This is a genomic window from Aliivibrio sp. SR45-2, assembly GCF_963890165.1.
Lineage (GTDB): Bacteria > Pseudomonadota > Gammaproteobacteria > Enterobacterales > Vibrionaceae > Aliivibrio > Aliivibrio salmonicida.
The window spans coordinates 1-98,193 of sequence record NZ_CAWPRC010000011.1; the positions used below are offsets into that span (position 1 = coordinate 1).

Genomic DNA, 98,193 nt, shown 5'->3' on the forward strand with positions numbered 1-98,193 from the left:
AGGCATTGAGCTAACCTGTACTAATTGCCCGTGAGGCTTAACCATACAACACCCAAGGGGTTTTGAACGGATTTAAGATAGCAAGAAACAGATTGAATGTGATTAAGAACACAATACAGCTTTCCGAATTAAAGAATTTGCTTGGCGACCATAGCGTTATGGACCCACCTGATCCCATGCCGAACTCAGAAGTGAAACGTAATAGCGCCGATGGTAGTGTGGGGTCTCCCCATGTGAGAGTAGGACATCGCCAGGCTTGAATTTGAAAGCCATCCTTATTTAGGATGGTTTTTTCGATTAAATAAGTAAGTCGTTTGCTGATATAGCTCAGCCCGGTAGAGCGCACCCTTGGTAAGGGTGAGGTCCCCAGTTCGAGTCTGGGTATCAGCACCATTTACTGACAGATTTTGTTTAGCGACCATAGCGTTGTGGACCCACCTGATCCCATGCCGAACTCAGAAGTGAAACACAATAGCGCCGATGGTAGTGTGGGGTCTCCCCATGTGAGAGTAGGACATCGCTAGGCTTAAATTTAAAAAGGCTTCCCAATGGGAGGCCTTTTCTCATTTATGGATTTAAATAAATGTATTTTCAGCTACCCGCCAAAGAGCTTGTATAACCGAATCATTTAATTTTGATTGTTTACAGCACAAGCCTAATTTAAACGGTGCAATAGGTGTTGTGTTTAACCTTTGAATTTTATCTTTTACTGGGCTGTTATTGATTACAACGTCAGGTGCTATTCCTATACCACACCCTAAAGCAACCATACTTACTATCGCCTCATGTCCAGAGACTTGAGCATAAATTGTTGGTTTGATTTTTTGTTCCTTGAACCATAAATTTGCTCTTTCTCTCGCTGTGCCTTCCTTTGGTAAAATAAAAGGAAGCGTATCCCAATTTGTATTTTCTTTATTTATATCACCGCTAAATGTGTTGTTCCCAATGGGAGCAATAATCGATAATGGTATTTCACTTATTATTTCAAAAGCTAATTTATTCGATCTTTTTTCTGGTATGGCTGATATTGCAATATCAACCTCTGAACTTTCTACTTTTTTAATTGCTTGAGCTGGATCTCCTGTTGAAAGCTTTATTTCAATGTGAGGATAATTCACTTTGAAATTATTTAGGAGTTGAGGTAAGTGACTATAACTTGCGGTTACTGAACAAAATAATTTCAATTCACCCTTTAAACTATTATTCACAGTATTGGAGTTAGATTTGTAACTACTCCATTCACTACAAATATTTAAAGCGATAGGCATTAATTTCTTTGCTGAGCTTGTTAGTTCAACGCTTCTATTATCACGGACAAATAATGGGTGACCAATTTCATCTTCTAATTTTTGTATTTGCCGGCTTAATGCAGATAAACTTAAGTGCATAGCTTTTGACGTGTTGGTAAAGCTATGGCTTTCACATAAATGAAGGAAAGTTTGAAGTAGTTTTATATTCATATCGTAGTTGTTAATTTTGCAATCATGTATTGTTAATATATCACTTCTTACAATGTTAATCTTTGGTTATTATCTTTGTATGCACAAAATTATCCTAATGGATTAAATGATATTTATGGAGTTTCACAATGTCTAACTACTTTGATACGCTAAATTTACGTGAACAATTAGATCAACTAGGTCGTTGTCGTTTTATGAACCGCGAAGAATTTTCTACAGAAGCGGATTACCTTAAAGGTAAAAGGGTGGTTATTGTTGGCTGTGGAGCTCAAGGCCTAAATCAAGGTTTAAATATGCGAGATTCAGGTTTGAATGTTGCTTATGCTTTACGTCAGGCTGCTATTGATGAGCAACGTCAATCATTTAAGAATGCAAGCGAAAATGGTTTTGAAGTTGCTAGCTACGAAAAATTGATCCCTCAAGCCGATTTGGTTATTAACCTTACTCCTGATAAACAGCATACGAATGTTGTTGAAACTGTTATGCCTTTAATGAAGGAAGGTGCAACGCTTGGTTACTCGCATGGCTTTAATATCGTTGAAGAAGGTATGAAAGTCCGTAAAGATTTAACGGTTGTTATGGTTGCTCCTAAATGTCCAGGTACAGAAGTTCGAGAAGAATATAAGCGTGGTTTTGGTGTTCCTACTCTTATTGCTGTTCATCCTGAAAATGATCCTAAAGGCGAAGGTTGGGATATAGCGAAAGCATGGGCGGCTGGGACTGGTGGTCATCGTGCCGGTTGTTTAGAGTCTTCATTCGTTGCTGAAGTTAAATCTGACTTAATGGGTGAACAAACAATTCTTTGTGGAATGCTGCAAGCCGGCTCTATTGTTTGTTATGAAAAAATGATCGCTGATGGTATCGATGCTAGCTATGCAGGCAAACTTCTACAATTTGGTTGGGAAACAGTTACAGAAGCACTGAAGTTTGGTGGTGTGACGCATATGATGGATCGTCTATCAAATCCAGCTAAAATTAAAGCCTTTGATTTATCTGAAGAATTAAAAGATCTAATGCGTCCACTTTATAATAAGCATATGGATGATATTATCTCGGGACATTTTTCAAGTACGATGATGGCTGACTGGGCAAATGATGATGTTAACTTGCTAGGGTGGCGTGAAGAGACTGGTGAAACTGCTTTTGAAAACTACCCTGATTCTAGTCTGGAAATTCCAGAACAAGAATATTTTGATAATGGTATTTTAATGGTTGCTATGGTTCGTGCTGGTGTTGAATTAGCATTTGAAGCGATGACTGCTTCAGGTATTGTAGATGAATCTGCTTATTACGAATCATTGCATGAGCTACCATTAATCGCTAACACTGTTGCACGTAAACGCTTATATGAAATGAATGTCGTTATTTCAGATACGGCTGAATATGGTAATTATCTATTCGCAAATGTTGCAACACCATTGCTGCGTGAAAAATTCATGCCTTTAGTTGATACTGATGTTATTGGTCGTGGTTTAGGGGCAATATCTAATCAAGTGGATAATGCTAAATTGATCGAAGTGAATGAGACTATTCGTAATCACCCAGTTGAGCATGTTGGTGAAGAATTACGCGGTTATATGACTGATATGAAAACAATTGCTGTTGGTGGTTAACTTACATAATTAATAAAAAAGCCCGATATCATATCGGGCTTTTTTGTATCTAAAGGAATTATTCTAATCTTAAGAGCAAAATTATGTTTATTTTTCAGATAGTTTTTCTTCTAATAAAGCTAATTTTTGTTCCATTTCTGTTAGCTTTTTCCTAGTGCGCAATAGAACTTGAGTTTGAACATCAAATTCTTCGCGTGCTACGATATCTAGCTTATTTAATTGACCTTGAATGACCTGGCGAACTTTCTGTTCAACATCAGTTCCTAATTCTTTTACTGGTTGCGGCATTGAATCATGAATTTGCTTGGCAACTTGCTCTAATTTTTTTGGATTAAACATTATCTACCCTTGTTAAATATTTTTTATATTTTAAGCAAAGAGCAACGACTTGTCGCTAGACAAATAAAAAAAAGGCTACCGAAGTAGCCTATTCTTTATTTTAAAGAAGTTACTCTTGAATTTCTTTCCCTTCTTCAAACTCTGGTAAAGGTTTATGCTCACTTGCTAGGTAACTATAAATTACGGGTAATACGAATAACGTAAATAGAGTACCAATAGCTAAACCTGCAACAATAACAATACCAATACTAAAGCGCTGTGCAGCACCTGCACCAGTGGCATACATTAACGGGATTAAACCCGCAATCATTGCCGCTGTTGTCATTAGGATTGGACGAAGACGAACTTTTGCAGCTTCTGTTACCGCTTCAACGCGATTTTTTAGATTATGCAATTGTTCTTCTTTTGCTACTTCACAAATCAAAATACCATGTTTGGTAATCAAGCCAACGAGAGTGATTAACCCTACTTGTGAGTAGATGTTCATTGTAGCAGCGCCCCATGCGAGGGCAATCAAAGCACCACAAATAGCAAGAGGTACAGAAACCATGATAACTAATGGATCTCGAATTGATTCAAATTGAATCGCAAGTACTAGGAAGATGATAGCCAATGCTAAACCAAATGTAGCGTATAATGCGCTACCTTCTGTCACATATTGACGAGCTTCGCCCATATAATCATGGTTGTACCCACTTGGCAATTTGCTATTTGCAATATTTTCGAACCAAGAAATAGCATCACCCATTGCCACACCTGGTGATGGTACAGCACCTACGGTAGCTGAATTCAGCTGATTGAAGTGAGGTAGAGATCTCGGCTCTGCAATAACATCAATCGCAATTAAGCTTCCTAATGGAACTGCTTCCCCGCTTGCTGAACGAACGTAATAATTATTCATTGATTCAGGGTTTAAGCGGAATTTACGTTCTACTTGTGGAATTACCTCGTAAGAACGACCATTGAGATCGATACGGTTTACATAGCCATCAGCCATCATCGTACTTAGCGTAATACCAATGTCTTGCATTGTCACACCGTAAGCACCCGCTTTATCTTTATCGATATTGATTTTCATTGTTGCAGAATCAAAATTCAAATCGATATCAGAATAAACAAATAGAGGGCTTCCTTTCACTTCAGTTAATACTTCCGTTGCTATTTGGAATAGGCTCTCAAAGCTGTTTGGTGTCGTTATTACGAATTGAATTGGTAAACCTGAACCTGCGCCAGGCAATTCTGGCATTTGGAATGCTGTAACAGCCATTCCTGGGACATTTTGTACTAATTTACCAACACGATCTGTTACTTCTGCTTGGCTTGCTTCTCGTTGGCTCCAAGGAACCATTGATGCAATACCAAAGGCTTGGTTCGAGTTTGGAACACCAGTGAATACTTGAGCAAAGGCTATTTCAGGTTGATCTGAAAGAATCTTATTTACATCATTCATTGTGTTTTGTAAGTAATCTAAGTTAGCGTTAGATGTACCTGTACCCATAAGCATTACCACTCCTTTATCTTCTGAAGGAGCAAGTTCACTTGGTATGAACTTAAATAGTAATGGCAAGCTTGAAAAAACGATGACAGCAAACGCAATGATTACTGGTCGATGCTGCATTACCGAGCCAAGAATACGTTCATATTTATTCGTCATACCATCAAGGAAATGATGAACTGTGCTTTCAAATTTGCTTGGTACTTCATTTGCTTTCAGCATTTTAGAACACATCATTGGAGATAATGTTAACGCGACTATCCCTGAAACAAATACTGAACCTGCGAGCGTTAAAGCAAACTCTTTAAACAATGAACCCGTAATACCACCCATCATCGCGATAGGAGCATATACCGCGCCCAGCGTTAGAGTCATTGCAATTACCGGAATTGCGATTTCACGCGTACCAATAATAGCGGCCCTAAACGGGGTTTCTCCAAGCTTAACGTGCCTATCTACGTTTTCTAATACAACGATGGCATCATCAACAACAAGCCCGATGGCCAACACCATAGCGAGAAGAGTCATTAGGTTCCATGAGAAGCCCATGACTTGCATTACCATTGCAACACCAACAAGTGATAGAGGAATGGTGACAATAGGAATGATAACCGCTCGGAATGAGCCTAAGAATAAGGTAATAACGATAAGTACGATGACCGCAGCTTCAACAATAGTCTTAATAACTTCATGGATAGATTCATTAATCGCAATCGTTGAATCGTACATGATGTTCATTTTGATGTTTGTTGGAAGGTTTTTCTCTAATTGAGGTAAAAGCTTCAATACATCAGCCGCAATGTTAATTGGGTTGGCACTTGGTGCGGCATTGATTGCAGTAACTACGGCTTCTTTGCCGTTTGCACTTGCACGGTATATATCATGACTCTTTTCTAAAGATACCTTAGCAATATCACTTAGGCGAACCACTTCACCATCGTCAGTTTTAATAACTAAACGCTCAAGCTCTTCTACATTCGAGACTTGAGTATTTGCGCTACCATTATAAAGAACGAATTCACCGGTTGCTTGGCCTGCTGCTGACTGGAAGTTATTGGCATTTAATACGCTCATAACATCTGTTGCTGTCATATTTACTGCAGCCATACGAGCTGGATCTAACCAGATACGTAATGCATATCTAATACCGCCGTATAGGTCGATTTTAGATACGCCATTAACGGTGAATAGTTGCGGGTTCACAACGCGTTCTAAATAATCGGTGATTTGACTTGAGGCAAGTTCATCACTGGTAAAGCCGATATATAACACCGCGGTAGTTGAACCTGTCGACATAGTAACCGTTGGATCTTCCGCTTCTTTTGGAAGTTGAGAACGCACCGAGTTAGTCTTGGCTAATATATCGGAGAGGGCGGCATTCGGGTCCGTATTTAATTTCATAGTAACAGTAATGGTTGATTGCCCCATTACTGATTGAGAGGTCATGAAATCAATATTATCGGCTTGTGCTACCGCTTGCTCTAAGGGTTGAGTTATGAAACCTTGAATAAGGTCAGCACTCGCGCCGTAATAGCTTGTTGTTACCGTTACAACGGTATTGGTCATTTCAGGGTATTCACGAACCTGCATTTTGAAAATAGCTTGGATACCAAGCAAAGCAATCAAAAAACTGATCGATACCGCTAAAACTGGACGTTTAATGAAAACATCAGTAAAGCGCATAATTCCTCCGGTTACAACATTGGTGTTTCAGCAGGCGGCGTTGTTGCGTCACTTTCGACAACACGCACTTTTGCATCATTACTTAGACGAACTTGTCCTGATGTCACGACCATATCTCCAGGTTTAACACCATCAAGAATATGAGCAACAGCTTTAGTTCGTTCACCTACTTTTACAACCGCTTGTTTAACACGTTTAACACCGTCAACATCAGAAACGATGTAGACATTGTCACCATATAGCGTGAATGTAATTGAGGTTTGAGGAATAACCACTTGGTTTTCAAATGTTGGGAGAATGATTTCAGCGCGAGCAAACATACCACTACGTAACTTACCACCATTATTTGGAATATCAGCTTGAACCTGAATTAACCCACTTTGAATATTTACCGCTGGTTCAATTGCACTGATCGACCCTTTGAAAGTCTCAGTTGGATAAGAGTCGATGTATATATCGATGTCTTGTCCGATATTAATGCGAGAAATATCAGTTTGAGGCACCGTAAAGCGTAAACGCATAATGCTAGTGTCTTCTAGACGGACAATATCAGTACCTGGTTGTAAGTATTGACCAAGATAAACATTACGGATACCAATGACACCAGCAAATGGTGCTTTGATTTCACGACGCTCAATAGTCGCTTTTAGGCCTTCAATATCAGCAGCAAGAGAGAAAAAATTTGCTTCCGCTTCATCGTAAGCCTCTTTAGAGATAGACCCTTTTTTAAATAAACCTTTATAGCGTTTATATTTTGCTTCAGCAGCAGGTAGGCGTGCTTGAGAGCTTCTTAAGTTTGCTTTTTCTACTTTAGAATCAAGAGAAATAAGTAATTGGTCATCTTTTACTTGGCTACCGGAATCAAATGAAATTTTATCGATCACACCGTTTGATTCAGTGGTTAGCGTTACACCTTGGTTTGGTTCAATAAAACCAATCGCCTCGATAGTTGGAGTCCAGGTTGACGCTTTGACTGTTTCTATCGTGACAGGGAATTCAGGTTCAGGGCGGTTTGCCATAAATTCAGCAATTTTTTGCTGTTTAAACATGTTAAAGCCAATAACACTACCAAAAAGAAGTAGTGCAAGAAGCAACATAAAGAAAGTCCACTTTTTCATTCTAATTAGAACTCCAAATTAGTGTTTAATAATTGCATCCCAACTGGCTTCAATTGCCGAGTCGAGATCATCGTCTGTTAGTGTAAAAGCACCTTGAGCATATCTGCGAGCTAAGCAAACACTTGTCTCTAAGCTAAGGCCTGTAAGTATTTCCACATTGAAAGGTTTAAAAATGCCTTGCTCAAGTCCATCGACAAAGAGTTGATTTACTTGGGCAAACATTTCTTTTTCTAGTTCCCTAAATTTTACTAAATCTGTTGTAGGTAATGATTCATATTGATTGCGATTTAAAAAAGTGTTTTTTTCTGAAATAGCAAAATACCAAATGTTTAACCACATTGTACGAAAGCGAACTTTTAAAGGGTCGGTATTGCATACATTTTCTTGAATAGCACAAGCGACACGTTGAAGAATGTTCAACTTAATCTCTTGGATCAGGGCTTCTTTATCATCGAAATAGCGATAAATGGTACCAGCAGCAACGCCAGCTTGATTTGCCACTTTTTGCATTGATAGACCACGAAACCCGTCAGTTGCAAGTAATTGTTCTGCTGACTCAAGAATGAGTCTACGTTTCTCCTTCATAAATGAATCCTTATGAAATGAATGAACGTTCATTTATTATTTTAAGTGAGAATGTCCATAAAGTAATCCGTTTTTGTGTCAAGAAACGTAAAGGTCGAGAGTTTTCTTCTATGGTTTACATGGTATTCATACATAGACAGCTTTATTATAGACGCAAATATTCCATTATCGATTTTATAGGTGATTCATGAGACTTAACCCACAGCAAGATGAAGCCGTTAAGTTTGTTTCTGGGCCATGTTTAGTACTGGCAGGCGCAGGCTCAGGTAAAACTCGTGTAATTACGAATAAAATAGCCTATCTAGTACAACAATGCGGTTATAAAGCTCGCAATATTGCTGCGGTTACCTTTACTAATAAGGCGGCGAGAGAGATGAAAGAGCGTGTTGGGCAAACGCTAAACAAACAAGAATCACGAGGGTTATTAGTATCAACATTCCATTCTCTTGGATTAGACATTATTCGTCGTGAATATAAAATATTAGGCCTAAAGGCAGGTTTTTCTCTTTTTGATGATCAAGACCAATTAGCCTTATTAAAAGAACTGACTGAAAAACAAATTGATGGAGATAAGGATCTACTACGTCAACTGCTTAGTTGTATTTCTAAGTGGAAGACTGACATGCTTACCCCTGATCAAGTTAAAGGTATTGTTCGCTCAGAGCAGGAGCAATTATTTGCTTTCTGTTATGAGATGTATTTAACGCAAATGAAAGCGTATAACGCATTAGATTTTGATGATTTAATCTCATTGCCAGTGTTATTGTTGAGAAATAATCAGGATGTACGTGAGCGTTGGCAGATGAAACTTCGCTATTTATTAGTGGATGAATATCAAGATACCAATACTAGCCAATATGAATTAGTAAAATTGCTTGTTGGTGAAAGAGGTCGATTGACCGTAGTAGGAGATGATGATCAATCTATTTATTCGTGGCGTGGAGCAAAACCTCAAAACCTTATTTTATTGAGTGAAGACTACCCTAATTTGAAAGTCATTAAATTAGAGCAGAATTATCGTTCAACGAGTCGAATTTTACGTGCAGCCAATATACTGATTGCTAATAATCCTCATGCATTTGAAAAACGGTTATTTTCTGAAATCCCTGATGGTGAGCAGATAAAGATTCTGACAGCGAAAGATGATGCGCACGAAGCCGAACGAGTTGTCGGTGAGATCATTGCTCATCGTTTCCTTAATCGAACCGATTATAAAGATTACGCAGTACTTTATCGTGGGAATCATCAGTCTCGACTTATTGAAAAATCACTAATGCAAAACCGCGTGCCTTATAAGATTTCTGGGGGGACTTCTTTTTTCTCTCGTTCAGAAATCAAAGACATCATGGCTTATCTTCGTCTTCTGACTAACCCTGATGACGATAATGCGTTTTTGCGTGTCGTAAACACACCTCGACGTGAAATTGGCCCTGTTACTTTAGAGAAGCTAGGTACGTATGCCAACATGCGTGGAAAAAGTTTGTTTGAAGCTTGTTTTGAAATGGGGTTAGAACAAACCTTATCTGGTCGAGGGCTTGAGTCACTGCGTCGATTTGGTCATTGGGTTGTTTCTATATCAGAAAATGCTGAGCGAGGTAATACCGTAGAGGCGGTGCGATCACTAGTAAAAGACATTCACTACGAAGATTGGTTGTACGAAACATCACCTAGCGCGAAAGCTGCAGAAATGCGCATGAAAAATGTATCTGATTTATATTCTTGGATTGTGGCTGATTTAGAAGGTGATAATTATGATAAAGAAGAGAAAACATTAAAAGAAGTCGTATTGCGCTTAACACTGCGAGATATGATGGAGCGTGGAGAAGATGAAGATGGTGCTGACCAAGTGCAGTTAATGACATTGCATGCATCAAAAGGCTTAGAATTCCCTTATGTGTATTTGATTGGGGCAGAAGAAGGTATTTTACCGCATCAAACCAGTGTTGATGAAGACAACGTAGAAGAAGAACGTCGTTTGGCGTATGTGGGTATTACGCGAGCAAAAAAAGAACTGACTTTTACATTGTGTAAAGAGCGTCGTCAGTATGGTGAGCTAATTCGTCCCACACCAAGCCGTTTTTTAGAAGAGCTTCCGCAAGATGATTTAGATTGGGAAATGAAAAAACCTAAGCCGACTCAAGAAGAGAGAATGGAAAAAGGGAAAAGTAATATTGCTCATCTGCGTGCTATGTTGAAAAAATAGCCTCTTAATTTAAAGAATAAATAAAAATGCCCACATACCTGATTTGGTATTATGGGCATTTTTGTACCAGTTAAATAAGCGGTACCTAATCTGCGATATCTTACAGTCCTTTGATTAAATGGTCGATTGCAGCAACCAACTCATCATCAGAACAATTCATACAGGTTCCACGTGCTGGCATTGCATTAAAACCGTTAATCGCATGATCTTTTAGAACATCCATACCTTTTGCGATACGAGGAGCCCAATCTGCTGCATTTTGAGTTTTTGGTGCGCCAGCTGCGCCAGTTGAGTGACATGCAATACAAAAGGTGTTGTATACCTGATCACCCGTACGAGGACCAGTTGGTTCTTCAACAACGGGTACATCACTTGCCAAATAGACTTGGCCTACTGGTTTAATTCGCTCAGCAATTGCATCGTCAGCATTGTTTGCAGCAAAAGAGGCTGTTGAAAAAGTTAATGCAGCAACTATTGTGACGATGGTGTTACGAATTGATTTATCCATTAAGCTCACTTTACACTCCCAGTTATTATTATTGGCTTAGCGCCATCTTTTTATTTCATTTACTAAGTAATTAGCAGCATAAGAAAAAATCGCCGCGTTAAGCTTGTGTAAACATTGAGTGATTATATCTGCTTAAATTGTTGCAATAAACCACTAAACCCCAAGAAAATGAGTATAAATACAAAGGAATTGTTTAAAAAGAGACCAAACGACAAAAAAAGCAAAAAAAACACTAGACGAAGGACACCCATATCCGTATTATTCCTCTCCGCCGATAGGGTATACGCCCGTAGCTCAGTTGGATAGAGCGTTGGCCTCCGGAGCCAAAGGTCGAAGGTTCGAATCCTTTCGGGCGTGCCATCCGGAATAGAAATTAAAGGCACAGAAAACGTAACAAAGTAGTGGTGGCTATAGCTCAGTTGGTAGAGCCCTGGATTGTGATTCCGGTGGTCGCGAGTTCGAATCTCGTTAGCCACCCCATTATTTTGGTAACCAAGTTTACTTAGTAAATGAACGTTTCCAGTTTTGATTCAAGTAACATCCCAAGAATCGAAACGAAATTTGTCGGTGAATAGCGCAGCTTGGTAGCGCATCTGGTTTGGGACCAGAGGGTCGGGGGTTCGAATCCCTCTTCACCGACCACTATTTCAATAATCGCAGTAGCGGTTATATAAAAAATTTGTGGTGGCTATAGCTCAGTTGGTAGAGCCCTGGATTGTGATTCCGGTGGTCGCGAGTTCGAATCTCGTTAGCCACCCCATTAATTTTAAGGTAACTAAATTTACTCCGTAAATGATGTTCCCTATTTTGATTCAAGTAACATCCCAAGAATCAAATAAAAAATCGGTGAATAGCGCAGCTTGGTAGCGCATCTGGTTTGGGACCAGAGGGTCGGGGGTTCGAATCCCTCTTCACCGACCACATTTAAAAGCCTCGTCAGAAATGACGAGGCTTTTTTCATTTCTGCGTTATATTATTCTAACCTTCATCACAAAATCATTATTTTAAGTTGTGCTTTTACTCTTCTTTTTCTTCTTCTCTTTCTAAGTTTCTATCGCTTGATTTTACCTTTATTTTGATTATATCCACTAAGTTATAAAGGGTTTTTAGATATTAAATCCTAAATAACCCGCTTAAACCAATTAAACGTTTGCTTATAAATGTTACGACTATTTATGTAAAGTTATCTAAATTAGAACGTAAGCAGTTTTACTTCCTATTTATTTAATTATTAATAACTGGTTGTTTATTATTGATTTTGCGCTTATCTCAATAGCGATAGATATCGATTAAAACGAATGGTAATGATTATTTATGCATCAAAAAGGCATATAGTAGATTTATACTCTTTGATTGTTGCTTTTTTGTGAATAATTGACTACATTGATGTTCTTATCAAGTAACTGCTGTTCATCACAGTTATGAATGGAATCAATATACAGACAGGGCAGGATGCTGCCGAGTAGTCGGAGTCTGATAATGTCACTTTTAGAAGTTAAAAATTTACGTATCGAATACCCATCTCGTCATGGTGTTCATGCCGCAGTAAAATCATTGTCGCTTTCAATAGAGCGTGGAGAGATTGTTGGCGTTGTTGGTGAGTCAGGTGCGGGGAAATCAACAGTAGGTAATGCTGTCATTGATTTATTGAGCCCTCCAGGCGTTATCGCCAGCGGAGAGGTGTTTTTAGATGGTGAGAAGATCTCTGGTCTATCAACAGAAGAGATGCGAAAAGTTAGAGGTTCTAAAATAGGATTTATTTTCCAAGATCCGATGACATCTCTAAATCCTCTATTTACTGTTGAACAGCAAATTATAGAAACCATTCATGCTAATTTGAAAGTATCATCAGAAGAGGCCTATGAGCGTGCCTTGTCTCTTATGAATCAAGTTGGTATACCACAACCTGAAAACCGCCTTAAACAGTACCCACATCAGTTCTCTGGTGGTATGCGTCAGCGTGTTGTGATTGCGATAGCGTTAGCTGGTGAGCCAGATTTAATTATTGCAGATGAGCCAACAACGGCGCTTGATGTCTCTATTCAAGATCAAATCCTAAGTCTTATCCGAGATCTCTGCGTTAAGAAAAACGTAGGTTGCATGTTGGTTACTCACGATATGGGCGTAGTTTCTAACGTTACCGATAAAGTCGCTGTAATGTTTCGTGGGGATTTGGTTGAGTTTGGTAAAACAGAAAAAGTATTGGGTAATCCTGATCATTCATACACACGTAGCTTGATCTCTGCGGTTCCTCGTTCTGATATAAAATTAGACCGCTTTCCTTTGGTAAGTTATATAGAAGAAGCGGTTGAGCATGAATGTATCGATGTAAAAACACATTGGTTAGGACAAAGCCAAGATCAACGTGAATATTCTGGCCCATTGTTAAAAGTGGATAATGTCAGTCTTCGCTTTGTGACGAAAGACTCTATGTTTGAAAGTCGTCGAGAATACGTTCAAGCTTCAGATAATGTCAGTTTTGAAATTCATGAAGGTGAAACCTTCGGTCTCGTTGGAGAATCAGGCTCTGGTAAATCGACCATTGCTCGGGTTATTACCGGTTTATATCCGCCAAATTCAGGATCGGTTACCTTTGAAGGGGTTGATCTTACTGCGCTTAAATCTGAAAAAGAGCGTCGCCCAATGCGTCGTCAAATGCAGATGGTATTTCAAAACCCATATACCTCAATGAATCCACGCATGAAAATCTTCGATATCATCGCAGAACCGATTCGCTTCCATAAATTAACGGGTTCAGAATCAGAAACGCAACAGATCGTTAATGATCTTTTGGATCATGTGGGTCTAGGCCGAATGGCTGCATTGAAGTACCCGCATGAGTTTTCTGGTGGTCAGCGTCAACGTATTTCTATTGCGCGTGCACTTGCTACTCGCCCTCGTTTATTAATTTGTGATGAGCCAACGTCTGCTTTGGATGTATCGGTTCAGGCACAAATCCTCAACTTATTAAAAGATTTACAAGATGAGTTAAATTTAACCATGTTGTTTATCAGCCACGATTTACCCGTTATTCGTCAGATGTGTGATCGTGTGGGTGTAATGCAAATGGGGAAATTGCTTGAAGTTGCCCCAACAGAAAACTTATATACGAACCCACAACACGAATACAGCAAAAAATTAATTTCTCTTATGCCTGAATTTAAAGGGTTAAGAGAAGGGTAACAACGGTGAAAACCGTCTAATAATAAATAAAATACAACAAACTAGGGATTGATTCCCGCATAAGGAGTTATGCAATGAAAACCATTAAGACTAAATTAGCGATCGCGATTATGGCTGCAGGCTTAAGCTTTAGTGCTGCTGCGGCAGATATTACGGTAGCTTATGATGCTGATCCAGTATCTCTTGACCCACATGAGCAACTATCAGGCGGTACACTGCAACTGTCTCACATGGTGTTTGATCCCCTAGTTCGTTATACGCAAGAGTTCGACTTTGAACCTCGTTTGGCAGAAAAATGGGAACGTGTCGATGACAAAACGTTCCGTTTTACGTTACGCAAAGGTGTTAAGTTCCATTCTGGCAATACAATGACTGCAGATGATGTGGTATGGACATTTAATCGTCTTAAAGACTCTGCGGATTTTAAAGCGATTTTCGCACCGTATGAAAAATTAGTAAAAATTGATGATTACACCGTAGAACTTATTTCTAAAGGCGCTTATCCGTTGGTTCTTCAAACCGCGACTTACCTTTTCCCTATGGATAGCAAGTTCTACTCAGGAAAAACTGAAGATGGTAAAGATAAAGATGAAATCGTAAAACACGGTAATTCATTTGCTTCAACGCACATCTCTGGGACTGGTCCATTTGTTGTTAAGTCTCGTGAACAAGGCGTGAAAGTCGTGTTTGATCGTTTTGACGGTTACTGGGATAAAAATTCTCCAGGTAACGTAGATGAGCTGACTTTGGTTCCAATTAAAGAAAATGCAACACGTGTTGCTGCGCTTCTTTCTGGTGACGTAGACGTTATCGCACCTGTGGCACCGAATGACCATAAGCGAGTGAAAAACACCAAAGGTATCGATTTAGTAACGCTACCAGGTACTCGTCTAATTTCATTCCAAATGAATCAAACAAGCAACGAAGCATTAAAAGATGTACGTGTTCGTCAAGCTATCGTTCATGCAATCAATAACGAAGGTATCGTTAAGAAAATCATGAAAGGCTTTGCGACAGCGGCCGGTCAGCAATCTCCTCCAGGTTATTCTGGCTATGATGCTGATTTAGTTCCACGTTATGATCTTAAAAAAGCAAAAGAGTTGATGAAAGAAGCGGGTTACGAGAATGGCTTCAAACTTAGCATGATGGCGCCAAATAACCGCTATGTGAATGATGCAAAAATCGCTCAAGCTGCGGCAGCAATGCTGTCTAAGATCGGAATCAAAGTGGATCTTAAAACGTTGCCAAAAGCACAATACTGGCCTGAATTTGATGTTTGTTCTGCGGACATGATGATGATCGGTTGGCACTCAGATACAGAAGATTCAGCGAACCTTACTGAATTCTTAACGATGACTCGTAATGAAGAAACGGGTAAAGGTCAGTATAACTGTGGTCACTATTCAAACCCTGAAGTTGACAGTCTAATTGAAGCGGCAAACGTAGAAACGGATCCTGCAAAACGCAGTGAAATGCTGAAAACAGTGGAAGACACGTTGTATAACGACGCGGCGTTTGTTCCTCTGCATTGGCAAAATCTTGCATGGGGTGCAAAATCAAATATTGATATTCAACCAATTGTTAACTCGATGGAATACCCATACTTTGGTGACTTAGTTGTTAAGTAAGTACTAACTATATAATCAATTAGGTTGCTTTGAATGAGTCAAAGCAACCTTTGTTTATAATAAAAAGCAAGACCAACAATATGTTAGGCATGAAATGTTATCATGTCATTCTTAGGATAGATTAAGGGGACAAGGAATGTTTACGTTTCTGGTCAAGCGCCTGTTTCAGGCTCTGATAGTGATGTTTGTGATCAGTCTGGTTGCGTTTTCCATTCAAGATAACTTGGGTGACCCGTTACGTGAATTGGTTGGACAATCAGTTTCAGAATCCGAGCGTCAAGCTCTGAGAGATGATCTTGGGTTAAATGACCCATTCGTCACAAAGTATACTCGTTTTATTACTAATGCGGTTCAAGGTGACTTGGGCACGTCTTACTTCTTTAAAAAACCAGCGGTTGAAGTCATTCTTGATAAGCTCGTTGCCACTCTTGAATTGGTGTTGGGATCGGCGTTAATCATTATCTGTTTATCGATACCTCTTGGTGTGTATTCTGCGATTCATCCCAAAAGCTTTTTTACCAAAGCGATCATGGCGTTCAGTAGTATTGGTATTTCCATACCGGTCTTCTTAACGGCAATCATGCTGATGTATGTGTTTTCTATTGAGTTAAATTGGTTACCGTCTTATGGGCGAGGAGAGACTTATAATTTGCTCGGTTGGGAATCTGGATTCTTTACCATTGATGGCTTGGCGCATTTAGTATTGCCATGTGTGTCTCTTGCCTCAATTATGCTGCCTTTATTTATTCGTTTGGTTCGCTCAGAAATGATCGAAGTACTGAGTTCTGAATACATCAAGTTTGCAAAAGCAAAAGGCATCGCAACAAACAAAATTTATTATCAACATGCGCTTAAAAATACCATGTTACCGGTACTTACTGTGGGTGGTGTTCAAATAGGTACGATGGTGGCTTATACCATTCTTACTGAAACTGTATTCCAATGGCCGGGTACTGGTTTCTTATTTTTAGAAGCGATTAACCGTGTCGATACTCCATTGATTACGGCTTACGTTATCTTTGTAGGTTTGATCTTCGTCGTAACTAATACGATTGTCGATTTGTTATATGGATTAATTAACCCAACGGTAGATATTACAGGGAAAGGAGCGTAATCATGAACACGACAACTAACCACGTTCCAACGCGTTGGGAACGATTTAAATCATCAGATTTCTTGTACTATTTCTTACGTGACAAAGTAGCAATGTTTAGCTTTGCTGTTTTTGTTGTGTTTGTATTAGGGGCGCTACTTTCACCCGTTCTAGCACCAAGTAATCCATACGATCTAAGTTCTATCGACATTATGGATTCAGAATTGCCACCTTCTTGGATGGAAGAAGGAGATGAACGTTTTCTTCTCGGAACTGATGACCAGGGTCGAGATGTACTCTCAACGATTCTTTATGGTTCACGTTTATCATTGACGATTGGTTTTCTAGCGGTAGCAGTACAACTGACTCTCGGTATCGTTATTGGTCTTTCTGCGGGCTATTTCGGTGGACGAATTGATAGTTTCTTAATGCGCTTTGCGGATGTGCAGTTATCATTCTCAACCATGATGGTTGCGATTATCGTTTCAGCCATTTTTAAAGCCAGTTTTGGAACGGAATTCTTTAGTCAGTATGCGGTGATCATGTTGGTTGTGATTATTGGTATTGCTGAATGGCCACAATATGCACGTACTATTCGCGCCTCTGTATTGGCTGAGAAACAAAAAGAATACGTTGAAGCGGCTAAAGTGATGGGGTTCCGTTCGCCAAGAATCATGTTTCGCCATATTCTGCCGAACTGTTTGTCTCCTATTTTGGTTATCTCTACGGTACAGATTGCAAATGCGATTATGTCCGAGGCGGCTCTGTCCTTCTTAGGTTTAGGCCTACCGGTAGACCAACCTTCATTAGGCTCATTAATCAGTATTGGTTTTAACTATATCTTCTCTGGGTCGTGGTGGATTACCGCTTTCCCTGGGTTAGTCTTAGTGACCCTCGTTCTTGTGATTAATTTACTGGGCGATTGGCTGAGAGACGTGTTTAATCCTAAAATTTATAAGGGTTAATAGAAGAAAGCATATAGAAAGCGGTGATTGAATCATCGCTTTTTTTTGTTGTGTATAACGTGAATAGTGTCTTACAAACTAAGATTACCGTCTTATTTTGTTGTTTTATTGACTAATTTGCCGCTTTTACTGGCAATAGTTAGCTTAGTTGTTAGGATCATCCTGTGTGTTTAAATATTTTAAAGCGAGTATTTGAATTAAACCAAAACAGAGAGCTAAGGCTCGAAGTGAGGAATAATGAGTAGAAATAAGGATAAGTACAGTATAGATAACACGGATTATACTGTTGGACAGGATAACGTTCAAAAATGGGGATTGGATATTCATAATACCGTCTTCGGCATTAGTGCTGGTTTAATTGCACTCTTCTTAATTGCGGTTGCTGTGACTGATCCAGAAACCGCGAAGACGGTTCTAAATGGTTTAAAATCACAGATTATCAATGCATTTGATGGTTTGTTTATGTGGTCTGCGAATATCTTTGTGATTTTCTGCTTAGCATTGATTGTGTCTCCATTCGGTAAAATTCGCCTTGGTGGTGATAAAGCCAAACCAGATTATTCAATGATTTCTTGGATAGCGATGCTATTTGCCGCAGGCATGGGTATTGGTCTTATGTTTTGGGGGGTTGCTGAACCTGTTGCTTACTTTACCGGTTGGTTTGGAACGCCATTAGGTGTTGAAGCTTATACTCCAGAAGCAAGACAACTCGCGCTTGGTGCGACCATGTTCCACTGGGGTATTCACCCGTGGGCTATTTATGGTGTCGTCGCTTTATCATTGGCCTTCTTTTCTTACAATAAAGGCTTACCGCTTTCTATGCGTTCAATCTTCTATCCAATTTTAGGGGATCGTACATGGGGGTGGCCTGGTCACATTGTTGATATTCTTGCCGTTCTTGCTACCTTATTTGGTCTTGCGACTTCTCTAGGTCTTGGTGCTCAACAAGCAGCAAGTGGTTTCCAGCATGTGTTTGGTATTGAAGGTGGCTTAGGTTTACAAGTCGCGATTATTTTCATTGTTACGTTACTTGCCGTTGTGTCGGTAATGCGCGGTATTGATGGCGGCGTAAAAATCATCAGTAATATTAATATGATCATCGCGATTGTGTTGGTTGCTTTTGTTGCTTTAGTGACCTTTGCGGTTTCTATGGGGACAATTCCAACAACGATCATCGGTTATATTGAAAATATTATTCCGTTGAGTAATCCAAGTGGTCGTGATGATGAAGCGTGGATGCACGGTTGGACAGTGACTTATTGGGCGTGGTGGATTTCATGGTCTCCATTTGTTGGTATGTTTATCGCTCGAGTATCTCGTGGTCGTACAGTTCGTGAGTTCTTGATCGCGGTATTAGTGGTTCCAACTGTCTTTACTGTGCTATGGATGTCTACTTTTGGTGGCGTTGCGATTGATCAAATTATTAATAATGTGGGTACATTAGGGACTGATGGATTAACCGACGTCTCTCTTGCTATGTTCCAAATGTTTGATGCTCTGCCTATGGGTAATATTTTATCTATGATTGCTGTTGTTCTGGTATTGGTATTCTTTATTACCTCATCGGATTCAGGCTCATTGGTTATCGATAGTATTACCGCTGGTGGTAAAGTTGATGCGCCAATTCCACAACGTGTTTTTTGGGCGTTCATGGAAGGTGCAATTGCCGTTGCTCTATTATGGGTCGGTGGAACACAAGCGGTTGAAGCGCTTCAAGCGGGTGCGATTTCTACCGCATTGCCGTTTACCATTATTCTATTAGTGATGTGTGTCAGTTTGCTTATGGGCATGAGAACAGAGAAACACAATCGTTCTTAATGTTTGAGTAACTGATAAATAAAAAGCCGATGAGGATTATTATCTTCATCGGCTTTTTTATTTCTTGCGGTTTCTATTGCTTAATTATTGCCAGATTTTTCTGATCGGGTCATTTTCAGAGAAATGGTAGCGGATTTGAGCTTGAAACAGTTCAGCGGTTGCTATGGCATCGGTTAACGCATGATGCGGGGCATATGCTGGTAAACCATAGCGTGAGCGGCTATTGGCTAACCGAATGGATTCAGGGCGCTTTCCTTTAATCCAATTAATTAATCCTTTCGCTTGCTCTTGTTGAAAGTCCCCTTCAATTTGCATCGTATCGACGATAGGAAAAACGATGCCTTCGCCAATAAGATTACGCAAATTGATATCAAAGAAGTCACGTTCGATTTTACGATAATGAACCACGACCACTTTGCCTGCCAATGCATCCAATACTTTCTCTAAAATACGGCGTAAATCAGGGGCACCTTGTAAATCTGAGTGAGTGATGCCATGAATAACGACTGAGTTTTCTTCTAGGCTATCTTGTGCTTTAACAAACCAATGTTGCGATTCACGACAACGAATACGCTCTAAGGTAAACGGAACTAATCCGATACTAATGATACTGTTTTGGTTTGCATCTAACCCTGTGGTTTCAAAATCTAAAGCAACAAACTCAATATCTTTGAGTGGTGTTTCTTCTTCATAAGTCCCCGTTTGGTAGAAATTTTTAAGGCGCTGATCTTTACTTGCTTCGTATTTATGAGTAAAGAAAGCGGTCCAGTTTAAAATTTCTTGATGAGTGTTAGAAATCATTATTCACTCCTAGAATTTGCTGGCGCTATAGCGAAATTTAAGGAAATTTTGTGCATTGCTGAGTACTTGGAACGCATCCTTTAAATTTCGGCGTTCAAAATCAGACATGTTTTCAGGCTCAATATTATTATCTGGTTCAATGTTTGCTTCGACATCTAACGCTTGGTGACGTAAACGAACCAAAGAAATCAATTCCATCGCATGATGTAAATCTCCGCCTTTTGATTTTGGCAGAATACCGGCTTCAATAATGTCATCTAAACGTTCAAAGGAGTTTTGGGCTTGAGAGCCAATAGCCAAAGCATGAACACGAATAAGATCAGCAAGAGGGGCGGTTCCGCGACGTTTTAAGTTGATCGAGTTATTATGGCGACCATCTTTCTCCATCACGAAGTCTTTAAAGAACCCCAGTGGTGGCGTTCGGCGTAAGCCGTTTCGAGCAAGACAAGCAAGGAAACGATTGTTCTTTTTCGCACGACGAACAATAAAGCCATTTAACTGCTCAGCCCATTTAGTACGGCCATAAACGCCATTTAAATCGAAGAAGATAGAGCTGTTTAATAATGCCTGAGGATCTGGGTTATCAATCCAGTCAGCAAAGCATTCTTCCCATTCCGATTGAGTTTTACGCCATTCAGGATTGGTTGCCATGATATCGCCAGTACAATAGGTATAACCACACGCCGCTAAACCATCACAAACAAAAGCTGATAAGGCTTTAAAATAGTCACCGTGTTCGGCTTCATTGTAGTCATTGTCTAAAATAATCGCGTTATCTTGGTCAGTTACAATCAGTTGTTCATCGCGAGCCATTGATCCTAATGCTAAGAAACAATAAGGCACAGGCGGTTGACCTAATTCTTCTTCAGCGAGCTCTAATAAACGTTGTTTGAAGCTGCGACCAATTTCAGACATCGCGCTACCCACCATATGTGAGTTGGCGTCTTCGTTTACCATTCGTACAAAACAATCTTTAAGTTGAGCAGAAAGAATAACGAGATCTTCGATGGTTTGTTGTTGGAAGATACTGCTCACAAATAACAGGCTATTTTGAGATTCATAACGCACGATATCAGAGACTTCAAGTACGCCAATAGGCTGCTTATTACGAAGTACAGGAAGATGATGAACGTTGTAGCGCAACATCATCAACATCGCTTCAAATACATAAGCGTTGTGATCGAGTGAAATCAGCTCTGTCGACATGACTTCTGAAACCGGAGTATCAAAATCTAGTCCGCAGGCGAGGACTTTGGTGCATAAATCACGGTCAGTAATAATGCCAACAAAGTCGTTATCTTCTTCATCGGTATTGATTTCTGGATCGGTAATTAAAACCGCTGACACATTCTCTTCTGCCATGGTTTTTGCGGCAGATTGAATGGTTTCATATTTGGTGATCATAACGGCTTCACGAGTCAGCAATGTTTTTACTTTTGATGTCGTTAAATCATTGGCGTCATCATGATTACTTTCAACGGCTTGCTTTAGACGAGTGGCATCTTCCACTTCAACGAAATCTGAGAATTCATCATAACGTTCACAATAATCATCAAATACAGATTCAGGAATACAATAAAGAAGAGAATCTTTAAGTGCTTTGGCTGGGAAGCGAACTTTATTATTCATTAATAAGCCCATTTGACCAAAAATACTGCCTTCATCCAGCCGGTTATAGAGTTCCCCATTACGACGATAGACTTCTATAATCCCACTGCGAACCATGTAGAGGTCTTTGATCTCATCACCAAAGCCGATCACCATACTCTCTGCACGGTAATAAGAAATTTCAACGCTTTGGGCGGCTTCTTTTATCGCCTCTTCAGGTAATAAACTGAATGGAGGGTATTGAGATAAAAAATGTTGGATCTCTAACAGTTCAACTTCCATGTGCCACTCGACATAAATAAAGGAGGATAGGCTATAATTTTAGTTTATCGCCTTATGGATAGCCATTTTATTCTATTAAATTACGCGATATGAAAGCATTGGAAATAGGATCTCGGATCTGAAACACAACTTTTGCTATGCTGATAATATTGTTAACGCTGCTTGGGGAAGTCAGATGACTAAATTAATAAACAAAACAGCACTCTCATTTATTGTGCTCAGTAATGTCGTCGTAGTGACAAGCGCGTATGCGAATATAAATTTAACCGATTATTTAACGACAAAAAAAAGTGCCTTAATGTCGGTGTGTGTGCCTAAAGCGTCTACGGCAATGAACGAATTGTCGGAGTCTTGCCCGATTGGTGAAGGGTTATGGGGAAACCAGTCAGCAAAGCATGACGAGGGTGACAGTGAGTTTTGGATTCAATGCGGTCTTTTTCGTAAGACAATCGATGATGCAGTTATTTCTCGACTTAGTGAGGCGGTGAATGCGCCCATTAATATGAAAAAAGAAGGCGATTTAAATCGCTGTTTGATTGGACCTTACCTAGATTACACCACCGCCAGTAAATCATTAGCGACTTTACAGCGTGAGCGTTTATTTAAGCTTGCTACGTTGAGAGAAGTGGATCTTTCTACCATACCAAAACCGGAGATCACCCCTGAAGTGGTTGCAGAGCCGAAACTTGATCCGATCACGATTCGCAAAGCCGTGATGATCAATCAAACGCATTTTGTTGTGCCATTTAGTCATGACACCACGGAAGGTTTTTACATGGAAGGTAAAATGCCATGGCTACGAGCAACGGCACAGCACGCCCAAGAGATCTGCCAACAGATAGATATGAATTTAGTTACTAAAGAGCAATGGAAAATATTGGCTGATTCTACGATAATGAAAAAAGATAAATGGCCAATGCAATTGCCTTATTGGGGAGCTAATGATTTAGGTCTCTTTAAAGACGGTTCGACCAAAAAATTAAAAAACACGTCCATGTTGAATGTGGTGTGTACTAAAAAGACAGAAGGTGACGTTGTTGGAAATCCAATTTAAAGGTCGTTGGGACAGTAAGTCTCTGGCGGAAAATCTACAAGAAGCATTAGAAACACTGGAAGAAGAGTTTGGCGTAAAAGCGTTATCAGATATTACGTTGAGTATTTGCTTAGAAGATGAGCATAAAGAAGAGTTAGCATTATTAAGTCCAACAGGACGAGCGTTAGAGTTAATCGTTATTAATAATCCTCGTGATGTGAATGACGGTGAGAAAGCGCCAGTTCTTGAGTTTAAACCTCGGAGCTAATACTTTTATACCGACATAAAAAATCCCAGTCGTTGCTGGGATTTTTTGTTTCTACCAATCTTTTCTTCTATTAAACCAGCACTCTTTAGCGACGTATTGAAATTCTTCATACGATAAACATTCTAAGATCGTATCTACCGCCTTGCCATTCATGAAGGTAACAAATAAATCATACAGACTCATGGCTTCTTCATAATCGTTTTTATTGATGGCAAAAAGAAAAATCACGTGTGCAATCTTTCCGTTTCCCCAGTCGACGCCATGTGGAGAAATAATGGTGTATACCTTTGTCTCATTGGCTAATAACCCCAGAGAGTGGGGAATGGCAATCCCTTCTCCTAATATGGTTGAGGTAATGTTTTCACGTTCAATCACCGAGTCATAAAACTCAATAGGGGTGATATTGTCTTCTGTAAAATGTGCGGTGAATTTTTTTAACAGCTCAGCTTGTGTCGTTGGTTCTGATAGGACTGAAAAATAACGTTGATCAAAAAATTTATCCAACATGTAAGGGTGGGAGCGATTCATTAATATGAGTTTATTAACCTGCTCTAATTGAAAGCTTGTTGGTAACGGCGAAATAGTAATGGTCGGTCTGTTTTTTTGAGAGACTTTTTCTGTAGAAATAACAAAATCGGCATCCACTTTGGTTAGCGATTCATACTCTCTTACTGAATCAATTTTTTGAATATCTAATTGAGGTAAGGAGCGAAGTAATTGTGATTCTAATAACCGCATAATCGAAGTGCCAGAATCACACACTAACAATGCTTTTGGCGGCTGTTGTTCTTCTAAAGCAAAGTTACGCTCTAGGCCTACACCTATATGCATAACGAGATAACCAACCTCACCATCTGGGATCAAATGTTTTCCCCAATAAGAAATAGCGGCAACCGTCATATCGTAGGCCAAAGGATAATAGCGCTTGATATGATCCACTAACGGATTAGGTATCGTAATTTGGTATTTTACGCGCAATATCATGGTGGTGATATGACACAGTAAATCACGCTTTAATAGCTCATCATTACGTAAATCATAATTGTAGTGTTCGTTTACATAATCTAATAAAAAATGCGTTAACTCTAATTGTTCAGTGTATTTTTCAGTATCGACAATCGTGACTCCTGTTACTCGGCGAGCCGCAATTTGAATACTCAAATAATCAATTTCTGATTGAGGAAGAGGGGCACCAAGTAAGACTTCAATCGTTTTACTTAGATCGAGGGCCGCGTTTTGCGCTTCATTACTGATTTTTGGTTGATGTACGTGGTGGATCACTGAATTTAACTTGAGTCGATGCAGAGTGATGCCGCAATACACCAATAAATGATGCAACCCTTCATCGGTTAATCGGATGTGGTTTTGATTAATTAACGTCAGCAAATCTTCTTTTAATGAGGGTAAATTAATCTCAGGAAAGAAGTGGTCACAGACATTAATAAAAGTGCGATCACTGGGTTTAAACTGAAATAAAACATGAGCGATACAGGCTCGTATCGCTTGCTCTTCCCCAAAAAGTTTCAGGCCATGATGGGCTTTACTTACTATCTCTAAATTGTATTGTTCTAAGATTTCTCGGATTTCTGTCATGTCCGCCTGTAAAGAAGTTCGACTAACAAACCACTGATTGGCTAAATCGTCTAACTTACATTCTTCCTCTTGAGAGAGAAGGCGCATGATTAAGTACACAACGCGATCTTTAGCGTTACGAGGGGAGGTCTTCATCTTTTGAGTCTGTTTTTCAATATCAGAAAATCGAGCTTTGTCGTAAATATCGAAATGATAACCCGTTCCACGCTGGTGCTGAATTTGAGCGCCATAAGAGGCTAAAATATCGTTTAATGCAGAGATATCAGTACGTATGGTTCGAGTTGAAATATCACAACGCTGTGCCAGTTCTTGTTGAGGAAGCGGTTCATGTCTAAGTGCTTCGAATATGGTATTAAGGCGTGGATAAGGCAGTTGAATCATAAGAGAACCGAGTTAAGTTAAGTCATTTTTATTAACAATAATATCAACCAGTTTTAAGTAACTAGATATCAATATTTATTGAATGTGTGATTCTTATCTTGAGTTATTTTTTTCGACTAAAAATAAGTCGGTGTATCAATAAAATAAAAAAGCCAGATCTCTGGGGGCAGCGATCTGGCTTGGAGGAGCAAACTTAGTTAAGCAGTTTTTTAGTCATTTCTAATAGAGTTGTTACGTCTGTTGGGCGTGTATTCCCTGTTGCTTTATCAATAATAGAGCTATAGATGTGAGGAATAATTTTACTTACGCCCGCATCGAGTGCGATTTGCATGATTTCTTCGTAGTTTTCTAAATCAATCCCGCCCGTTGGCTCCAACCAAAAATCTTGCTCTGCACAGGCTTTAGCGACATACGCAAATTCTTCACGACTTTCTAGGCCACCCATTGGGAAGTATTTAACAGAGCTTCCGCCCATGTCTTTTAGCATCGCAATTGCCGTTTCTACAGGAACAATGGCATCTTCAGAGCGAGAGCTTAATGGCCCGGTTGAGATTTTAACCATTCCCACTGTACCGGTTGGTGAAATTAAGCCGTTAACAATACTTTTATCTTGTCCAACTAATGCTCGGCTTGTTGCGACACCCGTAAACACTTGGTTGATGTGTTGTGGCTGAACGTGTTGAGAAATAAGAGACACCATCATTGATTGATTTGGGTCGCCTGCGCCTAGGCCAACAGATACGGCATTGTTGGTTGCTTCGCTGTATTTTTTCATGTCGCTAACCGCGGCGTCAACGTCTGGGTAATTTTTTGATAATACACCGACGAGGACATGGCCTTCCGCAGCGTCATAAATTTCGCCCGCATTATCAACAGATCCTGCTAATACATTCAGGCATACACGATTCTTGTAGAAATTAGCTTTTAAAGTCATGGAGTGTCTCTCTTAAAATAATGCGTTAATTTTTAGGAAAATAGTATTCAGTTGCGTTGAGTTAACGCTGCGAACATCAATTTCGATAATGCCTTCGTTGGCTTTGTAACCACGGCAATACACCGCAGGGTTACCATTTTGAAGTTGTTTTACAATTTCAGTGGTGGTGGTTTGAAGCTCATCATGATCAAACGCGATTTCTGCTCGCGCAATATCACGACCAGCACTGTCCCAAACCACGCGAGATTTCACCCCATTAATCGAATTGATGTCGCTAATGAATGTTTCCATTTTTGCGACCATTTCTTGGCCCGATTCTTTTTCTACCGTGAGATAATCGGTAATTGCGTGAGTTAAGCCTAATATGCCTTCTTTACCGACTTTCATTGCTCGGCCAATACCTTGAGATTGTTTTCTTACCCAGTTGATATAGTGTGTTTTACCGACCACTAATCCACTTGTTGGGCCTTCAATGGCTTTAGCGCCACTGTAAATAACAAGATCTGCACCCATAGCAAAATAACCTTGTAGATCTTCTTCTGCAGCCGCATCCACAATTAAGGGTAAGTCATGTTTTTGGGCGACAGCGACGGCTTGTTCAACCGTTAAAATACTTTTTTGAACACAATGATGAGACTTAATGTATAAGATAGCGGCGGTGTTTTTTGTTATTGCCGCTTCTAACTGTTCTGCTGAACATTCATTGGCATAACCTGCCTCTTTGATCGTACCGCCACCCAGAGTAACCATGGTGCCAACTGGTGCACCAAAATTCACGTTATGGCCTTTTGGTAGTACAATTTCAGAAGGCACATCATGGGCGTGGGCGTGTAAATTTTCTAATCGATATTGGCTGTCTTTTACAATCACAGCAGCAACGGATTGAGCGATGCCAGCAGAAGCACAAGAGACAACGACAGCGGCATCAACATTAAGAATATTTGCAATGTATTCTCCGGTTTTGATCACTAAGTCTTTCATATCAAAATATTGACCAAGTCCTTCTGTAACTGCATTTACAACGTCTTCATTTGGCGTTGAAACCCCTAATGCAGTCATGCGACCTGACGCATTAATTACTTCCGTAAGACCGTATTTATCATGAATTGAAGACATTGGTTTGTTCTCCGTGTTGTGTCGTAATAAGTTTGCCTGCAACAATGCTGGCTAAAGGTAAAAAGGATTCTTCACCTTGGCGAGTACCTTGTTCTGAGTCTTCAAAAGTACAGGCTTCATGGTGGATATTAAAAATCGTGATATCGGCGTCTTGGCCTATTTCTAACGTGCCTTTGGTTTTCATTTTTAGTGCATTGGCGGCATTGATAGTGACACAATCAATCACTCGATCCATGGGCAAACCGATACTTAAAAATTTCGACATGATGTGAGATAGACTGCGTACCGGTCCTGAAATTCGGTTTTTACAATAAATATCAGAACTGATCGTGTCTGGATAAATGCCTTTTTTAATTGCTTGCTCTGCAACATCAAAACTAAAGCTAGCACCGCCATGGCCAACATCCAAAATAACGCCACGTTTGATGGCTTTTTTCATTGATTCTTTTAATTCACCCTCAGGGGTTAGAATTCGATTTGGCTTTCCGTTATAGCAGTGTGTAATGATGTCGCCTTTTGTTAGTAACTCGGCAATATCATCTAAATTTGGTGGATTATTTCCAACGTGTACCATCAAAGGTAGGTTGTTATTTTGAGCCTGCATTTCTTTGGCTCTGATCAGTGGTGCCAATCCGTTATTTTTTACAACGCTGCCGCTCATTCTTGCTTTTATGCCAACAACAAAGTCTGAATGTTTAGTGATGGCAGTTTTCGCGGCGTCTAAACTAATGTCACTCATGTCAGCGAGTTCATCTTGTCGCAATAAACCGATGCGAGAGATATTTAAAATACTGTATACGTTAGTGGCACTTTGTTGAGTTAATCGATAAAAATCATCGACATCATCAGCACCGACACTGCCGGCATCAACCACGGTAGTCACGCCATGAGTGACACCGATTAAATCGGGTTCGTCGTTATAAATTGGCGATGATGGGTAACAATGCGTGTGTGAATCAATCCAACCCGCGCTAAGGAAATGTAACCCTTTTAAATCAACGGTTCTTATCGCAGCGTCGTTAATATCAGATTCAACCCGCGCTATTTTTTCATTTAGAATTGCGACATCAACAAGGCCGCCATTCACTAATTTTCCGTTTTTTATCAGTAAGTCATACATAACTCTTACCTGTGTGACGTAATGCTCTCTCTAATTGAAAGAGCATTATCGAGATGGATTAACCAATAGCGACTGGGAATAGAGAACCGAACACCATCGCACCAATAATAGCGCCACCAGTGATTGGTTTTTTCCATTGGTAGAACGCAAGCGCACCAATCAATGAACCAATACCAATTGGAATAGAAGCCGCAATCGCAGACAGAACAATCAGAGGACCCAAGAAGCGACCTGATGAATTACCTGCGCCCATCATGACATCAGCGCCGTAGGTTGAGTTACTTTGCCCAACGGTGTATTTACGAGCTAGAATGATGATGTAACCAATTGCCACACCTAATAGAAAACCAACAATCAATGAAGCAATAAAGTTTTCTAATGGGTAAACAATACCCGCGCCCAGTAAAAGAGCCGGAACGCCTAAGCCAACCCCTGTTTGAATTGCGCCACCAATGTCTAAAATACCGACGAGTGACCCTTCAATGATTCGAGCAAATAAGAAACTCGCACCAAAAGCGGCGACGGCGCCATAAACACCCGTGTCCATTCCTGCACGTAACATTGATACAAACGCGACTTCATTGAATGCGCCAATGCCGTATAAGTAGTACATGTGTGTACCGGCAAACACGCCAGAAGACAGCAGACCGACGAAGAAAGGGAAAGACCAATCTGCGTACCAAAAGTTATTCTTTAATTTATCGTCCATTTTCAACTCCTGACTTACTGATTGCCGCTAAGGGTGGTGTGTACGCTCTCTAACCAAGTAGGAACGGTGAGCCTGAAAGACTCGATAAGTTCAAGGTCAAATCCACGGAAGAAGGCGCTCATAACAAATAGAGTGATAACCGCTGCAAGCATGATTTTGGTTACTTTATTCCAACCACCATCTTCAACACCTTTACCAATCAAGATACCAAGAACAAGCCCAGGTACGGCATTACCCATGATCATTTGAGCCAAACCACCAAAGATAGTTGCCCAAAAACCAGAGCGACGACCGGCGTCAATAGCGGCTAACCAGAAGATAACGGGCATCGCAATATTGACGAGTAAGTTAGCGGCAGGAACGAGTACTTTTACCGCGGTAATTTGTAGACTTTCAGGAACGGCGGATGCCGTCGAGTTTAAGAATGCAACAACAACCATGCCGATGATGCCACACGCAATGCCCATCTTTTTCGGGTCGTGCATTGTCTCAGCGACATTTTTGTTTTTGAACATTAGGGCAGCTGCACCCCAATGAGGAATAATTCGGTGGTCAACATCTTGAGTGAAAGCACCCGCTGCAACAGAAGACGCCCATGCGTTAAAGAAGAAGCCAAGGCCAAAAGAAAAGTGAGATGCAGGATCGCCTTCACAAGAGTTAAGTTCGCCAAGAGTACGGAACGCGCCCATACCTTGAACCGTTGGAGCGTGGAACATACGTGCGGCACCAACACCGACGCCAACGCCCACTAAAGCCCCTATAATTAGAGACTTCATTAATATAATTAAGAACATCTATATATACCTTCCATTTGTATACTTAAATAAGTTTTTCTATTTAAAGTAAATAGGTGTTTATATTGATTTAAAATCCAGTTGGTCAATATTAATTATGGTGACATTAACGGTGACATCTAAAGTTACTGAATAAGAAGTTTTATTTCGAGGTAAAAAGAAAAACATAAACTTTTCTATTCTTTCTTTTTTCTCCGCATTAATTAATTTCACATCAACAGGTTCTATACGTAAAATAACTTGCTCGTTATCTTTTAGAATTGTTTTTTGAATATTATTTAATGCGGAACTGAAAGCGGCTTGTTTTGTATTTCCATTACCACTAACCGTAACGGTTGTTGTAATCGATTCTTTCATATTTAGCTTCTGTATTTTTTAACGAATGCTTCGACCAATCGTTGGCCTAGCTCTTCTTTATCCATGAAGCCAAAACCAAGTACGTTAAAGCCTTCATTGATTGCGGTTACGCCTTCTTCAACAGAGCGCATACCATATTTTGCTTTGTAGCCGTATTTGTTTTGCGCTGTGATTGCACCTGCACCGCCACTGCCACAAAAAGAGATACCGAAGTCCGCTTGCTCTTCGTTCATAACATCACCAAGCTTCATGTCGGCAGCCATACCAGGGATCACAGTAACAGAACCACCTGCGGCTTCTACGCCTAAACCTACTTTTTGTCCTTTACCTAAACGGTCGCCGATCACTACTTTTATATTCGTCATGTTATGCTCCTAATTCTTCAGTTAATTCGTTTTCTTTTGCCACTTCAAAGTGAACAGATAATAAATATGATTCTTCGTATGCTAATGTCGGAAACAGACTCACGACATCTTCGGCTAATTTATGTGATGATTGTGATATTTCATCAAACATTTCAATTTCAACTTCGGGTAACGATTCATGAGTATGAGATCTAATTACCATTGCTTTTAAATGAGAAAAAAGCATTTGTTTCTGAACACTGTCTGGAAATATATTCTCAGCTCTTAAAATAGAAATTACTTTATTGAACGTTGAATCTACTTCTTCAGTGAATAACTCTTCATTAATGTCTAGAGTATTACTATCCACGTTTTATATTTCCTTTAAATAATAAACTTTGCTATCCAAACTTGATGATTGAAGCATATAAGTGGAAGAGGAAAGTGAACAGGGAGAGATTTTCCACTTTGAAGTGGAAATGAGTAATGGTGTGCGGATACAGGTCAAACTTTTTATTTTATTTACTTAAATATTAATTAGTTACAAATGAGTGGTTGTGGAAATAAGAAAGGGAAGTAAAAAAAGGTGTGGTGAGTTTTGTGATTTAGATTCCGTTTTATATTTGAGTTGGAAGCGAAAGAGGAATGAAAAGGCAGATATAATAAACCCCGACAAGTGCCGGGGTTTTGTTGGGTCTTTAAATTTTATTCAAATTAGAGTGACTTAATTTTCTTCATTGTAATCGTTGATTTTTTTGTACCATCTAAATTTAACGTATCACGAATTAATAAGCCTTGATCCCAGTTTTTTCCAGCAGGGATGTAAGTAAAGCGATTGATTTTAATATTATTAGGATCATCGGTAGAATTTTTATCATTCCAACGAACAGTACTGTTTAATTGATCGAGTGTTGCTTTTGAGTCGCCAGCGTCATTCGTGCCAAACCACCATAAGTCTTTAGGTGATAGTTGCGCGTATGTGTGGGTTTTATTGATAAAACCTAAAGTACCACACTCTTCACCTGTCATGGTTAAACCGGTTTCAGTGAATGTCATTTTAGCAACGGCAATACTTTTATTTGCACATAATTCACGACTTTCCCATGTGCCGATGAAGTCAACGTAACGATCTTGCCCTAATGCTTCAACAGGGTATAAGAAAGAAATTCGTTCACTGATACGACCGGGATATGGGCTGTTATCTAAGTATTTTTTACTTGTCGTATTAATATAAACATCCGTAATTGGATCATAGGTACCAGAAATGGTTTCTTCGAGCATATAGCTACCATCTTGCTCATCAGAATCATCACGCTCTAAAACTTCAAATTTACTTAGAGCTTGTTCTGTACAGTTTTTAGCATTCATACACTCAAAAGCATCACCCATTTTAGAAATTTCAATCCATGGTTCATTTATGTCTGAAATTTGTTCTTTGTTTGGACTTATGAATGAATATTGGTATTTATTATCCAAGTTATAAAAATAATTATATCTTTCGTCAGTGACCGTAATGCGATTACCATCGCATGTATTATATTCATTACCATCCGTTTCTACTGTGTTGAAAATACCATCGTTATCTAAACAAGTTAGATAGTCAGCAACATAGTGACCACTAATTGATGAATCATTACTGCCTTTACGGACAATCAGATTATTATCGGCTAAGGTAAAAATCATGCTCGATGTTTTTTCAAATAAATTACGTGGATTTCCTTGAGAATCAGTTAAAGTACGATCAACATTGATAACAAGGTCGAACTCTTGATTTGCACTATTACGTATACGTTGCGTTGAATCCCTTGATACAAATGTCCAATTTGAACCGCGAGACCAATGGGATAGATTTACATCAGAGCCGCGTGGAATGTTTGCTAAAGATGATTGCATGTGTGTTGTTGCATCATCTTGTGATACTAATGCTGTTATGGCAGGATTAAGTGCTGTTGCAACGGCAAGTAAAGATGCTTCATCATCAAGCGTGGCTTCTTTTAATTCAGTAGCCGCAACTGATAAATCTTGGGGTAAAGTGATTTCCTTTATTAGGACTGCCTGTCCTGTTTTAATTAGTGTACTTGTTCCTTCACCAACAGTCAGTAATAGCCTTGCCAAATTTACAGCACGTTGGTATGTACCTGCCGCTTCAAATGGCGTAGTGATGTGACGACCAGAAATAGACCCAATGAATAGGCCGTCTTTCCCTCCTAAATAGAACGAAATTTCAGGGTTATTTGTATCGATGGTGTAAGTACCATTTATATCTGTTTTTTTCTCTTCTAGTGAACCAGAAATGTAATCCAATCCAATTACTTTTGCATCAATAAATTTCCCTGCCGTTGGAATTGCAATACTTGGTTTTTGTGTTTTTTCTGTATCGATATTGGTAGATGGATCATTTGAATCATCATCGGAACTACCACAGCCCACTAAAGTTAATGCCAATGTTACTGACGCTGCTAATAAACTTACCTTTTTCATTCTTATTTTAATCCTTTGTCATATCGGGTAGCCTAACCTTCATATGTTATTTATAAAATATAAAATCGAGCCATTTGTACTCTTCCTTTTAAGCTAATTCAAGGCACGGGAAATAAGATAAAAACCGTAAAGTTAAAATTTATTTTTCAACAATGTGATTCTATTTTTGGTTTGAAGGGCTTATTTTACCTAAATGTACATAATGAAATTATTTCATTATGTAACTGTGAAGCCAGCAGCGTGAGAATTTTAAATCTTTTTCAACGAGACTTGAGCTACATTCTAATAGCTGGCAAATCTCGGTGTTTTTCATTCCCATTAGGTATTTTAATTTTAAGACGTTAGATTGACGAGGGTATCGAATAGCAAAATTATCTAATGCTTTATCCATTGTGATTAATTGTTCAAATTTATCAATATCTCTGTTTATGGGAGCAAGTGGTTGGCGTTTTTTTGCCTGTAATGACCGAGCGTTATCAATTAATATTTGGCGCATAACTCTTGTTATCATCAGAAAAAAATCACGCTTGGTTTTTATGTCGGTTAGTTTTGAATTTGATAGTTTAATATAAGCATCATGGATGAGTGAGGTTGTGTTGTTCACACTATCTGCGAACATATCGTTATCTGGACCATATTTTTTTGCATTACGCTTACGTTCTTTTTGGGCAATATTATGCAGTTGTAAATATGCAAATTGGTACACATGATTTTCTGCGACTTTATCTCCAGATTGCCAGTATTGAATAGTTCGAGTTAATTTAGTTATCGTTATCATGATTGGTATATCGCTATATTTTTCTAAACGTAGAATCCATTAACGTACTTATTTTATAGGGTGGAATTTTAAATAATCTCTCATACTTGGATATTGAATAGGCTCACTTGAACTGTATTTTAATTTCCCTTCTTTGTTCTTCTGGTAATGATTTTTGTTTTGTTTGTATTGGCATCATCATTGCGAGTTGCATTTTTTGTTTTATGTATGCTGGAAGTTCAGGGTTAGATAAAATTTTACATCGTGTTAATTCGAGCATTGAGTTAATGGATGCCTTTGATATGTCTTTTCCTTTTGAATTAAACAATAAGTGTGTTACCTCAAACATTATTTTTTCTGATACAACTTTATCATGTTTTAAGTTGTTGTTTTTAATGATTAATACACTAGATAAGATTAATGTTGATAAAGTTAATAAAACCAAAATAAATGCGGAAATTGGTTTTCGTTTTAATAAACAACGAAAAGTATATAAAGGGGTGTGTTGCTTTAATGTAATTGGCCTAGATGCCAACACACACTCGATATCTTTGCGTAGAGCCTCAACAGAACAGTAGCGTTTAGATAGTGTCTCTTGGGTCGTTTTTTCTTGGATGTAAGTAATGTCTTCCTTCTTATGAAGATTAGGAAAAAGAAGCAATAAAATCTTACCTAAAGAATAAACATCACTCAAAGGAGTTAAATAATTGCCTTCTTTTTGTTCTGGGCTAGCAAAATGCTCACTGTAGGCGACAAGCCCTTGAGTATTATGATGCCCATTTTTTTTTACTTGTTGAGTTAAGTTAAAATCGATTAGCTTTGGGCAATTCCGTTTATCAATTAAAATGTTTTCAGGTTTTAGATCTGCATGTAGTACATCGTGTTGGTGTGCATGTTCAAGTGCTTGGCAAATCTGACTAAATAATTGTAATTTTTGTTGTCGAGACAACAAATTATGCTTTAAAAAATCATTGAGTGTTGTACCGATAATTTTCTCCATCACCACATAAACAGCCCCTTCGTACTCTCCACCATCAAAGACTTTTGCTATATATGGATGATTTAAACGTGCTAATAATTGCGCCTCTTCAAATAGGGCGTGTTTGTTTAATAAATTCTTTAAATCAGGTTGAATAAATTTAATGGCAAGCTCTTGTTCGAAAGTACCATTAGCACGATATGCTGAATAGACTACTCCTATCCCACCGCGACCCAGCTCTTTTGTAATTTGGTATTTATCTACCATGTGATGGCTAAAATCCCATTCAGTATTAAAAGTTTGCTGAGCACCAAAACCAAATAAATCGAAGAATGGTTCTGATGTGATGTTATTCAGTAATGGAATGAGGTCTTGATAGATATTTGGGTGACTGTTTTGCAGTGCATCCAATACTTTTTGTTTTTGAATGTTATCAAGATCCATTAAATCATAGAAAATTTGAGTTGGTGAGGTAATTAACTGCAAGGGACTAATTTATATGAATTTGTTTAACCGTACTATATAGGGTTAGTGGCGTAATTAGAATGTTTTTTCTCGTATTTAAGAAAATAGTCGTGAATTTATTTAATGCGAAATTATTGGTTAAAAAACCGTGGGTAAATTTCCCTAATTTATTTTTTTTTAACTTTGTATTTATATGGATAATAAAAATAGAACTCATGATTAACGTTACTTTTACATATACGTAATAGTGAATTGCTTTTTATGGTAATTGTTATTTAATTTAATCAGATTAAACTAATCTCATATTAACATTACATAAGGTAAGCCATTATGACTGCACATCATCACCCTCATTTTCAAGTTGGACAAACGATTGAAGATCACCCATTTAAACAAGGTGATGGTGCGATGCTTGAGATGTATCGTAATGACTTACCTAATATTCTTTATGTTGGTCTTGGTAATATTACGGCTGACGAACAAGCCGTGTTGGGACAAGCAAGTGCTCAGCTAGGAATGACAATGACAAATGAAGGGGCGTGTTTAGCTGTGTTTTCACTGGGTGAGTTGACGTTTGAAATGCAGTTTAATGCCGCTGTTATTCCTGAAGATTATTTTCAATCACCAGAATCAGGAAAGTTGTCTTTTTCTATGTTAGCGATTGATAGTGCGACCAATACACTGCAAGCTATTCGCGAATTTACGTTGTCAGAAGAATTGAGTCGTCAGTTTGTTGAAGTTATGCAGATTCAACGCAAAATGAATGATGTGGATGTAATTAATCGCGTAAACGAAATGCTGTTAAATACACTAACGACTGAAGAATTAAATGAGAAAATAGCACTTGAACCGCTACAAAGTGTAGTTGCAGCACCGACTTGTGGCTGTGGGCATAACCATTCTCATTAAGTGTTCATACAAAAAACGAATAAATAAAAAACGCCGCTCATATTAACCATGGGCGGCGTTTTTCGGTTTGAATATTAAATAACAGTGCTTATCTCATCGTAACAAATTCTTCAGAACCTGTTGGGTGGATAGCAACAACTGCATCGAAATCAGCCTTAGTTGCGCCCATCTTCATTGCTACTGCAAAACCTTGGATCATTTCATCAACCGTGAAACCGATACCGTGTAAGCCAACAACTTTTTCGTCTTCACCAGCGCAAACCAGTTTCATTTTACAAGGTTGACGGTGCTTAGTTACCGCTGTGTACATCGCAGTGAAGCCTGATGTGTACACTTTTACGTTGTCTTTGCCGTATTGCTCGTCAGCTTCTTGTTCAGTAAGACCAATCGTGCCAATCGGTGGGTGGCTAAACACAACGGTAGGAACTAATGTGTAGTCCATTTTTGCGTTTGTTTGACCGTTGAATAGACGCTCAGACAGTAAACGACCGGCTTTAACTGCGATAGGAGTTAGCTCAATGCCGCCTTCCATGATGTCGCCAACACAGTAAATGCCTTTTACGTTTGTTGCTTGGTATTCATCAACTTTGATGTAACCGCGATCGTTAATAGCAACGCCCGTTTTCTCTAAGTTGATAGCGTCAGTCGCTGGGTGACGACCAATCGCCCAAATTAGCGTATCAACGTTTTGTGTCTCACCATTTTCTAGGTGAAGCGTTAGGCTGCCATCGGCTTCTTTAACCACTTCTTTTGGTACAGAGTGAGTATGAAGGGTTGGGCCTTCTGTGTTCATCACTTCAACTAGCGTATCGATGATCATTGGATCAAAGCTACGAAGTGGAGATTCTTTACGAACAAATAAATGAGTTTCTGTGCCTAGAGAATGAAGTACACCGGCAATTTCTACCGCAATGTAACCTGCACCAATAATCGCAACGCGTTTTGGCTGTTCTGTGATTTCAAAGAAACCATTTGAATCAATACCGTGCTCTGCGCCTGGGATATTAGGGATTGTTGGACGACCACCAACAGCAATAAGAATATGATCGGCAGTGTAATGTTCGCCATTAACTTCAACGGTGTTTGCATCGATAAACTTAGCGAAGCCTTTGATCACGTTTATTTTGTTGTTACCAAGAACGCGGTCGTAAGACTCGTGAATACGACCAATGTAAGCTTGGCGATTTTCAACCATTTTACTCCAGTTGAATTTTTTCAGTTCAACATCAAAGCCATAATCTTCTGCGTATAAATTAATGGCTTCAGCAACTTGAGCGCCGTGCCACATTACTTTTTTAGGTACGCAGCCTACGTTTACACAGGTGCCACCAAGTTCTTGTGCTTCGATAAGAGCGACTTTTGCGCCATGCATAGCAGCACGGTTTGCTGATGCAATACCACCAGAACCACCACCGATACAGATATAATCAAAATGCGTAGCCATTACTTTCTCTCCAATAAGTTTTTAATTCTTCTTACATTCTATGTATGAAATGCGACCAAATTTTATTTTTTCAAGGTGTACGATCTTCAAGGTCTACTAGGTTTCAGGTCGCTTCGCTTGCAGGTTTCAGGAAAGAGATAAAACTGAGCAATGCTATCTGCTTTTCCTGAATCCTTTGAGGGAGCTTGCGACCGGCCTGAACCCTTATTTTTTTATTCCGGAACAATCCATTCCACTTTACAGTGACCTGTTGCAGGTGCAATCGCTTCTTTCAAGAAAGGCAAAATAGTATTCATTTGGCTTTCTAGTTTCCAAGGTGGGTTGATAACGATCATGCCTGATGCTGTCATACCACGCTCGTTTGTATCAGGGGATACACCTAATTCAATTTGAAGAATGTTACGGATATTTAGTTTTTTAAGGCCATTGATCATGTCGTCGATATCACAACGATTAACCACTGGGTACCAAATCGCATAAATGCCTGTAGCCCAACGTTTATGGCTTTGGCCAATCGCGTTAACCACATCGTAATATTCTTTTGCAAGCTCATAAGGTGGGTCGATTAATACCAAGCCTCTGCGCTCTGGTGGCGGCAAGCTTGCTTTTAATCGAGCAAAACCGTCTTCTTTATAGATAGATACTTGGCGATCACTGTGAAATTCTTGTTCAAGCAATGGGTAATCAGAAGGGTGAAGTTCGGTTAATACCATGCGGTCATAACAGCGTATATGCGCACGACCAACACAAGGAGACCCTGGGTAATAACGTAATTCACCGTCTTCATTTAATGCTTTTACGGCATCAAGGTAACTTGTGATTTCTTCTGGGATGTCTGTTTTATCCCAAATACGTTCGATACCTTGTTTGTATTCACCTGTTTTTTCAGACCATTCATGCGTTAAGTCGTAACGGCCAACCCCTGAATGGGTGTCGTGATAAACAAATGGCTTATCTTTTAGCGTTAATGAATTAAGGATAAGGCTTTGTACAATGTGTTTAACTACGTCGGCATGGTTGCCAGCATGAAAACTGTGACGATAACTTAGCATGAATGAACTCTCACTATTTGAATGGGAATATTATACCCAAGTTTATAACGCAATGTGCACACTCTTGCATCACCCATTGAAATTTAATCCATTAAGCACCATCTTAAGTAGATAGCGACATCAAATCGAATAAGAAATAAAAAGGAATGAATATGTCTAATCCGTTACTTACCTTTACTGACTTGCCTCTTTTTTCTCAAATTAAGCCAGAACACATTCAACCTGCAGTAGAACAAGCGATTGCAGATTGCCGAGCTAAAATAGAAGACGTATTGGCGTCTGATGCCGTACCAAGTTGGAACAGCATTATTGTTCCCCTTGCTGAAACGGATGATCGTCTAAGCCGCATTTGGTCACCAGTGAGCCATTTGAATTCAGTGCAAAACAGTAAAGCCCTGCGTGAAGCGTATGAAGCGTGTTTACCTATCCTTTCCGAGTACGGAACTTGGGTTGGGCAGAACAAAGCGCTCTATCACGCCTATAAAGAAATCAAAGCGAGTGCCGATTTTGCTACGCTTTCTCAAGCTCAACAAAAAACCATTATTGATGAATTGCGTGATTTTGAATTATCAGGCATTGGTTTACCCGCTGATCAACAAAAGCGTTACGGTGATATCAGTAAGCGCACGTCAGAATTAAGCTCAAATTTCAGCAACAATGTGCTTGATGCAACCATGGGTTGGTCAAAGCATATTACGGATGAAGCTGAATTATCAGGGTTACCTGAATCGGCGATGTCAGCGGCGAAAGCGGCGGCAGAAGCAAAAGAATTAGACGGTTGGTTACTGACATTAGAGATGCCATTGTACATTCCAGTCATGACGTACAGTGACAATAAACCACTGCGCCGTGAAATTTACGAAGCGTTTGTGACTCGTGCATCGGATCGTGGTCCAAATGCCGGTAAGTGGGATAACACCGATCTTATTTCAGAAGAGCTTAATCTTCGTCATGAAGTCTCGCGCCTATTGGGTTTCTCTTCGTACAGTGAAAAATCGTTAGCAACAAAAATGGCCGAGAGCCCAACGCAAGTCCTTGGTTTTTTAAATGACTTAGCAGCGAAGGCTAAACCTCAAGGTGAGCGCGAAGTTGCAGAGCTAAAAGCGTTTGTAAAAGAAGAGTTTGATATTGATGAGTTGGATCTATGGGATGTGACTTATTACTCTGAAAAATTAAAGCAAAAGCTATATCAGATTTCAGATGAAGAATTACGTCCTTATTTCCCTGAATCAAAAGCCGTATCTGGCCTATTTGAAGTGCTAAACCGTGTGTTTGGTATGACAGTGGTAGAGTGTGAAGGCGTTGATGTATGGCACGAATCAGTGCGTTTCTTTGATATCTTCGATTCAACCAACACCTTACGTGGCAGCTTCTATTTAGATTTATACGCGCGTGAACACAAACGTGGTGGTGCATGGATGGATGAATGTCGTGTTCGTCGTTTGACTGAAAATGGTGAACTGCAAACGCCTGTCGCGTATTTAACGTGTAACTTCAGTAAGCCTGTTGGTGGTAAGCCTGCGTTATTTACTCATGATGAAGTAGTGACGTTATTTCACGAATTTGGTCATGGTATCCACCACATGCTAACGCAAATTGATGTGGCGTCAGTGTCGGGTATTAATGGTGTGCCTTGGGATGCGGTTGAGCTACCAAGTCAGTTCTTAGAAAATTGGTGTTATGAAGAAGAAGCACTCGCGTTTATTTCTGGTCACTATGAAACGGGTGAGCCATTACCAAAAGAAATGTTAGATAAAATGCTGGCGGCGAAAAACTTCCAATCAGCGATGTTTATTTTGCGTCAGTTAGAATTCGGGATGTTCGATTTCACACTGCACACAAATTACGATCCAGATCTAGGTGCAAAAGTATTAGAAACCCTAGCAGAAGTAAAAGCAAAGGTAGCGGTATTACCTAGTGTCGAGTGGAACCGTTTTTCTCACAGCTTTAGTCATATTTTCGCGGGCGGTTACGGTGCGGGTTATTACAGCTATCTATGGGCAGAAGTATTATCAGCCGATGCGTTCTCGCGTTTTGAAGACGAAGGAATTTTCAACACGGAAACAGGCCAAAGCTTCTTGAATAATATTCTTGAAATGGGCGGCAGTGAAGAACCTATGGAATTATTTAAACGCTTCCGTGGTCGTGAACCTCAAGTGGATGCCATGTTACGTCATGCGGGCATTGGTGCGTAATAAACTAAGCAAGTAAGTGCCATAAATAAAACGCCTCAATAATTATATTGAGGCGTTTTTTGTTTTAAAGCGTTTATTTCTTATAGGGCTTAATCACGACTATTTTTACTTCATCGCCTTGGTGTAGTGGCGTATTTTCTTCTAATCCATTCCATATCGCTGTCTCTTCTGCCGATAAATCAGAATGATTACGCTTGGTTAGCTCATTGACACTTTCGCCTTTTATTGCCGTAGTAATCGCGATCTCTTTTTGAGTTATTGCTGCAATTTGTGCATCTGTGATTGGTTGTAAAGAGAGGGCTGAAATGCTGACTTCACTTTTGTTTTTCGCGGTACTTAGAGTTAGTACTTGATAAGTGATGTCGTTCAAATCGAGCCAATATTGGGTGATAAACGTGTCTTGTTTTCCTTCTTTATCCGTTAATTGCACGTTATACATGGTTGCTCCCCATGTTAACTCAACCGTATTTACTGGCGCTAAGTAATTATATTTAAGTTCAAGGTACTGACTAAAGCGATGCGCTGTTTGCTCAGCAGTGTATTGAGGCTCGGAAACGGAGAGAGCGACAAAACCATCGTGTGTCTCATTGATCGCCGCAACAACTTGAGGTTGGTTTACTGTTTGCCACTCTTTAGGGAATACTACGGTAAAGCCCATCGTAGGCTGAATGAATGTTGATTCAGAAAAAACACCATTTTCTGGATTTTCACCGACGACTAACCCATTGAGTTTATAGAGAAAATTAGGCTTAATCGGTTTTTGAGGTATCACTCTTAATGCATTTGCCGATAGATCGACATGCTTAACACGTTCTGGTGTGTAAGGGTGGCTATCAAAGTAGCTTTTTTCAGTTTCCGTCTGCGTTTTAAATTCAATCGCATCATTTATACGAGCTAAAATAACGCCCATCGCCATGGGATTATAGCCAGATTTTGCCGCTAAATTTACACCAAGTTCATCTGATTCTGTTTCATGAGAACGACTGTAGTTTGCCATTAATAAATCGTTGCTAAAGGTAAACGGGGTATTAATTAGATTACCTAAGTCTTCATTTATTATGCTGCCAACAATGTTGCCGGGTAATTGAGTTATGCCAGGCAGAATACTTCGCTTCATTTGCTGAATTGAATGCCTTTCTGTGACATGAATAATTTCATGAGCCAATACACAGGCGAGCTCGTCTTCATTGTTCATTAGAGTTAACAAACCCCGAGAAATATAAATATAACCACCAGGGAGGGCAAACGCATTTGGGATTGGGTCATCAATAATTTCAAATTTAAAATCAAACTGTGGTGAATCAAGATGAGAGACTAAGCGAGCACCCACTTGTTTGACGTATTGATCGAGTGATTCATTTTGATATATCCCCATTTGTTGCTCAATAACGAGTGAGTTTTTTTCTCCGACGGATTTATCGTAGTTTGGACTTATTGAGCAAGCAGAGATAGATAAAGAGAGCAGAGTCGTCCCTGTGATTTTTGTGATGTTCGATATGCTTTTCATAGGCATTCCTTGGCCTTATGTTGAGTTAATTTGTATTCGAAGGTGACAGTGTTGAGGCGGGGAAAATAATAAATGAAGCCCTTCTGAGTAGATCAAAAGAGCTTACGATGATTCATAAAGATGGCATTAAGCCCATTGAATCACTTCATCTGCGTGTTTCTGGCATTCTTCTTTTACCATTTCAATGAATTCAACCCCTGTTTTAGAGCATGTCCATTTTTCATCAGTATAAGCAAAGTGAAAGCCGCCAGATTTAGACGCTAACCAGACCTCATGCATTGGTTCTTGTTTATTGATCACGATTTGGCTGCGGTTTTCAAATTCTAAGGTCAATACGTTTCCTGTGATTATTGGCTCAATGTCTGCGCCAGAATCATCAATCATATCTTCAAGTAATTGCAGTTTCGCATCAACTAATTCGTGAAATTCAGTATTATTCATCTTGTTTATCCTATTGCTTTTCTTGGCTGTGGTGCGATTATAGAGAGCATAACCAGATATTAACACTAATGGTAAAATCTTATGCAAAAAAGAGTGATGGCGTTAATGCTACTGAGTGTCTTAGCATTGGCGGGCTGCGGTCAAACTGGTGGGTTATATATGCCAACGGATGATGCACCAAAAACAGAAGCCGCAGAATAGTGTATTTGTAATAAATGTATTCATGCACTGAAATCTATTAATAGAATAACTGAAAACTAGACAAGGAAGATGACATTGGATTATTTCAATTATAAGGACGATGGACAGCTTTGGGCTGAAGAACGACCAATTACACAATTGGCTGAGCAATATGGTACGCCATTGTATGTGTATTCTCGTGCGACGTTAGAGCGCCATTGGAATGCATTTGATAGCTCGGTCGGTGAGCAACCTCACCTTGTGTGCTATGCCGTTAAAGCAAACTCAAACATTGGTGTATTGAATGCGCTTGCCCGTCTAGGTTCAGGTTTTGATATCGTTTCTCAAGGTGAACTTGAGCGTGTGGTTGCCGCTGGTGGTGATCCTACGAAAGTCGTGTTTTCTGGTGTTGGTAAAACAGCAAAAGAAATGCGCCGCGCATTAGAATTAAACATTAAATGTTTCAACGTAGAATCGGAACCAGAGCTTGAGCGCTTAAATGCAGTCGCTGAAGAGATGGGTGTGATTGCTCCAATTTCATTGCGAATTAATCCTGATGTTGATGCAAAAACACACCCGTATATTTCTACTGGTTTGCGTGACAATAAATTTGGTATCGCGTTTGATCGCGCACCAGAAGTGTACAAATTTGCACAAACGTTACCGAACTTAAATATCCAAGGCATTGATTGCCATATCGGTTCTCAATTAACGGACATTACGCCATTCATTGATGCAACGGATCGCTTGTTAGCGTTGATTGATGACTTAAAAGCACAAGGTGTGAATATTCGCCACCTTGATGTTGGTGGTGGTTTAGGCGTGGTTTATCGTGATGAATTACCGCCTCAACCGTCAGAATACGCTACGGCATTATTAAGTCGCTTAACGGGTCGTGAGGAGTTAGAGCTTATTTTTGAGCCGGGTCGTGCGATTGCAGCAAATGCGGGGATATTAGTGACTAAAGTTGAGTTCCTAAAACATACGGAACACAAAAACTTTGCGATCATTGATGCCGCAATGAATGATTTAATGCGTCCAGCGTTGTATCAAGCATGGCAAGACATTGTGCCTGTTGTTCCGCGTGAAGGCGAAGCTCAAAGTTATGACTTAGTTGGCCCTATTTGTGAAACGGGTGATTTCTTGGGTAAAGATCGTGATTTAGTTCTTGAAGCGAATGATTTATTGGCTGTTCGTTCATCGGGTGCGTATGGCTTTGTTATGTCATCAAACTACAATACACGTACTCGTGCGGCAGAAATAATGGTCGATGGCGATCAAGTGCATCTTGTTCGTAAGCGAGAAGAATTAAGCTCTTTGTGGGAGCTGGAATCTATTTTACCAAACTAACTTAGAATAAAGAGCAAGAGGCTTAGGCTGCTTGCTCTTTTGGTATTCAACCTAGAAAGATAAAATAAAAAGAAGAACAACTATGCACTTTCATTTTTCTAAAATGCACGGGCTAGGCAATGACTTTATGGTGGTTGATTGCTTAACTCAAAATATTTTCTTTTCACCAGATTTGATCCGTCGTCTGGCTGATCGTAATCGCGGTATCGGTTTTGATCAGTTATTGGTGGTTGAAGCTCCCTATGATCCTGAAACTGATTTCCATTACCGAATTTTTAATTCTGATGGCACAGAAGTAGAACAATGCGGTAATGGCGCTCGTTGTTTTGCTCGTTTTGTCCGAATGAAAGGCTTAACGAATCGAACGACTATTTCGGTAAGCACGAAAAAAGGAAAAATGAGTTTAAAAGTGGAAGATGATGACCAAATTACGGTGAACATGGGTGAACCTCAATTTGAACCAAACAAAATTCCATTTAAAGCGACTCAAGCTGAAAAAACCTATTTATTGCGTGCGGAAGATAAAACATTATTTTGTGGTGCGGTGAGTATGGGTAATCCACATTGCGTGACGGTGGTGGATGATGTCGATAATTACGATGTTGATAAATACGGCCCATTAGTGGAAGGGCATGAACGTTTCCCTGAGCGAGTAAACGCAGGCTTTATGGAGATAGTTTCTCCGAGCGAAATTAAATTACGTGTGTATGAACGTGGTGCGGGTGAAACTCAAGCGTGCGGAAGCGGTGCTTGCGCAGCGGTTGCCATAGGCATAATGCAAGAGCTCCTAGAAGAAGACGTTAAAGTGTCTTTACCTGGTGGTGATTTACGTATTGTTTGGCAAGGCCCGGGTAAACCGTTATTTATGACAGGGCCTGCGACACACGTTTATGACGGTCAATTATCAATATGAATGAAGTAACACCAATAATAGAGCCACAGCCGACTCAACTAACGGAAGACGTTGTGGCTCAATTTTTAATGGATCACCCTGATTTTTTTCAACAGCATCCTGAGCTTCTTGGGCGAATTAAAGTAGATACTCCTGAGCGAGGCGTAGTTTCTTTAGTTGAAGTACAAGTCAGTAAGCTACGTAATCGTATTGGTGATTTAGAAGAAGAAATTACTCAGTTAATGTCACTCGCGGCAAAAAATGATCGCTTATTTCATGACTTTGCTGATGTTCAAAAACAATTATTGATGTGTGAGTCATTTGATCAAGCCGCTAAAATTATAGAGCAGAAAGCCGTCGTGCTGAATTTAACGGCTTATATAAAAATCATTGATCATGCTCATCCTAAATACAATGTAGATAAAACAGCCCTCGATAATTTCATGAAAAAATTCTTGAATGGTCGTTCTGCATACTTAGGGCGCTTGCGTCAAACTGAGCGTGATAGCTTATTGGCCTATGGTGGGCTAAATGCCTCAAATTCAGAATTGGGGTCATTTGCTGTTTTACCATTAGGACAGTCAACCCCGATGGGGATCATGGCTTTTGCTAGCCGTGATGGTGGCCATTTTCAACCGAATATGGATACGTTATTTTTGGAACAACTTGTGAGTGTGTTCCATTACTTACTAACTCAGTGGTCTAAAGCACATAATGAGTGAATCATTACCTCCGCAATATGAAAAACACCTAACTGCATTTTTCGAGTTCTTGCGTAATGAAAAGGGATTGAGTATTTATACTCAACGTAACTATAAGCGCCAGTTAACAACCATTGCTGAGCAGTTAATTGAACTTGGTGTTGATTCTTGGCAAGACGTTGATGCTGGATGGGTTCGACAAATCACCAGTAAAGGCATGCGTTCGGGATTGAAAGCGAGCAGCTTATCGACTCGACTGTCTTCATTACGCAGTTTTTTTGATTTCTTAGTCTTACGTAATGTATTGCAAGCAAACCCCGCGAAAGGTGTTTCTGCGCCTCGTAAATCTCGACCATTACCAAAAAATATTGATGTGGATGAGATGGGGCTGTTACTGGAAGTGAATGAAGATGATCCATTATCGATTCGAGACCGAGCGATGATGGAGCTAATGTACGGCGCGGGTTTACGTTTGGCTGAATTAGTCGGAATTGATGTTCGAGACATTCAATTACGCCAAGGTGAATTACGAGTTATTGGTAAGGGGGATAAAGAGCGTAAAGTCCCTTTTTCTGGGAAAGCGAAAGAATGGTTAGGACACTGGCTGCAAGTGCGAAACCAATTAGCGAACCCAGAAGAGAAAGGATTGTTTGTTTCTAAATTAGGCGTTCGAATTTCTCATCGAAATGTGCAAAAACGTATGGCTGAGTGGGGAATGAAGCAAGGGGTGAATAGCCACATTAGCCCACACAAACTACGTCACTCATTTGCTACGCATATGCTTGAATCGAGCGGTAACTTACGTGCAGTACAAGAATTATTAGGACACGAAAATATTTCTACTACGCAAATCTATACCCATTTAGATTTTCAACATCTTGCTCAAGCGTATGATCAAGCGCATCCAAGAGCGAAGAAAAAATAGAGATAAAGTATCGTAATTTCACTTATTGATAATAAAAAGCCAGTGAGAGCATATGATTGTTCCATTGGCTTTTTTAGTTTCTTAATATACTGTTTTTAAATGGTTAATCAGTAATTGGCCTATGATAGGCCAACTACTTAAAATGCTATTTTAACAATAAATTTTCTAAGTAATGAGCAACGGCTTCGTCAGCGCAAGAACCAATGACTTCATTATTTGGTAAGGCTTTTTTTACTTTTTCATGCGATGTTCCCATCACAATCCCTTTGCCTGCCATGCTCAACATTTCGTAGTCATTCATGCCATCACCAAAGGCGATGCAGTTTTCGAGTGTTTTACCTAATAATTTAGCAACGGCATCGAGTGCTGCACCTTTAGATACTTCTGATGCCATCACTTCTAAGCACCAAGGTGTCGAGAATGCGACCATCAATTGGTCACCAAATTTTTCTTTTAATTGGTTTTCATATTGAACTAAATATTCGTGTTCAGGCATGGTGACAAATATTTTAGCAATATTTTCAAGTGGTGGATTTTCTACATCAAATAAGGTGTAAGTGAAGCCATTGTCATGAAATTCTTTTAATTCTTCGTCTTCTTTATTTAAAAACCATTGGTCATCTGAGTAGATATGTATAGACAACAGGTCATCATTTTTTAAAAGATCGATCACTTGAGGAATTAATGTTTGAGGAACATTTTTACTGTAAATCAGTTGGTCATTTTCATCATGCACACGAGCACCGTTTGAGGTGATCATATAAGCCGGAATACCCACTTCATTACGTAGATTACCAACATCAATGTGATGGCGGCCAGTCGCAAAAATAAAAGTGAGTTCTTGTTGATGAAGTTTATTGAGTGTTTTTTTCGTGAAGTCAGCAAGTTTGTGTTCTGGAGTAAGCAGTGTGCCGTCAAGATCAGACGCAACGATAGTAATCATAAAGCCTCATGGTGAAAATTGGAGTTCAAAGTTAACTGAGGCCAGTTTACGTCACTTTGTAATGAAAAAAGAGGGTAAAGATAGCAATTATGATCTTTCCCCTTTTAGTCTGCCGCGGAGGCATTATTTTTTTGAATGAGCCCCAAAGAAAGCGAATGTTTCCTGTAAGGCTTGATTTCTGCAGGCATCAGATTCAAATAATAATTCATGCTTTGCCTCTTTAATCGTGATGAGCTGGCAATTAGGGGCTTTTTTCTGAAATTTGAGGTGTGACTTGTTATCTACAATTTTATCTTTTTCACCCTGCATTAATAAGGTTGGTATTGTGCAGGCCGGTGCTTGAGCAATACACCGTTTTGCTCCTTTAATACCTTGATTAACCCAGTGATTACTTGGGCCACCAATTTGCAGTTCCGGGAAGGTTTGATATAAATCTCTAAACCATTGGTAACGAATTTCACTGGTGGTTAGTGGATTATCTAAAAACGGTTTTGCTTGATAAGGGGATTGACCTAACGCATAAGAAGGCAGGGCAGACCATTGACTTAAATAATGACTAACAGGGCTTGCGATAGGCTTTAACCACGGTTTCATGTAAATACCGTGCATTGGTGCGCTTAATACAAGGGCAGAGTATGGGTGAGAAAAACATTGAACGTATTGCGTTGCAATAGCGCCTCCCATTGAGTGACCAAGAAGGTAGCAGTCTTCATAATTCTCGGGTGTAATCAATGATTGAGTCATGGTGTTGAGATCAAGAATGTAATCATTAAAATCTTCAATGTGGCCAATGTCGATATTGTCTGTTAAACGATCGGATAAGCCTTGCCCACGATGATCAAATGAATAAATGTCATAACCTTGGCAAAATAAATCATAAAAGAGTTCTTGGTATTTATACACACTCTCAATACGACCATTAACCACCATGATCGCTTTCTTATGACTTGGACTTGTGAAACTTACCCAGTGTAGTTGAGTGGTTTTTTCACCTTGTAGAAATCCATGTTGACGCTTCTCCCAAAATGGAGCTACGTTGTATTTCATGGTATCAAGGTATTGTGGTTCTTGAGTAAGTTCAGGTGCTGTCATAAAGGTCACTATTTTAAAATAACTACATCAATGAGGTATTATAAGGATAATTAAGAAAGGAATATCATATTTTAGTAAGTTCTTGTGTGGTTCTTAATCAAACTCATGTTTTTAGGCGACACATTATACTATGATGTGACGTTTCCAATAGGACTAGGTTTCTTTTAGGTTTTTATCAAGTTTTTTGGTATTCTGCCGTTATAAATACTTAATCTTATTTTGTTTCTCACAGGATACCGCTTTCAAATTATGTATGCATACGTTGCTCGACAACCGATACTTAATCGAAAAAAACAAACGATAGGGTATGAACTCCTTTTTCGTGATGGTGAAAGCAACGCTTTTCCTGATGATATAGAAGCGAATCAAGCGACTTGCCGATTGTTGGTCGAGAACTTTATGTCGGTCGGCTGTAATCCTGCTTTAGAATCTCCTCGTAGTTTTATCAATTTCCCGCAAGAATCATTGATTTCTCTCATACCTACGTCATTTCCGAAACGAAAAATTGTAGTAGAAGTACTAGAGACGTGCATTCCTAATGATGAATTATTCAGTGCGATTAAACATTTACACCGCATGGGCTATATCATTGCATTAGATGATTTTAGTTTAGATGCGGTGTGGGATCGTTTTTTACCTTATGCACATATCGTGAAATTAGACATCATGCAATTGGGTATCAATGTTGCTTGTGACTATGTGAAGAAAAAGAAACGAGAAGGCTGTAAACGTCATTATTTAGCGGAGCGTGTTGAAACAAATGAAGAGTTTCAGCAAGCATTTGATGCCGGTTTTTATTTCTATCAAGGGTATTTCTTTAGTAAACCTGAAATCATAAAAAATCGAGTGGTTAAACCCGAAGAAGTATTAACGATGCAATTGTTTCAAGAAGTGTGTCGTGATGACGTTAATTTCAATCGTATTGAGCAGCTTATTGCTCAAGATGTGTCGTTGTCTTATCAGTTATTAAAATTCGTCAATACGTCAGCCGTTCGTTTAGAAAAACCGATTTCGTCTTTTAAACAAGCGTTAGTGTATTTGGGTGAAGAACAAATCAAAATGTTTGTCACTTTAGTCGCGACAGCCCACGCGGCAATCAATAAGCCCAAAGAATTGTATAAACAATCGCTGATTAAAGGGCGTTTTTGTGAATTAATGATTTGTAAGTGCCAGAATGGGACGCCGGGACAACAGGCGTTTATTGTGGGATTGTTTTCGTTATTAGACGCGTTGTTGGATCGTAATTTTGATGAATTACTGGTTCAATTGTCTTTATCTGAAGATATTGAGCAAGCATTATTAACACAATCAGGTCTGCTTGGTTCTATGTTAAAGCTGTATGAAAATGTAGATAAAGGAGATTGGACTCATATTGATCAAGTCAGTCGCTCTTTGGGTTTCTCTGCAAAAACGGTTGAAAAAACTTACGAAGAAGCTGAAAAATGGTATCAAGACATCCTTTCTAAATGATCAAAAAGCTCTATTTCTTGAAAGGAATAGAGCTTAATATTGATGACCTACCGCATTATCACTGACAATAATTGATTAAATCGACTTTATCAGAAAAGAGTCGCTGTACTATTTGATGGCATTCTTGTGTTAGTGAGATGACCGTTTCTGCCTTTTCTGGGTTCACTAAATCATACTCCCCTTCCACATTATAATTAAATCCGTCACCGGTAATCATTATTGGATTAATTGAAATTCGGCCCCTGTTTGCCGAAATATGAATTGGCTCAATATTGATTGGGTAGATGGTTTTTTTATCCATTGTATGTTCTTTCTTGCGTTGTGTTTGGGCACTAACGTCTTTTTCTGATTGGCTTTCGTCTGGAATGAGCCCGAGTTTTAGTTGCCACAAATCTTTGGCCGTTTCTGTTGTTGTCGTTTCTCTTGGAATAACGTTTAAATCGCCATCAAAGCTGTAATTAAAACTGTCTTTATTTACCGCTAATCCATTACCTGAAAAAGTAAATTCAGCCATTCCTTCTAAAGGTATTGGGTTGGGAAGCCATTTCGCTAAATCCGAGAGAGGGATACCATCACCATAAGCCTCAAGTTGCCATGGCTGACTGTCTTGTTTGAGGTTAATACTGCCATTTAGTCCAATTAACCCTTCTGTTAATGGGAATAGAGCGCGATCTATTGTCCACAGTCCATTATTCGTGTTTGTTTCGATCAATAGTTGTTGAGTGAGCAAATAATTTAAGCTGGCATTTGAAGCACTTATTGATAATTTCCCGTCCCATAAAGCCCATTGATAATAACGAAGTAAATCCAGATCATGACCTTCTACGTTTAAACCAGACAACTGGAATGGATGAGCCGTTTCAAGTTGAATAATCTGAGAATTATTAATGTCTAAGTTGGCGATTTTCACTTGTTCTAATTGAGTGAGATAGTTGCTGATTGAATCGAGTTCTTGAGGACTGATTAACCATTTTATTTGGTTTAAAGTGAGAGACGATAAATTGATCGTGGTAGGAGAAAGCAGTCCTGAAAGTTGAATGTTGCCATTAAAAACATCCAGTGAAAGATTGGAAATAGTCGCTTTTTTATTTGTTAGCGTTAACTCTATGATTGGCTTATTAATAATGGTGTCTTTCCATACCAAGCTATCGGCACTAAAGGAAATATTCGCGTCATTTTGCTGCCAAATCTTATAAGGAAGAAGAATGTTTTCAGCAGAAAGACTGAGATCATTGACAGAGAATTGAGGTAATTCAATATTCACATCGAGTAGATCGATTCGTTCGAATTGATACGTGAAACCTTGTTCTGAAAGCCATTGTAGAGGCTTTCCAATAATGTCGGCATTATCCGATTCTAAATTAAATTTACGCAGTGTAAATTGAGGAATAACCCATAACTTATTTTCTTTTAATTCGGCTTGAGCTGTAATGGTGCTATTGCGCCAAGTTAATGAAATCCCCTGTAATGCCGTATAGTTTTCAGTGTAATAACCATCAATTAAGACGTCATCTAGGGCTTCACCTTGCCAGTAAAGTTGTTGAGTAGATAATTGAAACTCCCCTTTAAAAGGCAGTCCTTTTTCATTATGCACATCATAGTTACTTAATTGGATTTGTGCTTCACGTACGACCAATCCATCCTCTGCAAAATCTAAATTAGAAATACTGAGCTGAGAGATTGAAAACCAATTGAGTTTTTTAGTATTAGGCAGTCCGTTTTGTAGGCTAATGCCATCAATTTTCACACTATCAAAAGCGAGTTTATTATTTTGAATTGGATGCTTAGAAAGCCATAAATCAATTTGTTGAATGGGTAGCTCTGGCTCAGAATGAATCACGACATCAGAGATGGTGAGGTGCAGAGGATCGTGAATAGAATAGGAGATCCCACCAAAGGAGAGCGTTTGATGAGTCAACTTTTCAACGACTGGATTCAATAATGGCTGTGCGTAAGGCGTATGTAAAAGAGATAAGAATGCCGCCACAAGTAATAAACAAAGAGTGAGCAGCCAACCGAGGCTTTTCAACGTGGTGTACATTGATTAACTCCAATAAGAAAAATAGATGAACAGAAAGAGTGGAGTAAAAAACAGGTTCAATCAAGTTATTGTCGTTGTTTACTCAAGAGTAATCACGATTTCGAGGAAAATAGAATCAAGCTTTATTGTTATTGGCCTATTTATGGGTAAAAAAAGCCCTTCGAATGAAGGGCTTAAATAAAAACGATTTACATGTAAGGCGGATTAATCCAGCTGAGGACCTGCTTTTACAAGCGCTTTCCCTTCGTCATTATCTGTGTATTGAGCAAAGTTTTTGATGAAGCGTTGTGCTAAATCTTCCGCTTTACTGTCCCATTGTAGTGGGTCTGTATATGTATCACGAGGGTCAAGAATTGAGGTATCAACACCTGGTAGTGATGTCGGTACTTCAAGGTTAAAGACTGGAATGTTTTTCGTTTCTACATTATCAATAGAACCATCTAAAATTGCATCGATGATACCACGCGTATCTTGAATTGAGATACGTTTGCCTGTGCCGTTCCAACCTGTGTTTACGATGTAAGCTTCTGCACCAGCCGCTTCCATACGTTTCACCAATACTTCTGCGTATTGTGTTGGGTGTAGTGTTAAGAACGCAGCACCAAAAGCAGCAGAGAATGTTGGTGTTGGTTCTGTAATGCCACGTTCAGTACCGGCTAATTTAGCGGTAAAACCGGATAAGAAATGATATTTCGTTTGTTCTGGCGTTAATTTAGCAACAGGAGGTAGAACACCAAATGCATCAGCGGTTAAGAAAATAACCTTGTTTGCATGACCTGCTTTTGAAATCGGTTTAACGATATTATCAATGTGATAGATAGGGTAAGAAACACGGGTGTTTTCTGTTTTAGAACCGTCATCAAAATCAATCGAACCATCATTGCGAACGGTTACGTTTTCTAATAGTGCATCACGACGAATGGCATTAAAAATATCCGGTTCAGCTTCTTTAGATAAACGAATGGTTTTCGCGTAACAGCCACCTTCAAAGTTAAAGATACCATCATCATCCCAACCGTGTTCATCATCCCCAATTAACTGACGTTTTGGATCCGTTGATAGGGTTGTTTTACCTGTACCTGATAAGCCGAAGAATACAGCAACATCGCCTTCCTTACCTACGTTAGCTGAACAGTGCATAGACGCAATGCCTTTTAATGGAAGTAAGTAATTCATCATTGCGAACATGCCTTTTTTCATCTCACCGCCGTACCAAGTACCACCGATGATTTGAACACGCTCTGTTAAGTTGAAGGCAACAAAGTTTTCAGAGTTTAACCCTTGTGCTTCGTAATTTGGATTGGTTGCTTTTGCGCCATTCATGACGACAAAATCAGGTTCAAAACTTTCTAATTCTTCGTCCGTTGGGCGAATAAACATATTTTTCACAAAGTGAGCCTGCCATGCGACTTCCGTGATAACTCGAACACTAAGGCGAGTATCAGGGTTTGCACCACAGAAGCCATCAATAACAAACAAACGTTTGCCTGATAGTTGTTCTGTAACAAGCGCTTTTAAATCATCCCAGACTGCAGGGGTAATGGCTTTGTTGTCATTTTTACCTTGATCAGACCACCACAAGGTATCTTTGGTTGTTTCATCTTTTACGATGTATTTATCTTTTGGCGAACGACCGGTAAAAATACCAGTATCTACCGCAACAGAGCCAAGTTCTGTCATTACACCACGTTCATAACCTTCTAAATCAGGACGCGTTTCTTCTTCAAAAAGTACGTCATAGCTAGGGTTACGAAGAACTTCCGTCACGTTGCTTAAGCCGTGTTGAGAAAGATCAAGTTGTGCAGCCTTTTTGTGTTCCATTACAGTCATAGGTGCTCCTTAAAGGAATTTTGTAGGGATTTTAATATTCTAATTATTTTAATATTGTTTACTGCTACCCATGCTACCAACGCGGTAAATTGAAAACAGGGAGTCATATCATGAAATAACCACAAAGTGGTACGGGTTATTTAATCACCATCACAAAATAGCAATATGTCTATTCTACTCTTAATGAAATCGATTGCGCTAGATGCAATTGATTATTATTTAATCAAAATTAAGTGTGGATAAGTGGGATCAAAAATGTGCTTTGCATCAAAAAAAACCATAAAAAAAGCCAACCTAATGGCTGGCTTTAAAACAAAATAAAGAACTTATTCTGTATGAAGAATTAATGAACCGTGTCATTACCTTTCGTGGCTTCTTCAAAAAGATGAGCAACATCAATGCTGTCAAAGTCGTAACTGGTACCACAGTAATCACAATGAAGAGACACTTTGCCTTCAGTTGCAATAATGTCATCCACTTCTGAACGTTCAATCGTAATGATGGCGCCGCCACTGCGTTCACGAGAACACCCACAGAAAAATTCAACGTTTTGAGGTTCAAACAACTGAACTTTATCTTGGTTATACAAACGGTAAAGTACATCTTCCGCTTCTAAGCTGAAGAGTTCTTCGTTTTTAACGGTATCCGTTAGTTGCTCTAAATGCTCAAAATCATCCGAAGAGCCAGTCCCATCAGGCATGACTTGAAGTAGCATACCCGCAGCGTGTGGTTTGCCTTCAAATTCCCCAAGACGTAACCATAAACGAGTTTTTAATTGTTCAGAACGCTCAAAGTATCCTTCAAAACATTCGGCTAAATCTTTCCCTTCAAGAGCAACGACACCTTGGTAACGTTCGCCGTCTTTAGGTGAGATAGTAATAACTAAATAACCTTTCCCCATTAGTTGGTGTAATGTCGCGTCGTCAGCAATTTCGCCTTCAAAGCGAGCAACGCCACGAACTTTTTGATCGTTATCACCGTTAATAACCACAAGAGAGACAGGACCATTACCTTGAAGTTGAAGCGTAATCGATCCTTCAAATTTCAACGTGGCGGTTAATAATGTGGTTGCAACTAATAGCTCACCCAATAAGTTTTGTACTGGCTTTGGGTATTCCTTGCTAGAAATAATTTGTTGGTAAGCATCATCTAATTGAACTAATTCACCACGAACGGATAAATCTTCAAACAGGTAACGATGCAATGTGTTATTTGCCATGAAATACTCCAGCAATTGTATTAGAGGTTACAGTTATCGCTATTATAGCCGCTATAACCTTGAGAAAAGGTAAATAAAGAAGAAAGTCAGTTATTGTTGCTTAAACTTCATGATATCACGTCGTTGTTTTTTATCTGGACGTTTATCAGGATGCGGGCTCCCAAGGGAGTTTAATTTGCGTAATTTCGCATTTTCTTCACGACGCTCAATACTGCTTTGTGTTTCTTTGTAAAGAGTTTGTGCAACGGGAGCACCACGGCGTTGATCGGAGATGATCTCGACGATCACGGTGATCTCTTCATTATTCCCTTGGCGAAGCTTTACTTCCGCACCAAGATCGATAATTTTACTTGGTTTTGCACGCTGGCCATTATAATGAACTTTACCGCCATCAACCATATTGCGTGCCACTGAGCGTGTTTTGTAAAAACGAGCTGCCCAGAGCCATTTATCAAGTCTTACACCTTCAATAGTGTTGGATTTTGAACTCATGATGGATACCTATGTCTTATCTCAGCTAACTAAGATGGTGGCTGTAAATTATTTTTCAATCTTTTGGCACGAATTAATCAAAATTCATAACCAATTAGAGTCATTAATGAGAAATGATGCTCTAATATGAAAAGTATTCCTTATATTTACGTGATATGGCTTTAAGTATCTTAATAAAAAGGTAATGCCTACAGTAATTGTGGCTCTTTATTTTATAATTATAAAATGCATCAAATAATTAAAGAAGATCATTTAAGAAAAGGATAATCAAAAGCAGATGGTAACAAATATGAAAATCGATAAATTCCCTCAATATTGGTTAATCTATCAATCGACTATTTCAAAAGGATTAACGGTTATCTTAGTTGCCTGGTTTGCATGGATTTGTGGATCATTATTTTGGGCAATGTTGTCACCGCAGACGTCGGTTTCAAAATGGTCTCCTTCAACGGTTGCAGCGCATTCTTCAAAGCCGAAAACATCGACAGACTCATTATCTGAATTGCTTAATAGCCAAGTCTTTGGGCGTTATAGCGAAGAAGCTAAAAAGTCAGAACAACCTAAGATTACTGAAGTCAAAGATGCGCCTAAAACGCAGTTAAATTTGACGCTAGCAGGCATTGTGGCGAGCAGTAACCCTAAATTTAGTCTTGCTGTTATTGCTAATCGCGGACAGCAAAATACCTATGGAATTGAAGAAACAATTGATGGTACACGAGCAACGGTAAAGGCGATTAGCCCTGATCGTATCATTATTTCAAATAATGGTCGTGATGAAACGCTAATGCTTGAAGGACTTGAGTACACCAAAATCTCGACAGAAAAAAATCATACCGGTAGCTCAGGCACTGTGATCGGGAATAACCGTCAAAATTCAAATCAAGATGAATTAGAACAAATTCGTAAGGAAATGGCTCAAAACCCACAATCAGTGCTGAAGTACATTCGTCTTTCTCAAGTGAGTAATGATGGAAAAATTGAAGGGTATCGAGTGAATCCAGGTAAAGACAGAAAACTGTTTGATTCTGTTGGTTTAAAGCCTGGAGACATTGCAACCAGTTTAAATGGGATTGATTTAACGGATCCCGCGGCAATGAGTTCATTGTGGAAAAACATGTCAGAAATGACGGAATTAAATTTAACGGTTCAGCGTGATGGACAGTTACATGACATCTTTATCGGTCTATAAAAACTGGTAATTAATGAATTAAGGGTATGTTGTGAAAAAGTGGATGGGCAAGGGAGCCTTATTACTGGCGAGTAGCATGGTGTGGACATCAGCTATCGCCAATGACTTTAGTGCCAGTTTTAAAGGGACGGATATTCAAGAGTTCATCAACATTGTTGGTCGAAATTTGGAAAAAACCATTATTGTTGACCCTTCAGTACGCGGAAAAGTGGATGTTCGTAGCTACGATTTATTGAATGAAGAACAATATTATCAATTCTTTTTAAGTGTCCTTGAAGTCTATGGCTACGCGGTCGTTGAAATGGATTCTGGTATTTTAAAAGTCATTAAAGATAAAGATGCGAAAACGTCGGCAGTTCCTGTTCTAGGAGCAAAAGATAACATAACGGGTGATGCGGTAATTACTCGTGTTATTGCGGTTCGTAATGTCTCTGTACGAGAGCTTTCACCTTTATTACGTCAGCTGAATGATAATGCGGGCGCGGGTAATGTGGTTCATTACGATCCGGCGAACATTATTATGATCACAGGTCGTGCGGCGGTGGTTAATCGCCTTGCTGAGATTATTGAACGAGTCGATCAGGCGGGTGATAAAGAAGTTGAAGTGGTTGAGCTTAAAAATGCATCGGCGGCCGAGATGGTTCGTATTGTTGATGCTTTGAATAAAACAACGGAAGCAAAAAACACTCCGGCTTTCTTACAACCAAAATTGGTTGCCGATGAGCGAACTAACTCAGTATTAATTTCTGGGGATCCTAAAGTTCGCCAACGATTGAAAAAATTAATTAAGCAACTTGATGTAGAAATGGCAACGAAAGGCAATAACCAAGTGGTTTACTTACGCTATGCCAAAGCAGAAGATTTAGTTGATGTGCTTAAAGGGGTTTCTGACAATCTAGAAGCCGGTAAAGGAAGTGGCAAGCAATCGGGTTCAAGTAATCGTGGTAATGTCATGATTTCAGCTCATGCGGATACTAATGCGATCGTTATCACTGCACCGCCAGATATTATGCGTGCAGTGAAAGATGTGATTGCTCAATTAGATATCCGTCGTGCTCAAGTATTAATTGAAGCGCTGATAGTCGAAATGGCGGAAGGTGATGGCGTTAATCTTGGTGTGCAATGGGGTAATTTAGAAACCGGCGCAATGATTCAATACAGCAATACGGGAGCCTCAATTGGCGGCACCATGGTGGGCTTAGAAGAAGCTAAAGACAGCACCACGACAACTGCTGTTTATGATAGCGATGGTAAGTTTTTAAGAAATGAAACCACAACAGAAGAGGGTGATTATACGGCACTTGCTTCTGCGCTTGGTGGCGTTCAAGGTGCGGCGGTTAGTATTATGATGGGGGATTGGACTGCGTTGATAACGGCGGTATCGACTGATTCGAATTCAAATATTCTGTCATCACCAAGTATTACGGTCATGGATAATGGTGAAGCGTCATTTATTGTCGGTGAAGAAGTTCCTGTATTAACAGGGTCTACTTCTGGTTCAAATAACGAGAACCCATTCCAAACAGTTGAACGTAAAGAAGTCGGTATTAAGCTAAAAGTGGTCCCTCAAATCAATGAAGGGAACTCGGTTCGTTTGGATATTGAACAAGAAGTGTCTAATGTATTGGGTGCGAATGGGGCGGTTGATGTTCGCTTTGCTAAGCGCCAGTTAAGTACGTCGGTCATGGTAGAAGATGGCAAAATGTTAGTACTGGGTGGTTTGATTGATGAACGAGCGATGGAAAGTGAATCAAAAGTTCCATTCCTTGGTGATATTCCGATTTTAGGCTATTTATTCAAATCAACCAGCACTCAAGTTGAAAAGAAAAATTTAATGATATTCATTAAACCAACCATTATTCGTGATGGCATGACATCGGATGGTATTACTCAGCGTAAATACAATTATATTCGTGCAGAGCAACTATACAATGCACAGAAAGGCTTGAAGTTAATGGATGATACGAATATTCCGGTGTTACCAACATTTGATGAGGGCATAAAACACCCCGCTGAAATTCAAGCGTTCTTTGAACAGTTTGATGATGAACATAAGGGTAAGGAAAAATAATGGCGGACATGCTGTTTCCTCATTCTGTCGCGGTACTGCGTTTGCCTTTTTCATTTGCGAAAAGGCACTCAGTGGTTATTGAACTCAGACCTGAAGGTTGGGTGTTGTTTTATGTAACAACACCGTCACCGATGGTGTTGTGTGAAATTCGACGTGTATGTAAATCAGAATTTTCATTAAGCCAATTAGAAAAAGAAGAGTTTGATACGAAAGTGACTCAGGTATACCAACGTAATTCATCAGAAGCACAGCAATTGATGGAAGACATTGGGGCTGATAATGATGATTTCTTTTCGTTGGCTGAAGAACTGCCAGACAATGACGATTTATTAGAATCAGAAGATGATGCGCCCATTATCAAATTGATTAACGCCATGTTAGGCGAAGCAATCAAAGAAGGGGCGTCGGATATTCACATAGAAACGTTTGAAAAAGTACTGTCGATTCGTTTCCGTGTCGATGGTGTATTACGTGATGTCATTAGTCCTAGCCGTAAATTAGCGCCGTTATTAGTCTCTCGTGTGAAAGTGATGTCCAAGTTGGATATCGCCGAAAAACGTGTCCCTCAAGATGGCCGTATTTCATTACGTATCGGTGGCCGAGCCGTCGATGTGCGTGTGTCTACCATGCCGTCGTCTCATGGTGAGCGTGTGGTAATGCGTTTATTGGATAAGAATGCCACTCGCCTTGATTTACACAGCTTAGGTATGACTGCGGATAATCATCAAAAATTCCAACATATCATTAAACGACCTCATGGCATTATTCTTGTTACGGGTCCAACTGGGTCTGGTAAATCGACGACGTTGTATGCAGGGTTAGGTGAATTAGACAGCACTCAATCAAACATATTAACGGTTGAAGACCCGATTGAATTTGATATTGATGGCATTGGTCAAACGCAAGTAAACCCAAAGGTTGATATGACGTTTGCTCGTGGTTTACGTGCGATTCTTCGTCAAGATCCTGATGTGGTTATGATCGGTGAAATTCGAGATTTAGAAACCGCAGAAATTGCTGTTCAAGCGTCGTTAACGGGTCACTTAGTGATGTCTACATTGCACACTAACACCGCTGTTGGTGCGATTACTCGTCTTCGAGATATGGGTATTGAGCCTTTTCTTATCTCATCGTCTTTGCTTGGCGTTCTTGCTCAGCGCTTGGTTCGAACTCTATGTAAAGAGTGCAAGGCGCCTTATCAAGCGGATGATGAACAAAAGAAATTATTCTCTTTATTACCAGCGGATGACTTAGTGCTTTATAAGCCGAATGGTTGTGATCATTGTAATGGTAAAGGGTATCGTGGGCGTACTGGTATTCATGAATTGCTTATTGTTAATGAGAAAGTTCAGGAACTGATTCATAAAGAAGCCGGCGAGCAAGAGATCGAAAAAGAAGTACGTAAAAATACTCGCGGTATTCAACAAGATGGTTTATTGAAAGTACAAAAAGGCATTACGACATTAGAAGAGGTGATGCGAGTCACTCGGGAAGGATAAATGGCAGCCTTTGAATACAAAGCCCTCGAAAAAAATGGCAAACAGAAAAAAGGCGTAATGGAGGGCGATAATGCTCGCCAAGTTCGCCAGCGTTTAAAAGAGCAAGGGTTAATCCCTGTTGAAGTCATTGAAACAAAATCAAAACAGCAAAAAGCCGCTTCTCAAGGGTTGAGTTTTAAGCGCGGCATCAGTGTGAATGATCTGTCGTTAATTACTCGTCAACTGGCGACGTTAGTTCTGGCGGGTATGCCATTAGAAGAGTGTTTAAAAGCCGTTGCTGAGCAAGGTGAAAAACCGCATATTCGCAGTATGATGATGGGCGTAAGATCAAAAGTAATTGAAGGTTATCCATTAGCTGAAAGCTTTGGTGGATACCCTCATGTGTTTGATGATTTATTTTGCTCAATGGTGGCTGCGGGTGAAAAATCGGGTCACTTAGATACCGTATTAAATCGCTTAGCGGATTACGCTGAAAATCGTCAAAAAATGCGCAGTAAATTACAACAAGCGATGATTTATCCGATCATGCTAACGTTAATTGCGGTGGCTGTTATCTCATTCTTATTAGCGACCGTTGTGCCTAAAATTGTCGATCAATTTGTGCAAATGGGGCAAGGGCTTCCTGCCGTCACAGAGATACTTATCGCGGCCAGTAATTTTGTTGTTCACTGGGGTATTGTTGTTGTTGTTGTCATTGTTGCGATTATTTTTGGGATCAAATGGCTATTAACGAAGCCTCATTTACGTTTGGCGTGGGATAAAAAGATCTTACGATTGCCTGTGGTTGGTAAGGTGGTTCGTGGTCTAAATACCTCTCGTTTTGCTCGTACTCTGTCTATTTGTACTTCCAGTGCGATCCCTTTATTGGATGGGATGAAAGTTGCGGCAGACGTAATGAGTAATAAATACTTTAAACAGCAAGTGCTTGAAGCTGCAGATAATGTACGTGAAGGGGCAAGTTTGCGTATTTCTTTAGAGCAAACCAAATTGTTCCCCCCAATGATGTTACATATGATAGCCAGTGGTGAGCAAAGTGGAGAGTTAGAGCAAATGCTAACGCGTTCTGCGGATAACCAAGACCGAGATTTTGAATCTTTAGTGAATATGGCTTTAGGTATTTTTGAGCCATTATTAATTGTCTTTATGGCAGGTATTGTACTTTTCATTGTTGTTGCGACACTTATGCCAATAATCGAATTAAACAATTTAGTTGGATAGTGAATAGACACTATCCTTTTCTTTTTTATTACTATGTTGAATTTTTAACGTCAGGAGTCATTCATGCAAGTCAATTCCGCTCAACGTAAACAAGGTGGCTTTACACTTTTAGAAGTGATGGTCGTTATCGTTATTCTTGGTGTGCTAGCTAGCTTAGTTGTCCCTAATTTATTGGGTAACAAAGAAAAAGCCGATCAACAAAAAGCGATCACAGATATCGTAGCACTAGAAAACTCATTGGATATGTACAAGTTAGATAACAGTGTATACCCAACGACAGATCAAGGCTTAGAAGCATTGGTATCGAAACCATCAGCAAGTCCAGAGCCTCGTAATTATCGTGCTGACGGTTATATTCGTCGTTTGCCAAATGACCCATGGGGTTATGAATACCAATACCTGAGTCCTGGTGATAATGGCACGATTGATATCTTCTCTTTAGGTGCTGATGGTCAAGAAGGCGGTGAAGGAGCTAATGCAGATATTGGTAACTGGAACATGCAAGACTTTTAATAAGTCATAAGCTTATCGTTAATTAAGAGCAATGATGAAGATAAAACGTGAGGTTGGGTTTACCCTAATCGAAATAATGTTGGTATTGGTGCTGCTGTCGGTAAGTTCGATGGCGGTCATCATGAGCTTACCTGAAAGTCGAGATGATCATCTTGAAGAGCAGGCCTCACGTTTTTATCAGTTAGTTCAGCTTCTCAATGAAGATGCTTTACTCAACGGGATGGATTACGGCATCTATTTCAATCAAGAGCGACAAGAATATCGCTTTATGACATTGACATCAGATGGCTGGCAGCCTCTTGAGAAAAGTCGCTTTTTTACTGAAGTGAAAATAGAAAAAGACATCGAATTTGAGATGGAGTTAGGCGGTTCCGCATGGGCTGACGACGATCGCTTATTTGAACCGGGTTCTTTGTTTGATGAAGACATGTTCGCGGATGTCGAGAAAGATAAAAAACCGAAACCGCCGCAAGTAATGGTGTTATCAAGTGGTGAAGTGACCCCATTTTTATTTCGCCTTTTTCCTGCGAAGGTAAGTGGAAACCTTGATAATCAAACGTGGTTAATTAAAGCGGATGAATCTGGTGTGATCACGTTGGATAAGCCAGGGGAAGAAGACGATGAAAAGTAGTCATTATGTGCACTCTCGGCACAAAGGCATGACGTTACTTGAAGTCTTAGTTGCCCTTGCTATTTTTGCTACCGCCGCATTAAGTGTATTGAGATCCGTTACTCAACACATCAATACCTTAAGCTATTTAGAAGAGAAAACCTTTGCTTCGATGGTGCTAGATAATCAAATGGCATTAATGTTGTTAGATAAACCACCAACTTCGATTAAAAAAGGGAAAACAGAGCTTGCAGGTCAAACGTGGTATTGGACCATTGCCCCAGTAAAAACGACGTCTAATATTTTAAAATCAGTGGACGTATCTGTAGCAACAACCAAAGACCAAAAATCCCCACTATTAACGGTAAGAACGTATGTTGCGCCGTAGTCATATAAATAAACGATCTCGAGGTTTTACGCTGATCGAGGTGATGGTCGCTATCTCTGTATTTGCCACATTAAGTTTTTCGGCGTATCAGGTGGTGAATCAAGTACAGCGCAGTAATGCTCTCTCTTTGGAAAAAAGTGAACGAATTAAAGAATTACAGCGCAGTTTGGTTTTTCTTGATAACGACTTTCGTCAAATTGTGGCGCGTCAATTCAGAAGCAATGGAGAAAAAGCGGATGGAAAGTTAATTTCAGCCGATGACTATTTATTGGATTCAGAATCTCAAGGTATTTTGTTTGTTCGTTTAGGTTGGAAAAATCCACAGGAAGCCTTCCCGCGAGGTGAGATCACCAAAGTGGGCTATCGCGTCGTTGAAAATAAACTTGAACGTTTATGGTGGCGTTATCCTGATACCCCTGTTGGTCAAAAGCCAGTGGTTACGCCATTAATCGATGGCGTCGAAGAGATTAAATTTGAATTTTATGACGGTAAAACATGGCAAAAGAAATGGCAGAAAAAAAATGAGCTGCCATTTGCTATTAAGCTTCTTATCGTGTTTAAAGATTATGGGGATGTAGATCGAATTTATCTTACGTCAGGTTATCAATTGGATGAAAGCAACAAAAATGACGATGAGTCCAAGGGCGGTTAATGAATAGAGTATTAATGAACCGTTCTCATAAAAATCAAAGCGGAGTTGCGTTGATTGTTGTATTGCTTCTATTAGCGATAATGGTGACGATTGCCGCTCAAATGTCAGAGCGTTTGTTTATTCAGTTCCATCGTGCTGAAAATCAGTTGAATCATCAACAAGCGTATTGGTATTCCATTGGGGTTGAAGCACTAGCCAAGGCAGGTATTGAAGAAGCCTACAAAGATGGAGATACCATTAATTTAAGCCAGATGTGGGCGACAGAAGAAACAACGTACCCATTAGATTACGGTGAAGCGTTTGGTGGAGTGAAAGATAAGCAAGCTTGTTTTAATTTAAATGCATTAAGTAATATAGAACCAAGTGCCGATCCGTCTGTACGTCCATTTTTAGTGACCGTATGGATGAATTTATTGGAATCTGTTGAGGTAGAAAATTATTTAGCGGAAGTGATCGCGGATTCTAGCTGGGAATATATGGATGCTGATGATGTGGTTCGTTCGAACTCTGGTGTTGAAGACAGTACGTATCAATCCTTTAAGCCTCCTTATTTAGCACCAAATGGATGGATTGCAGATGTGAGTGAGTTACGAGCGATTAATGGTGTCACCGCTGAGGTTTTTAAAGCGGTATCGCCATTAACTTGTGCTATTCCAACGGCGAACTGGTATTTGAATGTGAATACATTACAACCAGAGCAAGCAAACATTTTAGTGGCGTTATTTTCACCGAATTTAAGTGAAAGCGATGCTCAAGAGGTATTAGAAAACCGTCCGTTTGATGGCTGGGCAAGCGTTGAAGATTTTTTATCAGAGTCGGCCATCAATCGAGTGGATGAGAATATAAAAACAAAAGCCAAACCGTATTTATCAATAGATAGTCAGTTTTTTGAGTTAGATGCTCAAGTATTAGTAGAAGAATCACGCGTACGTGTGCGTTCTTTATTGCACAGCAGTGATAAGAAAGTGGTGAACGTTATCCGTCGCCAATATGGAGGAATGAGTGAGCGAACATCTGATAATAAGGCTGAATAGTCAACCATCAGATCCCATTCAATGGATCGTCTGGTCACCAGAACAAAAAGAAATCATCGCTTCGGGCGAATTAGTTTCCTCTGAAACGTTATCCTCGTTAACTCAATACGCAGAACAACGCATTGTTTCTGTATTATTGCCGAGCAGTGATGTTTTATTAAGAGAAGTCGCGATTCCAGAAGGGGCGGCTCGACAGTTTTCATCCATGTTACCTTTTATTATTGAAGATGATTTGGCTCAGGATGTAGATGATTTACATATCGTCATAATAAAGAAAAATAATAAAACAGCGCAAATTGCTATTGTTGAACATGAAAAAATGGACACTTGGATTACTCAGTTAAAGGACGCTGAAATTCACGCTAAACAGTGGTTACCAGATGTACTCGCTTTGCCTTATCAAGAGGATGGCTTATCGCTCGTACAATTGAATGAACAATGGTTGATTCGTCATCAGGAGCATCAAGGTGCGGTAGCTGAATCGAGTTGGGTTTCTGTATTGTTAGATGGCATGGTCATCTTCGCGAATGCACAGAAGTTAGAAAGCCAGAGTGACGTCGATGAAGCGGAAAGTGAATCAACGCCTGTTGTTGTGATCCATGCTTATTCTCCTTGTGAAATAGAGATCGATAATGCCGAAGTACATATAGAATCCCCTGAATTGGTGATGCAGCTATTAGCTGAAGGCGCTATCCATTCCAAAGTGAATATATTAACGGGAAGGTATCGTCCTCAATCGTCTTGGCGCAAACACTGGCGGATATGGCAAAAAGTGATTCTGGTGTTTGGTTTAGTGATGGTTGCGTTTGTTGGGCTGCATATTTCTGAAGTGCAAAAATTAGAACAACACAGTGTTGCTCTTCGAGCTGAAAGTGAACGTATTTTTCGTGAAATTTTTCCAGGGAAACGAAAAATACCAACCTCAAGTTATCTGAAGTCTCAAATTAAAAATGAAGAGATGCGCTTGCAAGGTGGAGCGGGAGGGAACGATCTTTTAGGCTGGATGGCCGAGCTTCAACCTTATTTAGCAAAGGTGCCTCAAGTTAAACTAAAAAGTTTAAAATTTGATGGAAAGCGTGATGAGTTACGTCTTCAAGCCAGTGCTGCTGATTTCCCTTATTTTGAGCAATTGACGTCAGAATTGGGCACTCAATTTGTGGTCGAGCAAGGACAACTTAATAAAAACCAAGGCGAAGTTTTTGGTGCCATTGTCATTAGGAGAAAATAATGAAAGCATTAATGACATGGTGGCAAAGTATTTCACCACGTGAACGTGTTTTGGTTGGTGGTGGTAGCATCGCTTTGTTGATCGCTTTGATTTATTGGGGAGGTATAAAACCCCTCAATGAAAGAGCGGAACTGGCTCAAAATCGTATTAACAGTGAACGTAATTTATTGGCTTGGGTACAAAAGAAAGCCGATAACATAACGACATTACGTGGTGGTACTTCTCATAATGCACAAACCAGCATTAAACCGATGAATCAAGTAATACCAAGTAGTACCAATCGTTTTAAGATTGAACTGATCAGAATGCAACCTCGCGGTGACGTTATGCAAGTGTGGGTGAAACCATTGCCATTTAATTCATTGATAAACTGGTTGGCTTATTTAAGAGACGCACAGGGCATTGATGTGCAGTTTTTAGATATTGATAAAGCCGAAGTGGAAGGTATGGTTGAAGTGAATCGTCTGCAGCTAAGTCGAGAGGCATCATGAAGTTTAAATTATTGATTGCGACGGTATTTTCGACGTTTTTTACCTTTAGTGCGTTATTGCATATGCCGATTCAATGGGTGGTTGACCAAGCACCAAAAGTAAACGGTTTGGCATTAACTGGGTTATCGGGTACACCATGGAAAGGACAAGTGGATTCATTATCTTGGCAGCGTGTTAATTACGGCCAAGTTCAATGGGAAATTGACCCACTGGCTATCTTAAAGGGACATGCTGAATTTGCGGTGCGTTTTGGCCGGGGCAGTGAGCTCGGTTTACGTGGTAAGGGAATGGTTGGTTATAGCGTATCAAAAGGCGCTTATGCTGAAAATGTGGTGGCGTCTTTTCCTGTTGCTAATATTTTGAATCGATTACCAATGGCGGTGCCTGTTTCATTGCAAGGGCAAGCCGAGATTACCGTTAAATCGTTTCAGCAAGGTCAACCTTGGTGCAAACACGCTGAGGGTGAGGTTGTTTGGTCTGGTGGTAAAATCGTTTCTCCATTGGGAAATATTGATCCGAAAACCGTGATTGCGGATACAACGTGTATTGAGAGCAAATTAACGGTTGTGAGTAAGCAAAACTCTTCGGATGTCAGTAGTGAATTTAATATTGTGTTGAATCCAAATCGTTCTTACCAAGTGAATGGATGGTTCAAACCAGAGTCGAGCTTCCCATCTAGCTTTAGAAGCCAGCTAAAATGGCTAGGCAAGCCTGATGCAAAAGGGCAATATAGAGTGACTTATTCCGGACGTCTTTAAGGGTATATGATGGCTAAAAAACAATTGCCGACCATCTTAGATAAACGAATTGAAGCGAAATCAAAACTGTTTTGTATTGAATCGGTTGATCTGCGTTTTTCAAATGGTGTGGAACGTACTTATGAACGAATGAAACCAAGTGGTCGTCATGCGGTTATGATGGTTCCTGTTACTGAGCAGGGTGATTTACTCTTAGTTCGTGAATATGCGGTTGGGACTGAACGCTATGAGCTTGGGTTCCCTAAAGGATTAATCGATGAAGGTGAAATGCCAATAGAAGCGGCAAACCGAGAATTGAAAGAAGAGATTGGCTTTGGTGCAGAGAAATTAACAGCATTAAAAGAATTGGTTTTAGCGCCGTCTTATTTCTCGAGTAAAATGACGCTTTTTGTTGCCCAAGGCTTGTACCCTGAGAGATTGGAAGGGGACGAACCTGAGCCATTGGACATTGTTCGCTGGCCATTAAGTCAAGCGTCTGAATTACTTCATCATCTCGATTTTTCAGAAGCAAGATGCATTAGTGCATTATTGCTTGCTCAACAATTTTTAGGAAAGGAGTGATATTGATGGATTCTACGTTTTCACATCTTCTTCCTGACGTGATCAAAATTGCTCGCGCTTCAGGTCAATTGATTTTAGATATCTATGAAAAAGGCGATTTTGAAGCGTTTATTAAAGCGGATCAAACGCCAGTGACAAGTGCGGATTTAGCTGCTCATAAATTGATCATGGAAAAGCTGTCTCAACTGACGCCTGATATTCCAATTTTATCTGAAGAAGACGCGAATGTGTCTTTAGAACAACGTTCTCAGTGGGAGCGCTATTGGTTAGTTGATCCGCTTGATGGAACTCAAGAGTTTATTGCTCGTAGTGGTGATTTTGCTACCATCATTGCATTGGTTGAAAATAACTGTCCTATTATGGGGGTTGTTTATGCGCCGGTTTCTGGTGTCACTTATTATGCTTATGAAGGTAAAGGTGCATGGAAAATCCCTGATATGGATGAAAGTGTGCGCATTAGCACGCTTAAGCATGAAGAAGAGAAACAGCCCATTGCGGTTGCGATAAGTCGTCGCCAAAACATTAATAACATTACTCGCTGTATGAGTTCTGAATGGAATTATGATTTAGTGCCATTGGGATCCGCCGCCTTAAAAGCCTGTTTGGTTGCAGAAGGTGCTGTCGATTGTTATTTACGTTTGGGGCCAACAGGCGAGTGGGATACCGCAGCAACACAATGTATTGTTCAAGAAGCGGGTGGTCGTATATTATCAACCAAGCTTGAACCACTGTCGTACAATGAACGAGAGTCGTTAGAGAACCCTAATTTTATTGTATTAGGTGACGAGAATCTTCCATGGGATTCTATTTTAACTTGTGAATAATGAGCACCAATCTTGATAAATTGATTATTAAGATTGGTATAATTTCGGTTCGATACTCGAAATTCAGTGTTTTTCAGAGTACAATCCTTAATCATACTAATTTAGTCAGGTATTACTTGTGACTTCAATCAATATTACTGAAAGTGCTCAAGAGCACTTTGCAAAACTTCTGGCACAACAGCCAGAGGGGACAAACATTCGTGTATTCGTGGTTAACCCAGGAACTCAAAATGCAGAGTGTGGCGTATCATATTGCCCACCGGAAGCGATTGAAGCGAACGATACTGAACTGAAATTTGAAAACTTATCTGCGTATGTAGATGAGCTAAGTTTGCCTTTCTTAGAAGATGCAGATATCGATTACGTTACGGATAAAATGGGCTCTCAATTAACATTGAAAGCGCCTAACGCAAAAATGCGTAAAGTAAATGATGATGCACCTTTATTTGAACGTGTTGAATACGCGATTCAAACTCAAGTGAACCCTCAGCTTGCTGGCCATGGTGGTCACGTAAGTCTAATGGAAATCACCGAAGCCGGTATTGCGATTGTTCAATTTGGTGGTGGCTGTAATGGTTGCTCGATGGTTGACGTGACATTAAAAGAAGGCATTGAAAAAGAGCTTTTAGCTCAATTTGAAGGTGAATTAACGGCGGTTAAAGATCTGACAGAGCATGATCGTGGTGAGCACTCTTACTACTAATCAGAACGCTGATGTTGTAAATGTGAAAAGGTGAGTATGTACTCACCTTTTTTGTGTCTATGGCATTATTATGAGATTAATTAAGCTTAAGCGTTTGAGTAAATATCTCGTTCGCCAAGCCAGCGCTGAATAATGGCTTTTGCATTACTTGGGTAACTGTCATGAATATAACGTGCAATGCGTTGGACTTCAGGGATTAAGTGTTGATCTCGAACTAAATCGGCAATTTTAAAATCTGCTAATCCTGTTTGTTTTGTTCCTAATAACTCACCGGGCCCACGAATTTCTAAATCTCGTTGTGCGATGACAAAGCCATCATTACTTTCGCGTAGCACACTTAATCGCTTTTGTGCCGTTTTAGATAATGGGGCGTGATAAAGCAGAACACAGTGACTTGCTACTGTTCCTCGACCAACACGGCCTCGTAATTGATGTAATTGAGCAAGACCTAATCTTTCTGGGTTCTCTATGATCATTAAGCTTGAATTTGGTACATCGACACCGACTTCAATAACGGTAGTGGCTACTAACAAATGTAACTTACCTTCTTTGAATTCTTGCATGATGTGTTGTTTTTCTTGCGATTTCATTCTGCCATGAACTAAACCAATATTAAGTTCTGGTAGTTGTAAGCGAAGTGATTCTGCTGTGTCTGATGCAGCTTGTGCCTCTAGTACTTCTGAATCATCGATTAACGTACATACCCAGTAGGCTTGACGTCCATCTTCAAGACAGGCTGTTTTTACTTTATCCACGATCTCGCTTCGGCGGGTATCAGGAACCGCGACCGTTTGAATTGGTGTTCTTCCCGGCGGTAATTCATCAATTACAGAGGTTTCAAGATCAGCATACGCTGTCATTGCCAAGGTTCGAGGTATTGGCGTTGCTGTCATGATTAATTGATGTGGATAAGCCCCATTTTTTAGCCCCTTTTCTCGTAGCTCTAGGCGTTGGTCAACACCAAAACGATGTTGTTCATCGATAATCACCAACGCGAGATGGTGAAATTGAACATGTTGTTGGAAAAGTGCGTGAGTGCCCACTATCATTTTTGCTTCACCGCTAGCAATACGGGTTAATTCTTTTTCTTTCGCTTTTCCCGTTAGCTTTCCTGCTAGCCACCCAACAGGGATACCCATGCTCTCAAACCACTTGGTAAAGTTAATGGCGTGTTGTTCTGCTAACAGCTCTGTAGGGGCCATTAATGCAACTTGGTAACCATGTTCTATGGCTTGTACTGCGGCTAATGCAGAGACAAGGGTTTTACCTGAGCCAACATCCCCTTGAACTAAGCGCATCATTGGGTGTGGTTTTGCTAAATCGTGTTCTATTTCAGCCACGACTCGCTGTTGTGCATTTGTTGGGGTGAAGGGGAGCTGTGCTAATAATTTTTGCTTTAGATTACTTCTTGTTGTTAATGGTAACGCATTTTCTTGCTGGCCTTTACTGCGTACCGATAGCATAGATAGGTTCTGTGCTAATAATTCTTCAATAATCAATCGTTGTTGTGCTAGATGCTTTCCTTCATCAAACGCTTCTAAGTTAATTGAAGGATCAGGGCGATGAATAATATGCAACGCTTGATTTAGCGTTATTTGATTATTGTATAACCCTTGTGGTAATAATTCGGTGACCGCGGCTTTGTCTAAGAGTACAAGTGCTTGATCGGTAAGGCTGCGGAGTGTGTTTTGGCGAAGACCATCAGTCGCAGGGTAAACGGGGGTTAATGTTGCTTCAATGTCTAAAGGTTTAGAGGGAGTATGAAATTGATAATCAGGGTGAACAATTTCTAAACCTACACCGCCTCGTTTTATCTCTCCGTAAGCATGGACTAATTTACCTTCACTAAAATGGTTTTTCATTCCTGCATTAAAATTGAAAAAGCGCAGTGTAATCGTTCCGTTGCCATCACTGATTTTTACTAACAGCATTTTTCTTTTGCCAAATTGAAGATCACAAGACATGACATTGCCTTGTACTGCGGCAAATAAGCCGGCATGAACACGTGCTATTGGGTAGACTTTGGTTCGATCTTCATAGCGTAGAGGCAGGTGAAAAAGTAAATCTTGGATAGTAACCAAACCAATTTTAGCCAGCTTTTCGGCTACTTTCGCGCCGACACGAGCCAGAGAGGTTAATGGGGTGGCTGAAAGTAATTGGTTGGTCATAATGTGTCCCTGAAATTAGTCTCGCTTTAACGCAAAGTGATGAAACTTACGTCCTTGATAAGTCATTATACCTTTATCGCCAGGGTTTAGAGCATTAAAAAAATGAATGCCTACTTCAAATTCTCTTTTGGGGCCAAAATTTCCTTTCTGTACATAAATCCAAAACTCTTGCCCTTCTTCTCCAGGTTGGGCATCGGTAATCTCAATGATCTGTTTATCAAGAATAGTCACTTCTGTTTTCATCTCAGGGGCATTTTCGCCAAGCATGTATTTACTTTGAAAGCGCTTAAATAATACCGCAGCGATGAGGATGAAAATAAATAGCGTAACGATATAAATAACTGGCATGGTTGTCCTTAAACTTACGAGTGATAAATACGTTTTATTCTACCGTTTCTATAAAGAGGAGATAATGACTATTTGTCGAGAGTGTGGGGGTTTTCTATTTATTTCTTCTATTATTTGTTTATTAATAATGTGACAAATTAGAATTTGAGATCTGACTCGAAGATTAAAAATAAGAAAAGCGTTTTTATAAGTATAAAAATAAAGGTTATCTGTGTGTTTGATTTTCAATTCGAGTACAGTAGAAAGAACAAAGTGAGTCGCTAGGAGAGTGAAATGTCGGATATTGATCTTGTGGTAAAACAAAGCAGGAAAATAGAATCGTTATTAAAAATGCATTATCACGCTGAAGGTAAAGGCTTACATCAACTGATCAGTAGTTGTGAAGAGCGGTTACCACACGATGTAATTAAAAAATTACGCTTTATAGCTACGATAAGAAATAAAGTGGTGCATGAAGATGGGTATAAATTAGAGGATAAAGCAGGTTTTAAGAGTGCTAGCCAAGAATCAATTGATATTTTGACACCTAGAGCGAGCCGCTTTCTTTGGAAACTAGTTTTCTTTATTGTGTTGTTTTCTACGTTGATTTCAGTTGGTATCTATTTGATTCACTGGGATAATATTAAGAATCTATTCTAATATCTTCTTTTCTGATATAAAAAAACGGACGCAAATGCGTCCGTTTTTTTATATAAACTTATTTGAATGTATATTAGTACATCATTGGCAGAGTCATTAGTCCAACAACTACGGCTATCATCATAAGTCCTTGTTTTTGCGATGAAGTAATCATTATTATGCTCCTTTAATGTCTTCTATCATTGCTTGACAAATAGAATAGCATCATTTTCGTACTTTGATCAACCCCTGAGTGCTCTAAAGCTTGAAAAAATAACTTTTCTCTGACAAAAGTGTGCTTTTATCACTGTTTTAAGGTTCTCTTTTGTCTGTTGATATATCGGTTTATTATGTTGCTTTTGTGTTAAGTTGGTATAAGTTGCTGATAAGTATGGGCTAAATGCTATTTTTACTCGTTTGATAATTAATCACTTATTTATCGTCTTGTTTTGGGGCTTAGCGTGCCCATTTATAGTGATAGTTATCTTTCTCTTTTTATTTTTCCAGTTTATTGCTGTAAATCATTGATCATTTGCCTAGTTGCTTACTTCTAACACTAAAATTAGTCTAAAGATCTTGTTTTCATTCAGTGTATTTCGTATTTTTTCTATACTTAAATTTAATTTGTTATTTTTAAATTATTGTTTTTTATTGGTTTAAGTTTGTTTTCTTATGGTTTTGAATGTATTTTCATGTCTTGGGTGGGAGTTTTTTTAGCATAATAAGGGCGTGCAGATAGGAAGCAGTAAATAATGCCTATTTTTACGTTTTCATTGAGTTTGCAATACTACTGATAGAGATTAAAAACGGTAAGTTTAGATCTATAACAAAAGTATAGACGATGATCTTTGTTATGCTGACGATAAGACCTTATATTTTATTAGGAAGCACAATGAAGCAAGATATCCATGGACACAGTGTATTAAACATTCTACTGAACTCTGAGGTTCCTTTACCTCGTGCTGAGTTAGAATTGATGGTTATTACTGAGTTCGGTTCTGACGTTTGTTTTCATACATGCAGTCAGCAAGAGTTGACGTTAAATGAATTACTGAATTTTTTATTATCTAAGAAGAAAGTAATAGAAACTAATGATGGCTTAATCGCAGACCCTGATCGCATGTGTAATCATTAAATACAAAAAAGGTCGCTAGTAAGCGACCTTTTTTATAATTGCATAAAACTACATGCCGATGGTTGTTGTTGCATATTTAAAGTAACTCATGATGCCATCTAGGAACATTTGAACTGAAATCATTAACAGTAACATGCCCATTAAGCGCTCTATTGCAGCGAGTCCTTTTTCTCCTACAACTCGTTGGAATAAATCAGAGAACATTAAAATGACGGTGGTTGCAGCCCAAGCGCCTAATAGTGCTAAACTCCAATCAGCCATGCGATTAGGTTCTTGGTGAGCCAATAATAATAATGTGGCCAAGATAGAAGGCCCTGCAATCATAGGTATTGCGAGAGGCACAATTAAAGGTTCGTCACCGGCCCCTAAACTCGCCCCTAATCCCCCTTCTGGTGGGAAAATCATTTTCAAACCGATTAAAAAGAGAATGATGGCACCTGAAATAGACACGGCTTCTTTTTTTAAACTTAAGAAGTTTAGTATTTGCTCTCCCATAAAAAGAAAAGCCATCATAATAGACAGAGCAATCAGCAGTTCTCTAATTAAAATAATGCGTCTTCGCTTTTTCTCTACGTGTTTAAGGATAGAGGTAAATACAGGTAAATTACCCATTGGATCCATGATCAAAAAAAGCATGACTGCTGCGGAGAATGTGTCCATAAATGAGTACCGAAATTAGAAACGTAAGAATAAGATGAGATCATAACATACATAGCGAATTGAAAAGTGGCAGAACGAATGACTGATAGGCATAAAAAAAGGAACAATAAATGCTCCTTAATACTATCGTTTGATGAGGGTTATTTTTCCATCATGTGTTTTGTTCTTATATCGAGTAATGCAAAGACACCAAAAATCAGAATGGACCATTTTTCCCATCGGCTCATGGTGATCTTATCGCCGAATGCGCCAATAAAGATAAGCATCTGTAAGCCATGCATCATGAATAAGAAGGCGGTCATGATATAGAGGGCAATGGCTGCTTTTCCTGGGAAAGGCATAAAAATATTTAATAATAAAATTAGCCAAACAAACCCTATGGCTGCTTTGGCAAGAATGATCAGTCCTTTCATCTATTCCTCTCTTTCATATAGTTTAAATGTAACTTGTCCTGCGGTTTTATCTCTATGTAATCGCCAATGAGCAGGCGTTGGCAATGAGCTTAGTTCTTTTTCCGCTTCAATGTAAATCATTGCATTTTTAGTAAGCCAACCATTTTGTTCTAATTTAGTTAATGTTTCTTCTAGTAGGTCTTTTCTAAAAGGAGGATCAATAAAGACGACATCAAATGGCGTGGGAGTTTGGTTTAAATACGCTAATGCATCGATATGATGAAGTTCTATATTATCGGCTTTTAGGCTTTCTGCATTTTGTTTTAATTGGGTATGAGCTTGTTTGTTTAATTCAAGCATCACAACGTGTTCGGCTCCACGAGAGGCCGCTTCAAATCCTAAACCACCGCTACCAGAAAATAGATCCAAGCAACGAGAACGAGGAATATCAAGGGCTAACCAATTAAATACGGTTTCTTTTATGCGATCAGTTGTGGGTCTTAATCCCTCTGCATCATGCACTGGAAGTTTACGTCCACGCCAGCGTCCGCTGATGATTCGGATACTTCCAGAGGCTCTATTTGTGTTAGAAGTGCGAGATGAATGTTGTTTACGTTTAAGCATAGATTTTTTGACCGCTAAGAAAGTGATAGTATACGAGAAAATAGTACCAATTTAATTCTAGGATTTCTCAATGACAGGCAAAAAGAAACGCGGATTATTGTCTTGGTTAGGTTTTGGTGATGAAGAAAAAGCCGAACAACCAACAGTAGAGCAACAATCAGTAGAAGAAAGCACTGATGAGAGTGTAATTGAAGATGTTCAAATTGAACAGCTCAAAGAGAATGAAGAGGTTACGACTTCCATTGAAGTGGATGAACCACAGCAATTGGAGGTAATTGACTCTACACTTGAAGAAAATAAAGAAGAAGAGCTGGTTGTTGAGGCTGTAGTCGTTGAAGAAATTGCGACGTCTAATATTGAAGAAGTACAAGAAAAGCCAACAGAAAGTTTTTTTGCTCGATTAAAGCGCAGTTTACAGCGCACAAAAGAAAACATTGGTGCGGGATTTTTTGGTTTATTCAGTGGTAAAAAAATAGATGACGATCTATTTGAAGAATTAGAAGAACAATTATTGATTGCTGATGTGGGGATGGATACCACTGTTAAAATTATCAATAGCTTGACGGAAAAGGCAAGTAAGCGTGATTTGAAAGATGGTGAAGCTTTATATGGCCTGCTAAAAGAAGAAATGGCTGAGATTTTAGTTAAAGTGGAGCAACCTTTAGTCATCGATGAAAAAAACAGCCCTCATGTAATCTTAATGGTTGGTGTTAATGGGGTAGGTAAAACGACGACAATTGGTAAGTTAGCTAAACAATTTCAAAATGATGGTAAGTCCGTCATTTTAGCGGCGGGCGATACATTCCGTGCAGCGGCGGTTGAACAACTTCAAGTATGGGGTCAACGTAATGATGTCCCTGTTATTGCGCAGCACACTGGTGCCGACAGCGCCTCGGTTATTTATGATGCCATTGAAGCCGCAAAAGCTCGAAAAGTAGACGTTGTGATTGCAGATACTGCAGGTCGTCTCCAAAATAAGAGTAACTTGATGGAAGAATTGCGTAAAATTGTACGTGTAATGCAGAAGATAGATCCATCAGCGCCTCATGAAGTGATGCTAACGCTTGATGCGGGTACTGGTCAAAACGCCATTAGCCAAGCCAAACTATTTAGCGATGTTGCACCGGTTACGGGAATTACATTAACAAAATTAGATGGTACTGCAAAAGGTGGCGTAATCTTCTCTATTGCCGATCAATTTCAAATCCCAATCCGTTATATTGGTGTTGGTGAAGGCATTGATGATTTACGTCCGTTTGTGGCGCAAGATTTCATTGATGCGCTATTTAGTCGTGAGGAATAACATGTGATTCGATTTCAGCAAGTTTCAAAAGCCTATCGAGGTGGTCGCCCAGCATTACAAAAAGTAAATTTTCACCTTAATAGAGGCGAAATGGCTTTTTTAAGTGGTCATTCCGGCGCAGGTAAAAGTACCTTGCTGAAATTGATCTGTGCGATTGAACGTCCAAGTGACGGTAAGATTTTATTTAATGGGCATGATATTACGAAGATCTCTAATCAAGACATTCCCTTTTTACGTCGTAATATTGGCATTGTATTTCAAGATCATAAATTATTAATGAATCGCACTGTTTTTGATAATGTTGCATTACCTATGCGTGTTGAATCGGTGAGAGAGAATGACATTAAACGTCGTGTATCTGCAGCATTAGACAAAACGGGCTTATTAGATAAAGCAAAGAGCTATCCGATGCAGTTATCAGGTGGTGAGCAACAACGAGTGGGTATCGCTCGGGCTGTCGTTAATAAGCCGATGTTGTTATTAGCGGATGAACCAACGGGTAACCTTGATCCTCAATTATCTCGCCAAGTGTTTAACTTATTTGCTGAGTTTAATCGTGTAGGTGTGAGTGTATTAATGGCATCGCATGATTTGTCATTAATTGGTGGTAATAAATACCGTCGTTTTGATCTTCACCAAGGGTGTCTACGTGAGGTAGCTGAACATGGCTAAGCGTAAAGCAAAAAATACTCAAGGCGCATCGAATGATGGATTTTGGGCTTCTCATAAAAAACAGGCAAGACTTTCTTTTCAAGAACTATTACGTCGCCCATTAGGTAACTTATTAACACTTGCTGTTATTGCTATGTCGCTAACTCTGCCTTCAACGATGTATTTGGTGGGTAAAAACTTAACGATTGTTGCTTCAAAATGGCAAGCACCTTCGCAAGTGAGCTTGTATTTACAACAAAACGTAGCTGAATCAAAAGTTTTAGAATTAAAAACAGAATTGGATGGGTGGGAAGAGGTTGAAGCGATTCAATACATTTCTCCACAAGAAGGGTTAAAAGAACTCAGTGAGCATTCTGGTTTTGAACAAGCCTTAACATTACTTGATAGTAATCCTTTGCCCGCAGTATTGATTGTTTCACCTAAAACGGAATGGCAAACGACAGAGAAAGTGAATCAGTTAGTGAGTCGTCTAAAACAGCAGTCTTATGTCAACGAAGTTCGCTTGGATGATGACTGGTTAATGCGTTTAGATGCCATTAAGCATGTTGCTGTCGTTGTGGCGACAACGTTAGCTGTTTTAATGTTTATTGCTGTCTTCCTTATTGTTGGTAATACATTGCGGTTTAATGTGTTGGAACAAAAAGATGAAATCCAGGTGATGAAGTTAGTGGGAGCAACAAATACCTTTATATTACGTCCTTATTTATACACTGGGATGTGGTTTGGTTTACTCGGTGGTTTTATTGCTTGGTTCTTAACGGCCATTATTACCGTGACTCTGAATGGTGCGGTCGATAATGTTGCTGTACTTTATGACAGCGTGTTCCGCTTGATCGGGTTAACATGGGATGAAAGTTTATTATTACTGATGCTGTCTTCCTTTTTAGGTTTATTGGCGGCAAGAATCTCGGTGTTACGTCATTTGAAAGAGATAGAGCCAGTATAAGGATTTAAGTACTGTTTTTATCTGTTGTGATCAATTTCTTAAAAAGCCGTTAATTATCTGAATTAGCGGCTTTTTTATTTTTTGTTTATGAAAAACTGAACTTAGTTAACAGAAATTAGTCCATAAAGTGTGGATAATTTTCCGCCTTTCCCTTGCAGTCTGTTTATTTTAAGTACATTATTGCAAGGTTAAGTTGAAGTTAAATCTAGATATAAATGGGGATTTGAATGTCGAAAGAGATGTATTCAATGGCTGTCGTTTCTCAAGATAGCATCGATAGCTATCTACGTTCTGTTAATCGTTACCCGATGTTAACGGTTGAGAAAGAGCGCGATCTTGCTGAACGTCTACACTACAAAGAAGAAATAGAGGCGGCAAAAGAGCTGATTTTATCTCATCTACGCTTCGTTGTTCATGTCGCTCGTGGATATTCTGGTTATGGCTTACCTTTGGCGGATCTTATCCAAGAAGGTAATGTTGGTTTGATGAAAGCAGTAAAACGATTTAACCCTGAAGTGGGTGTTCGTTTGGTTTCATTTGCAGTGCATTGGATTAAAGCTGAAATTCATGAATACGTATTAAGAAACTGGCGTATCGTGAAAGTAGCAACAACCAAAGCGCAGCGTAAACTGTTCTTCAATCTTAGAAAGAATAAAAAACGTCTTGGTTGGTTTAATAATGGCGAAGTTGAAGCCGTTGCTAAAGACTTAGGTGTATCGCCTTCTGAAGTTAGAGAGATGGAATCCCGTCTTGCAGCTCAAGATTCTACGTTTGAAGCTCCAACCGAAGATGACGACCGTGATATGGCGTTTACCGCGCCTGTTTATTACTTAGAAGATAAGCAGTCAGATATTGCTCATTCATTAGAAGAAGATAATTGGGAAGATTACACCAATAATCGTTTGGCTAATGCGATAGCAACGTTAGATGACCGCAGTCAACATATTGTTCAATCTCGTTGGTTAACTGATGAGAAGACGACGTTGCAAGAGTTAGCTAACACTTATTCTGTGTCTGCTGAGCGAATTCGTCAGCTTGAAAAGAACGCGATGAAAAAATTAAAAGATGCTGTAGGAGATATATTCTAACTACCGCATTATCGTTATACACAGAAGGCTGAATCCGAAAGGGTTCAGCCTTTTTTATGGCTAGGGTATTGCGATTAGGATCATAAGGTGTTTTTAAATCTTGTGTGTAACTAGAAGATTACCTGTGTAGATCTTAACGATTTTTTGATGAAGCTAGGTGAATCAGTCAGTAAGGAGGGTATTTACTATCCACACTTTAAGAAGGATCTTTACTACATGTTGTGGATCAATTTTTACAAAACCACTTTATCAACGTAATTCACAGGTTTTTCCACAGGCGGTTAAAAAAAGAACAGTTATTTTTGGTGTGATAATCAATGTGGATAATAACTTTGTGTATAACTTTGCTTAACCCTTACTGTCTCTGTGTTTTTCTTGTGGTTAATCGAGAGTACAATAGTGCTAAATAAATAATAAAGGCTCAATATGGAACAGTTTCAACATATCTCAGTAACGGATGCACAAGAAAAGCTAAATCAAAAAGATCATAATGCAAGAATGGTTGATATTAGGGATCCACAATCTTTTGGGCGAGGCCATGTTGATGGTGCGTTTCATTTGACTAATGACACGATCGTGACGCTAATGAATGAAGTGGAATTTGAACAACCTGTTTTAGTGATGTGTTATCACGGACACAGTAGCCAAGGTGCGGCACAATATTTAATTAACCAAGGCTATGAAGAAGTTTATAGTGTTGATGGTGGTTTTGAAGGCTGGCATAAAGCAGGCTTGCCCGTAGAAAAGTAGAGAATTTATGCATCGATTGATCGCGTTATCAAATCCAAGAGCTGGTCAGGCCTTTATTGATTATATGGCTTCACGTCATATTGATCTTCGTATGATGCCAGAAGGGGAAGGCCAGTTTGCGTTATGGGTAGTGTCTGATGATACTTATCTATTGGAAGTTGAATCGGAACTACAAGCGTTTTTAAAAGATCCTAATGCGACAAAATATCAATCAGCATCGTGGGATATGGCCGATACTCGTACTGCTAAATTTTCTTATTCTTCACCCAATATGATGAATATGGTAAAAGCCAAAGCCGGTGTGTTTACGTTATTCATTATGGTGAGCTGTATTATTATTTTTGCTTTGCAGCAATTTGGTTGGAATAATTCAGTCTTTCAATTATTGCACTTCCCTGAAAACCAAGGGCAAAGCATTGAGATATGGCGTTGGTTCTCTCATGCGTTACTTCACTTTTCAGCTACTCACATTATTTTTAATTTATTGTGGTGGTGGCAGCTTGGTGGAGACATTGAATTACGTTTAGGTCGAACAAAACTGGTTCAGTTGTTCTTGTTTTCTGCTTTATTTTCAGGACTTGGACAGTTTTGGATAGATGGTGCTAACTTTGGTGGTCTATCTGGTGTTGTGTATGCGTTATTAGGCTATTCGTGGTTTATTGGTTGGTTGGCTCCTGAAAGAGGTATCTCAGTGTCTAAACCTATCGTAGGGTTTATGCTGATATGGATCATTCTTGGGTATGTTCAGCCTTTTATGGCGATTGCGAATACGGCACATTTAGTGGGATTGATTACCGGTTGTGCTTTTGCAGCAATTGACAGTCAATTCAAGTTTAAAAAAGCGTAATAAAACGAAATAAAAATAGAGCAAGAAGATTATTTCTTGCTCTATTTTTTTATTTATTGGTAGATATATTTAGTAAACAATAAGTCCACAGCTAATGTTTTCCCTGTCTCTGCAAGCAGCAGTTCATTGATTGCCGTTAAGCATTCTTTTCTGATTTCTTCACGACCAGCCAATGATTTAATTCGGTTCTCAGGTTGTTGTCCAAAGACTTCAACTAATACATTACGGATTTGTGGATTATGATGCTCTAGAAGTGGAACTTCACGATTATCGGCAACCATAATGTCGATGCGAACTTGTATGTATCCGAGCTTTTTCCCTGTAGTAACAAAATTAGTGGTTAGATCGGGTGCTAAGGTGAAGTAACCCATTTTAGGTGTCGTTTCGTCTGCTGCTAAAACAGCAGGAGCAAAAAGTTGGCTAATAATTAGCAGTAGTCCTGCAAATAATGATTTCTTTGTCATTTTCTAATCCATTCATCCGTCAATTTATTTTATTACTTGTTACAATAGTCGGCAGTTGTGAGAAAAAATTAACCGTAATCTCTCAATATTATTGATATATGTGAGAGATGTTATAGAGAATATGTCAGAGATCAATTCTTGGTGTGCTTCTGTGCTTAAAAAAGTGCAATGGCAAGACGCCGATACGTTTACGTGTAGCAATGAATGGCAACAGTATTGGCTGTTAGGCCTAGATTCGTTGTCACGCCGTTTAGAGCAACATTGCCAAGTGTTGTCTGTATCGGTATTGGATAATACACATGTTGATTCCAGCGCTTTAAGAGCAGATGAAATTGCCCTTATTGGCGATGGAGTGTGCCTAAGACGTAAAGTTGTTTTACGAGGTGATGCTGTCGATTGGATTTACGGGAGAACATTAATACCGTTATCTTCTTTACAAGATCAGCCCCACGATTTAACGAAGCAAGGTCATGTACCGTTAGGCATTACTGTTTTTAGTGCTCAAGACGTTTTTAGAGATCAATTACAAGTAGCAAAAATTTTAACCGAGAAGGGGGAGTTGTTTGCTCGTCGTTCTCGTTTGTGGATGAATGGAAAGCCAATGTTGGTGGCGGAATTATTTTTACCTAAGGCATCTATTTATTCGGATAATTATTATTTAGAAAAAAACAATTCAAAGGGAAGTGAAGAATGACTCTGTCAAAAGCGAAGGCGTTTTGGCAATTAACGAGAATGAATCGTCCGATTGGCTCGTTGTTATTGTTATGGCCAACATTGTGGGCTTTATTTTTGGCGGCTGATGGAATTCCAGATTGGCATGTACTGATTGTATTTATACTCGGTGTTGTATTTATGCGTTCGGCAGGGTGTGTCATTAATGATTTTGCTGATCGTAAAGTGGATGGGCATGTAAAGCGGACGGCTAATCGCCCATTGCCTTCTGGATTAGTTTCTTCTAAAGAAGCACTTATTCTTTTTTCTGTATTGGTTACGTGTTCATTTATTCTGGTTCTAACCATGAATACATTAACGATTATGTTATCGAGTATTGGGGTTTTGTTAGCGATCGCTTACCCGTTTATGAAACGCATCACGTATTTACCGCAATTTGTACTGGGATTGGCGTTTAGCTGGGCAATCCCGATGGCTTATGCGGCAGAATCAAATCAAGTTCCGCCTGAGGCGTGGTTGTTGTTTGTGATTAATGCGGTATGGACAATTGCTTATGATACCCAATATGCAATGGTAGATAGAGATGATGACCTCAATATCGGTATCAAATCGACCGCGATTCTATTTGGACGTTTCGATAAGCTCATGATAGGCCTACTGCAACTGACCGTACTTACTTTATTGATAGCATTAGGTATACAGCTTTCGCTTCCAAGCCTATATAACTGGGGTGTCTTAGCCGCTGCAGGGTGTTTTGTGTATCAACAATGGTTAATTAAAGGACGTGAAAGAGAGGCTTGTTTCGAAGCGTTTTTAAATAATAACTATGTGGGTGGTTTTATTTTTGTCGCCATAAGTGCGAGCGTACTTATTTAATGACGTCAAAACTTTAAATTAGACGCATAAAAAAACCAGTACGTTTCGTGTACTGGTTTTTTATTATCTTAATATTAAGAGATAGCTGATTTAGTCTTCTTTTGTCATAACTGCTTGAATGGTGAGCTTGATCTCAGGATTAAGTAGTCGAGACATATCTCGAGAAAATGGCTCTACTTTACTTATAACAGCAACGCCATCACTGCTTAAATACCCTTCTGCTTTTAAAGTATTAAATAGAATACCAAACACACCTTTATCGAAAAATTCCGGGGCATTAATACCATGTAAACGACTTAAACGTTGCGCCATAATTTGACTTTGCTCTTCTAAATCATTTTTACCTAACTTAGGAGACGCTTGTAAGTGTGTTAATGCAATAGCGTAACGTTGCAGTGTTTCTGAAATCGTATGAGCAAGTAAATGCACTTTCAGAATATTGGTGGCATTGAGTTGTAAAACATCATTTTCTCTTTCGATCAGCTTTTGACGAACCAATTCATCGATATGCTGACTCACCACATCGTTTAATTCACTCTCATCATAATGCAGAAATAATTCGGCTTTAAGGAAAGGATAAATCTGTTGAATTTGTGCCTGAATGTTATCGATAGAAATTGAACGGTATTGCACAACTAATTTTGCTATTAAAGACGGTAATGCAAAAAGATGAATAATGTTATTGCGGTAATAGGTCATTAATATTGATTGATTTCGGTCTAATGAAATAATCTCACCTAGCGTATCTTTTTCAATAACAAATTTGTCTAATGCAATCGCGTGCTCTAATAGCGCTTCTGCATCTTGAGTGGGTACTGTTGCCGTATTCGAATAAGGAATGTTTCGTAATAGCTGCAGGTAGCAATCCAGTTGCTCAGTTAAATCTTCCTTACTAAGAGCGCGCTGACGAGCCGCAAGTAAAGCGGTCGCACATAGTGTTAATGCATTGGCTGCGACTGCGTCATTAATGTGTGTCATCATTTTATTTGCGATGCCATTAACTACAGGGGACATCCACTCTGGCTTTTGTGGTTCAATTGGGTTGATGGACTCAGACCAATTAGGTGCGTGTTCATTAAGGTAATGGTTTAAAGAAATCGGCTCGCCAAAGTTTACATAGCCTTGACCAAAGTTACGCAGTTTACGAAGCGTGCGTAGGACTTGTCCTGCGTTTTCTTTTTCTTTACGTTTGCCTTGTAACTCTTTTGCGTAAGTCGTTACTTCCATTACGTGTTCATAACCAATATACACAGGCACCAAGGTTACAGGGCGGTTTAAGCCTCGTAACATCGCTTGTACTGTCATGGCTAGCATACCCGTTTTGGCCTGCAATAGGCGACCGGTACGAGAACGACCCCCTTCACTGAAATATTCGACGGAATAGCCTTTCGCAAACAACTCGGCTAAATATTCACGAAAAATAGTAGAGTAAAGTCGGTTACCTTTAAAGCTACGGCGAATAAAGAAAGCACCGCCACGACGGAAAATAGGGCCTGCAGGGAAAAAGTTTAAGTTAATACCAGCAGCAATATGTGGTGGTACTAAGCCTTCATGGTAAAGAACATACGAAAGCAGTAGGTAATCCATGTGGCTGCGGTGACAAGGTACATAAACAATCTCATGGCCTTCTTGTGCTAATTTACGCACGGTCGCGGCGTTGTTGATGTTTAAGCCTTGGTATAGACGGTTCCATAGCCATTTAAGAATTCGATTGCCATTCTTGATCAGCGAATAAGAGAAGTTCGTTGCAATTTCTTCCATGATCCCCATGGCTTCTTTACGTACTTTCTCTACATCAACGTTACGGATCCTCGCTTCTTCTAAAATCACTTTTTCAATAGCTTGAGATTTTAATAACCGATTGAATAACGCTTGGCGATTCGGAAGGTTTGGTCCTGATGCCGCTAATTTCTGACGTGAGAAGTGGATCTTTGCTACACGAGCCAGTTTATGAGCTATTGCATCATCTGCACCGTGATTGTCTGCCATGTAGCGCAACGAAACGACAGGACTGATGCGTACCGTTGAATCACGACCAGCTTTAATTAGAGTCACAAACTTTTGTGGCCCATTTAATGGCATTAAATGAGGCTTACTTGTGCCTTCTTTTCCAGGTCTTCTTCCCCAAAGAATTGACGTCGGGATTAATTGAAAATCAGCATCAGGATTATCTGCATGGTGCTTGAGAACAATTTTAAATAAATCCAGAGACTCTTGTGGTAAATCATCATCAGTATCGAACATCTTTGGTCCGATAGAAGTGAATACATAACGAGGGTAAGACACACCATCAATTTCAATTGGAGAAAGAGGATCTGGTAGCCCTAACTCTTTAGCACTTTTTTGCAATGTGAGCAGATCGACATGAGATCGAAACGGCAGAGCATAAATAATTGGGCGCTCAATATCGATATTGAGATCTTCAATTGGATTCGATGGAATAGGAGTGCTCTTTACCATGACCGATAATGGCAACTTGAGTAAAGAGTGATAAATAGTTTGTCCTGTAGACATAATGACAATAACGCCTTAGTTATGTACCGAATGCTCGGTTATATATAGATGCTTACACTTTATTGGCAAGAATAGCAGAACTGGTCAAACCTTTTAATAAAAATGAACAGAATATCCGCAATAGTCAGACTTATATGACATATAAATGAATAAATTAGGCTTATTTTTAATCAATAGGCCTTTCAAAGCATAGCACAGCTGTATATACTCACAGTTCACTGTATAAACAGACAGGTGATTCATGAAGCCACTAACGGCAAGACAGCAAGAAGTCTTTGAGTTGATCAAAGCAAAAATTGAAGATACTGGAATGCCACCAACACGCGCAGAGATTGCTCGTGAATTAGGGTTTCGTTCTGCGAACGCGGCAGAAGAACACTTAAAAGCATTAGCTCGTAAGCAAGCGATCGAAATTATTCCAGGTGCTTCTCGTGGTATTCGTATCCTATTGCAAGATCCTGTAGAGCCTGAAGATTTAGGTCTTCCTCTTATCGGTCAAGTAGCGGCGGGTGAGCCTATCCTTGCTCAAGAGCACGTAGAAAGTCATTACCAAGTTGATCCTAGTATGTTTAAGCCACAAGCGGATTTTTTATTGCGCGTAAATGGCGAGAGTATGAAAAACATCGGAATTATGGATGGCGACTTATTAGCGGTACATAAAACGCAAGACGTTCATGATGGTCAAGTGGTTGTTGCTCGTGTTGATGATGATGTTACTGTTAAGCGTTTAGAGCGTAAAGGTTCAATGGTATTTCTTCATGCTGAAAACGAAGAGTTTGCTCCAATTCAAGTCGATCTTACGTCTCAACACCTTTCTATTGAAGGTATTGCTGTTGGGGTGATCCGCAGTACGACTTGGATGTAATTTATTTTCACTCTTAATTATCTTCTGTAAGGCAGTAAATAGTGCTTTACAATTGGTAATGATAGTCATTATCATCTCTATTGTTTATCAATGGAGATGAAGATGACAAATCTCGGCCACAAAATACCTTCCCATCTTTTACAGCCTATGTGGTTGAGAAGTAGAGAGAGCTTAATCGATAATGGTCTTATCTATGACCCTATCGCAGCGGCTGCATGTCAACATTGCCACCTTTCTTCTGAATGCCTTTCTGGCGACATTGATCAAAAACAGCTATTGCATGCCACATTGACCGTTCAATGCGATCAGCAAGTTGCTCAATTTTTAAAACGTCATCCTTCGGGGTGGGTTGTTAATGTTGGCGCAGGTTTAGATACCCGTTTTTATCGTTTAGATAATGGTCTTTGTCATTGGTTAGAGTTAGATATTAATGAAAACTTATTGTGGCGACAGAAGCTTTTTCATACAAATGAGCGTTATTATGTTCGTTGTGGTTCTGCGATTGAACATACATGGATCCATGATTTGCCCGTACCGAGTAATGTGCCTGTCATGATTGTTTGTGAGCAAGCGTTGTTAGAGTGTGATGAACTTCAATTAGCTAAGTTTATTCAATTATTAGGACGTCGATTTCAACATGCTGAAGCAACGATTGTTATTGCGGCAGATAGATGTCATACCCGCATGGGGAAAAAACTAGGTTGTGGTGATTATCAACATGGTTTATATCAACCTAAGCTTCATTTTACTGGTTGGCTTCCTTGGATTGACACGATCTCAATTAAATCGCCTTTTGAACACAACTGTTCTCGCTGGAAATTATGGCAGCGCTGGTTAGCGAAATTTCCTCTGTTTAAGCACCGGGTTACTCCATTACTTGTGCATATGAATTGGTAAAACGAAGCTTAAATTTGAAAAATTTTTGTATTGAGTCGAAGTAAGTAATAATGCCGTCACTTTCTTTGTTGAGTACAAATCTATGTGGCAAGTCTTAAAAAACCTTACATTACACCGACGAGTATTAGCTCTGGCTATTCCAATGGTGTTGTCGAATATTACAACGCCACTACTTGGGTTAGTTGATGCTGCTGTTATTGGGCATTTAGATCAGGCGTGGTATTTAGGTGGGGTTGCGGTTGGCGGTACGATGATCAGCGTGACTTTTTGGTTACTTGGTTTTTTGCGTATGGCCACCACTGGACTTTCTGCTCAGGCCTATGGCGCTGAAGATAAACAATTATTAAGCCAAACTTTTTCTCAGGGAATTTTTCTAGCTTTATGTTTTTCATTCATTCTGCTTATTTTTCATCAGCCTCTCTCCTACGCTATTTTTTCTTTCAGCAATGCAGCTCCAGAAGTGAAGATGTATGCAGAGCAATATTTCTCTATTCGAATTTGGAGTGCACCAGCGGCATTGAGTAATTTGGTCATCATGGGCTGGTTACTCGGGACTCAGAATGCTCGTTATCCAATGTGGTTAGTGATTATTACAAACAGCATTAATATCGTTCTCGATTTATTATTTGTTGTTGGGTTTAATTGGAAGGTTGAAGGGGCGGCATTTGCTTCTGTATTAGCCGACTATTCCGCTTTGTTACTTGGTTTGTTTTTTGTCTTTAAACAAAAAGAAGCATTGTATTTACCTCGTTTCTTGATGCCTCTGTCTGAATTGTTACTTGGGTTTAAACGCTTATTTAAATTAAATCGAGATATTTTCTTACGATCATTATGCCTTCAAGCGTGCTTTACTTTTATGACATTTAAGGGGGCGTCATTAGGTGTTGATATTGTGGCAGCAAATGCGGTATTGATGAGTTTTTTGATGATGATATCTTATGGCATGGATGGTTTTGCTTATGCTATGGAAGCCATGGTAGGAAAAGCGATTGGTGCAAAAAGCAAAACTCAGTTATCAGAATCATTGATTGGAATTACCTTTTGGAGCTTTGCCATTAGCTTATTATTAAGTGTGGCTTTTGGTGTGTTTGGTGCTGGTTTAATTGGGATGATTTCTTCAATCACAGAAGTGCAAAATACGGCGCTAATCTATTTACCTTGGCTTATTGCTATGCCGTTGATATCCATGTGGTGTTTTTTACTTGATGGTATTTTTGTTGGTGCGACCAAAGGGTCTGAGATGAGAAATTCAATGTTTATCGCGATGCTGACTTTTTTCGTTGTGTGGTGGCTAATGACGCCTTATGGTAACCATGCGTTATGGGCTGCAATGATCTCGTTTATGGGGATGCGAGGTATAAGTCTTGCGATTACTTTTTATGTTCAATGGAAAAAAGGAGTTTTCCTATCGTAGGCCAAATACTCTATCGTATTGATTAAAAATAATAAAAAAGGGTTAATTAAACACTTAACCCTTTTTAGTATTTATTATATTTGAGTGTTTAAAAAAGTCGATTTAAGCCGTTAAGAGCTGCTACGCGATAGGCCTCAGCCATAGTTGGGTAATTAAATGTAGTATTGACAAAATACTCAATAGTGTTGGCATTGCCTTTTTGTTCCATAATGGCTTGCCCGATATGAATGATTTCAGCCGCACGCTCTCCAAAGCAGTGGATACCTAAAATTTCTTTTGTTTCTCGATGGAATAGAATTTTCAAACTACCAATATCCATTCCAGCAATCTGGGCTCTTGCTAAGTGTTTGAAAGAAGCTCGCCCTACTTCGTAAGGCACTTTCTCTGCTGTTAGCTCTTGTTCTGTTTTTCCTACTGAACTAATCTCAGGTATGGTGTAAATACCAGTAGGAATATGATCAATCAATTTTGCTTCTGATTTACCTTTTACGATGGCTTGAGCGGTAAATCGGCCTTGGTCATAAGCAGCACTAGCAAGGCTTGGGTAACCGATGACATCACCAACTGCATAAATATGATCGACATCTGTTTGGTAATTACCGTTTACTGTTAACTGTCCACGAGAATCGGCTTCAAGTCCAACAGAAGAGAGGTTGAGTTTGTCTGTATTTCCTGTTCGACCATTGGCAAGTAAAACACAATCCGCTTTCATTTTTTTGCCAGATTCTAAATGCATAATAATGCCGTCATCAGTGGCTTCGATTTTTTCAAAGGTTTCATCATTGCGTATGACAATACCGCTATTCCAAAAATGATAAGAGAGAGCGTCGGACATTTCATTATCTAAAAATGACAGTAAACGATCTCGAGTGTTTATTAAATCAACCTTAACGCCTAATCCTCTAAATATAGACGCGTATTCACTGCCAATGACACCTGCACCATAAATAATGATATGGCGAGGGTCGTGTTTTAGTGAAAGAATGGAGTCACTATCATAAACACGGCTATGATTGAAATTAACACCGGCGGGACGGTAAGGGCGAGATCCTGTGGCAATAATAAACTTATCAGCGGTATACGTTTCAATTGAGCCATCTTTTGCTGTCACTGCAATCGTATTTTTTTCTACAAAACTGGCTTCACCAAAGATAAGAGAGCATTGATTACGGTCGTAAAAGCCTTGTCTCATTCTTGTTTGTTTATCGATGACACTTTTTGCATGGCCTAAAATATCAGAAAAAGTAGAATGAAGACTGGTATTATTCTTACAATAAAGCGGATTTGAATTAAATTCTAGAATACGACTTACTGCATGACGAAGTGCTTTTGATGGGATAGTCCCCCAGTGTGTACAACCTCCACCGACACTTGGCTCTCTCTCAATAATTGCGACATTAAGGTTGGCTTTGGTTAGGCCCATTGCAGCACCTTCTCCTCCTGGGCCACTACCAATTACGATGGCATCAAAATGGGTTGAGCGTGTAGTGGTCGAGTTTGTCATCAGTAGCGCCTTATTATTATCAATCTCGCAACATTGCTAGCAAAGTATTTTAACCTTTTCATTCATTTGGTAAATCAAGTGAGTAAGATAGAGTGGAGACGATCACGTTGTTTGCGGAAAATCATGTGATAATAGATTTCAGTATTTACAGTGGTAGCCAAAAATCGATAATGTGGACTAGCGAATAGTTTGTGATACCCACTCAATTAACTTATGCAATATATGGTAAATAATATGTATCCTGAATTTGAAGCTGATGATCTTAATGCAGTGTCAGAAGTAAAGCAGCCAGTAAGCACGAAAGGTGTCAGGGCTCAGCAAAAAGAAAGAACACGCAGAACCATTATAGATGCCGCGTTTTGCCTACTATGTGCCGAACGAGGTTTCATGAGCTTGAGTTTACGAGAAGTAACAAGAGAAGCTGGTATCGCGCCTACGTCGTTTTATCGTCATTTTAAAGATATGGATGAGTTAGGGCTGACTTTAGTTGATGAAGGTGGACTTATTTTACGTCAGTTAATGCGTCAAGCTCGTCAGCGTATTGTGGTAGAAGGCAGTGTTATCCGAACATCGGTTGAAACCTTCATGGAATTTATTGAAGGCAGTCCAAACGTATTTCGATTGTTATTACGTGAACGTTCAGGAACGTCATCTGCTTTTAGAGCAGCAGTGGCTCGTGAGATCCAACATTTTGTTGCGGAACTTACTGAATATTTGATTGCCACAACAGGTGTTGCTAGAGAAGAAGCGTCAGTTCAAGCTGAGGCGTCAGTTACCTTAGTATTCAGTTCTGGTGCGGAGGCACTTGACCTAGATACGCCTCATAGAGATGAATTGTCAAAACGGTTAATTTTCCAATTACGTATGCTATCAAAAGGTGCTTATTGGTATCGAAAAGAAAATAAGATTTAGATGCATTGTTCACCGTGAATCAATGCCTACACGAGGTAAACAACATGACACATGAAAATAGTAGAAATGAACGTAAAACATTAGCGCTATCTGTGGTGACCGGTCTTTGTTTGAATGCCGTTTGGGTTGGATTTACGGTAACAGAAGTTACGTTCTCTATTTTTCCAATTATTGCGTTAATTTTAGCGGCTCAAGGTTTATATCAAGAATATCTACGTGAGCCTAAAGGCGATGATACATCGTTAATCGCTGTGGCTTGTTTCTTTGTAGGTCTGTTTGGTCATTCAGCTTTAGTGAAAGCTCAATACCCAGAAGTGGGTTCAAACTTTTTTTCAATCTTAGTTGCTTTGGCTCTATTACTTTGGATTGGAATTAAAGTTGGAGTATTAAAGAAAAAAGAGGCACCAACAGATTTGTAAATCTTAATTTAACGAAAATAAAAAAGGCTCATAATGTTATGAGCCTTTTTTATTGATTAAATCGAGTGTTTATTTGCGCTCTAAGAATATGCCGGCTTCCATATGGTGGGTATATGGGAACTGATCAAATAAAGCAAAACGAGTAATGTTGTGTGTTTTACTTAAAATAGCAAGATTCTCTTTTAGAGTGTCAGGATTACAAGAAATGTACATAATACGCTCATAGCCTTGTACCATCTTACAAGTGCCTTCGTCCATGCCAGAACGTGGTGGATCGACAAAGATGGTATTGCAGTTATAGCTTTTTAAATCTACATTTTGATCTTTCAAACGTCGGAATTCACGCTTTCCTTCCATTGCATCTGTAAAGTCTTCTGCCGACATACGAACAATTTGTACATTGTCTATATTATTGGCTGCAATATTATATTGAGCAGATTCTACGGATGGCTTTGCAAGTTCGGTTGCTAATACGCGATCAAAGTTTTTTGCTAATGCTAATGAAAAATTACCATTACCACAATAAAGTTCCAATAAATCGCCTTGGCTGTCTTGCGTACAATCAACGGCCCATTCCAACATTTTTTGAGCTACAACACCGTTTGGTTGGGTAAAACTATTTTCTACTTGTTTATAAGTCAGGATGTCATCATTTACTTTTAGTTTTTCAATGACAAATTCTTGGTCTAAAACGATTTTCATTTTACGAGCACGGCCGATAAGATTTAGGTTAAAACCTTTCTCGTTTAATTGTTGTTTTAATACTGCGGCTTCTTCTTTCCAAGCATCGTCTAATTGACGGTGATAAAGCATCGAAACTAAGATTTCACCGCTTAATGTTGATAAAAAATCCACTTGGAACATTTTATAACGCATTGTTTTACTTGCTTTTATTGCTTCTGCAAGTAGTGGCATCAAGTCGTTAATAAGACGAGTGGCGGGTAAGAAGTAATCTACACGGTACTTTTCTTTTGTTTTTTGATCGAACATGACGTAATACATATCGTCACCTTCGTGCCAAATTCGAAACTCTGCACGCATACGGTAGTTTTCAGCAGGAGAAGAAAAGACTTCCAGTTCTGGAACGTTAAATTCAGAAAACATAGCAGACAGTGCTTCTGCTTTCTCATCTAACTGTACTTGATAATTTTCTGGGTTCATGACTGGTTGTGTCATTGTCTTGCCTCACGCTGCTCAAAATAAGAGCGCCGATTTTATTCGATAGAGATCTGTTGTCCAGCATTTGTGTGTGATTGGCCGAAAGTAATTCGATCGACTATGTGACAATGAACACATAACCCTAGACAAATATAGCGTACGCCACTACTATTTCGGCCATGTTGGTGCGCTATTTTTAAATTTAATAATAGCCTGAAAAGGGAATCTGGTGTGAATCCAGAGCTGACGCGCAACGGTAAGAGAGAGCTAGGTAATAGGCATCATCCAAACGGTTGTTTTTCTGTATATAAGGATATAGGAAAAATAATGGGAAGTGACTCCCGCCTAAGTTCATCATTCTCAAGTCCGAAGACCTGCCAACAATAAGCAATACATGATGTATTGCTATATGGACTTAACGCGATTTTAGGAAAACACGGAAATGAAAAAAACTGCCCTTGCGACTGCAATAGTGTCGCTGCTTTCTCACGCCTATACCTCTCCTGCATTTGCAAAAGATTCAGTATCTGAAACAGACGAAGTGATGGTTGTTACTGCCAATCGATTTGAGCAGTCGGCTAAAGATGTGATTGCACCAATGAGTGTCGTTACAAAAGAAGATATTGTTCAGATTCAAGCTAAAACAATTACAGATATTCTCAGACTTCAACCAGGTATTGAGGTCGCGAGTAATGGTGGCATTGGTCAGAATGCATCTATATTCATGAGAGGGACTAACTCTGATCATGTTCTCGTTTTAATCGACGGTTTTAGAATGAACAGTTCCATTAAAAGTGGAATGAATATTAATAAAATACCGGTTAATCAAATTGAGCGAATAGAAATTATTCGAGGCTCAGGCGCTGTTATGTATGGTTCTGATGCGGTAGGTGGTGTAATTAATATTATTACTCGCACCGCTACGAATGATTTTTCAAAATCAGCAACGATTGGTGCAGGGAGTAATAAGTATAAAGAAGGAAACTTTGCGGCTAACACTAATGTTGGAGATAAAGGGCATTTAAAGATTGCTGCTGGCTTCACTCAAACGGAAGGGTATAACGTAAACCCGCAACCGGGATTGAATGATGGTGACAAACATGGTTTTGAAAATAACCAGTTTATGCTGAACTATGAACATCAATTTAGCTCAAACTTAAGTTTATTCACCGGTATTCGTTGGTTCAACAGTACTTCTGAATACAATCATTATACAAACACAAAATCTCAGTCTGAATCCGAATCTATGGCGTACTCAGCAAAAGTCTCTTATAAAAAAGATGCGTTGTTATCTGATTTAAGTTTCAGTTACCAAGATAATGAAACGTTAGAGTACCTTGAGAATGGGTCTTTAGATTCAGAACAAAAAATAGATCAACTCAATGCGCAATGGACAAATCAATATAAATTAATGGATTCATGGTTTGTGAATGCAGGGATTGATTGGACAAATGAACAAGTAAAAGCTGATATTACTAACTTTTCGCATCAAGTCATTATCGATGAAGGTGAGAGTAGAATGTCGACAGGTGTGTATTTAGGGACTGAGTATCAGCTAGAGAAGTTAACCTTAGAAGCGAACACTCGATTTGATAAACATGATAAATACGATGAGTATGTAACTTGGGGAGTTGGTGCAAGCTATCAGATCAACGAAATTTATCGTATCAGTAGTGCGTATAATACGGCATTTAAAGCCCCATCGTTCTATGATTTATCAACTGCACCTGATTTAGAACCAGAAACATCAGATAATATTGATGTTGGGTTAGCGGCTGAATATGCATTGGTAAGTGTTAATTTGTCATTGTATAAAAACAAAGTAGATAATTTGATTATTTACTATGACGCACCAAACTACATGGGTTATAGCGCTAATGTAGATGCGGATATTAAAGGTGCAGAACTGGAATTGCTATTTGATACTGGTATTGTCTCTCATACCGTGATTGCTGAGTATAAAGATCACGAAGATACACAAGGACAACAGTTAGCACGAAGAGCGAAGCAAAACTATAAATGGATTAGTAACGTGAGTTTCGGTGATTTAGATATGAACTTGTCTTATATATACACGGGGAAACGTTCTGATCTTCCTTCTGCCCCTGGTGTAGCAACGAATTATTTAGATCCTTATTCTTTATGGACATTGGCGGGCGCTTATTGGGTAACTACCGAATTAGCAGTGCGTGGTCGAGTGGAAAATTTGCTTGATGAAGAATATGAAACCGCGGGAGGGTACAAACCTGCAGAGCGTTCTTACTATGTCAGCTTAGATTATCAATTTTAAGCATTATTATTAACCGCCTTTATTGGCGGTTTTTCTTTTCTGAGGTTTATATGAAGAAGAAAGTTATTGTTAGTTGGTCATCAGGAAAAGATTCTACGTTAACGCTTATTCGATTATTGAAAAATCCTAACTTCGATGTGGTCGCACTTTATACAACATACGTAGATAATGAAGTTCCATTTCAAGTGACGCCACTATCGGTTGTTCAAATGCAGGCTGATTTAGTTAGATTACCGCTAATTTCAATTGAATTACCTGCGGTGTTTCCTGCTAATAACGAATATCAACGTTTAGTGGTGGGTGCATTAAAGCTGAGTGGGGTTGAATTTGATGCTATCGCTTTTGGTGACATGTTTTGTAATGGTATTGTTGAATACCGTAAAAGCTATATAGAGAAGGCGGGATGGGAGTGTGTTTTCCCTCTTGTTGGTGAATCAAGCTATAAATTAGCGCAAGAAATTATTGATTGTGGTATTGAGACGATTCTAGTCACCATTGATTCCTCTCAATTGAGTCATGAGTTTTGTGGGAGATTGTATGATCATCAATTATTGAATGAGCTTCCTAGAAGTGTTGATGTGTGCGGTGAAAATGGTGAGTTTCATTCCCTAGTTATTAAAGCGCCATGTTTTGTGGGTTTTATTCAACTAACAGATAAACGAATAGAGGTAGGGGAGCGATTTACGCATCTACGTTATCAAGCTTCTATTTTACAACTGTAATCCAATCGGTATGATTGTATGTCTATCCCTTTTGTTATTTGAAGAGCTTGTGGTTCCAATATGCCAAAAAACATCTTAATTTTTGATTCAGGTATCGGTGGTTTATCCGTATTTAAAGATATTAGATATCAAATTCCTTTGGCAAAGTATATTTATGCTTTTGATAATGCAGGCTTTCCTTATGGAGAGTTAACAGAAGATATCTTAATAGAAAGAACGTCTTATATTATTCAAAAGCTTTGTCATCGACATAAAATAGATATCGTTGTTATTGCCTGTAATACAGCAAGTACAGTGGTGTTACCTACATTAAGAACACTTCTCTCTATTCCAGTTGTTGGGGTTGTTCCTGCTATTAAACCAGCAGCGCTTGTTTCTCAAAAAATAGGATTACTTGCTACTCCTGCAACTATTAAACGAAGTTATACGTTTGACTTAATTAAATCATTTGCATCAATTTCAGATGTGAAGTTATTAGGGTCGACTCGATTAGTTGAAATGGCTGAAGAGAAAATGGTAGGCATACCTGTCAATTTAAGTGAACTTGATGAGATTCTAAAGTCTTGGAAAGGTCAGGTTGATTGTATTGTACTTGGTTGTACGCATTTTCCTTTTCTACGTAAAGAAATCAAAGAAGTTCTTGGCCGTAACGTATTACTGATAGATTCAGGAGAAGCAATAGCAAGAAGAGTGAAGCAATTATTAGGGAATGTTGACGCTAATGAAGGAGAGCATTTGTTTGGGGAGGTTTATTGTAGTGCCTCAACAAAAAATGAAGAGGCACTAAATAAGACTTTCAAAGAATTAGATTTTAATCCTCTTCAGACTCTAGGCTACCCGAAGTCTTTGGATCGTTAGCAATGCGAACTTTTAAAGTACGTTGATCAAATTCGTTATTGTTTAAGTTTTCAATAACATTATCAGCGTCCTTTGTTGCCACAACAACAAAACCAAATCCTCTACGTTTACCTGTACGTTTGTCTTTCATCAGACGAACAGCAAACACATCACCAAATTCAGAAAATAAATCTTTTACATCTGACTCATTCGCTCGATAAGGAAGGTTACCTACATAAAGGGTAGTACTCGCTTGATCTGAAGTATCAGCACTAGAAATAGTGTCTGTTACTGTTTTAGATTTAGACGGTGCTTTATTAATGAATAAAAGAGTAAAACCTGTAATTACTGCGCCGAAAGCAAAAGCAAATGCAGGAGATACCGATGGAAATACAGAGATTGCACCTGCACCAAGTACAGCAATAGCAATGATAATTATATTTGAGTTAGTAGATTTCATGATAAGTAATGTCTAGTTAAAATAAGTGAAAAAATGATGAATTAACAATAAAATCACATTGATACTACTTATATTATTTATCAATTGCCAACTAATTAAGCCAATGATCATTTGTTGTAGGGCTTTTGTTTGAAAAAAAGTGATCTGTGTAGAAAATAATCACTTAAAAGATAATCGTTAAAAAGTACTTGCCAATAAGTGTGGGGGACTTATAATGCGCCCCGTTCCCAAGGATAAAGCGAGAGCAAAATCTCATGAGAACGTTAAGTTTCTAAGCCTTTTAAATTACTTTTAATTAGGGCTTGACTTAAAATTAAGGCTCTGTATTATACGCAGCCTAAGCAACGAAATGGAAACGTTAAGTTGTTGAAATAAAACGCTCTTTAACAATTTGAAACCTATTAATCTGTGTGGGCACTTGTGAGTTGATAATCACTAGTTTGCTTTTACTTTTCGAAGTGAATGCAAACAAAAATAATCAATGAACTGAGTGACTACACAAA

90 protein-coding genes, 6 tRNA genes, 2 rRNA genes and 1 riboswitch are annotated in these 98,193 nt (G+C 39.3%); of the genes, 58 read left to right on the forward strand and 40 right to left on the reverse strand.

The genetic code is table 11. The features are described from left to right. Nucleotides 1–140: 140 nt before the first annotated feature. The 3 genes from rrf (AACV33_RS00205) to rrf (AACV33_RS00215) all read left to right on the forward strand — a co-directional run bounded on the left by rrf (AACV33_RS00205) (nt 141) and on the right by rrf (AACV33_RS00215) (nt 526). Nucleotides 141–256, forward strand: a 5S ribosomal RNA gene (gene rrf, locus AACV33_RS00205). 60 nt (nt 257–316) lie between these two features. After that, nucleotides 317–393, forward strand: a tRNA-Thr gene (locus tag AACV33_RS00210). A gap of 17 nt (nt 394–410) precedes the next feature. Further along, a 5S ribosomal RNA gene (rrf, locus tag AACV33_RS00215) occupies nt 411–526 on the forward strand. 49 nt (nt 527–575) lie between these two features. Here rrf (AACV33_RS00215) and ilvY read toward each other — a convergent pair. Next, nucleotides 576–1,460, reverse strand: coding sequence for an HTH-type transcriptional activator IlvY (gene ilvY, locus AACV33_RS00220; protein WP_017023588.1), 885 nt, complete (start codon nt 1,458–1,460; stop codon nt 576–578). 128 nt (nt 1,461–1,588) lie between these two features. Between ilvY and ilvC the strand changes: the two genes are divergently transcribed. After that, complete coding sequence (gene ilvC, locus AACV33_RS00225; RefSeq protein WP_065611946.1) at nt 1,589–3,073, forward strand: ketol-acid reductoisomerase; 1,485 nt, start codon at nt 1,589–1,591, stop codon at nt 3,071–3,073. Between the two features lie 87 nt (nt 3,074–3,160). Here the strand turns inward: ilvC and ubiK are convergent, their stop codons facing one another. The 4 genes from ubiK to AACV33_RS00245 form a co-directional block, all read right to left on the reverse strand. After that, nucleotides 3,161–3,412, reverse strand: coding sequence for a ubiquinone biosynthesis accessory factor UbiK (gene ubiK / locus AACV33_RS00230; protein WP_012548984.1), 252 nt, complete (start codon nt 3,410–3,412; stop codon nt 3,161–3,163). A 109-nt stretch (nt 3,413–3,521) separates the two neighbouring features. Further along, nucleotides 3,522–6,590 carry a multidrug efflux RND transporter permease subunit gene (locus AACV33_RS00235; protein WP_182699632.1) on the reverse strand — a complete coding sequence of 1,023 codons (3,069 nt, stop codon included), beginning with the start codon at nt 6,588–6,590 and terminating at the stop codon, nt 3,522–3,524. An 11-nt stretch (nt 6,591–6,601) separates the two neighbouring features. Continuing rightward, nucleotides 6,602–7,708 carry an efflux RND transporter periplasmic adaptor subunit gene (locus AACV33_RS00240; RefSeq protein WP_017023591.1) on the reverse strand — a complete coding sequence of 369 codons (1,107 nt, stop codon included), beginning with the start codon at nt 7,706–7,708 and terminating at the stop codon, nt 6,602–6,604. Between the two features lie 18 nt (nt 7,709–7,726). Continuing rightward, entirely contained in the window at nt 7,727–8,293 is a 567-nt protein-coding gene (locus AACV33_RS00245; protein WP_139078855.1) for a TetR/AcrR family transcriptional regulator, read from the reverse strand. 187 nt (nt 8,294–8,480) lie between these two features. Between AACV33_RS00245 and rep the strand changes: the two genes are divergently transcribed. Further along, a complete protein-coding gene (rep, locus tag AACV33_RS00250; protein ID WP_012548988.1) occupies nt 8,481–10,496 on the forward strand; it encodes a DNA helicase Rep in 2,016 nt (671 codons plus the stop codon). Between the two features lie 100 nt (nt 10,497–10,596). On the opposite strand, the gene AACV33_RS00255 is transcribed toward rep, so the two are convergent. Beyond that, nucleotides 10,597–11,004, reverse strand: coding sequence for a c-type cytochrome (locus AACV33_RS00255; RefSeq protein ID WP_182699633.1), 408 nt, complete (start codon nt 11,002–11,004; stop codon nt 10,597–10,599). Nucleotides 11,005–11,287: 283 nt separating this feature from the next. On the opposite strand from AACV33_RS00255, the gene AACV33_RS00260 reads away from it, so the two are divergent. From AACV33_RS00260 to AACV33_RS00305, 10 genes are all read left to right on the forward strand, one after another. Beyond that, nucleotides 11,288–11,364: transfer RNA gene (locus AACV33_RS00260), tRNA-Arg, on the forward strand. A gap of 44 nt (nt 11,365–11,408) precedes the next feature. Then, nucleotides 11,409–11,484 (forward strand) — tRNA-His (locus tag AACV33_RS00265). An 85-nt stretch (nt 11,485–11,569) separates the two neighbouring features. After that, nucleotides 11,570–11,646: transfer RNA gene (locus AACV33_RS00270), tRNA-Pro, on the forward strand. 42 nt (nt 11,647–11,688) lie between these two features. After that, nucleotides 11,689–11,764: transfer RNA gene (locus AACV33_RS00275), tRNA-His, on the forward strand. Between the two features lie 84 nt (nt 11,765–11,848). Further along, a tRNA-Pro gene (locus tag AACV33_RS00280) sits at nt 11,849–11,925 on the forward strand. Between the two features lie 558 nt (nt 11,926–12,483). Next, nucleotides 12,484–14,187, forward strand: coding sequence for a dipeptide ABC transporter ATP-binding protein (locus AACV33_RS00285; RefSeq protein ID WP_182699634.1), 1,704 nt, complete (start codon nt 12,484–12,486; stop codon nt 14,185–14,187). A 74-nt stretch (nt 14,188–14,261) separates the two neighbouring features. Then, nucleotides 14,262–15,815 carry an ABC transporter substrate-binding protein gene (locus tag AACV33_RS00290; RefSeq protein WP_017020917.1) on the forward strand — a complete coding sequence of 518 codons (1,554 nt, stop codon included), beginning with the start codon at nt 14,262–14,264 and terminating at the stop codon, nt 15,813–15,815. A gap of 136 nt (nt 15,816–15,951) precedes the next feature. Continuing rightward, a complete protein-coding gene (locus AACV33_RS00295) occupies nt 15,952–16,929 on the forward strand; it encodes an ABC transporter permease (protein WP_012548991.1) in 978 nt (325 codons plus the stop codon). 2 nt (nt 16,930–16,931) lie between these two features. After that, the gene (locus AACV33_RS00300; protein WP_017020918.1) at nt 16,932–17,873 is read left to right on the forward strand and encodes an ABC transporter permease; all 942 of its coding nucleotides are present in this window, start codon (nt 16,932–16,934) and stop codon (nt 17,871–17,873) included. A 237-nt stretch (nt 17,874–18,110) separates the two neighbouring features. Continuing rightward, a complete protein-coding gene (locus AACV33_RS00305) occupies nt 18,111–19,691 on the forward strand; it encodes a BCCT family transporter (RefSeq protein ID WP_065611949.1) in 1,581 nt (526 codons plus the stop codon). An 84-nt stretch (nt 19,692–19,775) separates the two neighbouring features. On the opposite strand, the gene AACV33_RS00310 is transcribed toward AACV33_RS00305, so the two are convergent. Together AACV33_RS00310 and AACV33_RS00315 are read right to left on the reverse strand one after the other, a co-directional pair. Then, a complete protein-coding gene (locus AACV33_RS00310) occupies nt 19,776–20,492 on the reverse strand; it encodes a 3'-5' exonuclease (RefSeq protein ID WP_065611950.1) in 717 nt (238 codons plus the stop codon). A 9-nt stretch (nt 20,493–20,501) separates the two neighbouring features. Beyond that, complete coding sequence (locus AACV33_RS00315; RefSeq protein ID WP_017020921.1) at nt 20,502–22,382, reverse strand: DUF294 nucleotidyltransferase-like domain-containing protein; 1,881 nt, start codon at nt 22,380–22,382, stop codon at nt 20,502–20,504. Between the two features lie 175 nt (nt 22,383–22,557). On the opposite strand from AACV33_RS00315, the gene AACV33_RS00320 reads away from it, so the two are divergent. Both AACV33_RS00320 and AACV33_RS00325 read left to right on the forward strand, forming a co-directional pair. Further along, nucleotides 22,558–23,436: an SPOR domain-containing protein gene (locus AACV33_RS00320; protein WP_065611951.1), complete on the forward strand. Its 879-nt coding sequence runs from the start codon at nt 22,558–22,560 to the stop codon at nt 23,434–23,436. Then, nucleotides 23,411–23,683, forward strand: a complete 273-nt coding sequence (locus tag AACV33_RS00325) for a hypothetical protein (protein WP_085941776.1) — start codon at nt 23,411–23,413, stop codon at nt 23,681–23,683. Before AACV33_RS00320 ends, AACV33_RS00325 begins: the two co-directional genes overlap by 26 nt. A gap of 51 nt (nt 23,684–23,734) precedes the next feature. Here the strand turns inward: AACV33_RS00325 and AACV33_RS00330 are convergent, their stop codons facing one another. The 12 genes from AACV33_RS00330 to AACV33_RS00385 all read right to left on the reverse strand — a co-directional run bounded on the left by AACV33_RS00330 (nt 23,735) and on the right by AACV33_RS00385 (nt 35,734). After that, on the reverse strand, nt 23,735–25,657 hold the full coding sequence (locus AACV33_RS00330) for a BglG family transcription antiterminator (protein ID WP_182699635.1): 1,923 nt from the start codon (nt 25,655–25,657) through the stop codon (nt 23,735–23,737). A gap of 193 nt (nt 25,658–25,850) precedes the next feature. Continuing rightward, the gene (gene dagF, locus AACV33_RS00335) at nt 25,851–26,591 is read right to left on the reverse strand and encodes a 2-dehydro-3-deoxy-phosphogluconate aldolase (RefSeq protein ID WP_017020924.1); all 741 of its coding nucleotides are present in this window, start codon (nt 26,589–26,591) and stop codon (nt 25,851–25,853) included. Nucleotides 26,592–26,603: 12 nt separating this feature from the next. Continuing rightward, a complete protein-coding gene (locus tag AACV33_RS00340) occupies nt 26,604–27,707 on the reverse strand; it encodes a DgaE family pyridoxal phosphate-dependent ammonia lyase (protein ID WP_065611953.1) in 1,104 nt (367 codons plus the stop codon). After that, complete coding sequence (locus AACV33_RS00345; RefSeq protein ID WP_182699636.1) at nt 27,691–28,827, reverse strand: amidohydrolase/deacetylase family metallohydrolase; 1,137 nt, start codon at nt 28,825–28,827, stop codon at nt 27,691–27,693. The genes AACV33_RS00340 and AACV33_RS00345 overlap by 17 nt, the downstream gene beginning before the upstream one ends. Nucleotides 28,828–28,885: 58 nt before the next feature. Next, complete coding sequence (locus tag AACV33_RS00350; protein ID WP_012549002.1) at nt 28,886–29,536, reverse strand: DUF4310 family protein; 651 nt, start codon at nt 29,534–29,536, stop codon at nt 28,886–28,888. A gap of 14 nt (nt 29,537–29,550) precedes the next feature. After that, nucleotides 29,551–30,330: a DUF4311 domain-containing protein gene (locus AACV33_RS00355; protein WP_012549003.1), complete on the reverse strand. Its 780-nt coding sequence runs from the start codon at nt 30,328–30,330 to the stop codon at nt 29,551–29,553. A gap of 60 nt (nt 30,331–30,390) precedes the next feature. After that, a complete protein-coding gene (locus AACV33_RS00360) occupies nt 30,391–30,687 on the reverse strand; it encodes a DUF4312 family protein (protein WP_012549004.1) in 297 nt (98 codons plus the stop codon). 2 nt (nt 30,688–30,689) lie between these two features. Beyond that, complete coding sequence (locus AACV33_RS00365) at nt 30,690–31,052, reverse strand: glycine-rich SFCGS family protein (protein WP_012549005.1); 363 nt, start codon at nt 31,050–31,052, stop codon at nt 30,690–30,692. A gap of 1 nt (nt 31,053) precedes the next feature. Beyond that, nucleotides 31,054–31,401: a transcriptional regulator gene (locus AACV33_RS00370; RefSeq protein ID WP_182699637.1), complete on the reverse strand. Its 348-nt coding sequence runs from the start codon at nt 31,399–31,401 to the stop codon at nt 31,054–31,056. Nucleotides 31,402–31,745: 344 nt separating this feature from the next. After that, nucleotides 31,746–33,512, reverse strand: coding sequence for a hypothetical protein (locus AACV33_RS00375; protein ID WP_182699638.1), 1,767 nt, complete (start codon nt 33,510–33,512; stop codon nt 31,746–31,748). Nucleotides 33,513–33,720: 208 nt separating this feature from the next. Further along, complete coding sequence (locus AACV33_RS00380; protein WP_012549010.1) at nt 33,721–34,290, reverse strand: ECF-type sigma factor; 570 nt, start codon at nt 34,288–34,290, stop codon at nt 33,721–33,723. A gap of 103 nt (nt 34,291–34,393) precedes the next feature. Beyond that, nucleotides 34,394–35,734, reverse strand: coding sequence for a serine/threonine-protein kinase (locus AACV33_RS00385; protein ID WP_182699639.1), 1,341 nt, complete (start codon nt 35,732–35,734; stop codon nt 34,394–34,396). Between the two features lie 309 nt (nt 35,735–36,043). Between AACV33_RS00385 and AACV33_RS00390 the strand changes: the two genes are divergently transcribed. Then, nucleotides 36,044–36,622: a hypothetical protein gene (locus AACV33_RS00390; protein WP_182699640.1), complete on the forward strand. Its 579-nt coding sequence runs from the start codon at nt 36,044–36,046 to the stop codon at nt 36,620–36,622. Between the two features lie 88 nt (nt 36,623–36,710). Here AACV33_RS00390 and gorA read toward each other — a convergent pair whose 3' ends face one another. Together gorA and AACV33_RS00400 are read right to left on the reverse strand one after the other, a co-directional pair. After that, nucleotides 36,711–38,066, reverse strand: a complete 1,356-nt coding sequence (gene gorA, locus AACV33_RS00395; protein WP_065611957.1) for a glutathione-disulfide reductase — start codon at nt 38,064–38,066, stop codon at nt 36,711–36,713. Between the two features lie 212 nt (nt 38,067–38,278). Continuing rightward, the gene (locus AACV33_RS00400) at nt 38,279–39,118 is read right to left on the reverse strand and encodes a 23S rRNA (adenine(2030)-N(6))-methyltransferase RlmJ (RefSeq protein ID WP_012549014.1); all 840 of its coding nucleotides are present in this window, start codon (nt 39,116–39,118) and stop codon (nt 38,279–38,281) included. Nucleotides 39,119–39,270: 152 nt separating this feature from the next. Between AACV33_RS00400 and prlC the strand changes: the two genes are divergently transcribed. Next, complete coding sequence (prlC, locus tag AACV33_RS00405; RefSeq protein WP_182699641.1) at nt 39,271–41,313, forward strand: oligopeptidase A; 2,043 nt, start codon at nt 39,271–39,273, stop codon at nt 41,311–41,313. Nucleotides 41,314–41,386: 73 nt separating this feature from the next. On the opposite strand, the gene AACV33_RS00410 is transcribed toward prlC, so the two are convergent. Next, nucleotides 41,387–42,820 carry a M48 family metallopeptidase gene (locus AACV33_RS00410; protein ID WP_255458496.1) on the reverse strand — a complete coding sequence of 478 codons (1,434 nt, stop codon included), beginning with the start codon at nt 42,818–42,820 and terminating at the stop codon, nt 41,387–41,389. 126 nt (nt 42,821–42,946) lie between these two features. Further along, nucleotides 42,947–43,261: an iron donor protein CyaY gene (gene cyaY / locus AACV33_RS00415; RefSeq protein WP_182699643.1), complete on the reverse strand. Its 315-nt coding sequence runs from the start codon at nt 43,259–43,261 to the stop codon at nt 42,947–42,949. 81 nt (nt 43,262–43,342) lie between these two features. On the opposite strand from cyaY, the gene lptM reads away from it, so the two are divergent. The 5 genes from lptM (at nt 43,343) to xerC (ending at nt 47,309) form a co-directional block, all read left to right on the forward strand. Further along, entirely contained in the window at nt 43,343–43,462 is a 120-nt protein-coding gene (gene lptM, locus AACV33_RS00420; protein ID WP_083199069.1) for an LPS translocon maturation chaperone LptM, read from the forward strand. A 75-nt stretch (nt 43,463–43,537) separates the two neighbouring features. Next, complete coding sequence (lysA, locus tag AACV33_RS00425) at nt 43,538–44,791, forward strand: diaminopimelate decarboxylase (RefSeq protein WP_182699644.1); 1,254 nt, start codon at nt 43,538–43,540, stop codon at nt 44,789–44,791. An 82-nt stretch (nt 44,792–44,873) separates the two neighbouring features. Next, a complete protein-coding gene (gene dapF / locus AACV33_RS00430; RefSeq protein ID WP_017020939.1) occupies nt 44,874–45,704 on the forward strand; it encodes a diaminopimelate epimerase in 831 nt (276 codons plus the stop codon). Beyond that, entirely contained in the window at nt 45,701–46,405 is a 705-nt protein-coding gene (locus AACV33_RS00435; protein ID WP_182699645.1) for a DUF484 family protein, read from the forward strand. The genes dapF and AACV33_RS00435 overlap by 4 nt, the downstream gene beginning before the upstream one ends. Beyond that, complete coding sequence (gene xerC / locus AACV33_RS00440; RefSeq protein ID WP_182699646.1) at nt 46,398–47,309, forward strand: tyrosine recombinase XerC; 912 nt, start codon at nt 46,398–46,400, stop codon at nt 47,307–47,309. The genes AACV33_RS00435 and xerC overlap by 8 nt, the downstream gene beginning before the upstream one ends. A gap of 145 nt (nt 47,310–47,454) precedes the next feature. On the opposite strand, the gene AACV33_RS00445 is transcribed toward xerC, so the two are convergent. After that, the gene (locus tag AACV33_RS00445; protein WP_017020941.1) at nt 47,455–48,252 is read right to left on the reverse strand and encodes a Cof-type HAD-IIB family hydrolase; all 798 of its coding nucleotides are present in this window, start codon (nt 48,250–48,252) and stop codon (nt 47,455–47,457) included. A 123-nt stretch (nt 48,253–48,375) separates the two neighbouring features. After that, nucleotides 48,376–49,344 (reverse strand): alpha/beta fold hydrolase, encoded by a 969-nt coding sequence (locus tag AACV33_RS00450; protein ID WP_182699647.1) that lies wholly within the window; start codon nt 49,342–49,344, stop codon nt 48,376–48,378. Nucleotides 49,345–49,593: 249 nt separating this feature from the next. Between AACV33_RS00450 and AACV33_RS00455 the strand changes: the two genes are divergently transcribed. After that, nucleotides 49,594–50,814 (forward strand): EAL and HDOD domain-containing protein, encoded by a 1,221-nt coding sequence (locus AACV33_RS00455; RefSeq protein ID WP_017020943.1) that lies wholly within the window; start codon nt 49,594–49,596, stop codon nt 50,812–50,814. A 58-nt stretch (nt 50,815–50,872) separates the two neighbouring features. On the opposite strand, the gene AACV33_RS00460 is transcribed toward AACV33_RS00455, so the two are convergent. The 4 genes from AACV33_RS00460 to hslR all read right to left on the reverse strand — a co-directional run bounded on the left by AACV33_RS00460 (nt 50,873) and on the right by hslR (nt 56,396). Continuing rightward, complete coding sequence (locus AACV33_RS00460) at nt 50,873–52,855, reverse strand: AsmA family protein (protein WP_182699648.1); 1,983 nt, start codon at nt 52,853–52,855, stop codon at nt 50,873–50,875. A 204-nt stretch (nt 52,856–53,059) separates the two neighbouring features. Then, the gene (gene pckA / locus AACV33_RS00465; protein WP_012551345.1) at nt 53,060–54,685 is read right to left on the reverse strand and encodes a phosphoenolpyruvate carboxykinase (ATP); all 1,626 of its coding nucleotides are present in this window, start codon (nt 54,683–54,685) and stop codon (nt 53,060–53,062) included. Nucleotides 54,686–55,028: 343 nt separating this feature from the next. Continuing rightward, nucleotides 55,029–55,904, reverse strand: coding sequence for an Hsp33 family molecular chaperone HslO (gene hslO / locus AACV33_RS00470; protein WP_012551344.1), 876 nt, complete (start codon nt 55,902–55,904; stop codon nt 55,029–55,031). Between the two features lie 90 nt (nt 55,905–55,994). Then, nucleotides 55,995–56,396 carry a ribosome-associated heat shock protein Hsp15 gene (gene hslR / locus AACV33_RS00475; protein ID WP_012551343.1) on the reverse strand — a complete coding sequence of 134 codons (402 nt, stop codon included), beginning with the start codon at nt 56,394–56,396 and terminating at the stop codon, nt 55,995–55,997. A gap of 289 nt (nt 56,397–56,685) precedes the next feature. Between hslR and gspC the strand changes: the two genes are divergently transcribed. From gspC to nfuA, 15 genes are all read left to right on the forward strand, one after another. Further along, on the forward strand, nt 56,686–57,585 hold the full coding sequence (gene gspC / locus AACV33_RS00480) for a type II secretion system protein GspC (protein WP_231850859.1): 900 nt from the start codon (nt 56,686–56,688) through the stop codon (nt 57,583–57,585). Nucleotides 57,586–57,616: 31 nt separating this feature from the next. Then, on the forward strand, nt 57,617–59,656 hold the full coding sequence (gene gspD, locus AACV33_RS00485) for a type II secretion system secretin GspD (RefSeq protein ID WP_017020946.1): 2,040 nt from the start codon (nt 57,617–57,619) through the stop codon (nt 59,654–59,656). Continuing rightward, nucleotides 59,656–61,155: a type II secretion system ATPase GspE gene (gspE, locus tag AACV33_RS00490; RefSeq protein ID WP_182699649.1), complete on the forward strand. Its 1,500-nt coding sequence runs from the start codon at nt 59,656–59,658 to the stop codon at nt 61,153–61,155. The genes gspD and gspE overlap by 1 nt, the downstream gene beginning before the upstream one ends. Next, nucleotides 61,156–62,373 (forward strand): type II secretion system inner membrane protein GspF, encoded by a 1,218-nt coding sequence (gspF, locus tag AACV33_RS00495; RefSeq protein ID WP_182699650.1) that lies wholly within the window; start codon nt 61,156–61,158, stop codon nt 62,371–62,373. It begins immediately after the preceding gene. A 63-nt stretch (nt 62,374–62,436) separates the two neighbouring features. Beyond that, the gene (gene gspG, locus AACV33_RS00500) at nt 62,437–62,886 is read left to right on the forward strand and encodes a type II secretion system major pseudopilin GspG (protein WP_012551338.1); all 450 of its coding nucleotides are present in this window, start codon (nt 62,437–62,439) and stop codon (nt 62,884–62,886) included. A 34-nt stretch (nt 62,887–62,920) separates the two neighbouring features. Continuing rightward, a complete protein-coding gene (gspH, locus tag AACV33_RS00505) occupies nt 62,921–63,517 on the forward strand; it encodes a type II secretion system minor pseudopilin GspH (protein ID WP_012551337.1) in 597 nt (198 codons plus the stop codon). Beyond that, nucleotides 63,507–63,884 (forward strand): type II secretion system minor pseudopilin GspI, encoded by a 378-nt coding sequence (gene gspI, locus AACV33_RS00510; RefSeq protein ID WP_012551336.1) that lies wholly within the window; start codon nt 63,507–63,509, stop codon nt 63,882–63,884. Before gspH ends, gspI begins: the two co-directional genes overlap by 11 nt. Beyond that, the gene (gene gspJ / locus AACV33_RS00515; protein WP_017020949.1) at nt 63,871–64,536 is read left to right on the forward strand and encodes a type II secretion system minor pseudopilin GspJ; all 666 of its coding nucleotides are present in this window, start codon (nt 63,871–63,873) and stop codon (nt 64,534–64,536) included. The genes gspI and gspJ overlap by 14 nt, the downstream gene beginning before the upstream one ends. A 14-nt stretch (nt 64,537–64,550) precedes the next feature. Beyond that, entirely contained in the window at nt 64,551–65,570 is a 1,020-nt protein-coding gene (gene gspK, locus AACV33_RS00520) for a type II secretion system minor pseudopilin GspK (protein ID WP_017020950.1), read from the forward strand. Then, nucleotides 65,539–66,798, forward strand: coding sequence for a type II secretion system protein GspL (gspL, locus tag AACV33_RS00525; RefSeq protein WP_017020951.1), 1,260 nt, complete (start codon nt 65,539–65,541; stop codon nt 66,796–66,798). The genes gspK and gspL overlap by 32 nt, the downstream gene beginning before the upstream one ends. Then, the gene (locus AACV33_RS00530; RefSeq protein WP_017020952.1) at nt 66,798–67,289 is read left to right on the forward strand and encodes a type II secretion system protein M; all 492 of its coding nucleotides are present in this window, start codon (nt 66,798–66,800) and stop codon (nt 67,287–67,289) included. The genes gspL and AACV33_RS00530 overlap by 1 nt, the downstream gene beginning before the upstream one ends. After that, nucleotides 67,286–68,047 carry a type II secretion system protein N gene (locus AACV33_RS00535; RefSeq protein WP_017020953.1) on the forward strand — a complete coding sequence of 254 codons (762 nt, stop codon included), beginning with the start codon at nt 67,286–67,288 and terminating at the stop codon, nt 68,045–68,047. Before AACV33_RS00530 ends, AACV33_RS00535 begins: the two co-directional genes overlap by 4 nt. Nucleotides 68,048–68,056: 9 nt before the next feature. Further along, complete coding sequence (gene nudE / locus AACV33_RS00540; RefSeq protein ID WP_017020954.1) at nt 68,057–68,608, forward strand: ADP compounds hydrolase NudE; 552 nt, start codon at nt 68,057–68,059, stop codon at nt 68,606–68,608. A 5-nt stretch (nt 68,609–68,613) separates the two neighbouring features. Then, nucleotides 68,614–69,432 (forward strand): 3'(2'),5'-bisphosphate nucleotidase CysQ, encoded by an 819-nt coding sequence (gene cysQ / locus AACV33_RS00545; RefSeq protein ID WP_017020955.1) that lies wholly within the window; start codon nt 68,614–68,616, stop codon nt 69,430–69,432. Nucleotides 69,433–69,550: 118 nt separating this feature from the next. After that, nucleotides 69,551–70,135, forward strand: coding sequence for a Fe-S biogenesis protein NfuA (gene nfuA, locus AACV33_RS00550; protein WP_012551328.1), 585 nt, complete (start codon nt 69,551–69,553; stop codon nt 70,133–70,135). An 86-nt stretch (nt 70,136–70,221) separates the two neighbouring features. Here nfuA and recG read toward each other — a convergent pair whose 3' ends face one another. Both recG and AACV33_RS00560 read right to left on the reverse strand, forming a co-directional pair. Continuing rightward, nucleotides 70,222–72,303, reverse strand: coding sequence for an ATP-dependent DNA helicase RecG (gene recG, locus AACV33_RS00555; RefSeq protein WP_182699651.1), 2,082 nt, complete (start codon nt 72,301–72,303; stop codon nt 70,222–70,224). A gap of 15 nt (nt 72,304–72,318) precedes the next feature. Next, on the reverse strand, nt 72,319–72,651 hold the full coding sequence (locus AACV33_RS00560) for a DUF2500 domain-containing protein (RefSeq protein WP_012551326.1): 333 nt from the start codon (nt 72,649–72,651) through the stop codon (nt 72,319–72,321). Between the two features lie 273 nt (nt 72,652–72,924). Between AACV33_RS00560 and AACV33_RS00565 the strand changes: the two genes are divergently transcribed. Both AACV33_RS00565 and AACV33_RS00570 read left to right on the forward strand, forming a co-directional pair. Further along, nucleotides 72,925–73,290, forward strand: a complete 366-nt coding sequence (locus tag AACV33_RS00565) for a hypothetical protein (RefSeq protein WP_012551325.1) — start codon at nt 72,925–72,927, stop codon at nt 73,288–73,290. Nucleotides 73,291–74,161: 871 nt separating this feature from the next. Then, nucleotides 74,162–74,404 (forward strand): YecH family metal-binding protein, encoded by a 243-nt coding sequence (locus AACV33_RS00570; RefSeq protein ID WP_012551324.1) that lies wholly within the window; start codon nt 74,162–74,164, stop codon nt 74,402–74,404. A gap of 48 nt (nt 74,405–74,452) precedes the next feature. Here the strand turns inward: AACV33_RS00570 and AACV33_RS00575 are convergent, their stop codons facing one another. The 3 genes from AACV33_RS00575 to rsmD all read right to left on the reverse strand — a co-directional run bounded on the left by AACV33_RS00575 (nt 74,453) and on the right by rsmD (nt 76,080). Further along, nucleotides 74,453–75,064, reverse strand: coding sequence for a YhgN family NAAT transporter (locus AACV33_RS00575; RefSeq protein WP_017020958.1), 612 nt, complete (start codon nt 75,062–75,064; stop codon nt 74,453–74,455). Between the two features lie 140 nt (nt 75,065–75,204). Further along, a complete protein-coding gene (locus AACV33_RS00580; RefSeq protein WP_012551323.1) occupies nt 75,205–75,477 on the reverse strand; it encodes a DUF1145 domain-containing protein in 273 nt (90 codons plus the stop codon). Further along, a complete protein-coding gene (gene rsmD, locus AACV33_RS00585; RefSeq protein WP_017020959.1) occupies nt 75,478–76,080 on the reverse strand; it encodes a 16S rRNA (guanine(966)-N(2))-methyltransferase RsmD in 603 nt (200 codons plus the stop codon). 70 nt (nt 76,081–76,150) lie between these two features. On the opposite strand from rsmD, the gene ftsY reads away from it, so the two are divergent. The 6 genes from ftsY to glpG all read left to right on the forward strand — a co-directional run bounded on the left by ftsY (nt 76,151) and on the right by glpG (nt 81,686). After that, complete coding sequence (gene ftsY / locus AACV33_RS00590; RefSeq protein WP_017020960.1) at nt 76,151–77,383, forward strand: signal recognition particle-docking protein FtsY; 1,233 nt, start codon at nt 76,151–76,153, stop codon at nt 77,381–77,383. A gap of 3 nt (nt 77,384–77,386) precedes the next feature. Next, complete coding sequence (ftsE, locus tag AACV33_RS00595) at nt 77,387–78,055, forward strand: cell division ATP-binding protein FtsE (RefSeq protein WP_012551320.1); 669 nt, start codon at nt 77,387–77,389, stop codon at nt 78,053–78,055. After that, nucleotides 78,048–79,001, forward strand: a complete 954-nt coding sequence (ftsX, locus tag AACV33_RS00600) for a permease-like cell division protein FtsX (protein ID WP_012551319.1) — start codon at nt 78,048–78,050, stop codon at nt 78,999–79,001. Before ftsE ends, ftsX begins: the two co-directional genes overlap by 8 nt. Before the next feature lie 227 nt (nt 79,002–79,228). Beyond that, nucleotides 79,229–80,089 carry an RNA polymerase sigma factor RpoH gene (rpoH, locus tag AACV33_RS00605; RefSeq protein WP_012551318.1) on the forward strand — a complete coding sequence of 287 codons (861 nt, stop codon included), beginning with the start codon at nt 79,229–79,231 and terminating at the stop codon, nt 80,087–80,089. A 426-nt stretch (nt 80,090–80,515) separates the two neighbouring features. Further along, complete coding sequence (gene glpE, locus AACV33_RS00610) at nt 80,516–80,839, forward strand: thiosulfate sulfurtransferase GlpE (protein WP_017020961.1); 324 nt, start codon at nt 80,516–80,518, stop codon at nt 80,837–80,839. Nucleotides 80,840–80,846: 7 nt separating this feature from the next. Then, complete coding sequence (gene glpG / locus AACV33_RS00615; protein ID WP_065611972.1) at nt 80,847–81,686, forward strand: rhomboid family intramembrane serine protease GlpG; 840 nt, start codon at nt 80,847–80,849, stop codon at nt 81,684–81,686. 53 nt (nt 81,687–81,739) lie between these two features. Here the strand turns inward: glpG and AACV33_RS00620 are convergent, their stop codons facing one another. Continuing rightward, nucleotides 81,740–82,150: a flagellar basal body-associated protein FliL gene (locus AACV33_RS00620; RefSeq protein WP_012551315.1), complete on the reverse strand. Its 411-nt coding sequence runs from the start codon at nt 82,148–82,150 to the stop codon at nt 81,740–81,742. A gap of 121 nt (nt 82,151–82,271) precedes the next feature. On the opposite strand from AACV33_RS00620, the gene AACV33_RS00625 reads away from it, so the two are divergent. Beyond that, nucleotides 82,272–82,844 carry a chorismate--pyruvate lyase family protein gene (locus AACV33_RS00625; RefSeq protein WP_017020963.1) on the forward strand — a complete coding sequence of 191 codons (573 nt, stop codon included), beginning with the start codon at nt 82,272–82,274 and terminating at the stop codon, nt 82,842–82,844. Beyond that, nucleotides 82,841–83,698, forward strand: a complete 858-nt coding sequence (ubiA, locus tag AACV33_RS00630) for a 4-hydroxybenzoate octaprenyltransferase (RefSeq protein WP_012551313.1) — start codon at nt 82,841–82,843, stop codon at nt 83,696–83,698. Before AACV33_RS00625 ends, ubiA begins: the two co-directional genes overlap by 4 nt. A gap of 90 nt (nt 83,699–83,788) precedes the next feature. Here the strand turns inward: ubiA and plsB are convergent, their stop codons facing one another. Next, nucleotides 83,789–86,212, reverse strand: a complete 2,424-nt coding sequence (plsB, locus tag AACV33_RS00635; RefSeq protein WP_065611973.1) for a glycerol-3-phosphate 1-O-acyltransferase PlsB — start codon at nt 86,210–86,212, stop codon at nt 83,789–83,791. 241 nt (nt 86,213–86,453) lie between these two features. On the opposite strand from plsB, the gene lexA reads away from it, so the two are divergent. The 3 genes from lexA to dinF all read left to right on the forward strand — a co-directional run bounded on the left by lexA (nt 86,454) and on the right by dinF (nt 89,388). Beyond that, nucleotides 86,454–87,077: a transcriptional repressor LexA gene (lexA, locus tag AACV33_RS00640; protein ID WP_012551311.1), complete on the forward strand. Its 624-nt coding sequence runs from the start codon at nt 86,454–86,456 to the stop codon at nt 87,075–87,077. 102 nt (nt 87,078–87,179) lie between these two features. After that, on the forward strand, nt 87,180–87,974 hold the full coding sequence (locus AACV33_RS00645) for a class I SAM-dependent methyltransferase (RefSeq protein ID WP_026025338.1): 795 nt from the start codon (nt 87,180–87,182) through the stop codon (nt 87,972–87,974). An 82-nt stretch (nt 87,975–88,056) separates the two neighbouring features. Beyond that, the gene (gene dinF / locus AACV33_RS00650; protein ID WP_017020966.1) at nt 88,057–89,388 is read left to right on the forward strand and encodes an MATE family efflux transporter DinF; all 1,332 of its coding nucleotides are present in this window, start codon (nt 88,057–88,059) and stop codon (nt 89,386–89,388) included. 88 nt (nt 89,389–89,476) lie between these two features. Here dinF and sthA read toward each other — a convergent pair whose 3' ends face one another. After that, complete coding sequence (gene sthA, locus AACV33_RS00655) at nt 89,477–90,892, reverse strand: Si-specific NAD(P)(+) transhydrogenase (RefSeq protein WP_017020967.1); 1,416 nt, start codon at nt 90,890–90,892, stop codon at nt 89,477–89,479. A 234-nt stretch (nt 90,893–91,126) separates the two neighbouring features. Between sthA and fabR the strand changes: the two genes are divergently transcribed. Then, the gene (gene fabR, locus AACV33_RS00660) at nt 91,127–91,804 is read left to right on the forward strand and encodes an HTH-type transcriptional repressor FabR (RefSeq protein ID WP_017020968.1); all 678 of its coding nucleotides are present in this window, start codon (nt 91,127–91,129) and stop codon (nt 91,802–91,804) included. A gap of 44 nt (nt 91,805–91,848) precedes the next feature. Continuing rightward, complete coding sequence (locus tag AACV33_RS00665) at nt 91,849–92,223, forward strand: YijD family membrane protein (protein WP_012551306.1); 375 nt, start codon at nt 91,849–91,851, stop codon at nt 92,221–92,223. A 69-nt stretch (nt 92,224–92,292) separates the two neighbouring features. Here AACV33_RS00665 and trmA read toward each other — a convergent pair whose 3' ends face one another. Beyond that, nucleotides 92,293–93,399, reverse strand: a complete 1,107-nt coding sequence (trmA, locus tag AACV33_RS00670; RefSeq protein ID WP_182699652.1) for a tRNA (uridine(54)-C5)-methyltransferase TrmA — start codon at nt 93,397–93,399, stop codon at nt 92,293–92,295. Between the two features lie 148 nt (nt 93,400–93,547). Next, a riboswitch (cobalamin riboswitch) is annotated at nt 93,548–93,777 on the forward strand. Between the two features lie 46 nt (nt 93,778–93,823). Between trmA and AACV33_RS00675 the strand changes: the two genes are divergently transcribed. From AACV33_RS00675 to murI, 3 genes are read left to right on the forward strand one after another with little or no spacing between them, the layout of a single operon-like run. After that, nucleotides 93,824–95,671, forward strand: a complete 1,848-nt coding sequence (locus AACV33_RS00675) for a TonB-dependent receptor domain-containing protein (protein ID WP_182699653.1) — start codon at nt 93,824–93,826, stop codon at nt 95,669–95,671. A 50-nt stretch (nt 95,672–95,721) separates the two neighbouring features. After that, the gene (locus tag AACV33_RS00680) at nt 95,722–96,393 is read left to right on the forward strand and encodes an adenine nucleotide alpha hydrolase (protein WP_182699654.1); all 672 of its coding nucleotides are present in this window, start codon (nt 95,722–95,724) and stop codon (nt 96,391–96,393) included. Nucleotides 96,394–96,453: 60 nt separating this feature from the next. Then, entirely contained in the window at nt 96,454–97,251 is a 798-nt protein-coding gene (gene murI / locus AACV33_RS00685; RefSeq protein ID WP_182699655.1) for a glutamate racemase, read from the forward strand. Here the strand turns inward: murI and AACV33_RS00690 are convergent. After that, nucleotides 97,205–97,690 carry an RNA recognition motif domain-containing protein gene (locus AACV33_RS00690; RefSeq protein WP_012551301.1) on the reverse strand — a complete coding sequence of 162 codons (486 nt, stop codon included), beginning with the start codon at nt 97,688–97,690 and terminating at the stop codon, nt 97,205–97,207. The genes murI and AACV33_RS00690 overlap by 47 nt on opposite strands. Between the last annotated feature and the right edge of the window lie 503 nt (nt 97,691–98,193).

What these genes read in the sequence shown, in the direction of transcription:
- ilvC (WP_065611946.1), top strand. Translation starts at nt 1,589, where the DNA reads ATGTCTAACTACTTTGATACGCTAAATTTACGTGAACAATTAGATCAA.
- AACV33_RS00345 (WP_182699636.1), bottom strand. Translation starts at nt 28,827, where the DNA reads ATGTATGACTTACTGATAAAAAACGGAAAATTAGTGAATGGCGGCCTT.
- gspE (WP_182699649.1), top strand. Translation starts at nt 59,656, where the DNA reads ATGGCGGACATGCTGTTTCCTCATTCTGTCGCGGTACTGCGTTTGCCT.
- ilvY (WP_017023588.1), bottom strand. Translation starts at nt 1,460, where the DNA reads ATGAATATAAAACTACTTCAAACTTTCCTTCATTTATGTGAAAGCCAT.
- AACV33_RS00330 (WP_182699635.1), bottom strand. Translation starts at nt 25,657, where the DNA reads ATGATTCAACTGCCTTATCCACGCCTTAATACCATATTCGAAGCACTT.
- AACV33_RS00235 (WP_182699632.1), bottom strand. Translation starts at nt 6,590, where the DNA reads ATGCGCTTTACTGATGTTTTCATTAAACGTCCAGTTTTAGCGGTATCG.
- AACV33_RS00580 (WP_012551323.1), bottom strand. Translation starts at nt 75,477, where the DNA reads ATGAAAGGACTGATCATTCTTGCCAAAGCAGCCATAGGGTTTGTTTGG.
- ubiA (WP_012551313.1), top strand. Translation starts at nt 82,841, where the DNA reads ATGACTCTGTCAAAAGCGAAGGCGTTTTGGCAATTAACGAGAATGAAT.
- AACV33_RS00285 (WP_182699634.1), top strand. Translation starts at nt 12,484, where the DNA reads ATGTCACTTTTAGAAGTTAAAAATTTACGTATCGAATACCCATCTCGT.
- AACV33_RS00455 (WP_017020943.1), top strand. Translation starts at nt 49,594, where the DNA reads ATGTATGCATACGTTGCTCGACAACCGATACTTAATCGAAAAAAACAA.
- ubiK (WP_012548984.1), bottom strand. Translation starts at nt 3,412, where the DNA reads ATGTTTAATCCAAAAAAATTAGAGCAAGTTGCCAAGCAAATTCATGAT.
- AACV33_RS00400 (WP_012549014.1), bottom strand. Translation starts at nt 39,118, where the DNA reads ATGCTAAGTTATCGTCACAGTTTTCATGCTGGCAACCATGCCGACGTA.
- AACV33_RS00245 (WP_139078855.1), bottom strand. Translation starts at nt 8,293, where the DNA reads ATGAAGGAGAAACGTAGACTCATTCTTGAGTCAGCAGAACAATTACTT.
- xerC (WP_182699646.1), top strand. Translation starts at nt 46,398, where the DNA reads ATGAGTGAATCATTACCTCCGCAATATGAAAAACACCTAACTGCATTT.
- AACV33_RS00295 (WP_012548991.1), top strand. Translation starts at nt 15,952, where the DNA reads ATGTTTACGTTTCTGGTCAAGCGCCTGTTTCAGGCTCTGATAGTGATG.
- AACV33_RS00410 (WP_255458496.1), bottom strand. Translation starts at nt 42,820, where the DNA reads ATGAAAAGCATATCGAACATCACAAAAATCACAGGGACGACTCTGCTC.
- AACV33_RS00690 (WP_012551301.1), bottom strand. Translation starts at nt 97,690, where the DNA reads ATGAAATCTACTAACTCAAATATAATTATCATTGCTATTGCTGTACTT.
- AACV33_RS00375 (WP_182699638.1), bottom strand. Translation starts at nt 33,512, where the DNA reads ATGAAAAAGGTAAGTTTATTAGCAGCGTCAGTAACATTGGCATTAACT.
- hslR (WP_012551343.1), bottom strand. Translation starts at nt 56,396, where the DNA reads ATGAGTTCAAAATCCAACACTATTGAAGGTGTAAGACTTGATAAATGG.
- AACV33_RS00365 (WP_012549005.1), bottom strand. Translation starts at nt 31,052, where the DNA reads ATGACGAATATAAAAGTAGTGATCGGCGACCGTTTAGGTAAAGGACAA.
- gspC (WP_231850859.1), top strand. Translation starts at nt 56,686, where the DNA reads ATGAAAATCGATAAATTCCCTCAATATTGGTTAATCTATCAATCGACT.
- AACV33_RS00300 (WP_017020918.1), top strand. Translation starts at nt 16,932, where the DNA reads ATGAACACGACAACTAACCACGTTCCAACGCGTTGGGAACGATTTAAA.
- glpE (WP_017020961.1), top strand. Translation starts at nt 80,516, where the DNA reads ATGGAACAGTTTCAACATATCTCAGTAACGGATGCACAAGAAAAGCTA.
- gspJ (WP_017020949.1), top strand. Translation starts at nt 63,871, where the DNA reads ATGTTGCGCCGTAGTCATATAAATAAACGATCTCGAGGTTTTACGCTG.
- rep (WP_012548988.1), top strand. Translation starts at nt 8,481, where the DNA reads ATGAGACTTAACCCACAGCAAGATGAAGCCGTTAAGTTTGTTTCTGGG.
- AACV33_RS00255 (WP_182699633.1), bottom strand. Translation starts at nt 11,004, where the DNA reads ATGGATAAATCAATTCGTAACACCATCGTCACAATAGTTGCTGCATTA.
- AACV33_RS00620 (WP_012551315.1), bottom strand. Translation starts at nt 82,150, where the DNA reads ATGACAAAGAAATCATTATTTGCAGGACTACTGCTAATTATTAGCCAA.
- ftsY (WP_017020960.1), top strand. Translation starts at nt 76,151, where the DNA reads ATGACAGGCAAAAAGAAACGCGGATTATTGTCTTGGTTAGGTTTTGGT.
- AACV33_RS00320 (WP_065611951.1), top strand. Translation starts at nt 22,558, where the DNA reads ATGACTAAATTAATAAACAAAACAGCACTCTCATTTATTGTGCTCAGT.
- AACV33_RS00315 (WP_017020921.1), bottom strand. Translation starts at nt 22,382, where the DNA reads ATGGAAGTTGAACTGTTAGAGATCCAACATTTTTTATCTCAATACCCT.
- AACV33_RS00240 (WP_017023591.1), bottom strand. Translation starts at nt 7,708, where the DNA reads ATGAAAAAGTGGACTTTCTTTATGTTGCTTCTTGCACTACTTCTTTTT.
- AACV33_RS00305 (WP_065611949.1), top strand. Translation starts at nt 18,111, where the DNA reads ATGAGTAGAAATAAGGATAAGTACAGTATAGATAACACGGATTATACT.
- trmA (WP_182699652.1), bottom strand. Translation starts at nt 93,399, where the DNA reads ATGACACAACCAGTCATGAACCCAGAAAATTATCAAGTACAGTTAGAT.
- AACV33_RS00625 (WP_017020963.1), top strand. Translation starts at nt 82,272, where the DNA reads ATGTCAGAGATCAATTCTTGGTGTGCTTCTGTGCTTAAAAAAGTGCAA.
- prlC (WP_182699641.1), top strand. Translation starts at nt 39,271, where the DNA reads ATGTCTAATCCGTTACTTACCTTTACTGACTTGCCTCTTTTTTCTCAA.
- dinF (WP_017020966.1), top strand. Translation starts at nt 88,057, where the DNA reads ATGTGGCAAGTCTTAAAAAACCTTACATTACACCGACGAGTATTAGCT.
- AACV33_RS00350 (WP_012549002.1), bottom strand. Translation starts at nt 29,536, where the DNA reads ATGGACGATAAATTAAAGAATAACTTTTGGTACGCAGATTGGTCTTTC.
- AACV33_RS00360 (WP_012549004.1), bottom strand. Translation starts at nt 30,687, where the DNA reads ATGAAAGAATCGATTACAACAACCGTTACGGTTAGTGGTAATGGAAAT.
- fabR (WP_017020968.1), top strand. Translation starts at nt 91,127, where the DNA reads ATGTATCCTGAATTTGAAGCTGATGATCTTAATGCAGTGTCAGAAGTA.
- AACV33_RS00450 (WP_182699647.1), bottom strand. Translation starts at nt 49,344, where the DNA reads ATGACAGCACCTGAACTTACTCAAGAACCACAATACCTTGATACCATG.
- AACV33_RS00560 (WP_012551326.1), bottom strand. Translation starts at nt 72,651, where the DNA reads ATGCCAGTTATTTATATCGTTACGCTATTTATTTTCATCCTCATCGCT.
- AACV33_RS00290 (WP_017020917.1), top strand. Translation starts at nt 14,262, where the DNA reads ATGAAAACCATTAAGACTAAATTAGCGATCGCGATTATGGCTGCAGGC.
- recG (WP_182699651.1), bottom strand. Translation starts at nt 72,303, where the DNA reads ATGACCAACCAATTACTTTCAGCCACCCCATTAACCTCTCTGGCTCGT.
- rpoH (WP_012551318.1), top strand. Translation starts at nt 79,229, where the DNA reads ATGTCGAAAGAGATGTATTCAATGGCTGTCGTTTCTCAAGATAGCATC.
- pckA (WP_012551345.1), bottom strand. Translation starts at nt 54,685, where the DNA reads ATGACTGTAATGGAACACAAAAAGGCTGCACAACTTGATCTTTCTCAA.
- cysQ (WP_017020955.1), top strand. Translation starts at nt 68,614, where the DNA reads ATGGATTCTACGTTTTCACATCTTCTTCCTGACGTGATCAAAATTGCT.
- AACV33_RS00675 (WP_182699653.1), top strand. Translation starts at nt 93,824, where the DNA reads ATGAAAAAAACTGCCCTTGCGACTGCAATAGTGTCGCTGCTTTCTCAC.
- AACV33_RS00460 (WP_182699648.1), bottom strand. Translation starts at nt 52,855, where the DNA reads ATGTACACCACGTTGAAAAGCCTCGGTTGGCTGCTCACTCTTTGTTTA.
- lptM (WP_083199069.1), top strand. Translation starts at nt 43,343, where the DNA reads ATGCAAAAAAGAGTGATGGCGTTAATGCTACTGAGTGTCTTAGCATTG.
- dagF (WP_017020924.1), bottom strand. Translation starts at nt 26,591, where the DNA reads ATGACTTTAAAAGCTAATTTCTACAAGAATCGTGTATGCCTGAATGTA.
- AACV33_RS00645 (WP_026025338.1), top strand. Translation starts at nt 87,180, where the DNA reads ATGACAAATCTCGGCCACAAAATACCTTCCCATCTTTTACAGCCTATG.
- AACV33_RS00445 (WP_017020941.1), bottom strand. Translation starts at nt 48,252, where the DNA reads ATGATTACTATCGTTGCGTCTGATCTTGACGGCACACTGCTTACTCCA.
- plsB (WP_065611973.1), bottom strand. Translation starts at nt 86,212, where the DNA reads ATGTCTACAGGACAAACTATTTATCACTCTTTACTCAAGTTGCCATTA.
- AACV33_RS00530 (WP_017020952.1), top strand. Translation starts at nt 66,798, where the DNA reads ATGAAAGCATTAATGACATGGTGGCAAAGTATTTCACCACGTGAACGT.
- gspK (WP_017020950.1), top strand. Translation starts at nt 64,551, where the DNA reads ATGAACCGTTCTCATAAAAATCAAAGCGGAGTTGCGTTGATTGTTGTA.
- AACV33_RS00665 (WP_012551306.1), top strand. Translation starts at nt 91,849, where the DNA reads ATGACACATGAAAATAGTAGAAATGAACGTAAAACATTAGCGCTATCT.
- rsmD (WP_017020959.1), bottom strand. Translation starts at nt 76,080, where the DNA reads ATGCTTAAACGTAAACAACATTCATCTCGCACTTCTAACACAAATAGA.
- cyaY (WP_182699643.1), bottom strand. Translation starts at nt 43,261, where the DNA reads ATGAATAATACTGAATTTCACGAATTAGTTGATGCGAAACTGCAATTA.
- AACV33_RS00535 (WP_017020953.1), top strand. Translation starts at nt 67,286, where the DNA reads ATGAAGTTTAAATTATTGATTGCGACGGTATTTTCGACGTTTTTTACC.
- gorA (WP_065611957.1), bottom strand. Translation starts at nt 38,066, where the DNA reads ATGGCTACGCATTTTGATTATATCTGTATCGGTGGTGGTTCTGGTGGT.
- AACV33_RS00390 (WP_182699640.1), top strand. Translation starts at nt 36,044, where the DNA reads ATGACTGCACATCATCACCCTCATTTTCAAGTTGGACAAACGATTGAA.
- AACV33_RS00570 (WP_012551324.1), top strand. Translation starts at nt 74,162, where the DNA reads ATGAAGCAAGATATCCATGGACACAGTGTATTAAACATTCTACTGAAC.
- lexA (WP_012551311.1), top strand. Translation starts at nt 86,454, where the DNA reads ATGAAGCCACTAACGGCAAGACAGCAAGAAGTCTTTGAGTTGATCAAA.
- gspG (WP_012551338.1), top strand. Translation starts at nt 62,437, where the DNA reads ATGCAAGTCAATTCCGCTCAACGTAAACAAGGTGGCTTTACACTTTTA.
- AACV33_RS00435 (WP_182699645.1), top strand. Translation starts at nt 45,701, where the DNA reads ATGAATGAAGTAACACCAATAATAGAGCCACAGCCGACTCAACTAACG.
- AACV33_RS00355 (WP_012549003.1), bottom strand. Translation starts at nt 30,330, where the DNA reads ATGTTCTTAATTATATTAATGAAGTCTCTAATTATAGGGGCTTTAGTG.
- ftsX (WP_012551319.1), top strand. Translation starts at nt 78,048, where the DNA reads ATGGCTAAGCGTAAAGCAAAAAATACTCAAGGCGCATCGAATGATGGA.
- gspH (WP_012551337.1), top strand. Translation starts at nt 62,921, where the DNA reads ATGAAGATAAAACGTGAGGTTGGGTTTACCCTAATCGAAATAATGTTG.
- AACV33_RS00565 (WP_012551325.1), top strand. Translation starts at nt 72,925, where the DNA reads ATGTCGGATATTGATCTTGTGGTAAAACAAAGCAGGAAAATAGAATCG.
- sthA (WP_017020967.1), bottom strand. Translation starts at nt 90,892, where the DNA reads ATGACAAACTCGACCACTACACGCTCAACCCATTTTGATGCCATCGTA.
- gspI (WP_012551336.1), top strand. Translation starts at nt 63,507, where the DNA reads ATGAAAAGTAGTCATTATGTGCACTCTCGGCACAAAGGCATGACGTTA.
- AACV33_RS00310 (WP_065611950.1), bottom strand. Translation starts at nt 20,492, where the DNA reads ATGATTTCTAACACTCATCAAGAAATTTTAAACTGGACCGCTTTCTTT.
- AACV33_RS00680 (WP_182699654.1), top strand. Translation starts at nt 95,722, where the DNA reads ATGAAGAAGAAAGTTATTGTTAGTTGGTCATCAGGAAAAGATTCTACG.
- dapF (WP_017020939.1), top strand. Translation starts at nt 44,874, where the DNA reads ATGCACTTTCATTTTTCTAAAATGCACGGGCTAGGCAATGACTTTATG.
- murI (WP_182699655.1), top strand. Translation starts at nt 96,454, where the DNA reads ATGCCAAAAAACATCTTAATTTTTGATTCAGGTATCGGTGGTTTATCC.
- gspF (WP_182699650.1), top strand. Translation starts at nt 61,156, where the DNA reads ATGGCAGCCTTTGAATACAAAGCCCTCGAAAAAAATGGCAAACAGAAA.
- AACV33_RS00340 (WP_065611953.1), bottom strand. Translation starts at nt 27,707, where the DNA reads ATGTCTTCAATTCATGATAAATACGGTCTTACGGAAGTAATTAATGCG.
- nudE (WP_017020954.1), top strand. Translation starts at nt 68,057, where the DNA reads ATGGCTAAAAAACAATTGCCGACCATCTTAGATAAACGAATTGAAGCG.
- AACV33_RS00380 (WP_012549010.1), bottom strand. Translation starts at nt 34,290, where the DNA reads ATGATAACGATAACTAAATTAACTCGAACTATTCAATACTGGCAATCT.
- hslO (WP_012551344.1), bottom strand. Translation starts at nt 55,904, where the DNA reads ATGGCAAATAACACATTGCATCGTTACCTGTTTGAAGATTTATCCGTT.
- AACV33_RS00575 (WP_017020958.1), bottom strand. Translation starts at nt 75,064, where the DNA reads ATGGACACATTCTCCGCAGCAGTCATGCTTTTTTTGATCATGGATCCA.
- glpG (WP_065611972.1), top strand. Translation starts at nt 80,847, where the DNA reads ATGCATCGATTGATCGCGTTATCAAATCCAAGAGCTGGTCAGGCCTTT.